Raw genomic sequence first — 114,567 nt, forward strand, 5'->3', positions numbered from 1 at the left:
CCGCCAAAAGACGGCGAAGGTCATGGTTATCGGCTCGCGATCATTACCAGCCGAGCACCGCATTGCCGTTCTCCGGCGATCCATCCGGATGAGTGAACCAGAACAGGCGATTCTGCTGCCCCGGGCAACCGGTGCCAGTGGCGTAGCTCGACACCGCACCACTGAAGCTGCCGACATCGGTGCGGTAGCAGCCACCCAGGGAATCATTGAACGCGAAAGTCTGCGTGCTCTGCTGATTGCTGTGCGAGGTGAGGTTGCCGCTGGCGTCAAAGGCCAGCGTGTCATCACTATCGACCGTATTGCTGACCTTGGCCGAATATAGCGTGATGCCGAACAGCTGGTGCGCAAGGTTTTTTTCATCGCCCTGATGCGCGACTGTGGCCAGCGTGAAACTGCCATCGGCCGCAATCACTTCGTTGACATCCAGGTGCAGCGGGTAGCGCACGTGCTCGCTGTACTTGCCGGTCACGAATCCGCCGACCGTGCTCTGACTGACGCCGTCGGACGAAGTCTGCTGATCGGTCACCTGGCGATAGGTTGTGGCGTTGATGGTGAAGGTCTGGATGTCGCCAAAGCCCACCGTCTGATCCACGGTACTGTCCACGCGACCGTGTGAAGTGTTGGCATAACCAGCAATGATGAAATGCCGGCTGAGTTGGGTGGTAATCGCACCGGTGATATTGCCGGAGGAGTCCGTGGTGAGCGTGTCGCCGATCGTCGGCGTGGGCGGCTGGCCGACCAGCGTGTTGCGCTCGATCTGGCCGGTGACCGTTTTCGCATGCGGATCGAGATAGAGCAGCAGGCTGGCGGTGGCCGAGAAATAATTGTTGGCGCCAGCCACGTTCACCGCGACTTGATGCGCCGCGCCGTTGCTCAGCACACCCGCGAACGGTGTGAGATCGACCCGGTACGGCATGAAGTTCAGTGTCTGCACACCAGTCGTGGGCCGCCACAGGTACGGATCAATGCCGCCGCTGTAGATCCACGGATACACCGGCGCCACGCCGGCAGGCTGACCGTCAATACTGATTTCCGCTTCACGGAAATTGCCGCCGCCGCATTCCTGTACTTCAGCCGCATACTGGTCTGGCACGCAGGTGTACCAGAACTCGTCAGCATTCTGGCTCTGCACAAACACGTCGAGATAAGCACGCTCGACATTGGTCGGCAGGCTCAGTGACTTGCTCAACTGGCTGGTCGGGGTCGCCAGCGAAACCGTGTTGCCGACGGGATCACTGCCAAGCGGGACCACGGTATCGGGCGCATGCGCCGCGGGTGCCAGTATTGAGGCGGGATAAAACAGCAGCCGTGCGCTGCCGTAAATGACACCGGTATATGTGCTGTTGACCACATTGCCGATGAGCGCCTGGCCGTTACCGGCCTGACGCAACAGCGCGCTGTAGTCGGTGAGGTCGCGCTCGACGTGCCAGCTTGGCGCCACCGTGGACGATGGTTCTTCGGTGGTACCGAAATAAAGATTCACCCCGCCCAACCACAGCGTGGCAGTGCGATCGAACTGGCGCCCGGCAGTCACCGAGAAATCCGCCTCCAGCACCACCTTTGACCAGCGCGTGCCGCAGCCGGCGGGCGGCGCATAGGCGTAGGGCCGCGGGTTGAAATCGTTGAACGCCACGCCGCTGAAAAGCTGCACCGCGCAAGGTGTGCCCGGTGGCCGCGGCACGGTGGGATCAGCCACGGTGACATTGGTCGAGCCGACCGGACTGGTGCTCGATGGCGCTTTGTTGGTCGCCGTATTGCCGGCGGCCGCAGCAAAGGCACTACCGGCCAGCCCAAGGGCCAATCCAGCGGTCAGTACAACGCGACGATGAAAGAACCCTTTCGGCAACATGCGTGAATCCCCGCGAGTGGTACCCCTGTTGGGGAAAAGTAGCACACCCATGCAGCGCAAGAACCAGCACGCCGCGCACTTTTCAACACATCAACCGTGCGCTCAGTCGCCAGCGGTGGCGGCTTCCAGGGCCGTCAGCCACGCCATCGCGTGCTGGCGGTCGCGGCCGCACATCACCGGCTCGGGTTGCAGGCTGGCGCAAACGGCCGGCCGACGAGGATCACCGAAAATCGCGCAGCGGTTGTCTGTGGTGAGCTGTACACAGCGAACACCGGCCGGCTTGCCATGGAGCATGCCGGGGATTGGTGAGCTGATCGAAGGCGCAATGCAGCAGGCCCCGCAGCCAGCGCGGCAGGACAATCCACTCACGCGGTTTGCCGACGCAGCGACTGATATACCGGCTCAGTCCGCGGCCGCTGGCCGTGCCACAGCGCGAAGGCATCGGCGGCGGTTTCCAGAAGCATGCCAAGGCCATCGAACGCGTCGCGTGCGCCGGCGTTTTTCGCCCAATCCAGAAAACCTGCCGCCGCCGCGCCGTAGGAAAGGTCATAGCCAATCGTGTGATCAGCGACCAGCGAGGATGGCAACTGCAGGGCAGCGCCGTGCACACCAGCCGACGTCGCGTGAACGATCAGGTCGACGCTGTCGAGGTCGGCCAGTTGCCGCCACTCTTGCGACTGTACGCGGGCCGGATCGCCGATCGCATCGGCCAGCGAATCGGCGGATTCGCGTGAACGGTTGACGATGAGGAGCGTGCGCACGCCGGCGTCGAGCAGATTCCACGCCACGCCATGTGCCGCACCACCGGCGCCCAGCATCAGCACTGTTTGGTCGCGTAATGTCATGCCATGACGTTCGATCATGTCACGGACCATGCCGGCGCCGTCGGTGTTGTGTGCGGCCAGACGACCATCCGGAAGACGTGTCAGCACGTTGGCCGTGCCGGCGCGGGTCGCGGCCTCGCTGCGCTCATCGGCCAGCGCAAAGGCCGTGGCCTTGTGCGGCAGGGTGACATTGGCGCCATAGCCGCCGTCCGCGAAAAACTGCCGCACGGCGGTGCTGAAATCGGCGGGCGCGGCGTCGATGGCGCGGTATTCCAGTGAAATACCGAACTGCTCGGCAAACGCGCGGTGGATCGTCGGCGACACACTGTGCTTGATGGGGTGGCCGAAGACGGCGAAGGAAAGGGCAGGCATGCAGGTGTCCGGAACACTCGTTTTGTCGCCGGGCTCGGCGTCAGGACGATCATTCTACTAGCGATCAATTTGGTGACGATTGCCCGGCGACAAAGAATGCCAGTGGCGCGTTGGCGTTTCCGAAAATCGCCGCTGACGAGTCGCAGCCCGTGAGATACGCACGTCGGAAGCTGCAGTCATCCGAAACCGAAGGAGCCGGCCCATGCGCGCACAACCCATTACCGACAGCCGTCATCAAGAAGCCCGCTACCACCAGCGCCTGTTCGGCGCGGCCGGGCTGTGGCTGCTGGGCGGCTGCTTTCTGCTGATCACCACGCTGGTACCGGTTTACACGGAGTTGTTGGGCTGGACGCCGGTATTCTGGTTGGTCGCCGCGCCATTCATCGTACTGCTGGCTGTGGAACCATCGCTGCCACGCCAGCTTCTCGCACTGCGCCGACCGCGCCAGCCATCGCTGCGCATGGTGATGTGGCACTGAGAGATGATGGATTGATACCTGACGCCATGCCTTCGGAACCTAGCTTGTGATGCCCTGCCGCTTGCGCTCCATCCGGCGCAGGAACTCGCCCATGATCTGCAGGTAAAGCGCGTCGCCGAGATGGGCATCTTCGACGCCGGCATCGATCGACGGGTTGTCGTTGACCTCGATCACCACCGGTTTGTTGCCGACCTGCTTCAGATCGACGCCGTAGAGGCCGTCGCCAATCGGCTGGGTGGCTTTCAGCGCCAGCTTCACCACGTCGGCCGGCGCGTCGTTCACCGCGATGGTCTCGAAACCGCCGCTCTTCGCGGTGCCCTTGGCACCATGGTTGTAGATCTGCCAGTGACCGCGCGACATGTAGTACTTGCAGGCAAACAACGGCTCATGATTCAGCACGCCGATGCGCCAGTCGAACTCGGTGTAGAGGTATTCCTGCGCCAGCAGCAGGGCGCTGTGCTGGAACAATTCGCCGGCGGCTTTTCCCAGCGCTTCTTCACTCTGCACTTTCACTACGCCGCGCGAGAACGAACCGTCCGGAATTTTCAGCACCAGCGGAAAACCTAGCTTGGCGACCACTTCCTTCATGCCCTTGGCATCATCGCGATAGAGGATTTCGGTGCGCGGCACCGCGAGCTTGCGCGAGACCATCAGGTCGTTGAGGAAGATCTTGTTGGTGCAGCGCAGGATCGAGGTGGGGTCGTCCATCACCACCATGCCTTCCTTCTCGGCGCGATGGGCAAAGCGGTAGGTGTGGTTGTCGCTGGCAGTGGTTTCACGGATGAACAAGCCGTCGTATTCGGCCAGGCGCTGGTAATCGTTCTTGCCGATCATGTCGACTTCGATGCCAAGCTGTTTGCCCGCAGCGACGAACGCCTTCAACGCCTTTCTGTTCGACGGCGGCATCATCTCCTTGGTGTCGACCAGCATTGCGATGTCGTAGCGATACAGCTTGCGCGCGCGCGGCTTGCGCCACAGTTTGCGCGAAAAGCGATCGAGTTCTTCGGCGAACGCGTCTTCCTGCGCGTCGTCCAGCGTATGCAGACCCACCGGCTTGATAGAACTAACCTGCCACACGCGGTCGCGCTCGAACTCGATGCGCATCAGCGGGCAGGGAAAGGTTTCAAACACCTGCCGCGCTAGGTCCTGCAATGCCGGATAAGCGGTTTCACCGAAGTAGACCAGAATGCCCAGATCCGTGGTGTCGCGACCGCCGGCGGGCAGAAAGTGCGTGAGCTTCTGGTTCAGATCGTCGATGTCCACGCCGTACAGCGAGCGGCGGCGCAGGTCGTTGACCGTGCGCACCGACGGCATCACCTTGTGTCCGCGCGCCTCGGCCAGCAGCGACACGTAATAGCCGGTGCCGAGGTATTTGTAACTGCGGCACAAGTTAATGACGTGGGTGCGTTCATCGTCGTTACCGATCGGCTCGCGCAGGTAGTCCATCGCGCTCATCACGTCGACAGACGGGTAGTACGAAGCCCAATCGGAGGCTTTTTCGACAACGATGACCAGACGGGTCATGACACCACTCAGGCAATGCGGTTGGAGCAGATTGCCCAGCGGTGGCGGGGCGCGATACGCACGGCGCGCAGTTTGGCACAGGGCCGGCACCGAACAAGTCAAAGCGCTGAAGCGGGATTAAACGCGATCGGCATCAGATCGCGAACCAATGAAAAATACACGCCACGAATGCCGCCGGCTGTTAGAGTCCGCGCGGTCCGAAGGGCTGTTGGATTTGCCTGCCCGTTTACTGCGTCACTCATTCACTGCGGGACTTCGACTCCATGGCATCCGGATTCACTTCCATTCACCGTCAGCCGCCGATCGCCTTGCAGAGCGTGCGGCACCGGGATCCAGCAAGCATGCGTCCATCCCCTGCCACTGCCAGCGTGCGCGTCCGCCGCGCCGAGACGTCTGACCTCGACGATCTGGTGACGCTGGAAGACCGCACCTTCGATAGCGACCGCATGACCCGCGATCAGTACCGCCGTCACCTCGACAGCGACTCCGCGCTGGTGCTGGTCGCCAGTGCCAACCATCGCCGATTTCTCGGCACCGCCGTGGTGTTTTTCCGCAAAGGCAGCAGCGTGGCACGCCTGTATTCACTGGCCAGCCAACCCGAGTCGCGCGGCAAGGGTGTGGGCACCGCACTGGTCGAAGCCACTGAGGCCGCGGCCCGTCAGCGGCGCTGTCGTACCCTGCGTCTCGAAGTACGCACCGACAACATCAGTGCCATGAAGCTCTACGAACGCCTCGGCTATCAGCGCATCGCTTCATTGCCGCGCTTCTATCAGGACGGCGCCGATGGCTGGCGGTATGAAAAGGCGCTGGACTGATCAAGTCGCCGGCGAGAACTTGAAGCTTCCGCACCTGCAACAACGATGCCTGCAACAACGATCAGCCCCCAAACGGTTGCCCGATCTTCTGCTGCGTCGCCTCATCCGGCCGCGCCACCAGCGCACCGGTGCGCATCAGGCTCACCGTGTAGTGGCCCTGGTCGACCAGCGGCAGGAACGCGCCGCTGCCGTAGAGGGTGTCGACCTCGGGAAGCCAGTCGGGATACTGCTTGTGCAGATCGAGCAGATCGAAGCCGTCGTCGGCATGGTCGAAGCTGATGACGGTGCGCGGTGCGCTGGCCTCCTGGGTGGCATCGTCATAGCGGCCGGACAGGCGATCGAGCCGGTACAGCGGCGGCACGCCCGACAGCAGAGCTGGCAGCTTCCACTTCAACACGATGGCTTCGATGTTCCAATCGTCGCCGGCAACCTGCACCTGCCGCGTGCTGCCATCAGGCCAGGTCAACGTAAGCGCCCAACGCTGCGGTGAAAGGATATGCGCGTCGATATCCACCACCGGCGTCTCTTCGCTGAGCAGGCGATACCCGCGCAGCGCGTAGCCGGTGCCGCCAAGCAGCAACGCCAACGCGAAAAAAATCAGACAAAGCAGGGCTCGCCACATCGCAGCGAGCCGCCGACCACCGTGCAAATGCTGCCGCAGCACGACCAGTTGCACCAGGGTAATCAGCAGGAAAACCGCCGCCAGCACCAACAGCACGGTCATTGGCATGCGCAGCCATGTGCTCCAATCCATCGTGAAATCCCTCGCCGCGCGGGCGTAACGTGATTCGCGCATCATAAACGGCATGACCGCGCGATGCTGCGATGAGTTAACCGCGCATCGCTATACTGCGGGTCTCTACAGGAAATCTCGTCATGCGCCGACCGCTCCCGCTGAATTTGCTTTTGCTGACCTTGTCTTGTCTCGCAGCCAGCACGCTCGCCGGCTGCGGTCAGAAAGGTCCGTTGTATCTGCCGCCGGCAACCAAGCCAGCACCGGCATCGAGTACCACGGTAAAGCCCAAGCCGGCCATCGATGCGGACAGCCTGGTGCCTGACAACCAACGGCCGGATAGCACGCAATACTGAGCGGGCGCCGATCATGAAGTTGCGCTTTTCGAAGATGCACGGCATCGGCAACGACTTTGTGGTGCTGGATTGCCGACACACACCGTTTGCGCTGAATCCCGCGCAGATCCGTGCCTTGGCCGATCGCCATACTGGCGTCGGCTTCGATCAGTTGATCAGCATCGAACCTAGTCGCGAGTCCGGCTGCGCGTTCTATTACGGCATCTGGAACACCGATGGTTCAGCCGCGCGGCAATGCGGCAACGGCGTCCGCTGCGTGGCTGCATGGCTGCATCGCGCCAATGCGTTGCCCATCGGCGACACCGTACGGCTGCAAAGCCCTTCGGGGCCCGTCACCGTTCGTCTGCTTGCGGCTGACCGGGTGTCGGTGGACATGGGTGAGCCGGTATTCGAACCGGCGCACATTCCGTTCGAGGCAGAGCACGTCGCCGACCGTTACACCATTGAGGTCGACGGGCAGACACTGGATATCGGCGCCGTGTCGATGGGCAATCCGCATGCGGTGGTTACCGTCGAGGCGCTCCCTGCGCGCGACATGATGAGTCAGGCACCAGCCATCACCACGCACCCGCGTTTTGCCGAAGGAGCCAATACCGATTACGTGCAGATCATCGATCGCGGCCATTTGCGCCTCAACGTGCATGAGCGCGGCGTCGGCTGGACCCAGGCTTGCGGCACCGGTGCCTGCGCCGCCATGGCCGTGCTGCATCAGCGCGGCGACGTGGATGACAGCGTGCAAGTGAGCTTGCCCGGCGGCACGCTGCAGATCGACTGGGCTGGCCCCGGCCAGCCGCTGTGGATGAGCGGCTCGGCAACCTTTGTGTTTGAAGGTGAGTGGTTCGTCGACGCGACTTCTTTGCCGTGATCTTTCCGGTACGGCGTGAACGCCATTTCGAGCTGCTATATCAAACCCGCAGTTGAAGCCGGAGCCGGTCCATCGCACACTGATCAGGCAAACGCGCTTTTCTGCGCACCCCGCTTCTGCTTCGAGGTACCCAGCGCATGACCGCAACCCTGCTCGATGACGCTACCCAGGCGCGCGTTGTCGCGTCCTATCTGAAGCTGCATCCGGAATTTCTCAGCGACTATCCCGAGCTGGCGGCGCAGTTGAAGATGCCGCACGAAAAAGGCCCGGTTGCATCGCTGGCCACCTATCAACTGCAGAGCCTGCGCGAAAAGAACGCCGAACTCGAACGCCGTCTGGCCGAACTGATCGCGATTGCCGCCGAGAACGAAAAGCTGATGGAGCGCGTGCACGCGCTCACCGTGGCGTTGCTGCGGGCCAACACCATCGAAGTGACCGCGCGCAGCGTGGTGGCCAAACTCACCGCCGATTTCCACACCGACCAGGTGCGCCTGGTGCTGTTCGCCAGCGAACCGCCGCTGCCGCGCGCCGACTGGCTGATACAGGTGGCCGGTCCCGATGCGCTGCCGGAATTCAGCGACTTTCTGCATCAGAACGAGCCCGTGTCCGGACGGCTGTCGATCGAACGGATCGAACGGCTGTTTGGCAGCGCCGCCGCGGAAACCCGCTCGGTAGCGATGATGCGTTTGGGTGATGCCGGCATGTTGGCGATCGGCAGCAACGACCCGGATCGTTTCCAGCCAGGCATGGGCAATCTGTTTCTGAAAATGATTGCCGCCACGATCACCGCCGCGCTGGCGCGCTCGCGGGACGTTTCCTGAGTCGGCAGTGACGCCCGAACGCCAGATCAATGACTGGCTCGGCCGCCTGGCCAGCGAGCGCCAGGCTTCGCCGCATACGGTCTCTGGCTACCGTCGCGATCTGGCCAAGCTGCTGCGTTTCATGCAGGACAACGCGATCGGGACGTTCGATGCGCTGGACGCCAACCGCATGCGCACCTTCGTCGCCACCGAACATCGCGGCAGCAAGGGCAGGGAGGGCCTCGCGCCGAAGAGCCTGCAGCGGCTGCTCTCGTCCTGTCGCAGCCTGTTTCGCCAACTCACGCGCGAAGGCCAGCTCAGCCACGATCCGATGCTCGGCGTACGCGGCCCCAAGGTGCGGCGCAAGCTGCCGCAGGTGCTGGATGTCGACGAGGCCAGCGCCCTGGTGGAAACCGACAGCGGCGGCAAGCTGGCCGTGCGCGATCGCGCCATGCTGGAGCTGTTCTATTCCAGCGGGCTGCGCCTGTCCGAGCTGGTCGGCCTGCGCTGGCTCGATCTCGATCTCGATGGCGGCGAAGTACGCGTGCTCGGCAAGGGCAGCAAGACGCGCATCGTGCCGGTTGGCCGTCATGCCGTCACCGCGCTGCGCGCGCTTGGTGCGGAAGAAGGCATGGTCGCCGAGAGCGCTATTTTCCGCGGCCGCGGCGGTGCACCGATCAATCCGCGCACGATCCAGTTGCGCATGAAAACGCTGGCGCTGCAGCAGGGCATCCCCAAACATATCCATCCGCATCTGCTGCGGCATACCTTTGCCAGCCACATGCTGGAATCCTCCGGCGACCTGCGTGCGGTGCAGGAACTGCTTGGTCACGCCGATATCGCGACCACCCAAATCTATACGCACCTCGATTTCCAGCACCTGTCCAAGGTTTACGACGCGGCGCATCCGCGGGCCAAAAGCAAGCCCTGACAGACCTTTGGGTGCATTTGGCCCAGCCATTCCCATGGCGTAGACATTGAAGCAAGGGCTGGCGGCCCCATCTCGGCGGTTCAGGCAAACAAGCGGAGCGCTCATGGAATCGTTTCACGCCACCACCATCGTCTGCGTACGTCGCGAAGGCCGCGTCGTCATCGGCAGCGACGGTCAGGTCACGCTGGGCAACACGGTAATGAAGGGCAATGCGCGCAAGGTGCGCCGGCTCGGCAAGGCGGCTGACGTGGTCGCCGGATTTGCTGGCGCCACCGCTGACGCGTTCACCCTGTTCGAGCTGTTCGAGCAGAAGCTCGAAAAACACAACAACAACCTCACCCGTGCCGCCGTGGAAATGGCCAAGGAATGGCGCACCGATCGCCGCTTCGGCCGGCTCGAAGCGATGCTGGCGGTCGCCGACAAGGACGCCTCGCTGCTGATTTCCGGCAACGGCGACGTGGTGGAACCGGAGCACGGGCTTATCGCCATCGGCTCCGGCGGCCCGTTCGCGCAATCGGCCGCGCTGGCTCTGCTGGAAAACACCGATCTGGACGCGCGTACGGTTGTCGAGAAAGCGCTGAAGATTGCCGGCGACATCTGCATCTATACCAATCACAACGTCAGCATCGAAGAGCTTTAGGAGGGACGAGTGCGAGGGTACCGATCTACCGCTCCGCTCACCTCTATCCACTAAAGCACGCAGACGGTTTAGCGCCGTTGCTATTTATCCCCTTTGGGGGATTCGCCCCTCATTCCTGGTCCAGCCATGTCCGAACTCACTCCCCGCGAAATCGTCAATGAACTCGACCGCTTCATCATTGGCCAGAACGACGCCAAGCGAGCGGTGGCCGTGGCGCTGCGCAGCCGTTGGCGACGCATGCAGCTGGCGCCGGAAATGCGCAATGAAGTCACGCCGAAAAACATCTTGATGATCGGCCCGACCGGCGTCGGCAAGACTGAGATCGCGCGTCGATTGGCCACGCTGGCCAATGCTCCGTTCGTCAAGGTGGAAGCGACCAAGTTCACCGAGGTCGGCTATGTGGGCAAGGATGTCGAATCAATCATCCGCGACCTCGCTGACGTCGCGTACAAGCTGACCCGCGAGCAGGCGGTGAAGCGTGTGCGCACGCTGGCCGAGGATCGCGCCGAGGACCGCATCCTCGACGCGCTGCTGCCGCGCCGGCAGTCCGCGCCAACCGACTGGAGTCACGATGCACCGGCACCAGCGATCGAAAACGACACGCGCCAGAAGCTACGCAAGCAACTGCGCGAAGGCGCGCTGGACGAACGCGAGATCGAACTGGATTTCGCTATGAATGTCGGCGTGGAAATCATGTCGCCGCCGGGCATGGAGGAAATGGGCGCGCAGCTGCGGCAGATGTTCCAGAACGTCGGCGGCGCCAAGACCCAGCAGCGCAAGCTGGCGATCAAGGTGGCGCGGCCGATGCTGGTCGACGAGGAAGCCGGCAAGCTGCTCAACGACGATGAAATCCGCTCGCTGGCGATGGAAGCAGCTGAGCAGAACGGCATCGTCTTCATCGACGAGATCGACAAGGTCGCCCAGCGCGGCGACCACGGCCACGCCGGTGTCAGCCGCGAGGGCGTGCAGCGCGATCTGCTGCCGCTGGTGGAGGGCTCCACCGTGTCGACCAAATACGGCCCGATCAAGACCGACCATATGCTGTTTATCGCCTCGGGTGCGTTTTCGCTGGCGAAACCGTCCGATCTGATTCCCGAACTGCAGGGCCGCTTGCCGATTCGTGTGGAGCTGTCGGCGCTCAGCGTCGATGACTTCAAGCGCATCCTGCGCGAGCCGCACAACGCGCTGACCAAGCAATACGTTGCCCTGTTGGGAACCGAGGGGGTGACGCTGGAATTTGTCGACAGCGGCATCGACCGCCTGGCCGAAGTGGCGTTCCAGGTCAACGAGCGCACCGAAAATATCGGCGCACGACGGCTGCATACGGTGATGGAGCGCCTGCTGGAAAAGATTTCCTACGAGGCCGCCGACAAATCCGGCGAGCATTACCTGATCGACGCCGAGCATGTGGACAAGAGCTTGGCCAGCCTGGTGCAGAACGAGGACCTCAGCCGCTACATACTGTGATTTCACGTCCCGTATCGCAAGTTCTTGTGCTTTCGGCCATCCCTAACAAGCTGTTCGGCCCGATCTGGTAAAATCATGCCCGTGAGCAACATCATTGAACTCAAAACCACCGGCCAGCGCGCCCAGTTGCGCGAAGCGCAGCAGAATCAGACGCTGATCCGGCTGTGGCGCGAAGACCTCGAACATGGCAGCTTTTGCGGCTACGTGGGCGGCGTCGGGCAGGAATTCTTCCTGCTCTGGGTGGTCGGCGACGGCATTACCTACGACGGCATGTACATCATGCGCCACCGCGACGTTTCCGAGCTGGAAGCGCCGGACAAGCACCACATCTTTTTCGAGAAGGCGTTGGCGCTGAAGCACATCCTGCCGCGACCGCCGCGCGGCTTTCCGCTGGACAACATCCGCGAAGTGATCCAGGCCGCGGGCGCACAGGCACCGGTGATCGGCGTGCATGTGGACAGCGAGGACGAATCCGAAGTCTGCTATATCGGCCGCCTGGCCAGTGTCGATGAGGACGGTTTCTACATGCAGGAGCTGAGCCCCGACGCGGAATGGATGCGCGAGGTGTCATTCTTCGGCTGGGATGAGGTGTCCACCGTCAGTATCGAAGACAGCTACGCACAGTCGCTGCTGGCCGTGGCCGGCGCGGCACCGCCGCTGGAACAGAGCGATACAGGCGTCGGCCGCGTCTGATCTGAAGTCTTCGTCCGCGCGGAATCGCAACACGACCCACTAAACGCCTGCCGCTCAACGCGGCGGGCGCTTTCGTTTCTGCAAACCGCGAATGGCGCTGTGCGTTCACTCGGAATTTTCATGGGAGCGCATCCAATCAAGGTTTGCGCGCACCGCCCGGTGTCCGCGTTTTCAAACTTCGCGGAGATCGCCCATGAGCAAGAAGAAAGTCGCCGACATCATCATCGAGACGCTGCAAGAAGCGGGTGTGCAGCGCTGTTACGGCATCGTTGGCGACACGCTCAACCACATCACCGATGCAATCCGCCGCAGCAATATCGAATGGGTACACATGCGGCATGAGGAAGCCGGCGCCATGGCCGCCGGTGGCGAGGCGCTGATCACGGGACGACTCACCGCCTGTGCCGGCACCTGCGGTCCCGGCAGCCTGCATTTCATCAACGGCCTGTTCGAGGCGCACCGCAACCGCGCGCCGGTGGTGCTGATCGCGACCCAGGTCGCCACCAGCGAGATGGGTATGGATTTCCCGCAGGAAGTGGATCTGAAACCGATCTACGACACTTGTAGCCACTTCTGTGCGTATATCCATTCGCCGGCACAGGCACGCCGCGTCACTGCGCTGGCGGCACAGGCCGCGCTCAACAAGCGTGGCGCAGCGGTGATCATCGTGCCGGGCGATATCAGCCAGATGGAAGTCGAAGACGGTCTCGCCTTCCGCCCACACCAGCCGCATCCGGTGCTGCGACCCTCCGATGCCGAGCTTAATGAGATCGCCGCGGTGATCAACGCCGGCAAACGCGTCACGCTTTACTGTGGCTCCGGCTGCGAGGGCGCCGAGCAGGAAATCGTCGCGTTGGCCGAAAAGATCAAGGCGCCGGTAGCGCATACCTCGCGCGCCAAGGACTTCATCGAGCCTTACAACCCGTACAACATGGGCATGACCGGCATTCTCGGCGTGGAGTCGGGTTTCCGTGCGCTGGATGCCTGCGACACACTGCTCCTGCTCGGTGCCGATTTCGCCTGGAGCCAGTTCTATCCCAACGAAGCCAAGCTGATCCAGATCGACAGCGACGCCACGCATCTGGGCCGACGCCATCCCGTTGATATTGGTGTGGTCGGCCACATCAAGGACACCATCGAAGCATTGCTGCCGCGCCTGCACCCGCGTGAGGAGCATGCGTTCCTGCGCAACAGCCTCAAGCATCGCGAAGCCACGCTCAAGCAGATCGCCGAGGAGGAGCACCCCGGCACGGATGGCCTGATCCACCCGCAATACCTCACGAAACTGATCGACCGGCACGCCGACGACGATGCCATATTCACCGCCGATGGCGGTAGCCCAATGGTCTGGCTGCTGCGCCATATCACCAACAGCGGCAAACGCCGCACGTTGACCAGCCTGGTCCACGGCACCATGGCCAACGCCATGCCGGAAGCACTCGGCATCAAAAAAGCGTTACCGGCTCGACAGGTGATCTCGCTCAGCGGCGATGGCGGCATCAGCATGCTGCTGGGTGACCTGCTCACCGCCGTGCAGGAAAACATTCCAATCAAGGTGATCGTTTACAACAACAGCTCGCTCGGCTTCGTCGAGATGGAGCAGAAAGTCGAAGGCCTGCTGGATGCGTTCACCGAACTGAAAAATCCGGACTTCGCCAAACTGGCCGAGGTGATCGGTTTCTATGGCCGCCGGGTGGATGATGCCTCGACACTGGAGGAGGCCGTGCGAGATGTACTGTCGCAACCTGGCCCTGCCCTGCTCGACGTCAAGGTCAACCGCTACGAGCTGGTTATGCCGCCGAAAATCGAAGTAGGTCAAGTGCTGCACACGGCGCTTTATTCGGCCAAGGCGATCATCGCCGGTCGTGGCAAGGAAGTTGAAGAACTGGTGCGCACCAACTTCCTCGATTGACCCAACAAAACCGACGGCGCTCTATCGAAGTGTCGTCGGCTTGCATCACGCGTTACTTCCTCAAAGCACCCTGACCAAACATGTGCTTGCGCGCTTCTTCATCGGTGGCAAGATCCGTCTTGCCCTTGATCGTATCGGCCAGGGCGTACGCCCGCTTGGTGGCATCACGATCACGGATATGCTCGAACCACGCCTTAAGGTTCGGAAAATCGTTCAGCGACATGCCCTGCGCCTCGTACGGCACGATCCATGGATAGGCGGCCATATCGGCGATCGTGTAATCCTTGCCGGCGATGAAGGCACGTCCCTCCAGTCGCTTGTCCAGCACGCCGTAGAGGCGTCGCGTTTCGTTGACGTAGCGGTCGATCGCGTAGGGGATCTTCTCCGGCGCATAACGATTGAAGTGATGGTTCTGACCCAGTATGGGGCCCAGCCCACCGACCTGCCAGAACAGCCACTCGGTAACGACATAACGTTCGCGCACCTGTGTTGGCGAAAATTTGCCGGTCTTCTCGGCGAGGTACTGCAGGATCGCGCCGGATTCGAAAATGCTCAGCGATTCGCCGCCACCGAGTGGATCAGTATCGACCATGGCGGGCATCTTGTTGTTCGGTGAAATCTTCAGATACGCCGGCGCGAACTGCTCGCCCTTGCCGATATTCACTGGCTTGATTTCATAAGGCACATCCGCCTCTTCCAGAAACATCGTGATCTTGTGGCCATTTGGCGTCGGCCAGTAATGCAGTTCGATCATGGAAAATCCTCGGGCAAGCAGCAGGGGGAGTGAAACCTCCGGATGAATATGAGCCATGCACCGATAAGACTTTGCGAAGAAAGGTCGCGGCGTCGTCAACCCGCAGCAAGTACCTCGCGTTGATCGACGTGTTGCCAACGCTTGATACCCAACTGGAGATATCACCATGAAGTTTGCCAGCCGTCTCGCCCTGCTCGGTCTTGCCGTCAGCATCGGCGCTGCCAGTACCGCCTATGCAGCGCCGTTTCAGGACATGCCGCCACCCGGAGACAACACCACCACCGCACCAGGGCAGCATGCCATGCCCGATCCACAAAAGCAGACCGAGCGACTGACCCGCAAGCTGCAGCTGACGCCGGATCAGGCCACCAAGATCGAGGCGATCCTGCAGAATCGTCAGCAGCAAATGCAGCAAATGCGGGCCGATGCATCGAGCTCACCGCATGATCAGCATCAAAAAATGCGCGCGCTCAAGCAGGATACCGACAGTCAGATCGAGGCGATCCTCAACGACAGCCAGCGCCAGCAGTATCAGCAGATGCAGCAGGAAGCCATGCAGCATCGACGTGACAACAAACAGGGTTCGCCCGGCGCAGGTGGCGGGGATGACGGCGGCAACCCCTCAGCAGCAGGAACCTGACGTTGAAGTGATAGCTGCCTGGATAGTCAACGCGGCCCGCAAGCAAGCGGTTATTTGCCGATGCAGAACGAGCTGAAGATAGCGCCCAGCAGATCATCGCTGCTGTAGTTGCCGGTGATTTCGCCAAGCGCCAGCTGCGCCTGGCGAAGTTCTTCGGCGGCGATTTCGCCAGTGCGCTGTTCGCCGAGATACAGGGCGGTGTGTTGCAAATGGACGTCTACTTGTTGCAGCGCCAGTACATGACGGCGACGTGCGCTGAATGCACCTTCGCCGCTGCCGGCCCCGGCAAGGTTCTTTAAGGTATCGCGTAGCGTTTCGAGGCCTTCGCCGGTCTTTGCCGAGGCCCATAGCCAACGGCGGCCATCGCGCTGTTCGCTATGTGGGTGATCGCTGTCCAGATCGATCTTGTTGACCAGCACCAACTGCTCGACGCTTTCGGCAACATCCGACAGCAGAGCGAGATCATCGTCAGCCTGCCTGGCATCGGTCACCAGCAACGCGACATCGGCGCGATGCAGTTCGCCGTGGGCGCGACGCACCCCCTCGCGCTCGATGTCATCATCGGTCTCGCGCAGGCCTGCGGTGTCCGCCAGTTCCAGCACGATGCCGTCAAAGCTCAACTGCTCGCGCAGCACATCGCGCGTCGTGCCCGCCGTCGCATTGACGATGGCGCGATCGCTACCGGCCAACGCGTTCAACAGACTGGACTTGCCCGCATTCGGACGTCCAACGATGGCCACGCGCAACCCATCGTTGAGACGCAATCCACGCAACGTCTCGCGCAGCAGATCGGCCAGTTCGGCTTGCACGGCCAGGAGCTGACGATTGATGGCCGGATCGGCGAGAAAGTCGATTTCCTCTTCCGGAAAATCGATCGCCGCTTCGATATGCACACGCAAGGCAATCAGCGATTGCAGCAGCGTATCAACCTTGCGTGAGAACACGCCTTCCATCGACTGCAGCGCGGCGCGTGCGCCGGCCTGCGAACGTGAAGCGATGAGATCGGCTACCGCTTCGGCCTGCGCCAGATCGAGCTTGCCGTTGAGAAAAGCACGCTCGGTAAATTCACCCGGCCGCGCCGGCCGCGCTCCCAACGCGCAGGCACGACGCAACAGCAGATCCAGCAATACGTTGTTGCCGTGGCCTTGCAGTTCCAGCACGTGCTCGCCGGTGTAGGAGGCCGGAGCAGGGAAATACATCAGCAACCCGCGATCGATCAGCACGCCATCAGCGTCACGAAACGCGGCGAAATGGGCGTGGCGTTGCCTGGGCGTGCGTCCAAGCAAGGTCTGCGCAATGAGCAGCGCGGCCGGGCCTGAAACCCGCACGACACCCACACCGCCCATGCCGGGCGCGCTGGCAATGGCAGCAATCGTGTCGCTGGATGAATCGGGTGACGGTGTGAGGGTCATCGGCATGCACTCTAAACGAAGACAGCCGCGATGGTTTCCCGATCGCGGCTGTCGATATCTCTAATTCTGTTGCACGCGGCCTTAGGCGGCTTTGCTTCCTTCTTCACGATCCACGTGATGGGTCACCCACCACTGCTGGCCCAGACCCACCAGGCCATTGATCGCGTAGTACAGACACAGGCCCGAAGGGTAAAAGGCAAACAGCAGCGTAAACAGCAGCGGCATCACCTTCATCATGCGCGCCTGCGCCGGATCCATGCCGGCGGCTGCAGGGTTGAGCCACTGCGTGCCCAGCATCACCAGCGCATAGATGATCGGCAGGATGTAGAACGGATCGGGCGAGCTGAGATCGGGGATCCACAGGAACGATGCGTGACGCAGCTCGATGCTGTATTCCAGCACGTAGAACAGGCCAAGAAACACCGGCATTGTGATCAGCACCGGCAGACAGCCGCCCATCGGATTGACCTTCTCCTTCTTGTACAGCTCCATGGTGGCCTGCTGCATCTTCAGCTTGTCGTCGCCGTAACGTTCCTTCAGCTGTGCAATACGCGGCTGCAGCTTGCGCATCTTGGCGCTGGACTTGTACTGGACGGCGGTCAGCTTCCAGGTCACGCCCTTGATCAGCAGCACCAGCAGGATGATCGCCACGCCCCAGTTATGCGCGATGGCATGCAGCTGCGACAGCACCCAGTGCATCGGCACCGCGATCGCCTTGAACATGCCGTAGTCGATGGTCAGGTCCAGGCCCGGCGCAATGGCGTCGAGGCTGCCCTGGATATTCGGGCCGAGATAAAGCTGCGACTGACTGGTACTTGTCTGGCCGGGCGCGACGCTCAGCGCCGGCCCCATCGTGCGGATCAGGTAATGCGGCTGGCCGCTGTCCGGATTGATCGTGCTGGTAACGTAGTGATCCATCTCGCCCGGCGGTGGAATCCAGGCGGCAAAGAAGTACAGCTTCAGCATCGCTGCCCAGCCACCCTTGATCTGGCTGTCGAGCTGATCCTTCGGCTCGGAAAAACTCTTGAAGGGCAACTTCTCGAATTTTTCGCCCGTGTACCAACCGGCACCCTGGGCAAAGCGTGTCTGCGGATCGGTATAACCCTTGATCCAGCTGCTGGGCTTGAGCGGCGCGGCGCGCAGCAGCTGCTGGTAGGCGTAGCCCTGCCATGACTGACTGCCACCGTTGTCGATGCGCTGAGTCAGACCGATCTCGTAACTACCGCGCTTGAACGTATAGGTCTTGGTGACTTTCAGACCGGCAGCATCCTGCCAGGTGAGATCAACTTTCAGCTCGTTCTGTCCGGGCGCCAGAGAGTAGTCGCTCTGCGCGGCGGTGAAGATCGCCTGATGGTTCGGCTGATCCGCTGGCGCCTTGTCGCTGCTGCTGACCAGGCCGTTCTGTGCCACGAAATAATCATCGTCGCTGTTGTCCAGCAACACCGTCGGTGGCGGGTTGGGCTGGTTGTGGGTCGGCGGTAGTGAAGGGTAGGCCAGCAGCTGGGTCTTCACCACACTGCCACCGCGCGTATCCACGGTCAGATGCAGGACATCGGTGTCGATGCTGATCAGCTTGGCGGTCGTTGCGCTGGGCGACGACGCGATTCCGGCCGTCTGAGCCGCACCAGGAATAGCGACGCTGGCTGTCGCGGCACCCTCGTTGGTAGCGATCGGAACGCTGCCATCGGATGGCGTGGCCGCGCTGCTTGAGCTGGCGACCGGTGTGGATGGCGGCAGCGGCGCGTAATCCTTCTCCCAGGCCAGAAACAGGAAATACCCCACGGCGAACAGGGCGAACATGAGAAAGGTGCGCGTTTGATTCATCGCGTAGCAAATCCGGGTAACGCCACGACAATGCAGAGCCGCGGAAGGTCAGGGAGGGAAGGTCGGATAAAGACTGGAGTCAACACGCAATTGTGGCGGTCGCAGCGGCCGGCTTCAATGGTGGGCAGATTCAGCGAACGGTTTCGCTGCGAGTCGCGAGCAACTTCTTCCACAGCAAATCGATTTCAGCAAGCAAATCCGGACCGGGAACACCGGCAGCCTGCTCTCGAGCCATCACCATCAGATCCACTGCCGGCAGCTGATGACGAACACGCCGAAACGATTCGCGCAGCAGTCGTTTGATCCGGTTGCGCTCGACGGCGCGCTTGGAAACCCGCTTGGATATCGCCAAGCCAAGCCGGGCATGACCGAGCTCGTTGCCGCGATAGCGCATATGAAAACAGCGGCCGCTTGCGCGTCCGCTGCTCGACCGCAATGCGGCGAATTCGGCCGGCCGGCGTAACCGCGCATCGCGCGGCAGACCGGCGGATTGCATGATCTACCGCTCGATTACGGGATCAGGCGCTTGCGGCCTTTCGCACGACGGGCATTGATGATCTTGCGACCATCGGCCGTGGCCATGCGGGCACGGAAACCGTGCGTGCGGGCGCGCTTGAGCTTGCTGGGCTGGAAGGTCCGCTTCATGGCGTACTCCGAAGGGAATGTTAATAAAAGGTCGCAAAGTATGTCCGGTATGCAGTACGACTGTCAAATCGGATTGACATCACGCCTGCATCGACCTGTGGACAGGGCTGTGCGCAACCGTGTGGATAATTCGCCCTGATGGTACCGACGCTGCTGCTAGACTTGGCTGCCCGCCATGCGCGAAAGCGCCCTAAAGTCCGTGGTTGAAACTATTCATGAGTGATTTGTGGCGGCGCTGCCTTGAGCGTCTGGAAGGCATTGTAAGCGCCGAAGACCTGCACACCTGGCTGATGCCCTTGCAGGCACGTGATGACGCGGATGGCTTGCAGCTGTTTGCGCCCAATTCCTACACGTTGGACACGGTGAAAGACCGTTATCTGTCGCTGATAGGCGAGGTGCTGAACCAACTGGCCGGACGTGCCATAACCGTTCGCGTGGATGTCGGTTCCAATTCGGCAAGGCCGCCGGCGCCGGCAAAAGCCGCTGTTTCTCCGCGCGCAAAGACGACGGAACCCACGGCGGCGACGTTCAATCACAACCTCGATCCGCACTACACCTTCGAAACCTTCGTCGAAGGCAAGTCGAACCAGCTGGGCAAGGCTGCCGCGATGCAAGTGGCGACCAACCCAGGCCGCGCGTATAACCCGCTGTTGCTTTACGGCGGCACCGGCTTGGGCAAGACCCATCTGATGCACGCTGCCGGCAACCTGATGCGCGAACACAACCCCAACTGCAAGGTGCTTTACCTGCGCTCGGAGCAGTTTGTTGGTTCGATGATCGAAGCGTTGCGCGCCAAGAGCATGGATGAGTTCAAGAAACGCTTTCGTTCGGTCGATGCGCTGCTGATCGACGATATTCAGTTCTTTGCCGGCAAGGACACGACGCAGGAAGAGTTTTTCCATACGTTCAACGCCCTATTCGAATCCAAGCAGCAAATCATCCTCACCTGCGACCGCTATCCGAAAGAAGTGGACAAGCTGGAGCCGCGGCTGAAGTCGCGGCTGGGCTGGGGATTGAGCGTGGCGATCGAACCGCCGGACTTCGAGACACGAGCAGCGATTCTGCTGGCCAAGGCGCACGAGAAAGGCGTCGCGGTGGACGAAAGTGTGGCGATGCTGCTGGCCAAACGCATCCGATCGAATGTTCGCGATCTCGAAGGTGCGCTGAACACGCTGGCGGCACGCGCCAATTTCTACGGCAAGCCCATCACCACCGATTTCGCCGAGGAAACTCTGCGTGATCTGCTGGCAACGCACGCCCAGGCCATCACCATCCCGAATATCCAGAAGATCACGGCTGAATACTTCAACGTACGCTTGCAGGATCTGCTGTCCAAGCGTCGCGTGCGTTCGCTGGCGAGGCCGCGACAGATGGCGATGACCTTGTCCAAGGAATTGACCGAACACAGCCTGCCCGAGATCGGTGAGGCTTTCGGTGGGCGCGACCACACGACCGTGATGCATGCCTGCAAGACCATCCGCAAATTTGTCGAAACCGATGCACGCATGCGCCAGGACTGGGAGCAATTGATTCGTACGCTGACCGGCTGACTCTGGCCTGTTGCAATATCGCGGCAAAGCTTAGGATAAGCATGCTTGCAGGCTGTGGATAAGAAGTGGATGAATTGGCTATCGGACTTATCCACAAACGGCACACAGGTAAATAGCCAGCACAAGCACAAGCACAAATCCGCGCAAGTTTTTGATTTTAATAGAGAATAGAAAGAATAAAAGTTATCCACCGCCTCTACTACTACTACTAAACTTCTTTTAAAAGACAGAACAGCAGTTACAGGAAAGCATAACCATGCAATTCAGCATCCAACGAGAAGTGCTGCTCAAACCCTTGCAGCAAGTAGTCGGCGTGGTGGAACGCCGTCAGACACTCCCTGTGCTGGCAAACCTGCTGGTCAAGGTTGCCGATGGCCGAGTGTCTTTTACTGGTACCGATCTTGAAGTCGAGATGGTGGCAACCACCGAAGCAGAGAAATTGGATGATGGTGAGATCACCATTCCAGCCCGAAAGCTTTTTGATATCGTCAAGGCATTGCCGGATGGCTCAAAGATCGAGCTGAAGCTCAACGGCGATCGCATAGCACTCAATGCAGGTCGTAGTCGTTTCACCTTGACTACGCTTCCCGCCAGCGAATTCCCAACGGTTGACGAAATCGAACTCGTCGAGAAAGTCAGCCTTCCCGAAGAAGTACTGCGTGATTTGATGGAGCGCACTTCATTCGCGATGGCGAATCAGGACGTCCGCTATTACTTGAACGGCATGCTGCTGGATTTGCAGGAGCATACACTTCGCTGCGTAGCCACCGACGGTCATCGTCTGGCGATGAAGGAAACCCAGTTGCAGAGTTCCGTGACAACACGCCGGCAGATCATCATTCCGCGCAAAGGCGTCAATGAGCTGGTTGGCTTGCTTGAATCCGGTGATGGCGAAGTCGAGCTTGAATTTGGCCGCAATCATCTTCGCGTGCATCGTGGCGATGTCGTTTTCACCTCCAAGTTGATTGATGGCCGGTTCCCGGATTATGAGGCAGTGATTCCTCTGGGTGCCGATAAAACAGCAACGCTGGATCGTGAAGTTCTGCGAGGCGCTTTGCAGCGCGCGGCGATTCTGTCGAACGAAAAATATCGTGGCGTTCGTCTTGAACTCTCGCCTGGCAAACTGCGCATCGTTGCGCATAATCCGGAACAGGAAGAAGCGGTCGAGGAAGTTGAGGCCGACACCCACGTCTCTGATCTCGCAGTCGGTTTCAACGTGGGCTATTTGCTGGATGCCTTGGCCGCGCTACGCGGTGACAAGGCCCGATTGAGCCTGCGTGATGCCCAGTCCAGCTGTCTGGTGCAGGAACACGACAACGAGCATTCCCGTCACGTGATCATGCCGTTGCGCCTCTGACCTCTGTTGCATGGTTATTGCTTCGAATTATCGTGGGTTTGAACGCCGGAACTCCCTCAGGGGATTCCGGCGTTTTTACGTGCGCGGATCTTTCGCATGAGGATCGAACGGCTTCGTATCCGTGGTTTGCGCTGCCTGACCGATATCGATCTCGCATTGAATCCGGCGATCAACCTTTTTATTGGTGACAACGGCGCAGGCAAAACCAGCGTTCTTGAAGCGGTGTTTTTGTTGTCCCATGCCAGTTCGTTTCGCAGCGGAGCAAAAGACGCCTTGCTCCAGCGTGGCGCCAACCAACTATCGGTCTTTGCCGAGTTGCGTCATTCGGATGATCGGATGTGTCGAATAGGTCTCGGTCGTGGCTCTGCACGTTGGGAAGCCAAGGTCGACGGTGAAAATGTTGCGCTTGGCCAATTGGTGCGTCAGTGCGCTGTCGTTTGTTTTGAACCTGGGTCACACGCACTTATCGCCGGACCTTCCGAGGAACGAAGGAGGTACCTCGACTGGGGCGTGTTCCACGTGGAACACGACTTCATCTCCTGCTGGCGACGCTATCAGCGCGCATTAAAGCAACGGAATAGTCTGCTCCGATCAAGCACTATCGTCTCCGATGCTCTTTTCGAACCTTGGGAGAGTGAGTTGGCTCAGACGGCCGAGCGAATTGACAGCTTCCGACGTGCCTATCTAGATCTATTGCGTCCCAAGCTAGCTTCGAGCGCGGCTGGACTTCTCCCTGAGCTTGGCGGATTGGAGCTGCGCTATCGCAGGGGATGGGCAGAAGACGCAGATCTTGGCCGTTTGCTCCAGGAACAACGGGGTAGGGATGTCGCCCGTGGCCACACAACGGTTGGGCCACACCGCGCGGATTGGTCGATTGCTTTTGAGCACGCACCTCTGCGCGAGCATCTCTCGCGCGGTCAAGAGAAATTGACCGCTTTAGGCTGCATGCTGGCGCAAGCGCAGCTTCACGCTGACTGTTGCGGGGAATGGCCGGTGGTCTGCCTGGACGATCTGGCCTCTGAACTGGATCAGGCCCATCAAACGGCGGTCGTCGAGCAGTTGATCGCAGCCGGTGCGCAGGTTCTGCTGACGGGCACAGAAGCACCGCGGGCCTTGAGTGCGATTTCAACCAGCATGTTCCACGTGGAACAGGGCTTGGTCGCGCGCCTGCTATAATCGAAAGGTTGCATCCATCGACAATGCATAACCCTTGCCCGACCCGTCACCGCGCCATCGCGATGGGTCGCTGGCGCCAGGAAACGGTCATCGAATGAACGAAGAATCCACCAACGAACCGACGTACGACTCGAGTAACATCAAGGTACTGAAAGGCTTGGAAGCGGTGCGCAAGCGCCCCGGCATGTACATCGGCGATACCGATGACGGCACCGGCCTGCATCACATGGTGTTCGAAGTGGTGGATAACGCCATCGACGAAGCGTTGGCGGGTTATTGCGACAGAGTCATCGTTACCATCCATGAGGATGAGTCGGTCAGCGTGATCGACAACGGCCGCGGTATCCCAGTGGATACACATCCGGAAGAGGGCCGTTCCACCGCTGAGGTGGTGATGACGGTGCTGCACGCTGGTGGCAAGTTTGATGCAAACTCCTACAAGGTTTCCGGCGGCCTGCACGGCGTTGGCGTCTCGGTGGTCAACGCGTTGAGCGAGCACTTGTGGCTCACCATTTACCGCGGCGACGAGGAATACCAGCAGGAATACGCCCACGGCGAGCCGCTGTATCCGCTCAAATCGGTCGGTGCATCGAACAAGCGTGGCACGCTTGTTCGCTTCAAACCCAGCCCGGCCACGTTCACCAACAATCTCGAGTTTCACTACGACATTCTGGCCAAGCGTCTGCGAGAACTGGCCTTCCTCAACTCCGGCGTCACGATCGAGCTGAAGGACGAGCGTGGCGATGGCCGAAACGACACGTTTGCCTACGAAGGCGGCATCCGCTCCTTCGTGCAGCATCTGGCGCAGCTGAAGACAGCGTTGCACTCGAACGTGATCAGCCTGACCGCGGAGCAGGACGGAATCACGGTGGAAGTGGCGATGCAGTGGACCGACTCCTACCAGGAATCGATGTACTGCTTTACCAACAATATTCCGCAGCGCGATGGTGGTACGCATCTCACCGGTTTTCGCGCCGCACTGACCCGTTCGCTGCAAAGCTACATCGAGAAATCCGGTCTGGCGAAAAACGCCAAGGTCACGCCGACCGGCGATGACATGCGCGAAGGCATGATTGCCGTGCTGTCGGTCAAGGTACCCGATCCGAAGTTCTCCTCGCAGACCAAGGACAAGCTGGTCTCGTCCGAGGTCAAGACGGTGGTGGAACAAGTCGTCAACGAGAAGCTGGGCGAATTCCTGCTCGAACATCCGAACGAGGCGAAGGCGATCGCTTCCAAGGTGGTCGATGCTGCCCGTGCCCGTGAAGCTGCCCGCAAGGCACGCGAGATGACACGCCGCAAGGGCGCGCTGGACATCGCCGGTCTGCCAGGCAAGCTGGCCGACTGCCAGGAGAAGGATCCGGCGCTGTGCGAACTGTTCCTGGTCGAGGGCGATTCGGCCGGCGGCTCGGCCAAGCAGGGCCGCAACCGCAAGACCCAGGCCGTGCTGCCGCTGAAGGGCAAGATCCTGAATGTCGAGAAGGCACGTTTTGACCGTATGCTGGCCTCGGCCGAGGTCGGCACGCTGATCACCGCGCTAGGCACCGGCATCGGCAAGGACGAGTACAACCCGGACAAGCTGCGTTACCACCGCATCATCCTGATGACCGATGCGGACGTCGACGGTTCGCATATCCGCACCCTGCTGCTGACGTTCTTCTATCGCCAGATGCCCGAACTGATCGAGCGCGGTCACATCTACATCGGCCTGCCGCCGCTGTACAAGGTGAAGCAGGGCAAGCAGGAGTTGTACATCAAGGACGACACGGCGCTAAACGATTACCTAATCTCCAGTGCGGTCGACAACGCCGCGCTGACCTACAGCCCGGATGCACCGCCGATCACCGGCGAGGCGCTCGAAAAGCTGCTGCGCAGCTACCAGCAGGCGCTCGACCAGATCGCCAAGTTGTCGCACCGCTTCGACGCTACCGTGCTCAACGCGATGCTCGAGCACACGCCGTTGGAGCCGGCGTTGTGGGCCGATCCGGCAGTTATGCAGACTTGGCTAACGCAGGCCGAACAGCGACTGGCCGCGAGTGGCTTGGGTAAACCGCGCTACAAACTGTCGTTGCGGGCGGCCGTCGGTGAACAGCCTGCCGCCATCGAAGTGGTACGCGAGCAGCATGGACTCAGCCACACCTGGTTTCTGCCGCAGCCGTTCTTCGCCAGCAACGAGTTTCGTCCCATCCTCGCTGTCAGTCAGCAGGTGGCGGCCATGATCCAGGCCGATGCCGTGGTTCGTCGTGGCAACGCGTCGCGCGGCGTGCTCAGCTTTGTCGAAGCCCGCAACTGGCTGCTCGACGAAGCGAAAAAGGGCCGCAGCATCCAGCGATTCAAGGGTCTGGGCGAAATGAATCCGGAGCAGCTGTGGGAAACCACGGTGAACCCGGAAACCCGCCGCATGTTGCAGGTTGGTGTGGAAGATGCCATCGCCGCCGATCAGATGTTCTCGATGCTGATGGGCGAGGCGGTAGAGCCTCGCCGGGATTTTATCGAGGCGAACGCTCTCAAGGTCGCCAATCTGGACGTCTGAGGATCGGTTGAACGGGTCAAATGCATTCGGCAAATTTGACCCGTTCGCAATCTTCGTAGCGAATATCCGCGGTGAGTGATCGCGAAACCTTCAAGCTTTTGATTTTAATGAATATTTAATGCGGCAGTGCGACTTGTTATACGGTGCCTGCTCGGGTTAATCTCCATAGTCAACTCGCGGTTTTCAAACGAGCATCGAATGATGAGGATCACCATGAAGCATGTCCACGGATTCACCACACTGGCGAGCGCCGCCCTGATGCTGATGTTGGCGAGCAGCCCGGTGCTGGCGAAAGACAGCCCGTCCAAGGACAAGCCGGAAGTGCAGTATCCCAACGCTACCCGCGTCGCGCCCAAGCTCGACCTGACCAGCGAAAAGGATCAGAAAAACCTCAATGCCGGTCTTGATGCGGTAAGCGCAAATGACAAGGCAAAGGCACTGCAGTATCTGCAGCCCATCGTCGATGGCAGCAAGAGCAAATATGCCCAGGCGCTCGCCTTGCAGGGTCTGGCCACGATCAAGTATCAGGTCGACAACGATCCCAAGGGCGCCATCGCGTTGCTGCAGCAGTCACTGGCCAATGGCGTCATGCCCAACGACACGTATTTCCAGCTGGAATACATGCTGGCGCAGTTCCAGGTCGCGGACGAGGAATACCAGCCGGCGCTCGACACCATTACCAAGTGGCGTGCCGAGGGCAAGAAAGAAACCGCTAACTCCTACGCACTCGAGGGCAATGTTGATTACCGGCTGGGCAAATTCCCCGAAGCCATTACCGCCATCAAGAAAGCGCAGTCGTTGACCGACAAACCCGAGGCGAGCTGGAACCAGATTCTCATGGCCAGCTACTCGCAGTCCGGCCAGGGCGATCAGGCCGCGCAGGTTGCGCAACAGCAGCTCGCCGCCAACCCGAACGATCCCAATGCGCTCGACAATGCTGTTGCCGTATTGATGCAGGCGAACAAGAATGACGAAGCCATCCAGGTCATGGAAAGGGCCCGCGCCAGCGGCACGCTGAAAACCGAAGCCAACTACACCAATCTGGCCAAGCTCTATCTGATCCGTGCCCAGTCCAGCAGCACCGACTCCAAGCCCGATGCAAGCAAATCCGCACAGGTGCTGGAGGAGGGCATGAGCAAAAGCATCGTCACGTCCAGCGCGGAGAATTATCTGCTGCTCGGCGAAGCCGACGAGCTCTCTGACAACACCAACGGCGCCGTTGATGCCTACACCAAGGCAATGCCAACGGCCAAAGACGGCGAGGCCGCCATCCGCGGCGGACAGATCCTGCTGTCGGAGCAGAAATACAGTCAGGCAAAGTCGATGATCCAGCAAGGCATCGATAAAGGAGTCAAGCAGAAGGGTTCGGCATACATGCTGCTGGCCAATAGCGAGATCGGCCTCAAAGACAAACCCGCTGCTATCGCTGCAATGAAACAGGCTGCTCAGGATCCGCAGACCGCCGACAAGGCAAAGGCGTGGCTGAAAAAGGCTGGCGCGGGTAAATAATATCGAAGGTAAATGCCTCGCAGGCCAGATGGACATCCATTTATCTGCCCTTCAGAGGCTATACAAAAGTCATATGCTGTTGTACCGTTGAAAACCTTTCCCTGCGTCTCCCCAGCGGCGAGTTCCGTCCATACACCAGACGGTTTCAGGCCACGCCCTGCGGCAACGTTTTCTCCCGATTGATCAGCTTCAGACAGTGAAAGATGGCCTCAAGTAACCACGAAAACGAGAACGATGCCTTCAGTTGGAAGCGCACGCTGGCGCTTGCATTCGCGATTGGACTCCACGCATTTGCGTTCTTGCTGATGGTGGCGCCGATGGCCCCCCCGCATCAGGAAAACAAGGAAGCGGAAAAGGTCGTCAAGGTGAATTTCATCGAGCCGCCGCCACCGCCACCGCCACCGCCGCCGCCGCCGCCGGAGCCGCCAAAGCAGCCGCCGCCGAAAATCATCCAGCAGGTCAAGCCACCACCGACCCCGCCGCCGCCGACTCCGCCGCCGGCAGTGGATGAGGTATCGCAGAATGCGGTACAGGCACCGCCGCCGTCGCCGCCGTCGCCGCCAGCACCGCCGGCCGACATCGCCGCTGGTTCGGATCTCAGCTACGGCAATCGGCCACAGCCGAGTTATCCGCCGCAGGCCGTACGCCAGCATCACACGGGTACGGTGACCTTGCTGATCTTGGTCGGCCTGGATGGTGTACCGAAGGACGTCAAGGTGGAAAAATCCAGCGGCTTCCGCGAACTGGATCGCGCGGCAATGGATGCGGTACAAAAGTGGCGCTTCAATCCGGAGGTCAAGAACGGAAAGAAGGTGGAAGGCTATGCACGCGTTCCAATCAACTTCAACTTGGCCGAGTAATTAATCATCTGTCATCCGACGTCATTGGATTACAGTTACAGTTCACGCTTGACTTCCTATGGGTAGCGTTATGTTCTTACAGACTCCTGCAGCATCCGACGCCGCACAAGCGGGCGGCACCAGCAACGCCGAAGCCATGAAGCAGATGGGCTTCGACCACCTGATACATCACTTCGACGCCCTCGGCTGGATCGTCTTCGTGACCTTGGTGGTGATGTCCTTCTCCTCTTGGTACTTCATCATTGCCAATGCGATCCGCAATGCGATGGTGAATTCGCGCCGAGACAAAGTGATTGACGGTTTTTGGAATAACGGCTCCACCCAGGACGCGATTCGCGAGCTCGAAGCGCAGCCCAAGGGCGAACCGTTCTCGAAGATTGCACTCGACGCTGCTTCGGCAGTGGCCCATCACCAGCAGTCTTCAACCGGTGCCGGCCGCCTCGCCGAGTCGCTGAGCCGTTCGGAATTCATTGACCGCGCGCTTCGTCAGGCCGTGTCGCGCGAAAGCCTGCGTCTGGAAGGTGGTCTGACCCTGCTGGCAACGGTGGGTTCTTCCGCACCGTTCGTCGGTCTGCTCGGTACCGTCTGGGGTATCTACAACGCTCTTATCGGCATTGCAGCTACCGGCAACGCTTCGATGAGCGCCGTGGCAGGTCCCGTCGGTGAGGCTCTGATCATGACCGCGTTCGGTCTGTTCACCGCCATCCCGGCCGTGCTCGCCTACAACTTCTTCAATCGCTCCAACCGTCTGACGTACGCTCGCTTCGACGAATTCGCGCATGACCTGCACGACTTCTTCGCTACCGGCTCGCGCGTCGAAGGCGCCGCACCGACCCTGAAGTGAGGTCTGACTCATGTCTATGAGCTCAGGTGGTAATTCCGGTGGTCCGATGTCGGAGATCAATGTCACGCCGCTAGTCGACGTGATGTTGGTACTACTGATCATCTTCATGATCACTGCGCCGCTGATGTCGCACACGGTGACGATCGATTTGCCGACGGCCAACCCGAAGTCCAAGGACGAGGAAGTCAAAACACCGCCTTTGGACCTCGCGGTCAAGCAGGATGGCAGCTTGTATTTCAACGATCACCCGATCACGGCAGCTGAGCTGAAGGCGCAGTTCCTGGTGAAGGCTCAGCAGACGCCGCAGCCGGAACTGCAGATCCGTGCCGACAAGTCGACCGAGTTCAAGATCGTGAAAAAGATCATCAGTGACGCAAAAGACTCGGGCATGGTGCACGTCGCATTCTTGACCACCGCTCCATTGAAGGGACAGTGACGTATGGCCTTTACCAGCAATAGCGGCGGCGGCCCGATGGCGGACATCAACGTCACGCCGTTGGTCGACGTGATGCTGGTGCTGTTGATCATTTTCATGATCACGGCACCGGTGCTTTCGCTCAAGATCAAGGTCGATCTGCCGCAGCCGAATCAAAACATCCCTCCACCGACCAATCCAAAGGATCCTATCCATCTCAAGATCGATCAGAGTGGTGCGTTCTACTGGAACGATACGCCGGTGGATGAGTTGGGCTTGAAGGCACAGCTGGCCGTCATCGCCCAGCAGCCGGATCCGGCTGAAATCCAGATCGCGGCAGACGACGCAGCGGCCTATCAGTATGTGGCACGCGTGCTGGCAGATGCGAAGAGCTACAACCTGACCAAAATTGGATTTGCCGATAGCCAGTGATCTGAGAGTTTCTCAAATTGCTTACAAAACAAACCCCCGCCTCGAGCGGGGGTTTGTTTTTGGTGGACTGAAACTTCAGTGACAGCTATCGACAATGCTCAGCGCAGGATTTGCACATAGTTGCGTACGGTCACGGCCAGTCCCTCATACAGTGCTTCACCGATCAAAGCGTGCCCGATCGATACTTCGGCCAATCCTGGAATCGCTGCCTTGAAGGTGCCTAGATTCGCCTGACTGAGATCGTGTCCTGCATTGACTGCCAATCCTGCCCGTTGTGCCCGGCGGGCGGTGTCCGCGCAGGCGGCCAGGGCTACGCCCGGCTTTCCTTCGACAAACGCTTGCGCATAGGGACCTGTATAAATTTCGATCCGCTCGACACCAATCGCCACGGCCGAATCGAAATTTTCGGTACCGGCATCGACAAACAGGCTGACGCGGCAACCCAGCTCAAGCAGCTCGGCCACCAGCGGACGCAGGCGATCGATATCGCGTTCGAGATCAAAACCGTGATCGGAGGTGATCTGACCATCACTATCCGGCACCAGGGTCACCTGTGTCGGCCGTACCTCGCGAGCGAGCGCAATGAGCCCGGGATACTCTCCGCGCGCACCGGCAAACGGATTGCCTTCGATGTTGTATTCCACCCGACCCCGTAGCAACGCGGCCAGCGCTCGCACGTCGTCCGGTCGCACGTGGCGAAGGTCGGGCCGTGGATGCACGGTAATGCCGCCGCAGCCGGACTCAATGCAGGTCTGCGCCGCCTTGCAGATGTCCGGTTCATCGCCGCCGCGCGAATTACGCAGAACTGCGATTTTATTGAGATTGACGCTGAGCAAAGTCATGGCGGCGAAACGATTCCATCAGTTGAAGATGATGCGCGGGATAGCGATGCCTAGATTAGCCGAGCGACGTGAACGGTGTTGTATCGCTCAAAGCTTATGTCGCAACTATCCAGCTTTGGATCTGTCTTGCCGGGCCACGCCAGGCCAGAGCAGCGAAATAGTTGTCGCCGACATCAAGTCGCTGCAACTGCCAGGCAAGAGCGTCATCACCGTCGAGCCAGTGCAGCATGAGTTGTCCATGCTCATTCGCCACATGGAGGCGATCAAGCCCGAACGCGATACCTCGACCGACGGCCTTCAAGACAGCTTCCTTTGCTGTCCATAATTCGAGAAACGCGACGTTGCGTGTTTCGGTCTGTAGCGCATTCAAAGCGGCCAGTTCGGCCTTGCAGAAATAGTGCTCGGCAATATCCAGCGCGCGCGCGCGATCACGTCGGCGTTCGATATCTATGCCGGGAGTGAGGTGTCTTCCAATCGCGATCAGCGCGTAATCACCGCTGTGTGACCAGTTGAATCCCAATGATGCGTCGTGCGCCGGATCAAGCGCTGGTCGTCCAAACTCGCCATCGACCAGTGCGACGTCATCGCTGGGTATCCCAAGATACGCGCCCAGCACCTGTTGCAAAGGGTTGCGTTTCTGCTGTCGTTTATATGACAGGCGAAACACGTGTACTTCGTCATCGCGCAGCCGCTGAGCGATCAGCCCGATGCTCTGCATATCCGTGGATTTCATGCCTGGATCTTACCGCCAGCACAACGAGTGCTGGCATTCTGCAGCAAAGCATCAGGATTCATCGGATGGCTATTTGATCAGTCGCTCATCGACTAGGCTCTTCACGACGCCGGGGTCAGCGAGTGTGGAAATATCGCCCAGCTGGTCGGGTAGGTTCTCACCGATCTTGCGCAGAATGCGGCGCATGATTTTACCCGAGCGCGTTTTCGGCAAACCCGGTGCCCACTGGATGTAATCCGGCGTAGCAATGGGTCCAATTTCCTTGCGTACCCATGCCACCAGCTCCTTCCGCAGCTCGTCGCTACTTTCCACGCCAGACACCAATGTCACGTAAGCGTAGATACCCTGGCCCTTGATATCGTGTGGACAGCCGACTACCGCTGCCTCTGCCACCTTGGGATGGGCCACTAGCGCGCTCTCAACTTCTGCCGTGCCGATGCGATGGCCGCTGACGTTGATCACGTCATCGACGCGTCCGGTGATCCAGTAGTAACCGTCCTCGTCGCGGCGTACGCCATCGCCAGTGAAGTAGCTGCCGGGGTAGGCGCTGAAATAGGTTTCAATAAAGCGCTGATGGTCGCCATAGACCGTGCGCATTTGCCCCGGCCACGAGTTGGTAATCAGCAAATTGCCTTCGGTCGCGCCCTGCTGTATTTCACCGTTTGCATCGACGATCGCTGGTTTGATGCCAAAGAACGGCAGCGTGGCCGACCCTGGCTTGACGTCGATGGCACCGGGTAGCGGCGTGATCAGAATCCCGCCGGTCTCGGTCTGCCACCACGTATCGACGATTGGGCAGCGCTCGTCGCCGACCACACGGTAATACCACTCCCATGCCTCGGGATTGATTGGCTCACCAACCGTGCCGAGCAGGCGCAGCGAAGCACGCGAGGCTTTCTTCACCGGCGCCTCGCCTTCGCGCATCAGTGCTCGGATGGCGGTCGGCGCGGTGTAGAACAGCGTGACCTTGTGTTTGTCCACTACGTCCCAGAAGCGGCTGTAGTCCGGATAGTTTGGTACGCCGTCGAACATCACCGTGGTAGCGCCGTTGGCCAGTGGTCCGTAAACCACATAGCTATGGCCGGTGATCCAGCCAACGTCGGCAGTGCACCAATACACGTCGTCTTCGCGCAGATCAAAAACACTTTCATGCGTGTAACTGGCGTAGACCAGATAACCACCGGTCGTGTGCAGCACGCCCTTCGGTTTGCCAGTTGAGCCGGAGGTGTAGAGGATGAACAGCGGATGCTCTGCTTCGACGGGCTCTGCCGGACATTCAGCCGTCTGGCCATCCATCAGATGGTGATAATAACGATCGCGCGGCGACTGCATCGGCACCGCGGCACCGGTGCGACGCACGACGATAACCGTCTCCACGCTATGGGTACCGGGGCGTTCCAACGCTGCATCGACATTGGATTTCAGCGCGATCTTCTTGCCTCCGCGCGTGCCTTCATCGGCGGTGATGACCAGCTTGGCGGTGAAGTCGGCAATCCGACCGGCCAGCGAATCCGGCGAAAATCCGCCAAACACCACCGAGTGGATCGCACCGATGCGCGCGCAAGCCAGCATCGCTACGGCTGCTTCTGGAAGCATCGGCAGATAAATCGCGACGCGGTCGCCCTTGGCCACGCCAAGATGCTTCAGTGTGTTGGCAAACTTGCATACCTCGGCGTGGAGCTCACGATAGCTGATGCGACGAGACTCATTCGGATCATCGCCTTCGAAGATGATCGCCGTCTTGTCGCCCCGCTCCGCCAGATGCCGATCGAGACAATTGGTTGTCACGTTGAGCATGCCGTCCTCGTACCAGCGAATGTGCAGGTCTTTCGGATCGAACGAGACGTCGCTGATTTTGGTTGGTGCCTTGCTCCACTCCAGCCGCTGCCCAACGCCTGCCCAGAAGCCGTCCGGATCCTCGATCGATTCGGCGTACCGCCGCGTGTAATCCGCTTTGCTGATGCGTGCCTTGGCAGCGAATTCGGGCTTGACAGGATAAAGCTTGGACATGGTGAGCCTCGCGCAGAGCCGGTGAAAAACCGCACCAGCAGGAAATCATCATGGCGCATCGCGCCACAGCCAGTGGCCGAGTGTAATACCGCAAGTGGCCATGCTGATGACGCGAGGCAAAAGATTCCGCGATCGAAATCACGATGGCCTTTTTTGAGTCTGAAAATGCAAAACGCAACAATTCACACTGTTGCGTTTTGCGACACATTATCAATTTTCGCGGATCAATTTCCGTAGATCCATACAGGTCGTTTGAATTAGATCGGCCGCACTAAATCACGCCATACAAATCAGTCGAATGTATTGAATCAAGCGCGCCTGAAAAGACCAATAATCACCAACAAAACAATCGCACCGATCATCGCGTGCAGGATGCTGGTGACAATCGGTCCGATGACAGCAAAGTGAATGCCGAGCTTCGGCAAAAGCCAGCCAGCGAGAAACGCGCCAACGATGCCGACCACAATATTGCCAAGCAGACCAAAGCCGAAACCACGCACGATCAGTCCGGCTAGCCAGCCGGCCATGGCGCCGATAAAGAGAAAAATAAGTAAGCTATATCCGTCCATCGTAAATTCCCAGGTAGACGAGGTGGCAGGCAAGCGGCGCACACCCCAAAGCCGCTGACGAGCAAGCTTCCGTTGCCCGATGTGCATTCACTGTGATGGGGTTTGGGGTGGCTAATGACTACCAAGCAACATTCCAAGGCTGATCGCGTCGATACAGCGGAAATGCGCAGGCGCTGCCTGTGCCGTGTCAGTCACGTCCCAACGGGTTCTTGCCTTCGCGTAGCCGCTTCAGATCGTATTCGGACAGGCTTTCGCTGCGCGCGTTGCCGGAAATTCTTGCCTGCGCAAAAGCCAGCGCTGTGGCGAACGCGCCGATGACGCTGATAAACAGCCACCATCCCATGGCGCCGCCCGTGTGACGGGTGAAACACAGCACGACGGCCAACAGCGTAACCATCAGCATCAACCAGCGCATGGCAGACCTCGATCAGGGTAAACACAACGCCAGCGAGAGCTGGACGCGTGCATCATAAACCGGCCGGCAAACGCCTCGCACCTGGCATCATCAGGGCGCTGCGCACGAACATTTTTCCGCCATGGGCGCCGGTGCTGACGGATGTCGCGGTCGTTGAGACATCGCGATGGCACCATCGGTTGATGGACAACGAGCAGCCAACAAACCTTCACGACTCGTCGAAGCCGGAAGGTCGCGCGATCAAGGGGCGCGGGGCGGCATCCAATCCGGAGGGCCGCTTCGAAACCATCCGCCATCATGCAGAAGACGACGGCTGGTCGCACGAGTTGCTCGATGAAACTGCACCGCGTCCACGCACCGAAGTCACCGAAGAGCGCGCGCGCAGCGTCATCAGCCGCAACGACTCGCCGGATATTCACTTTACCCAGGCGATCAATCCGTATCGCGGCTGCGAACACGGTTGCATCTATTGCTACGCGCGGCCATCGCACAGCTATCTCAATCTCTCGCCCGGACTGGATTTCGAAACCAAGCTGCGTGCGAAGAGCAATCTCGCCGAGGTGCTGCGCATCGATCTGGCCAAGCGCGGCTATGTCGTCAGCCCCATCAATATCGGCAGCAATACGGATCCCTATCAGCCGATCGAAAAGCGCTGGCAGCTGACGCGCGCCGCACTGCAGGTGCTGGCCGAATGCCATCACCCCTGCACCATCGTCACCAAGAACGCGCTGGTTGAACGCGATCTCGACATCCTGGTGCCGATGGCACGCGAAAACCTGGTGCAGGTCTTTGTCTCGGTCAATTCGCTGGATAATCAGCTGGCTGCCAAGCTTGAGCCGCGCGCCAGCGCACCGCATCGGCGGATCAAGACCATACGCACGCTCAGCGATGCGGGCGTCCCGGTCGGCGTGCTGGTGGCGCCGATCATCCCTGCGCTCAATGACAAGGACATGGAGGCCGTACTGGCGCAAGCCGCCGAAGCAGGCGCGTGCTGCGCCGGTTACACCACGCTGCGCCTGCCGTATGAGTTGAAAGCGCTGTTTCGCGAATGGCTGGCACTGCACGCCCCGCAGCGCGCCGATCACGTCATGAGCCTGGTGCAGCAGATGAACGCCGGGCGCGATTACGACAGCGACTTCGCTACCCGGATGCGTGGGCAAGGTGTTTTCGCCGATCTGCTGCGTCGTCGTTTCGACATCGCCAGTCGTCGGCACGGCTACGGTCGCGCGCGCGAACTCAAGCTCGATAGCTCACGCTTCGTGCCGCCGCGAAAACCTTCGCCGCAGGGCGACTTGTTTTGAGCGTAGCGACTTATTTCGACGCCGGCAGATATTTCCCGAACCAGGCCAGCGCGCGCTGCAGCACGTCACGTTGATGCGCCGGATCGACGAAGTGATGCCCCTCGTTTGGATAAACCACCAGCGAGGTTGTGACGCCTTGCGCGCGCAGCGCATGCCATAACTCGAACGACTGCGGAGCCGGACATTCGGCGTCGCGATCACCGACGACGATCAGCATCGGCGTTTTCAGCTGCTTGATGTAATTGATCGCCGAGCTTTTCGCGTAGACCGCCGGATCGTCGTACACCGACTTGCCGAAGAACGGGATCATCCACTGGTCGATCAGGTTTTCGCCGTAGTAACTCTGCCAGTTGGAAATGCCCGCGCCGGCCACCACCGCACGGAAGCGCTGTGTCTGCGTCGGCGCGAACATGCTCATGAACCCGCCGTAGCTCCAGCCGGTCAGACCAAGCCGCTTGTCATCCACTGGTAGCTTTTTTTCGATGGTGTCGACGCCGGCCAGGGTATCGTGCAAGTCGCCATAGCCGAAGTCCTTGCGGTTGGCCTGCACGAAAGCCTCGCCCTGGCCAAAGCTGCCCCGCGGATTCGGCATGAACACAAAATAGCCCAAGGTCGAGAACGGCACACCGCCAAAGCCGACCGATGGCCAGCGTGGAATCACGGCGGCGGACGGGCCGCCGTGCACCATCACAATCATCGGATACGATTTGCTCGCATCGTAGCCGGCGGGATAGAGCAACCAACCCTGTACGTGCCGACCTTCGTTATTCCACTCGACCGATTCCGCTTTGCCCCAGGTGGGCTTCAGCGCTGCATTGATGGTGGTGACCGCTTTGGGCGCCGTATTGCCAAGCACACCAGCGTGCACTTCCGGCGCATCGGTGTAGGAGCTCTGCACATAGGCCAGCTGCGCGTGATCGTGTGACAGTGACAATGCCATCTCGTCCGTGCCGTCACTGACGCTGGCCGGCACGCTGAACAGCACGTGGTCCTGCGTGGCCCTGTTGCCGTCGACGTGATACTCGGCGATCTCGCTCTCGCCGCCGCGCACCTGCGACACCAGCAGTTGTTGATCGTTGTTCCAGCTCAGCCACGCTGGTGTGACGCGTATGCCAGGCGTGAGGTTGGTCACGCCGCCGCCGCGAGATGGCACGGCGTAGATGTCGCCACCTGTCGACCCCTGGTCGCTCATCAGTCCACCGATGAAGGCAATCCGCGAGCCGTCCGGCGACCATCGAGGCAGGGCAATCTGCAGCCCGTGCAGATTGCCACTGACGCTACCTGGGTCGACCAAGACGGTGGCTTCGGCATTTGCCTGCGCGTTCTGCACATACAGCTTGGCCACCCACCAGTTGTTGTCGCCCGGCGCTGGCGCCGATACATAGGCGATGCGCTGGGCATCCGGCGACCAGCTGAATTCGTAGACGTAGCTGCTCGCGGGCGTAAGCACCTGCAGCGCACCGCCGGTGGCAGCGACGGTAGCGACGCGTTGTATTTCGAGCCCATCCACGCCTATTTCACCGGCCGCGGGTTTGGCCGCATATACCGCGCTTGCCCGGCGGGTCGCGCCCTCCACGTAAAGAAATGCCAGGCGGCTGCCGTCGCTGGACCAGCGCAACGCCTGGGCGTTGCCGTTCAATGTGGTCAGCGCAACGGGCTCGCCCTTGCCTTGCGTATCGGCCAATACGATTTGTGACGGGCGCGCCTCGTCCTTGTTGAGCGCGCCATTGCAGTCGGAGATGTAAGCCAGGTGACGCGAGTCCGGTGCCCAGGCGATCTCGTTCTGGCTGCAACTGCCTGCCTTGGCCGACGGATCGACAGAGCGCGCGTGACTGCCATCGGCATCAGCGATCTGGATGCCCGGTTTGTGATCGCTCTCGACGACCCAGGCAAGCTGCCGTCCGTCCGGTGACAGTTGTGCAGCCTGGATCGGCTTGACCTTGCCAAGCTGGGTCAGCAGGCTCTCGATGCGGGGATCGATGGCGGACGTGCCGGCAAGCACCGCCGGTGTGGCGGCGACAAGGGCGAGCAGGGCAGCGGCGCGCAAACGGTAAGTCATGGTGGATCCTTCAAGCACAAGCACTCACGCTAGCAGCCGACCGGGCGCGCACCAAGTGACGAAAGTCCCGATCAATGCGGTCATCCGGCTATCGTCGTTTGCACGAGCTTCCGCATCGCCGTGCCCTGCAGCGCCGGAGCTGCGACGAGGGCCTCTATGGAGTGGCAGGTGCTAACATCAGGCTTGCCCGTCGCGCCGCGATCGCGGCCTTGATCGCCGGCATGGCTGCCAGCGTCGCCCGTTCACCTTCGAGAATCGCCTGATTTTTCTGTTCGAAATCGGTGGCGCCGATACCGGTGATGTTGGGTCGGATGACGAAGTCAGCGCGGGCCAGCTCCTGCTTTCCCAGCTGATGTCCCATGATGGTGATCGACTGGCCGACGATATTCACCATGCCTAGTGGATTACTGCCGCTGGGTGTAGACGAGATGTCCACGGCGATCACGAAATCCGCGCCAAGCTGGCGCGCCGCGTCCACCGGCACCGGACTGACCACGCCGCCGTCGACGTAATGCTTGTCACCGATCAATACCGGTTCAAACACGCCCGGGATGCTGCTGGACGCGCGCACGGCCTGGCCCGTATTGCCGCGGATGAACACCGTGCGCTCACCGGTTTCCAGCTGCGTGGCTACCGCGGCAAATGGCAGTTTCAGATCCTGGATCGCCCGGTGGTTCACTGCCGTGTTGATGTAATCCTGCAGCTTCTGCCCCTGCACCAGGCCGCCAGAGAAAATGCGTACGTCACGGATTTTCGCCTCGTCCAGCGCAAATGCCTGCTCCTGCAGTTGGAACGGATCCATGCCGGCCGCGTACAGCGACCCCACCACGCTGCCGGCACTGGTGCCGGACACCACGTCAGGATGGATGCCGCTGGCCTCCAGCATCTTGATCACGCCGATATGTGCGAAGCCCTTTGCCGCGCCGCCACCGAGGGCGAGGCCGATCTTGAGTCTGATTTGTGCCACAGCGGCCGGTGGTGGTGGCTTGGCATCAGGGAAGCAACCGTTTAACGCAAACAGGGCAAGTAGGCCGAGCAGGTATCGAAGACGTCGCAACATAGAGTTCTGTAGCACTAATTGCTCGGTTGTCCGTTGTCGAAGGCGCTCTTGAACCGTGGCCAGAATTGTGTGGCCCATTGCTTCAGCTTGTCGACATAGGCCTGCTTTTCTGGAAAACGGGAGATATTTTGCACGAACCAATCGCTGTCACGGGGTGATAGAGCTTCGTTCGACGTGATTCCTGCAGTCTCTGGGCTGAAAAAATACTTTACTTCAAGAACCCCCCAGGTCTCTGCTCTGGTGAATCGGACATCTATAAGGTCCTGAGGATAACTGACGCCCTTGGCAGCGAGATCGCCGGCTGCTGCGCGGTTTAGGCTATCGATCTTTGCTGCGCGATCAGCCCATTGTTGAAGCGAATTGGTGTTTGTAATGCCGATGATCCAACAAGCTTGGTGCCCATTGGGTATCATTTCTTCCGACATCACGTAGTTGTTGTCTTCCTGATGATCGATACAACCTGGAGCCACCCGAAAACCAGTCCCCGGTTGTTCAAGACTGCGGACGGCGGTAATTCTGATTAGCCCAATCAAGCGCTTCTTCGCTATTTGTCCAATATAAATCAGCTCTCCTGCCGCGGTTGGTAGCTTGACGTTGTCATTTGCAAGCATTAGCCAGTTTCCGGTCGGCAGCGGCACGCTAAAGCCATTGACCCTCATTGAACCGCTATAGCTACGGCCGGCTAATCCGCTATCGAGCCCGCTTGATGCGTTTAGTTGGGAGTCCGGTGTTGCTAAGGACAGACTTGCGGTATGTGCCTTAGGAATAGATGCAGCCAGCCTTGAAGCTCGAAGCGGCGGAGAGCCCTTTGCAGATAATACGTGTGATGGCGTATCTGCTGAAACGGCATGAGAAGGAGCGCGGACTGTTGAAGCTGCCGCCATATTCGCGGCGTTTATGCCGGCAGGTGCGCTATTGGAAGCTTGTGAGATGTAGCGAGCGTTGCCGGTCGATCCGGTTGAGGCCGATCGGTCGGCGGGGTAGCGCGAAAATAAAACGAATAAAAGCATCAGCGCAGCAGCTGACATGCCAATCAAGCGCCAAAGCGGCGCTCGGGTCCACAATCGTCGGAATGTTCGGAACCAAGGTTCCGAGTTAGTTGAGCTCACGTTTCCGGCCTCGCGATGACACGGCCGTCTACAGTGACCAGCGACACCCTGGTGTGGCCCTTTTGCTTCGCTTCAATAAGCGTGTCGGCGATCGACTCTTCAGCAATGCGAACCAGATCGCGCGCTGAGGCAGCCGTGCCGAGGCGCCCTTGACGGCGCATCATGTCGTACAAGACTTCCGGGTCGATGCCGCCCAAACTTACATTCAGACCATAGCTTTTGATCATTGACTCGATCTCAAGCGCTACCACGCGAGCGACGTCGAGGCCCGATAACGGCTTGAAAAAGAATATCCGGTCCAGACGATTGATGATTTCTGGCGCAAAACCCGACTCCCGCAGTGCATTCGTCGATGTGCGGCGCAATTCGTCTGAATCATTGGCGTGCAACTCGCTCAGAGACTGCAATGCGTCCGTGGCCGCATTAGTCGTCAGGATGAAAATGGCTTGCGTGGTAGAGATCTGTTTACCGTCGGACGCTTCCGTGACAAAGCCATCGTTCCATGCAGTAAGAAAGTTTTTTTGCACATCGGCATGCGCTTTTTCTATTTCATCGAGCAGCACCACGGCGTCGGGCGCATCGCGTAGTCCCGAAGTGAGCTTTCCATAGACATCCGAACCGACGTAGCCTTTTGCGGAGCCGAACAATTGCGTGGCTCCATGGCCGCCGCTGGAAAATTGCGTCATATCGAAATGCAGCAGCTTGCGTTGCAACGCGGTGCCAAGACACTTGGCAAGATAAGTCTTGCCAGTTCCCGGTGGCCCAGCCAGCAGGAATACGCCAACCGGCTTACCTCGTTGCTTGAGTGCTAGACGACGCCTGATCTGCGCAGCCATGTCATCACAGGCTCCGTTCTGGCCAATGACTTTGGCTTTGAGTGCGATTGCCAGCTGTTCGGCATCGATAAAAATGGCTTCCGGCTGGCTGGCAAGCTTGGCTTCCAGTGCCGAGCGATTGGTTAAACGGTCAAGTATGTCCATGATCCTGCTCCCATCAACCAAATCGGGATATGCGACGCGGTGGCGCTCGCGAAAATAACCCATGAAAAAAATCATCCATAAAGCAAGTGAAACGCCCATTTCCCACCAGGCATATTTGCCCAGAAAAGCGCTTGCGCTATCTAGATAGCCATCGATGGCGAGACCGCTTGGCGCATGTTGTAGCCAGAACTGCGCGACAGCTGTGGCAGCTATCAGCAGAAAGGCCAACGGCATAAGACGTGCGGCCAGGGAAGTAAGCCAGCGCATCAATTCACCTTTACCCTAAGCCCAAGCATCTGGCCTTCACTCATAATGGGGAAAACGGCCTTGGCGCCACCCGAGGCCAGTCCGACGGTGATGCCTCCGCCGTCACCATCGCTGATGCCTGTTATGCGTATGACGCCGCTGGCAGGTATAGGCACCGCAAAGGTATCGCCTTTTTTGGTGAGCTTGACAGTGCGGGAATAGCCCTGGCTTTCGATCCTAACAATATCGCCGTCTTCAACATCGGTGTCCCATAACGTAATCCACACTAGACGTAACCTTGAGCTCTGCGCCTGAGCGGGTGAGGCTTGTGGCATTTGCTGACGAGTATCAGGAATATTTTTCGGTGACAGCGCTGGTGGTGATGGCGCGGCGGATGACGTCTTGAGCAGATCTTCTTTTAGCATCGCAGCAGCGGCCGAACTCAATTGCATTCCTTGCACAGCTCGATCAATATCGCTCGCGGATACCAGTGATAGATTCAGAGGTTCGAGCGCGCGGAACGCCGCAAGGCGTGCTTGCAGTTCCGATGATGAAACGTGGTCACCGTGTTGGCCGATGCCATTGGATAGTGTGTAACTGGCAATAGCCATCGCACCTGTCAACAGAATCGTCGCAAACAGGGACTTTGCGATCAGGGATAAGGCCGCTGATCGCGGTCTACTGCTTTGTACAATTGGCGCTGCGGCTGGTTCCCCATTCCTATGGTCGTTCACCAAACAGCCTCATGCAGTGAATGTTGAATTACGGCGCATAGTCTGCCGAAACCGGCTTATTCCGAGCACTGTGAACTCGGGTTATTGCCGATGAAAAAGCCGGCCAATGACTTGGCGCTTTCACTAGCTAGCTGCCATTCGAAGTCAGCGGTGTGGCTGCTGTGCTTTACCCCATCCGATCTTTGCTTTTATAGAGATTGCTTAATTCGAACGAAGCACGCCCACATCGAAGAATCGTATCCATGCTCTCAGTGCACTTTCGTCGTCGGGTCTCGCGAGTGTATTGGCACACATCAACCATATTTTTCGCTCGACACAAGTGGGAAGAACTAACTGCCTAAGGACGCCCGACGACGATCAGATTCACTTTCAACTTCTGATTTTATCCTGATCTTGCTTAGTAGTTCGCGCATTAGCAAGCCACGCGTGCTCACGTCGTGGGGCATTACGCAAAGCATGATTTTACTCGCAATTTCTTGCTTGAGCAGCGTCTGCCTCAGCACGTCTAAAGCCGTGTGGTGAAGGGGGTGACCAAGCTGCGACTACTCGACGAAGCGCGAACAAAGCATCAGCCCTGCGCGCCGTCGGCGACCAGGTGATAGTGCGTGGCTACCTCGACTTCTTTCTTCGAGCCCAGGAATACCGGCACGCGCTGATGCAGTCCGGTCGGTTGCAGTTCCATGATGCGCTCGCGCCCGGTGGTGGCCGCGCCGCCGGCTTGCTCGATGATGAAGGCCATTGGGTTGGCCTCGTACATCAGCCGCAGTTTGCCCCCCTGCTTGAGGATCTTCGCGTCCAGCGGGTAATAGAACACGCCGCCACGGGTCACGATGCGGTGCACGTCGGCCACCATCGAGGCGACCCAGCGCATGTTGAAATCTTTGCCGCGCGGACCGGTGGTGCCGGCCAGCAGCTCGCCGATATAGCGCTGCATTGGCGGCTGCCAGTGGCGCTGGTTCGACATGTTGATGGCGAACTCGGTGGCTTCTTCGGGAATGCGGATGCCGCGACGGCTGAGCATGAAGCTGCCGACCTCGCGTTCCAGCGTGAATTCGTGCGTGCCGTGACCAAACGTGAGCACCAGCGTGGTCGCCGGGCCGTACACCACGTAGCCAGCGGCCAGCTGCTCCGTGCCGGGCTGAAGGAAGTGCTCCGCCTTCGGTTCGACGACATCATCCGGGCAGCGCAGCACCGAGAAGATCGTGCCGACCGAAATGTTGACGTCGATGTTGGAGCTGCCGTCCAGCGGATCGAACAACAACAGGTGGTTGCCCTTCGGATAGCCGTCCGGGATCTGCTGCGGGTCTTCCATCTCTTCGGACGCACAGGCCGCGAGATGACCGCCCCAGGCGTTGGCTTCGAGCAGGATCTCGTTGGAGATCACGTCGAGCTTTTTCTGCGCTTCACCTTGCACGTTGATGCTCGCGGCGTCGCCATCGCCTGCAGCCATGCCCAGTACGCCACCCAGCGCGCCCTTGTTGGTGGCTACCGCGATGCGTTTGCAGGCGCGTGCGACCACTTCGATCAGCAGTGAAAGCTCGGCGTTGATGTGGCCGGCGCGGCGTTCCTCGATCAGGAACTGGATCAGCGAGACGGGTTTCATCGAGCTTGGTTTCATGTGTGAGCCATGGCGAAGGAAGCCTGCATTGTCCTGGCTCCGGCTGAACCGCGCTAGCCATGCCCGCAGCACGGCTCGAACGAACATGCCATTGCCCGACTACTGACAGCACGGTGGCAGCAGGGGAGGGCCAAGCTGCACGTCCACAAGGGAGGAAACGACATGCGCGATACCGTCTATTTTCTGACGTTCGAAGGCTTTGCCGACTGGCAGGCAGCACTGGCGCTAAGCGAGATCCGTCGTCCGGGTGATTGGCAGGTGCAGACGGCCGGATTCTCGGTGGCCGCCGTGGTGTCGATGGGCGGCCTCACGGTGCAGCCCAACGTCTCGCTGGCGCAGATCGACCTTGCTCGCGCGGCAATGCTGATCGTACCCGGCGGCCATCTCTGGTTGCGCGGCGAGGGTGACGAAGCGGTCAAGCTCATTCGTGATGTGCATGCCGCGGGCGCACCGATCGCCGGCATTGACAGCGGTGTGCTGGCGCTGGCCCGCGCCGGCCTGCTCGACCATTGTTGTCATACCGGTAACTGGCCGGGGCAGATTGCCTGCCAGGTAAAGGCTTATTCGGGTGAAGGGCAATACGACGCTTCGGTTCTCGCGGTGAGCGATGGCGGTGTGATTACTGCCAGTCACCTCGGTAGCGTGGAGTTTGCGCACGAGATCATCCATACGCTGGATCTCTACAACGCCAGCGATCGCGAACACTGGTACCGCCTGTTCAAACATGCCCAGCTGCCGCCGTGGTACGTCGGTGAAGCCGTGGCGGCATAAGAGAGGATGACGATGAATCCACTACTGAATCGTGTGCTGGCGGCGTACCGGCCGCTGTATCTACGTGGCCTGCTGATGGACGGACAGTACAAGTGGCCGTCCGTCGACGCGCAGGATGATCCCCTCAGACCGGCACGTCAGACATGTCCACGTCTGCTGCTTGCCGCACTGACAGGGCTGCGCCACATCGTTCCATCTCAGAGGAGCAAACCATGATCAAGAACTATCAGGGAAGCTGCCATTGCGGGGTGATCCGCTACGAGGCGGACATCGATCTCGTTACGGGCACGGGGCGCTGCAATTGTTCCATTTGCTACAAGACGCGGGCATGGAGTGTGATCGTGAAGCCCGAAGCCTTCCAACTGCTGAGCGGTGAGGACGCCTTGGCCGATTATCAGTTCGGTACCAATAGCATGCATCACCTGTTCTGTCGGCACTGTGGCGTGCAGCCGTTCGGTCGTGGTCACTTGGAGGTGCTCGGCGGTGATTTTGTCAGCGTGAATCTTGCCTGCCTTGATGGTGTTGAGCCGCAGGAGCTGATCGACGCTCCGCTACATTTTGCCGATGGCCGCAACAACAACTGGCGGTCGTCGCCCGCGGAAACGCGACATCTCTGATCACGGAATCGACCACCGCTATTCGACACCGTTTCCAACTTGGAGCCAGCTTATGAGTCATCCACCGATTGTCTTCTATGGCGCGCTGAATACGCGCTCGGCTAACGCTGCGCCATTGATCGCGGCGCAGCAAGCTTGAGCGGACTGAGTGGTGCCTTTGTATGCACGTCGTTTTTCATGGTGACAAAGCGATCTCACACGGCGTTTATTTTCGCTCCGTGCATGACGCATGGCGGTGGCCACGCCTGCCAACGTCGGCGATGATACGTCCATGCGCCGCGCCGATCGCCTGTTCCTCATCATTCACGCCTTGCGCGGTCGACGCACGGCTTTGCAGGCTCGCCAGCTTGCGCAGACGCTGGGTGTGTCGTTGCGCACGGTTTATCGCGACGTGGCCGACCTGCAACTGTCCGGCGTGCCGATCGAGGGCGAAGCCGGGGTCGGCTATGTGCTGCGCAAGGGTTCGGATATTCCGCCGCTGATGTTCAATGCCGACGAGCTCGAAGCCCTGGTGGTCGGCACGCGTTTTGTCCGGGCGTTCGCTGGCGTGCGGCTGGCCGAGAGCGCGAAGACCGCATTGCTGAAGATCGAGGCCGTGTTACCGCCGGATCTGCGCGAACGTGCGGCGCGTACGCGGATTTTCGCGCCGGTATGGCGTGATCAGCACCAGTCCGAGTTCGCGGCAATGATCGATCGCCTGCATGCAGCCATCGTTGCCAACCATGTGCTGCGGCTGGACTATCGTGACGAGAGCGGACGCAGCAGTGCGCGCGAGATCGAGCCGTTATGCCTGTCGTTCTGGGGTGGCGCATGGACGCTGGGTGCGTGGTGCCGCCTCCGGCAGGACTTCCGAAATTTTCGCCCGGACCGCATCGACGTTTGCGAGTCGACCGGCGAAGTCTGTGCGGAATCGGCCGAGCGCAACCTGACCAGTTATCTGCGGGCTGTCGGCGGCAGCATGATCGATCACAGCTAGGGCGTGTCGCCTTGGTCAGCGCCGTGCACCATCGCTCGATGACGAGTACGCTGGCGCGCACGCAACCACGAGGACGCCATGCCATGCAACCCCATCATCCACAGCTGCAGGTGGCTCCGGCTGACCTGCGACCAACCCAGCTCACTGTCGGCTATGCCGAGGTGGCCGCGAAGCGCGCCGGTTGGGAGCAAATCAGCAAGAAAAAGCGCAAGGAGCTTTTGAGCCGGCACTGGTTTCCCGGCGTGTTGGGTCCTGGCGGCAAGGTCTATATCGTCGATCATCATCATCTCGGGCTGGCGCTGATCGAGGAAAAAGTCGATAGCGTTCCCGTGTTGGTACAGCGGGACTTTTCCTGGCTGGAGCCGGAGGTGTTCTGGCGCACGATGGAGTTCAACCGCTGGGCGCATCCCTACGATGCACACGGTCATCGCGCCGATTACGACGCCTTTCCGGCCAAGCTCACCGATCTCACCGATGATCCTTACCGCACGCTGTCGGCACGAGTGCGCGAGGCGGGCGGTTATGCCAAGGACGCCACGCCATACGCCGAGTTTCTGTGGGCCGACTTTCTGCGCCCGCGGATCAAGCTCAAGAACAAGCAGCCGGGCGGACGGGCGCTGAAACAGGCACTGGCGCTCGCGCACACCCACGAGACGGCGTACCTGCCGGGCTGGAGCGGTTTGATCGCATGAACCCGGTCGCCGCGGCAGAGCCGTCGTCATCGCGATCGGCCGATCTGCTGGCCGGCCTGTCGATTGCGGGGCTGCTGTTGCCCGAAGCGGTGGCGTATTCCAGCATCGCCGGTTTGCCGCCACAGGCCGGCGTCATCGCGCTGTTCGCCGGCCTGGTCTGTTACGGCGTCATCGGGCGCAGTCGCTATGCGATCGTGTCGGCCACATCGTCATCAGCCGCGGTGCTGGCCGCGGCGAGCGTGGCGGTCAGCGGCGGCGATCCGTCGCTGCGCGCAGCGTTTGCCGCGCTGCTGGTGCTGATGACCGGCGCATGCTTTCTGCTGGCCGGCGCTGCGCGGCTGGGCGGTATTTCCAACCTGATCGCCAAGCCCGTGCTGCGCGGTTACGCCTTCGGTCTGGCGCTGGTGATCGCGGTGAAGCAGTGGCCCAACCTGGTCGGTCTGGCGGCAAAGCAGTCGAGTTTCGTGCCGCTGGTCGGTGAGCTGCTTCAGCGCGTGCACGAATGGCATGGTGCCAGCCTTGGCTGCGGCATCGCTGCGTTGCTGTTGCTGTTTCTGCTGGAACGCCTGCGCCGCTTGCCGGGTACCTTGCTGGTGATCGTCGCGGGCATTGCCGGTTCCGGCTGGCTGGCCGAGCACGGTGTGGTGCTGACCGGTGTGATCCATCTCGCACTGAGCTGGGCCGCGCCGGCTTTACCCGATCGCGCACAGTGGCTACCGGATCTGGAGCTGGCTGCGGCGCTGATGCTGATTCTGTATGCGGAGTCCTACAGTTCGATCCGCAGCTTCGCACTGAAGCACGGTGAGCCGGTGGCTGCCAATCGCGATCTGACTGCGCTGGGCGTCGCCAATGTCGTGTCCGGTTTGTTCCACGGCATGCCGGTCGGTGCCGGCTACTCCGGCAGCTCGGCCAATGAAGCAGCAGGTGCGCAGTCGCGGCTGGCCGGTTTGACCGCGGCGGCTACTGTGCTGGTTCTGGTACTGACCTGCCTGCAGTGGATCGAGCGCATCCCGGTACCGGTGCTGGCGGCGATCGTGATCCACGCGGTGAGCAAGTCGCTGCGCCTGGGTGTATTCGCGCCGTACCTGAAGTGGCGGCGCGACCGGCTGGTGGCGCTGGCCGCCGTGCTGGCCGTGATCGCGCTGGGTGTGCTGAATGGCCTGCTGGTAGCGATCGGTTTCAGTCTGGCGATGCTTCTGCGCACGCTGGCCACGCCGCGGCTGAGCGTGCTGGGCCGTCTGTCCGATAGCCATGACTTCGTCGATATCGCGCAGCATCCGCAGGCGCTGCCGCCGAGCGGCATGATGATTTTGCGGCCGGAAGAGCCCCTGTTTTTCGCCAACGCCGAACCGATGCTGGCTCTAGCGCGACAGCGTGTGCTCATGCAAGCCGATCCGCGGCAGCCGCTCGCCACACAAAGTTCGGTATCGTGCGTCGTCCTCAGTCTGGAGGAATCGCCCGACCTCGACAGTAGCGCGCTGGAAGCGCTGGCCGATTTTGCCGATTGGCTGCACGCACGAAATATTGAGTTGCGGGTAGCGCGACTGAAGGATGCCGTGCGTCAATTGCTGTTGATCGCGGCGCTGCCCCAGTTGCCGCCGCCGACACTGGATTACTGGAGCGTGGAAGATGCCGCCAGCGGTATCGAAACGCCGTCAATGGTTATGGCTGGCATTAAACGTTGAAGGAGCAGATTGAGTGAAGGTAGACGCAGTGAAGATAGAAGCCATAAAGAAAGGCCTGGTGAAAAAATTTCTCGCCGCGGCGATCACCGGACTGCTGGCCACACCACTCTGGGCCGCGCAGAGCACCGCTGACACCTCGTTTCAGAATATCTATCAGCAGGAATGGGCGTGGCGTACCGGCCAGTCCGGCGTCAGTACGTCGGGCGAGTCGCAGCCGAACGATGGCCGGCTCGATGATGTCGACGCAGCCAGCCAGCAGCAGCGGCTGGAATACTGGCAGCATATACTCAAACAGCTCGACGGCATCGACGTAGCTCAGCTTTCGCCGGCAAATCGCGTCAACGCCGCGGTTTACCGCGAGCAGATCGGTAATTTCGTTGCCGACCAGCACTTTGCCAACTGGCAGATGCCGTTCAACAGCGACTCGGCATTCTGGTCGGATGTGGGTTACGAGCTGGATGGCGGCAAGCTGCGTACAGTCGACGACTATCACAAGTATCTCGCCAAGCTCGACCAGGTTCCCGCCTACTTCGATCAGCAGATCGCCAACATGCAACTCGGCCTCAAGCGCGGTTTCAGCGTGCCACGCGCGGTGCTCAACGGCCGCGACGTGTCGATCGCCGCCGTTGCCGAGCTCAAGGACCCGACCGAGAGCACGTTCTACAAACCGTTCAAGCAGCTGCCCGCATCGATCAGTGCCGATGATGCGCAGGCGCTGCAGGGCGAGGCCGTGCAGCGTATTCGCGACGACGTGATTCCCGCCTACGCCAAGCTGCTCACTTTTTTCCGCAACGAGTACGTGCCGCAGGCACGCACCACGCTGGCCGCCGAGGCCATGCCGGACGGCAAGGCGTATTACCGCCAGCAGATCCACGAATACACCACGCTCGACCTGAGCCCCGATGCGATCCACCAGATCGGCCTGGACCAGGTGGCGAAGATCCATGCGCAGATGCTCGACACGATGGCGCAGACGGGCTTCAAGGGCAGCTTTGCCGACTTCCTGCACTTCCTGCGCACTGACCCGCAGTTCTACGCGAAGACGCCGCAGGAGCTGCTCGATCGCAGCGCGTGGGTGGCCAAGGAAGTAGACGGTCAGGTGGGCAAGCTGTTCGGTCATCTGCCGCGCGAGCGTTTCACCATCGAGCCCGTACCGGACGCCATTGCGCCTTACTACACCTCCGGCCGCGGCGGTCCGGACGTCTATCTGGTCAACACGTACGACCTGCCGTCGCGACCGCTGTACAACATGCCTGCGCTGACCCTGCATGAGTCCTATCCTGGTCACGCGCTGCAGCTGGAACTGGCCGATGAGCAGCATGACCAGCCGGATTTTCGCCGCAACGGTTATATCTCCGCTTACGGCGAAGGCTGGGGGCTGTATTCGGAATTCCTCGGCAACGAGATGGGCATCTACAAGACGCCATACGAGCAGTTCGGTTTTCTCAGCTACCAGATGTGGCGCGCCTGCCGGCTGGTGGTCGACACCGGCATCCACCACCTGGGCTGGGGCCGCCAGCAGGCGATCGATTACATGACGCAGAACACCGCATTGTCCGATCGCGAGATCGCCAATGAAGTCGACCGCTACATCAGCTGGCCCGGTCAGGCGCTCTCGTACGAACTCGGCTATCTGAAAATCCTCGAGCTGCGCGCGAAAGCCGAAAAGGCACTCGGCCCGAAATTCGACATCCGTCACTTCCATGACACCGTGCTCTCCATCGGCTCGGTGCCGCTGCCGGTACTCGAACAGCGTATCAACCAGTTCATTGCCGACGGTGGCCCGGAACCGGATTACGGTTGCGACTGCGCGAAGAAACAGACGCCACCGTAACGCTATGGCTTGAGCACGTCGCGAGCCGCAGTGATAAAGGCGCGCAGCTTGGGCGCGTCGGAAGCGCGGCGCGGAAAGTAGAGAAACAGTCCGGGTTCTTCGATCGCTGCGTCTGGAATGATCCAGCGCAGCCGTTTTTCGCGGATATCAGCGCGAACCAGTGGCTCGAACACATAGGCGATGCCAACGCCGGCCAACGCCAGTTCGCGCGCATAGAGCGGATCAGTTACCCGCGTGGTGCCATGCACACGCGCGGTGACGTCGGCGCCGTTTTCCCGAAGCTCCCACGCATACACGCCGCCCGACGCCACCAGCCGAAAACCGATGCAATTGTGCTGGCGAAGCTGCGCGATCGACTTTGGCTCGCCATTCGCCGCCAGGTACTCGGGTGCGGCGACCATGATGGCCTTGAACGGTGGTGTGAGGCGGATCGCCACCATGTCCTCGTCGATCATTTCGCCGAGCCGCACACCGGCGTCGTAACCATTCGCGACGATGTCCATCAAGCCATCCTCGGAGGTGATCTCGATCGTCAGCTCCGGATGCCGCCAGGTCATCTGCGCGATCACCGCGGTGATTGCCATCGGCAATGCCACGCGGGGAACGTTGAGCCGGAGCAGGCCGGTGACCTTTCCCTTGTCGGCACGAATGTGCTCCACCACTTCCTGGATATCCGCTAATGCAGGACCGATCACGGCCACGAACGTGTTGCCTGCCTCGGTCAGGGAGACGCTACGGGTCGTGCGCGCGAACAGCGGTATGCCCAGACGGTCTTCCACCGCCTTGACCGCATGGCTCACCGTCGATGGGCTCATGCCCAGTTCTGCGGCCGCGGCCGCGAAACCACCGCGCCGCGCGACGGCGATTACGACAGGGAAATGCGCCAGCAGCTCGCGGTCCATTCATGCACCTTGTCGAATAGTGAATGCGATTGAAGCCCGATTATCATCGTACCGCCGCCGTGCGACCTTTTCCTTGCGTTCGAATCGAACGAGATCCCGAGGAAAGATCATGACCGCATTCACCCGCCAAACCTGGTTCATCACCGGCACCTCGTCCGGCTTTGGCCGCGCCTTTGCCGAGTACGCCCTGGCACAGGGCCACAACGTAGTGGCAACCGCCCGCAACATCGCCAAACTGCAGGATCTGGTTGCGACCCAGCCGGCGGCCGATCGCCTGCTGGTCACCCGGCTCGATGTCAATCATCCCGGCGACGCCAAGGCCGCCGTGGCTGCCGCCGTGGCGCGCTTTGGCCGCATCGATGTGCTGATCAACAACGCCGGCTACGGTGTGGTGGGTGCATTGGAGGAAACACCCGAAAGCGAACTACGGGCCATCATGGAAACCAATTTCTTCGGCGCCATTGCGGTGATTACGGCGGCGCTGCCGACGCTGCGTACGCAGCGCTCGGGTGCCATCGTCAATATCTCCAGTCTCGGCGGCCAGTTATCGTTCGCAGGTTTCAGTGCCTATTCCGCGACGAAGTTCGCGCTCGAAGGAGCCTCCGAGGCATTGGCCCAGGAATTGGCACCGCTCGGGATCAAGGTTCTCATTGTCGAACCGGGCAGCTTCCGCACCGAGCTGGCAGGTGACGCCATGCGCCACATGCCGCTCATCGACGCCTACCAGGATACGGTTGGCGGCACGCGGGCGTTCGCCCGCGACATGCACCAGACCCAGCAGGGCGATCCGCGCAAGGCAGCCGCCGCGATTGCGCAGGCTCTGCAATCCGAAAATACCCCACTGCGCCTGCAACTGGGATCGGACGCTGTCGACGCAGTGCGGAGTCACGCCGAAGCGATGCTGGCTGACATGCAGGATTGGGAGATGGTGTCCACTGCGACGGCTTTTGACATTTGAAGACCTCGACCGGATCTGGCATCTAGCGATTGGGCCCTACAACGGTAGCGAAATGAAATCCGCGCAGCGCTGGTCAGAAATGCACATATAAAGTAATATTCAATAAAACTTCATGTGAGAAGTTATTCATGCTGACTCAACCGAAGTCCGAAAACGTTCCCTCGATTGAGCTTGGCGGTCCAGCTCTGCGCGCCTTCTTTGGCCTGGCCGAACAGTGGAAGCTGCGCGTCACCGACCAGCGCAAGCTTCTTGGCGATCCGCCGGAATCCACTTTCTACAAGTGGAAGCGTGAGCGTGATGCCGCGCCCGGCCGCGACGTGATCGAGCGGATCAGCTACCTGCTCGGTATCTGGAAGGCACTGCAGATCCTGTTTCCGGACACGACGCAGGCCGATGCGTGGCTGCACAAGCCGAACCAGGCGGCCTTGTTTGGCGGGCACTCCGCGTTACAGCGCATGTTGTCGGGCAATGTGGCCGATCTTTATGTGGTGCGGCAGTATCTCGACGCGCAGCGTGGCGTAAGCTGAGTCTGGGCGGCGTGTCGCAATCCGCGATACGCCGAGTCTCGACACTGTTCGCACATCAGCCGGCCAGCCTTTCCAGCCGGGGAATACCTGCCGATTCGAAACCGTCCGCTGCCCAACGGAATCTTTGATGTCGACCGCCCTGCCACCATTGAAACGCATTCGCTGGAGCCACGCTTATCGTGTCGTGCCCAGCCGGTTCCCGCCGATTGGCGTGTATGACCGTATCGCCGATCCGGCCGATCTGGACGCCGTGTTCGCGATCGAGGCGTTGACCAATCCACGCCTGCGTGAAGAGGCTGGCGCGTTGAAGCTGGTGCCGAAGGAGCGCCGCATCAGCGGTCCGGGCAGTACACCGGTGATGGCGGCGTTTACCCATCTGAATCCCGAAGGCAGCCGTTTTTCCGACGGCAGCTGGGGCGTTTTCTATGCGGCGCATAGCGTGGCGACGGCGGTCGAGGAAACCATCTATCACCGCCAGCGATTTCTCGCGGCCACGGCGGAACCGGCCTGCGATATCGAGATGCGCTGTTATCGCACCGGCATTGCCGGCAAGCTGCACGATCTGCGCGGCGGCTGGCCCGAAGCGCAGGAACCCGACAGTTACGTCGCCAGTCAGGCGCTGGCGCAACAGCTGCGCAGCGAAGGATCCAATGGTGTGGTCTACGACAGCGCGCGCCATGCCGGTGGCGAATGTGTAGCTGCGTTTTATCCGGATCTGGTAGCGCCATGTGTGCAGTCCGAGCATTTGATCTATCGCTGGGACGGCCGCCGCATCGCCATGGTGTTGAGGGTATCGGAGCTGGCGCGTCCGCGTTAACCTCGGGAGTGATCCTTTGCCACGGTTTCGTATAGAGGAAGCGATACATGAAACGATTGATCTTGTTGTTGTTCGCGCTATTGCCGGTGCTTGCCCATGCGGCCGAGGGCCATCCTGCACAATGGGAAAATGCCATCGCCGCGTTCGAGGCGACGGACCGGGTGCATCCGCCGGCAGTGGGCTCGATCCTTTTTATCGGTAGTTCGTCGATCGAGCACTGGAAAAGTCTTGCGGCGGATTTCCCCGAAGTCAGCGTGATCAACCGCGGCTTTGGTGGCTCGGAGCTGGCGGATTCCACCTACTTCGCCGACCGCATCGTGGCGCCTTATCATCCGCGCGCGGTGGTCTTGTATGCGGGCGACAACGACTTGCAGGATGGCCACAGCCCGGCGCAGGTGCGTGATGATTTTGCCGCCTTCGTGCGCAAGGTGAGGTCAGTCGATCCCGGTGTACCGATTGCCTTCGTCGCGATCAAGCCGAGCATCGCACGTAAGGTTCTCTTGCCAAAGGTGAGTCAGGCCAACGCCCTGATCAAGGCCTATGCCGCCAAGCAGAAGCACGTCACCTATCTGGACGTCTATACGCCCATGCTGGGCGCGGACGGCCAGCCGCAGCTTAAGTGGTTTGGCGATGACGGCCTGCACATGAATCGCACCGGCTACGCGCTGTGGATCAGCATCATCAAGCCATGGGTCGATAAGCAGCCGGTCGACGCGATGCCGCGCTGATCATTCGGCGCGGCCAGACCTCAGGCATCGGCATTGGTGGCAAAACCCTCGCGGGTGCCGTGGGTAAAAACCCGTTCATTGTCGAGTACATCCGCCGCGCTGTGCGTGGACAACTGCTTTAGCTTGGCGTAGATCGGCGTGAAGTCCGGATGCGTCGCTTCGAACAATTGCTCGAAGCTGTCGATCACGAAGTACGTCTGCTGATAGGTATCGATGCGGTAGCGCGTATTCATCACGCGCTCCAGCCCGAAACCGATCCGGTTCGGCGCAGCCGAGTCCAGCGAGTAGATCGACTCGCCCTTCGAGCTGACGATACCGGCACCGTAGATGCGCATGCCTTCACTGGTATTGATCAGGCCGAACTCGACCGAGTACCAGTAAAGACGCGTGAGGTTCATCAGCGCTTCGGGTCCGATCGCAAACGCCTTCATGCCGCCACGGCCATAGGCCTGCATGTAGTCGGCAAAGACTGGATTGAGCAGCAGCGGCACGTGGCCGAACAGGTCGTGGAACAGGTCCGGCTCGCTGAGGTAATCGAGCTGGTCGGGCTTGCGGATCCACCAGCTCACCGGAAAGCGGCGATTGGCCAAGTGGTCGAAAAACACCTCGTCCGGCAGCAGTCCTTCCACGGCGACCACCTCCCAGCCGGTAGCCGCGCCTAGCACTTTGTTGAGTTCGGCAAATTTCGGAATGCCGCCGTCGCCAAGGCCAAAGCGCTCCACGCCGGCAAGGAATTCCGCGCAGGCGCGGCCGGGCAGCATTTCGCGCTGACGCTTGTACAGCGTGTCCCACACCTCATGGTCCGTGCGCGAATAGCTCGCCCACGGTTGCTCCACCACGCCGGTGGCATACACCGGCACGTAACCGCGATCGGTTTGCTGGTGTTCGATTTTGCGAGGTGTGTCCATGGCGTACTCCGGGTTGGCTCAACGTGTCCAATCAATAGTCTATGGCGGATAACGCACATGAAGCTTGTTTACTTGCTCCATATTCGCCCAGTTATGCACTATTCTTGCGTTATATGGATAAACAGCGCGAGGTATCGTGCGCGTGAACGCACTCGACCGCACCGATCTGCGGATGCTGGCCGTGCTGCAAGGCGAAGGCCGCATCACCAATGCCGAGCTGGCCGAGCGCGTCAGCCTGTCGCCTTCGGCGTGTCTGCGCCGGCTGCAGCGGCTGGAGTCGGACAAGATCATCACCGGCTATGCAGCGCAGGTTGATCCGCAGGCGGTTGGTTTGGGCCTGCAGGCATTCGTGCGCGTGCAGCTGACCAAGCACGAGAGTGCGGCGATCGAAGGCTTCGTCGAGCGCGTCAACGGCTGGGACGAAGTGGTCGCCTGTCATGCGCTCACGGGCGACATGGATTATCTGCTGCACGTGCATGTCGCCGATCTACAGGACTTCTCGCGCTTTCTGCTGGATCATCTGCTCAACGCCGCGGGTGTCGCCGACGTCAACTCCAGTTTCGTATTGCGCACCGTCAAGCGCTCACCTTCACTGCCGCTGACTCAGTTGCAGCGTTGAGCATTCAAGCGCGTGCCGATTAACGCTAAACTAACTGACTAATGAGCCCCGAATTCGTTCCCGCCACCTCGCCTGACCGACTGCGCCCACTGCGCTATCTGTGGCGCGTGCCGCTGCTGCTCGGACACATCTTGCTGGGCATTCTGCTTGCACTGATTGTCACCTGGAATCGCCTGGCGGTGATGCAGGGTGGCCGCGAGCCGCTGTCGCACCGGCTGATCCGCTGGTGGTCGCGCATGCTGTTGCGGATCTTCGGCATGCGTTCGGTCCGCATCGGCCGGCCGATGCCCGATGCCGTTCTGTTTGTCGCCAACCATACGTCGTGGATTGACATCGTCATGCTGCACAGCCAGCGCGCGGCATGTTTCGTGGCCAAGTCGGAGATCGCGCGCTGGCCGCTGGTCGGCTGGATGGCCGCCTGCGCGGGCACCATCTTCCATCGCCGTGGCAATAACCATTCGCTCTCCTCAGTGATGCAGGTGATGGTCGAACGCCTGCGCGGCGGCCGTTCGGTGGCGGTTTTCCCGGAGGGCGGCAGTGGCTACAACGGGGTATTGAAGGTTTTCCACGCACGCATTTTCCAGGCCGCGCTGGATGCCGAAGTGCCGGTGCAGCCGGTGGCGCTGCGCTTTGCCCGTCATGGTGTGCGGATCATTGATGCTGGCTTCCGCGTCAACGAGAGCTTTGTGCACAACATCCTGCGCCTGCTGGGTGAGGCGCCGCTGGATGCCGAAGTGCATTTTCTCGCCGTTGTGCCTGCCTCCCCGGACGCGCGCCGACGCATGGCCGAGCAATCGCGCGAACGCATTGCCAGCGCGCTCGGTGATCACATCGCGAGCGACGTTGTCGAATGAGTCTGCTGCGTGGCGCCGACTTCCGTCCGCCTTGGCCGCTGCGCAGCGGCCATACCCAGACCTTGTTGTCCTCCAGTGGTGTGCGCCGTTACCTGTTGCCGCGCACCGCAAAAACCGTGATGCAGGGCGCCGAGCCGGTCATCGTCGATGGCGGCAACGGTGTGCGACTTACCGGCGCTTACACGGCACAGAAAACGCACCCGCAGTCGCGCGGCCTCGCTGTACTTTTCCATGGTTGGGAAGGCAGCGTCGATTCCACCTACGTGTTGCAGACAGGCAGTCGCCTGCTGCTCGATGGCTGGGACATTCTGCGGCTCAATTTCCGCGATCACGGCGAAAGCTTCGCCTACAACGAAGCCCTGTTCCACTCCAACCGGATTGATGAAGTGGTCCACGCGCTGGCTGATATCGCCCAGCGCTGGCCGGCGCGTCCGATGGCACTGGCCGGCTTTTCGCTGGGCGGCAATTTCGCCCTGCGCGCCGCCTTGAAGGCGCCAGCGCTGGGCATACCACTCTCTTATGTCTTGGCAATTTGTCCGATCATCGATCCTGCCGAGGGCCTGTTCTCGCTGGAGCGGAAAGCGCGCTGGTTCTACAACGCCTACTTCATGCAGAAGTGGCGGCAATCACTGCGCGCCAAGCAAGCAGCGTTTCCGCAGCAGCAGTATTTCGAGCTGTCCGAGCTGAAGCAAGACATGCGCGGCCTCACCGAAGCGCTGGTACTGCGGCATACCGACTTCGGCTCGCTGGAAGAGTATCTGGATGGCTATTCGGTCGCTGGCGACGCGCTGGCCGGTATGCAGATACCGGCCACCATCCTCACCGCGCAGGACGATCCGGTCATTCCGATCAACGCGTTCAAGCAGCTGCAGCTGCCACCGAATATCGAACTGGATATTTCCCGCTACGGCGGCCACTGCGGTTTTATCCGCAACTGGGGCATGACCAGCTTCACCGACGACTACATCGCCGATCGTTTCAATGCGATCGCCGACAGCAAGGTAGCCGGCATCGGTTGACCGGCGCGGGTTGTCGCTTGCCGCACTGCGGTTTGACAGTGTCGATGGGATCGCATCAACTCTGTGGTTTGCGCTTGATGCGTTACGGCCTCCATGGGTGAGATGACCTGTCGCATCGGGCGAGCGCCATTGACACAAACTCCCAGAGGATTCGGCATGAAGGCATCGGCATCGCGCCAGACACGGCGCGCCGCAGGAACACTCGCCACATTCGTCACCGCCGCGCTTTTGATTGGTGGCGCGGCGGCGGCGAGAGCAACGGTAGAGACCTTCCAGAGTTCGTTCGAAGCCGGTCAGCCCCAGCCTCTTGCCATGACGACCAGCCCAACCTTCAGCGCCCAGGTCGACGGCGGCCCGGGCAAGGATGTGGTGCTCACCGCCAAACCTGGCGTCGGTTTCACCGGCCTGCGTTCGCTGCACTATCGCGGTAGCGCCGACGGCAGCCAACAGCAGAAGCTGTTCGATATCGATCTGCCGGTGCGCGCGGACACGCAGCTTTCCTATGTGATTTTTCCGCAACGGGTCGAGGATGACCTGCGCAATCCGGCCAACTACGTTGTGGTGGACCTGGTTTTCGACGACGGCAGCCGTCTGTCGACCAGTGGTGCGCTCGACCAGCATCGTGTACCTGCGACAGCGCGCGGGCAGGGTGATGGCCGTGTGCTGTATCCGGACCAATGGAATTTCGTTTCGATCGATCTCGGCCGCGTTGCGGCGGGTCGGCGCGTGAAGCAGATCGTGCTGGACCACGATGGTCCGGCAGCCAGCATTGAAGGCTATGTCGACGACATCCGCATTGGCAGCGAAGTGCCGGAGACGCGCCAGCAGCCGGCCGATTTCGTCGAGACGCGGCGCGGCAGCAATGCCAATTTCCACTTCTCGCGCGGCAATGTCTTTCCGGCGATGGCTGTGCCGCACGGCTTCAACTTCTGGACGCCAGTCACCGATGCCAGTACCGACTGGCTCTACCAGTATCAGGATCACAACGGTGCGGATAATCACCCGCGCTTGCAGGCTTTCCAGCTCTCGCACGAGCCCAGCCCGTGGATGGGCGAGCGGCAAACGCTGCAGCTCATGCCCGAGGCACAGGCCAGCGGTGTGCCGCTGCTCGATCGGGCCGCGCGTTCGTTAGGCTTTACCCACGTCAACGAAACGGCGCATGCGCATGATTACCGTGTGGCATTCGACAACGGCATCGTTACCGAGATGACGCCGACCGACCACGCGGCGATGTTCCGCTTCACCTTCGCCGGCGCGACATCGCAGTTGCTGTTCGATAACCTCACCGACCAGGGCGGTATCACGCTCGACCCGTCGGGGCGCAGCTTCAGCGGCTATTCGGACGTCAAGAGCAAGTTGAGTACCGGCGCCGGTCGGCTTTTCTTCTATGGCACGGTCGATCAGCCGGTGCAGCGCAGCGGCCGACTCACCGGTGCGGGGCGAGACCATGTCGCCGCATGGCTCGGTTTCGATACGCGCATCAACAAGACCGTGAACCTGCGCATCGCCACCTCGCTGATCAGCCTCGATCAGGCTAAACACAATCTCGCGCTAGAAATCGCACCGGACGACACGCTGGAAAGCGTGCGCGATCGCGCTGCACAGCAGTGGAACGCACTGCTCGGTGCTGTGCAGGTCGACGGCGCCAGCCGCGACGAAAAAACCACGCTCTATTCCAATCTCTACCGGCTGTTCCTGTATCCGAACGAGGCTTACGAAAACACCGGCAGCGCCGCGCAGCCGGTGTATCGCTACGCTAGCCCGTTCTCCGCACCGGTCGGTGCCGACACGCCCACACAGACCGGCGCGCACGTGGTCGACGGCAAGGACTTCGTCAACAACGGCTTCTGGGATACCTATCGCACCGCGTGGCCGGCCTATGTGTTGCTCACGCCCACGCAGGCCGGCGAAATGATCGACGGCTTCGTGCAGCAGTATCGCGACGGCGGCTGGATCGCGCGCTGGTCCTCGCCTGGCTACGCCGACCTGATGGTCGGTACCAGCGCCGACGTGGCTTTTTCCGACGCATGGTTGAAGGGCGTGCGCAACTTCGACGTGGCTTCGTTCTACCAGTCGGCGTTGAAGGATGCTTCGGTAGTGAGCCCGCTGGCCGGTACGGGTCGCAAGGGGTTGCAGCGCTCGATCTTCAACGGCTACACCGATACCGGTGTGGACGAGGGTCTGTCGTGGTCGATGGACGGCTATATCAACGACTTCGCCATCGGCAACCTCGCCGATGCGCTGGCGACACAGCACGCCGCGGACGATCCGTACGCGGCGTATTACGCAGACGACGCGCGTTACTACCGTAATCGCGGACTCGACTACGTCAACCTGTTCAATGCCGACGTCGGGTTCTTCGTTGGCCGCGCCGCCAACGGTCAGTGGCGCTACGGCAAGGCAGACTTCGATCCGATCCGCTGGGGCGGTGACTACACCGAAACCGACGCGTGGAACATGGCCTTCCATGCACCGCAGGACGGTGCCGGACTTGCCGCGCTCTATGGCGGCCGTGCCGGACTTGCCGCCAAACTCGATGCCTTCTTCGCCACGCCTGGCAACTTCCACGTCGGTACTTACGGCGAGCCGATCCACGAAATGCTGGAGGCGCGCGACGTGCGCATGGGTCAGTACGGCCACAGCAACCAGCCATCGCACCACATCCTCTACATGTACGACGTTGCCGGTCAGCCGTGGAAGACGCAGGACAAGGTGCGCGATGCGCTGTCGCGCCTCTACGTCGGCAGCGAGATCGGCCAGGGCTATCCGGGCGACGAGGATAACGGCGAGATGTCCGCCTGGTATGTCTTCAGTGCGGCCGGTTTCTATCCACTGCGCATGGGTACGCCGGAATACGTGATCGGCGCGCCGTACTTCCCGCATATGGACGTCCGTCTGGAAAACGGCAAACACATCGTTATCGAGGCGCCGGCTGTCAGCGACACCAATCGCTATATCCAGAGCCTGCGCGTCAACGGCCAGCCGTGGAACCAGCTCACCTTGCCACACGCGCTGCTGGCGCAAGGCGCGACGCTCGACTTTGTGATGGGTCCGAAACCGTCGTCATGGGGTAGCGAGAAGTCGTCACTGCCTGCGTCGCTCACGGCCGAAGGCGAGAAGCCGCAGCCGATGCGTGATCTCACCGGTGCAGGGCAAGGACAGGCCAGTAGTCAGCCGACGATTACCAAACTGGATGCGCTGTTCGATAACGATTCCGATACCGAAGCCACGTTGCCAGTCGTCGCGTCGACGGTGAGCTGGCATTTCCCGCAAGCCCGCGAGGTTGCCATGCTTACGCTGACGTCTGGTGCGAGTGCCGCCGCACCTTCAAGCTGGCAACTGCAAGCATCCAGCGACGGCAAGCACTGGCATACCGTGGATACGCGTAAGAACGAGCGCTTTCTCACGCCACGCCAGACGCGTGTCTTTGGCCTGCGGGCGCCAGGCAGTTACGCGTATTACCGGTTGAGCTTTCCCGCTACGGATGGTGCGGCAAAAGCCCTAGCGGAAATTGAATTGATCGGGCGGATAGATTCCAGGAATCAGTGAATCGCAGGAATCACCCGCTGCCGCATCCAGCACGCAATACTCATTCGCTGCCGTGTGGCGGGTAGTACCTCATGCTCGAATTGCGCCGATAGAAAGAGCACCAGCGTGCCGGCGCGTGGATAGATATCGCGGTGGGACGCATCGGCCAGATAAAGCCGCAGCGCCCCGCCTTCGACATCCTGCCAGTCGGCGTTGAGGTAGAACACGGCCGAAACGACGCGGGCATCGCTACGGCGCAGCTGATCGAGATGCCTGGCGTAGCCCGCGCCCGCTGGATACACCGCGTACTGCGACTCGCTGTCGACCAGGCCAAGCATCAGATGACGGCTGAGTGCGATGCGCAGCTCGTCCACGCGATCGGCAAAGGCCTGCTGCGGTGCGCTCAGTGCGCCGGATAAAAACCAGCGCGTGCTGTCGCCGCGCAATATCGTTATCGCGCGATCGATTCCAGTGGCGGCGGGCGTCAGCAAATGTTCGGCATGCATGGCCATGCACTCGTTGGCGAGCGCCTGCGTCTGCGTCGACGTCATCAGGTCCGGGATAACGCACCAGCCGTTCGCGGCGAGCGCACTCGTCGCGGTATCGAACTCATGGGGCAACATCGGTGCTGAGTACTCTGATCGTGCGCGTAGTGCGCTAGCGCCCTTGCGGGCAGTCTCGACCAGACACGGAGGAGGGAGTTTGCAGCGGCGTTCGAGTAAAGCGGATTCGCAATATGCGAATCCGCTCTTCCTGCAGCATACGCCGAAAGCCAACGCTGGCTCGAGCTCACCTTATCGCTTGCGCAGTGGCTCCAGCAGCGATGACAGCCCGTTGTGGTCCAGCTCCAGCATCAGCGCCAGCAACCGTCCCAAATCCCCCTTGGGAAACCCCTTTCGCGCAAACCACGCGAGATAGGCACCGGGCAGGTCGGCGATCAGCCGGCCCTGGTATTTGCCATAGGGCATGGTGACAGTCACCAGCCGCTGCAAATCCTCTGCTTCCATCGTGTGGTTTCCTTCGGGTTATTTGGCAAACAGCTTCGAGCGATCGGCGAACGCCTTGAATTCAAGCGCATTGCTGCAGGGATCGAGCAGAAACATCGTGGCCTGTTCACCGGCCTGACCCTGAAAGCGTACGTGCAGTTCGATTACGAAGCGCGTGCCGGCTGCTTGCAGGCGGTTGGCCAGTGCATCCCACTCGTCCATTGACTTCACAAGCAGCAGCGAGCGTGGGTGTCCAAGCTTGTACTAGGCGACTGGCTGCAAGAGCGCGGAGAGTTGGCACCATTCACTGATCATGTTGCGTGTGGACCTTGAAATTGCCCTTTTCAAAAATATCCGCTTAAACGGCAATGATACCGACGTTCAATCCGCGGCCACACAACGGCCCTGTGCCCACGCTCTCAACGTCTCCACTTTCTCGTGCATCAACACCGACAGCGGCCGCGTCTGCTTGAGTGCGTTGAGCAGCGTTGATTGATCGAGCGGCACGTTGTTGCTGGCGGCGTCGTATAAAGCACTGACGATGGTCTGCTCGATTTCGGCACCGGAGAAGCCGCTGCTGGCTTCGGCCAGGACAGGCAAGTCAAAACCAGTCGGATCGAGTTTGCGGCGGGTGAGGTGGAGGGTGAAGATCGTTTCGCGCACGCTGGCGTGTGGCAAGTCGACAAAAAAGATTTCGTCGAAGCGCCCTTTGCGCAGCAGTTCGGCGGGTAGCTCGTCGACGGTGTTGGCGGTGGCGACGACGAAGACCTTGGCCTTGCGTTCGGCCATCCAGGTGAGCAGGTAGCCGAGCACGCGACGCGACACGCCGCCATCATCGCCGCCGCCGGCGAGGCCTTTCTCGATTTCATCGATCCACAGCACGCATGGCGCCAGTAGCTCGGTGCTGGCCAGCGCTTCGCGCAGATTCTTTTCGGTTTCGCCCTGATACTTGTTGTAGAGCGTGCCGAAATCCAGTCGTACCAGCGGCACGCCGAAGCCACCGGCGATGGCTTTCGATGCGAGGCTCTTGCCGCAGCCCTGCACGCCGAGCAGCAGCACGCCCTTGGGTGGATCGAGCATTGGCGTGGCGGACGGATCGAGAAACACCGCTCGCCGCCGCTGTACCCATTCGCGCACGCGGCTGACGCCGGCGATATCGGCGAAGCTGGCGGTGGCGTATTCGTAATGCAGCAGGCCGGAGCGGTTGAGCAGGTCGAACTTGGCCTGCATCAGTTCGGGCAAGTCGGCGTGATTGAGCGCGCCGTCGTTGTAGATCAGCTTGCGCACAATGCGCCGCGCGTCTGGCGCGGACAGGCCCAGCAGGTTGCGAACGATGATGCGCGCGGCCTCACCGTCCACCTCGACGCGGCGACCCTGTTCGTTCTGCCAGGCGGCCGCTTCGCCGCGCAGAATGCCGGCCAGTTCCTTGATGTCGGGCAGCGACAGCGGGACACGTAGCGCCAGTGCTTCGAGCTCTTCGGGCAATTCGATTTTTGCGCCGATCAGCACAATGGTATGCGCCACCGAGTGCTGCCGCTGCACAATCTCGCGCAGCATGCGCAGTGTCATCGCGTAGCCCAGAAACGGATGGAAATCGAACAGCAGGAAGATGCCCGGCTCGCTGGCCGCGCGAATCGCCTCCAGTGTGGCGGTGGCATCGGGTGCGGACTGGGATTCTCGTTGAGCGAAGTCCAGTCGGGTCAGTCCGTCGGTGAGGGTCCAGCGCCACAGTGGGCGCAGCGACTGCGCGATCACGTGCCGAAAGCATTCGATCACCCGCTGTTCGTCGACGGTTTCGATCACCAGCAGTGGCGTGCTCGCGCGTACCAGCGTGGTGAGATCCTGCAATTCGCTCATGCACCCTCCAATCGAAGTACGCCACGTTAGCAGAGCACCGCGTGGTTCCACCGGCGAGGCATGACTTCCCGCATGGCATGACTTCCCTCATGGGGCACCACTCGATAAACGACGTAGGCTGCGACATCCGCCCGTCGGGCCCGATCGAGCGACAAGCGATGAACAGCCGCAAGCGTTGGTGCAGGATTTCCTCGATCGCCATGCTGACGACGTTGGCTCTGGCGAGTACGGCCGCGGCGCATGCGTCTGCACTACCTCGACTGGATGGTTCCCGTGAAGGCATCGCTGGCCGCCCTGGCTGCGAGCAGATCGATGCGCATGCCTGCCTCGGCCTGGCGCTGACGGCGATGGGTGGCCGGGACACGTTGGCGGCCATCCACAACGTACAGTTCGACGTGATCGGGCATACCGCACTCACCGAACAGTCGTATCGGCAGGCGCCGTTCATCAGCAGCTACGAGCGCGATCAGTTGACCGTGGATTTCGACAAGAGTCGACTACTGAGCCATAGCCATGGCGTGTGGCCGGAAGCGGATCCGCATCAGGCGGAAAGCGATCTCACCTTGATCGCTACCCCCGAAGGCGGCGTGTACCGCACCAAGGACGGCGATTCAGCGTGTTCGGCGGCTGATCTGGAGGACACCCGCGCCACACTGGCGCTAGGACCGGAGCGATTGCTGCTTACTGCAGCGGCGGCAGCTGACCTGCATTACGCCAGCGGCGAATGGCTGCGTTCCACCCCGCACAGCGTGCTCGAATTCAAATGGCACGGGCAGCCGGTGCGTGTGCTGCTGAATGCTTTCAACCACCTGCCGGATGCATTCGAGCGCACGGCCACGTTCCAGGATTTCTGGTTCGCTTGGGGTGACGTCGAGCAGCGTGTTTACTACGACAACTGGAAGCTGTTGAATGGCACGGTGCTGCCAACCAATCGCATCGAGCAGCGCAACGGCGTGGTGTGGCAGTCAATGCAGGTACTCGATGCCAGCTTCAACACGACGCTGGATGACAAGACCTTCGCAATGGACTCGGCACTAGCGGCGAAGAGCGCGCAATCCAAAGGCTGGAACCGCGAGTTCAGCGACCAGCACCGCGTCGAGCTGGCGCCGGGCGTTGAACTCTACCGCGGCGCGTGGAATGCCACCCTGATCAAGCAGGACGACGGCGTGCTGGTGCTGGAAGCGCCGATCTCGCCGCATTATGTTGAAGGCGTGCTGGCCAAGGCGCGCAGCACGTTTGCCGGTGTGCCAATAAAGGCGGTGCTGTCCAGTTCCGATTCGTGGCCGCATATGGCCGGCGTGCGAGAGGCGGTAGCCGAGGGCTTGCCGGTGTACATCCTCGATCTGAACCAGCCGCTACTGGATCGGCTGGTGGCGGCCCCGCACCGCCTGGAGCCTGACCATTTGCAGTCCGCGCCGAAAGCCGCGCAATGGCATGTGGTCTCGGGCAAGCAGGAGATTGGCAGTGGGGCGAACCGCGTGGTGATCTACCCACTGCGTGGCGCTTCCACCGAGCGCCAGTACATGGTGTATTTCCCGCAGCACAAGCTGTTGTATGCCAGCGACACGTTGGCGCTCAATGCCGACCACACGCTATACGATCCGGAATTGATGCACGAAGTGGTGCAGGCGGTGGCGCGCGAGCATCTGGATGTAAACACGATCTACGCGATGCACGAAGGCCCGACGCTCTGGTCCGACGTGGTCCGTCTGGTCGACGTGGCGGCGAAATAGCCGCTTCGACCGACAGGCGTTAGCATCGCAGTCTGCCCGCTGATACGGAGACCGACCGATGCGTATGAAACTTTGGTGGTTGCTCTACCTGCTGGCGGCGCCGGCTTTCGCTGCACCGCAACTGGACCAGCTGACCCTGCCGAAGGGTTTCCATGTCGCGGTGTATTCGGACCAGGTACCGAAAGCGCGCGAGATCACGCTGGGCGCCAAAGGCACCGTGTTCGTCGGGTCCGGTGACGCAGGCAAGGTGTATGCGCTGACCGACAGCAAGCATGATGGTGTTGCCGACAAGGTGCGTGTGGTGGCGAGCGGCTTGGAGTCGCCGATCGGCGTGGCTTTCAAGAATGGCGATCTCTACGTGTCCGCCGTCAGCCGGATCGTGGTGCTGCGCGATATCGAGAATCATCTGGACGATCCACCGAAGCCAGAGTTGATCACCGACAAGCTGCCGACCGAGATGCATCACGGCACCAAGTTCATCGCCTTCGGTCCGGACGGCAAGCTGTATGTGCCGATCGGCGCACCGTGCAACATCTGCGACCCAGGTCCGGACCATGGCAAGCTCACCCGCATGAACGCCGATGGTAGCGGCATGGAAGACGTGGCGCACGGCATCCGCAACACGGTGGGTTTCGACTGGCAGCCCGGCACCAGGAAACTGTGGTTCACCGACAACGGGCGCGACATGATGGGTGACGATATGCCCAGTGACGAACTCAATCGCATCACCAGGATTGGCGAGCACTTTGGCTTTCCCTATTGCCAACAGGGCGACACGCTCGATCCTGAATTCGGCAAGGGCAAGAGCTGCAAGGATTACACGCCGCCTGTATTGAAGCTGGGTGCGCACGTTGCCTCGCTGGGTATGCGTTTCTACGAGGGCAAGCAGTTTCCGGCCAGCTACAAGGGCGCGATCATCGTGGCCGAGCACGGTTCGTGGAACCGTACGAAAAAATCCGGCTATCGGGTGATGACGGTGCGTCTGCAGGGCAGCAAGGTGCTGTCGTATGAACCGCTGATCACCGGCTTCGAGCAGGACGAACGCGCCTGGGGCCGACCGGTCGACGTGCAGCCGCTGCCCGACGGCAGCCTGCTGGTAAGCGACGATCTTGCAGGCGCGGTGTATCGCGTCACATACAAGCCTTGAGCATTTCGAGGGGTTACAACCTGCGGATTGATGCTCCGAATCTCCCGCCATCGCTCGTCGTCACCGTTTGTCAGGTGAGAGTCGGATACGACGTGAATGGACGCCCGAACGCCAAACCGACCCCTGCCCCCGCCTGAACAAACGTCGCCAGCGCGTGCAGATTGACGCCAACTCTCTTCACATGCGCATGGCATGGGCTATGGGTGAATAGCTGACCACATACCGGAGTCTCGTGTCTGCGGTTCACGGTTTATCCAACTTTGGCTCCCATTCAAGAGGACAACGCCATGCTTCACTACGCACTGGTTTTTCTGGTTATCGCGATCATCGCAGCGGTACTGGGTTTTGGCGGCATTGCCGGCGCCGCTGCAGGCATTGCGAAGATTCTTTTCGTCATCTTCCTGATTCTCGCCGTACTCGCCTTTTTCCGCCGCGCCAGATAATCAGGTCATGCGCTTGCGGAAGTGATGTGTCATCAAGTCACTTCCGCAAGCGAACCAATGCGTCGAAGTCATGCGTCATCGTCAGTCCTCAATGGAGCTTCCCATGAACAAGCACGTACAAACCCCCGAAGAACTGGTTGGCAACCGCATCGACGAGAGCGCCGAGCGCATCAAGCAGGCGACCTCCAATGCCGTGGCCAGCACCAAGGATGCCGTGGATCGCGCCGCCGACACGGTCGAAGAAGGTCTGCACCGCGCCACTGACAAGGTGGCCGATGCCGCCAACCGCACTACCGATAAAGCGGTCGAGATTGGTGAGCGCGGTCGTGAGGTCTATGACCAAACGCTGGATCGCGCCGACGCATGGTTGGAGCAGGCGCGCGACTATGTTCGCGAGAAACCGGTGCAGTCCGTCGCCATCGCGCTTGGCGCTGGCTGGTTGCTCGGTCGCATCCTGCGTCGTTGATCACGCAGGCTTGATAGGGGTTCAGGGAATGCAGCAATCAGAACCTACCCCCGGAACAGCGGCGCCGGAAACGGCGCCGTTGCCATCCGGGCTGGTGGCCGAACTTGGCCAGTTGGGGCGTGCGATAAAACATCTTTTCGGTGCCCAGTTGCATTTGCTGGCTGCCGAGCTTGGGCTTGCACGCAGCGCTGTGTCGTGGATGTTGCTGGCTGGTCTGGCAGCTACCGTTGCGGGCGTGGGACTGGGTCTGAGCCTGCTTGCGTTTGTCGGTCTGCTGCTGGCGAAGTGGTTTGGGTCGTGGGTGCTGGCATTGTTGGGTCTGTGCGTTTTGCAGGCACTGTTTCTGGCCGGTTCGCTCCTGCTGTTTCGCCGCTGCATGCATTGGATGAGTCTGCCGGTCACACGCGGCGAGTGGAATGAGATGATGCGCGATACCATGAGCAAGGCTCGACGCGAAATCGATGCCGAGCGCGCCGCACACGTCGAGACAGATCGCACCAAGGGAGACCGTGCATGAGCTTGTTCAGCCAGCTCGCCAGAGTGCGCGCCGCCAAGCTGGAGATGAATCTGGCACGGCAGGAAATGAGCCCGCCGGCAGCCGCGTTGCTCGCGCGCGGTCAACGCTATCCGCTGACGACCGTCGGCGCGGCGGCCGGTGCCGGATTCGTGCTGGGTACCCTCAACGTGCATCCGCTGCGTATTCCCGGGCTGGGTTCACTGCTCGGCGGCGGTCTGGCAGAAGCGGTGGCTTACGGTACGCGCCTGGTTTCCGAGCTGGGTGCGTTCGGGTTGGGTGGCGGCGCAGATTCAGGCAGAACTGATTCAGACAAGACCGATTCAGACGATACGGCGGCAACGGATACCAATAGCGGTCAATCATCATGACCCTGGCGATGACGCAGACGTCGGTTAGGCAACCGTCAACCATGCCGTCATCGCTTATCTTGTTTTCGCTCCATCGAATTTCGCTCATCGGCGCGCCGCCATGAAGGAGCCGGGCCACCTGCCAACGCGCGCCGCGATCATCAGCGATCGTAACGATGCTGTTCCGCTACCGCCCGGTAACGACGCGGCAGATGCCGATTGCGAAGCGCCAGGCGCGCACGGTCGCGGATTGCAGACGACGCGCGGCACGCTGCGGCACTTGCGTGCTATCCGCGTGATCTTGAACAGCATGCTGTTGCTGGCGTTGCTGTACACCGTCACGTTGACCAAGTCGTTGCTGATACCGCTGGTGCTGGCAGCTTTCCTGGGGCTGGCATTGAACCCGATCGTGGCCGCTGGCTCCCGCCGCGGCCTGCCGCGCTGGCTCTGCGCCAGCGTGTTGATGATGGCGCTGGTGGGCACGATTGGTTTTGGCGTAAGCAAGGTGGCACAGCCGGCGATGGGCTGGATCCAGGGCGCGCCGGCCACGATGAAAGAGCTGCTGCCCAAGTTCAGAAACATCACCGCACCATTCGAGATGGCCAATCGTGCCACGCAGAATCTGGTGAACGGTCCGCCGTCGCGCGCTCATCCAGCCGCGGCAACGGCCACGGTCTCCATCAGTACGTGGGATGTTCTGGCCGAGACCCCGGCCGTGATCGCCGCGATGCTCACCGTCACCCTGCTGGTGTTCTTTTTCCTGGTGTTCGGCGACACCTTGCTGCGACGGCTGGTGGAAATCGTTCCTGATTTTCAGGCCAAGCGACATGCCGTGGTCATCGTGCGCAGCATCCAGACCGAGGTGTCGCGTTACATTCTCACCACCTCGCTGATCAATCTGAGCCTGGGACTATTTACGGCGACCATGCTGTGGTGGCTGAAGATGCCCGATCCGCTGCTGTGGGGCACGGTGGCGATGATGGCCAATTACATTCCGTACGTTGGCGCGATCACCACCACCACGATTTTGATGATGGTTGGACTGGTGCACTTCGATCAGCTCGGTCAGGCGCTGCTGCCGGCGTTGTGTTTCATCGGCTTCACCATCGTCGAAGGCAACCTGATTACGCCGATGGTGCTGGGCCGGCGCATGCGCGTCAGCCCGATCGCGATTCTGCTCTGGCTGCTGGTATGGGGCTGGCTCTGGGGTATTCCCGGCGCATTGCTGGCGGTGCCGATGTTGACCAGCGTCAAGTTGATCACCGAGCGCATTCGTGGCTGGGGCTGGTTTGCGGTGATGGTGCAGCGTTGAGGGCCGTTACCGCTTCACCGTGTCCGATGGGGATTGCTTCAGCCACCCGGCAAGCGAAAGTCGCCAGATGCCCGACTGCCCGGTGACATAAACTGTGTCGCCGTCGGTCGAGACATGCGCGCCCCACGGCAGATCCTTGTTGACGACATCGCCCAGGTCGATCGGTCGGCTCCAGTGATCGCCTTGCCTGAAGGCGATGCACAGGCGGCCGAGGCCACCCTTGGTCTTGCCGTAGTCGAACACGATGAATGACTGGTCGGGCGCGATCGCGGGATCATGCGTGGAGACGTCGGGATCGCCGAGGCCGGCGCGCACGGCAGGCAGGTAGCTTCCGTTGCGATACAGCGAGCGCCAGATATGCATTGCCCGCGCTTTCTTGTCCCAACGGATGAAATACAAGGTCCCGTCGGTCGCGATGCTCGCAAAATCGACGAAGGGATCGTCATTGATGATCGGCCCCAACCACACCGGGGTCCCCCACGCATTGCCCTTGCGCTCCACTTTCCAGATGTTGCTGCCCGGCGCGTTGCCGCCGACAAAGTAGTCCTGCGTCAGCGGCTGGCCGCCAGGCGTCGTTGGTCGGTCGGAATTGAACAACAGGTACGAACCGTCCGGCGAGACGACCGGATCCTGGTCGAACCAGTGGCCTGAAAAGCCCGCGATTTGCGGCTTCGACCAGTGACCGTTGACCTTCTGCGCGACCATGATGGTCTTGTGCGGCCCATTGCTGCGGTCGAAGAACACCGTATTGCCGTCAGGAGTGAAGGCGACGGTGTCGTCGCTGTCCGGATGGATGATGCCGTCGAGCGTGATCGGTGCGAGCGCCGCGATAGACGCCGCGCTGGCGGACGCGTGCGACGAGGCGAAACAGAGAACAACGGCCGCAAGGCAGAACGAACAGGCGATGGCGGGGATGCGGCTCATGGGGCATGACTTCTCAAGTGACGTATCTAATCGGGCTTTTGCTCAATGCCGAAGCGCAAGGCGTGATCCCGTTTTCCGTGTATCGGTGGCCGGCAACGATTAGATCGTGTCTTGTGACAGGTTGAGCAAGGTATAGGAGCGCTGCTCGCCCTCGAATTTGTCGCCGCCCTTGGACACCAGCGTCACGTGTCGCTGCACCATGATTTCATCGCTCACAATGACACCCTTGCATATCGTGGTGTAGCCACGCCATGTGGTCTTGCCGGGGATCACCGACACGTCGATTGTCTTTCCGGCCGTGGTGGTGATCTGCATCGGTGTCCCATTCTGCTGACGGTACTGATCGTCGGATGACGGGCCGCTACCACTGCCACTGCGGGTCAGCGTGATGGCATCATTGAGCGGGTCGACGCGAACCACCCGCACCTGCTCGGTGCCGGCCGGTCCGATTTCCCAGGGCTTGGGGATGGTGACTGTCCAGGTCGTTCCTACGCGGATGTCGTCCGGTGCGTTGCCCCACAACAAAGGATTGAAGGTCGTCCCGCTGGTTTCGTTGTCGACAGCACACTTGCTCTTGTAGCAATGGGTGATGCCGTCCTGAAGTGTCTTAACATCGTGGACTACGCCACTGGTTGGGTGCCCGTCATAACGATCCTCCTCATCGAAGATGAAGGCCTCCGGCGTTACACCGGTCACCCTATCGTTGGCGCTGCCGCTTATGCGATCGACCTTCTCATTGAATCCCGTTCCCTTTATCGAGACGGTTTTGGAAAACACATCGGACAGACGTTCTCCCACCTTGAGGTTGGGGCTTAGATACGCAGCGGTCGAATCGGCATAGGCCGATGAGCTCCCCAGGTAAAAGATCGAAGCGAAAAAAGCGGCAGTAGCGACAACACGGGAACGGGGGGTCATCACGATCTCCAAGGAATATTGCTTGCCAACAGGCTCCAAGAAGCCTGCAGCCGATCGAGATTCGCCGCGCCAGCTTTGTGATGTTCGGTATATCGGGCGTGACGAGTGGTCGGCAGTGATGCTCGAACGGTCAATGAAGTCAGCCGATGGATCAAGCCATGCCAAGTGCACGTCGCGCATGGGTGCGGAAGCGCCGACTGAGATGGAGCCGCGTGCCATCGCAAAGCACCACTTCGGCATTGCCCTGGAACAGCGGATGGACTTCGGCCACGCGATCGAGGTTGACCATGATGCCGCGGTGGATGCGCAGGAAACGCGCCGGGTCCAGCGTCGCCAGCAGGTGGCGCAGCGTATCGCGGTGCAGGAAGCGGGCATTGCCGACATGGAGGTGCACATAGTTGCCGTCGGCACGGATCCAGTCGATGTCGGCCGTGCTGATCACCCGGATATGTTCACCGTGGCGCACGCTGATTCGTTGCGCGTAATCGTCCGCGCCCGTCACGGCGGCGGGTTCGGGATTGGCGTGTGGCGCGTGCAGTCCCTGCCAGTGCTGGTTGACGCGCGTCATCGCCTGGTCGAAACGCGTCTGCTCGATCGGCTTGAGTACATAGTCCACGGCCCTGGCGTCGAATGCCCGCAGCGCGTGTTCGGCAAAGGCAGTGGCGAACACCACCAGAGGCAGGCAATCCGGTGCCAGTGTGTGCAGCAACTCGAAGCCATCCATGCCCGGCATCTGGATGTCCAGGAACAGCAGGTCCGGGCGTAATGCAAGCACCGCCTGCATCGCCTCGCCGGCATTGCCGCATTCGCCGACGATCTCCACTTCGGCATGCGACGCCAATGCCTGGCGTAATGCGAGGCGTGCCAGCACCTCATCGTCGACCAGCACGGCGCGCAGGCGTGGCGTCATGATGCGATGTGCACGACAAAGGGCAGGTGCACCTCGACGCGCACGCCGCCGCCGGCCAGCGGTGTGAGTTCGAGTCGCGCGGCGTCACCGAACAGCATGTGCAGGCGCGAACGCGTATTGCCCAGGCCAATGCCTTCCGGCGCGCCTTCCGGCGGTAGGCCGAGACCGTCGTCGTCAATACGTAGCTGCAGCTGGTCACCGGCACGTCGCGTGGAAATGCGCAGGATGCCGGCACCGGGCTTGTTCTGCAGGCCGTGGCGCAGCGCGTTCTCCACCAGTGGCTGCAGGATCAGGTTAGGTACCGCCGCGTCCAGAGTGTCGTCGTCCACGTCCAGCTGTGTGCTCAGCCGGTCCTGGAAGCGCACCTGCTGGATGCCGAGGTAGCACGCGAGGAATTCCAGCTCGCGCGACAGCGGCACTTGCGGTGCGTGGCATTCCTCCAGCGTGAGGCGCAGAAAATCGCTGAGCCGCGCAATCATCAGCCGTGCCTGCAGCGGATCGGCCAACGCCAGCGCCGAGATGGCGTTGAGCGTGTTGAACAGAAAGTGCGGTTGCAGCTGCATGCGCAATGCCTGCAGTTGCGACTGCGCCAATTGCGTCTCCAACTGCGTACGACGCAGGCGTTCGTCGCGCAGGTGCTGGCGCGATTCCATCCCGCGTAGCACCACCAGGATCACCCAGTAGGTCACCAGTCCTTGCTGGAACTTGTAGGCGAACTCCGTATGGATGAAGCCACCGAACGTATCCACCGGCATCTTGCCCGGGCCGCATAGGGTCCAGAAGATCAGCAACTGCAGCAGGGTCTGCGCCAGCGCGCCGCCGAGGCTGAGGGGTACATGCACAGCCAGCAGGCGCGGCCCGCCGAAGCCCGCCGTACGTCGCCCGAGCCAACCGATCCCGGCCGCCAGCAGCATCCACAGCCAGAAGTCGGCGAGGTTCCAGATCAGCCCGCGCAACCAGGCGGCATCGCGCCCTTCGCTGAGCGAGGACAGCCCCGAACTCAGTGCGTAGGACAGCGCCAGCAGCGTCCAGAAACCGAAGGCCAGCGCCCAGTTCCGGAGTCGCTGCGATCGGTTGTCGCCGGGTACCTGATCTTCGCCGACGATGGTCGTTGCTTGCGCCACGTTCATCCGCGCAGTGTGCCAGCGCCGGCCGTCAGACGGATGTGCCGGAAGGTACGCCGGCACGGGACGGTGTTCGCGTATCCGCAGATTCAAGCTGGCGGCTCCGTATCTCGGCGGCAGGTGAGTTCGTCGCCCGTCTGCCAGGCACCGCTGCCATCGAGGTGCGAATAGCTGACCCGGTATTGGGCATCACCGCTGCGCCGGAGTACGAAGCGATCGATGTAACCGCTGGTCGCGGCGTTCTGCATGCTCAGCGCGGTGCCGGTCCAGCCGGAAGAAACGTAGTGGCGCACGCCGCCGGTGTTGTCGAACACGATCATTACGAACTGCCTGGTGGCGTGGTCGTAGCCCCACCATTCGTCCGCGGCGTAGCGATCCGGCGATGTGTCCGCGTGCTGCATGCGCAGCCAGTGGCCGTCCATTTCGGTGCTGAAGGTCTCGCGGGAATGGATCGGCCTGCCGTTGGAGAACTGGCCGGCGCACTGCCATGTACCGACGAACCAGGCCAGTGGCGCCAGTTCATTCGTCATGCCGGTCGTGCCAGCGAGCGTGCTCGTAACTGTGAGGATCGCGAGAGTGAGCGGCAATCGCATGTCGGTCTCCTGCTTGCCGCACGCCCGGCATGTATCCGTTCGGACGATGGCGTCGATGTGGATGATTCGCGCAGGCTGGCACGGGCGCTCATCGCCGTCACCGATCTTGTGACGATCGGCATCGTGGCTGTGACAAGCGGCACGAGTACGCACGCAGATGGCTGGAAATCCGTGGAGATGGATGCCGGGTGATGCATTGATCCGACGTGGCCACACCATCGCCTCGGTCACACCGCTGGCAGGAGCATATCGACCGCTTGTCACGTCATCGCAGGCGGTCGTCACAGGAACGATGCGGCCCACGGTCACACCATGCAGGCTGCACGGGCGGCTATGTCGCCGCGGACGAGGACAGCAAGATGCGCAAGCAATACCTCTTCAGGATCGGCATGGCATGTCTTGCCGCGACGACGATGGGAATCATGAGTGCGTTCGTGGCGACTTCCGACGCGTATGCGAGCACAGCGGACGAAACCGCCAGGAACGAGGCAGCGGTGATCGCGGTCGACCAACACTGGCTGGAGGCGGAAGAGAGCGGTGACACCGCGTATCTGGATGATCTGCTGCTGCCTGATTACCGTTCGGTCGGCGCAGATGGCATTGCACATTCGAAGTCCGCCATCGTGGCGCACGCGGAGAAGAACCGTGGCTCGGACACCGAGCGCCGCACGGTCGAGGCGTGGATCAAGGCGCATCCGTCGGGCAAGAGCGTGGTGCTCCACGGCGACACCGCGATCCTGTCGTTCTACGACCCGGCGTCGGGGCCGCAGCAGGGCGTGCGTTCCTCCGACATCTTCGTTTACGTCGACGGCCGCTGGCATGCGCTGTATTCGCAGCACAGCGGGTTCGGCAAGGGTTAGCTGTTCACCACGGAATGATTTCGCCGTCGCGGAAAAAGCCACCGGTCGTCGACGATCTCCCGGGCAGGCACGCCGCCCAGACGACGCCTTGCGCGCTTGCGCTGACCGGTCTTCCGCCGGCGCCGCCCATCTCCGTATTGGTCCATCCGGGGCACACCGCATTGACCAGAATCCCGCTGCCAGTCAGCTCCGCTGCCAGCGCACGGGTGTAGCTATTCAACGCGGCCTTCGAGACGCGATAGGCCGGGCAGCATTCGCCGTCGATCGTGCTCGAGGCACAGCCGCTGGACAGGTTGACGATGCGGCCAAAGCCGAACGGTCGCATCAGTGGCAGCATCGCCTCACTCAGCCGCCATGCGCCAAACAGGTTGGTGTCGAGCGCAGCGTGAACGGTGTCAATGTCGATCGATGAAGGTAGCTCACCCATGTCGTAGTAGGAACCGGCATTGTTGACGAGGACGTCCAGACGTCCATAGGTGTTTTCGACATATCGCGCGGCGGCATCGATGTCTTTCTGCTGGGTGACGTCAAGCTTGATCGCCGTTACGTCCGCACCATCAGTACGCAGCCGGCGCGCGGCGCTTTCGCCGAGCGCCAGTTCACGACTGCCCAGCAGCACGGTCATGCCGGTGGCCGCCAGCTGCCGCACGATCTCCACACCCAGTCCGCGGTTGGCGCCGCTGACCAGCGCAATCTGCTGCACCAGCGGTGGGGCGGTGAAGAGCGAAGAGGCGCGCTGCGACTTCCTGCGCGCCGGCGAAGGCGCGGTGTTCATGGCGCGCTGACCAGCGTATCGCAATGCTCGTCAGCACAGGCCTGCCAACCGCCGCCGAGTGCCTTGTACAACGCGATGGCTTGCAGGTTGATACCGGCTTCGGCTTCGGCCAGCTGGTCCTCGGCGCTCAGCTGCGTGCGCTGGGCGTCGAGCAGCTCCAGATAGTCGGTCGCGCCGGCTTCGTAACGAATGCGTGCCAGCTCGGCGGCGCGGGTGCTCTGAGTGGCCTGTTCGTCCAGCTTCTGCACGCGCACGCGTTGCTGGTTGTAGCCGACCAGTGCGTTGTCGACGTCTTCCAGCGCGCCGAGCACGGTGCGCTGATAGTTCGCCTTCGCCTCATCGGCACGCGCCTCGCTGGCCTTTACGCCGGAGCGCACGCGCTGCACATTGAGGCCGGCCCAGCTGATGCTGGGTGCCATCGACCATGCACGCGATTCGGCGCCACCGAAGTCATTGCTGCGCCCGGCAAGAAAGCCGACAAAGCCGCCCAGCGAAATATGCGGAAACCAGTCTGCCTTGGCCACACCGATACGGGCATTTGCTGCCGCGAGTTCGCGCTCCGCGACGCGGATATCAGGCCGGCGTGCCAGCACATCGCCCGCATTGCCGATCGGCAGCGAGGTATCGATCGGATGAAAGGTCTTTGGTGACAGGTCGATATCCAGTTCACCCGGGCGTTCACCCAGCAACACGGCGAGACGGAAGGTGTCAGCTTGCGCCTGAGTCTCCAGCACGGGCAATTGTGCTTCCACGGCGGCTAGCCGCGCGCGGGCGCTGGCGACGTCCTGATCAGAGCCGGTGCCGACATCGGCGCGGCTCTTGATCAGTTTCAGCGAGTCACGCTGGTTGTCGATGTCGCGCCTTGCCACGTCGAGCCGCAGCTGGGTGCCGCGTAAGTCGAAGTAGTGCCGGGCTACCTCGGCGAACAGCGTCACCTGCGCGTCTTGCAGCGAGGCTTCGCCCGCCTGGCTATCAGCGCGTGCGGCCTCGACGGAACGACGCACGCCGCCGAAAAGATCCAGCTCCCAGCTGGCATCAAAGCCGGCCTGATAGTTGGTGATGGTCTCGCGACCGGTGGTGAAGCCGGGCTGCTGTTCGCGGCTGCGCGAGTAGCTGGTCTGCGCCTCGATATCCGGCAGCTGCTGGGAGCGTGCGGTACCGAGCAGTGCGCGTGACTGGTTGAGCCGCGCCAGCGCGATTTTCAGATCCGGACTGTTCTTGGCGGCACGCGTAATCAGCGCACCGAGCGTGGTGTCATTGAACTGTGTCCACCAGTTCGCCTGGAAATTGATCGGCGACTGCTGTGTAGCATCGACACCCTGCAGCGTGACCGGCTTCTCGACCGGGTGTTTATAGTCCGGTCCGACCGTGATGCAACCGGCGAGGAGCAGTGCGCTCGCGAGCGCACTCAAACGGTAAAGGGAAGTCATCTTAGTGTTCCTCGAAAGCGGGTGCCGGCAGCGCGACGTGGCTTGCCTTGCGCGCGGCCCGGCGTGCGGCGCTGTTCTCGCTCCAGCGGCGGATCAGCACGTAGAACAGTGGCGTGAACAACAGGCCGAAGAAGGTGACGCCGAGCATGCCGGAGAACACCGCCACGCCCATTGCGTGACGCATCTCCGCGCCAGCGCCGTGCGACAACACCAGCGGCACCACGCCCATGATGAACGCGAACGAGGTCATCAGGATCGGGCGAAGCCGCAGCCGGGCGGCTTCCAGTACGGCCTGTACGCGGTCCAATCCTTCGAGGATCTGCGCCTCGCGGGCAAACTCCACGATCAGGATCGCGTTCTTGCACGCCAGGCCTACCAGCACGATCAGGCCGATCTGGGTGAAGATATTGTTGTCGCCGCCGCTCAGCCACACCCCGGTAATCGCGGATAGCAAAACCATCGGTACGATCATGATCACCGCCAGCGGCAGGGTCAGGCTTTCGTACAACGAGGCGAGCACTAGAAATACCAGCAGCACCGACAGCGGGAAGACCAGCACCGCGGTATTGCCGGCGAGAATCTGCTGATAGGTCAGCTCGGTCCACTCGAACGACATGCCATTCGGCAGGTTGGCCTTGGCCAGCCGCTCCATCGCATCCTGCGCCTGGCCCGAGCTGTAGCCCGGTGCTGCGCCGCCGTTGATTTCAGCGGTCGGGAAACCGTTGTAATGCTGCACGCGATCCGGACCCACGCTCTGGCGCACGCTGACGAACGAACCCAGCGGCACCATGTCGCCCTTGGCATTGCGCGTCTTCAGCTGAGTGATGTCCTGCGGCTCATGCCGGAAGCCGGGCTCGGCCGAGACATTCACCTGGTACGTGCGACCGAAACGATTGAAGTCGTTGACATAGAGCGAGCCGAGATAGGCCTGCATGGTCTGGTAGACATCACTCAGATCGATACCTTCGGCCTTGGCCTTCTCGCGATCCACGTCGGCATCGATCTGCGGCACACTGACCTGATAGCTGGAGAACAGCCCGGCCAGTGCAGGCTCCTTCTGGCTTGCCGTGATGAGGTTCTGGGTCTGCTTGTACAGTTCCTCGAAACCCTGGTCGCCGCGATCCTCCACCTGCAGGCGGAAGCCGCCGATGGTGCCCAGACCGTTGACCGGTGGCGGCGGGAAGATCGCGATGTATGCCTCCTGGATCGCTGCATATTTCTGTTGCAGCGCTGCCGTGATCGCGCCGGCCGAGAGCGAGGCATCGCGCCTCTCCTCGAACGGTTTCAATGTGACGAAGACAATGCCGGAGTTGTTGCTGTTGGTGAAACCGTTGATCGACAGGCCGGGAAATTCAACGGCACTCTCCACGCCCGGTTGCTGCAGCGCGATGTCACTCATCCGACGAATCACGGCTTCGGAACGATCCAGCGAGGCGGCGTCCGGCAGCTGGGCGAATGACACCAAGTACTGCTTGTCCTGTGCCGGCACGAAACCGGTTGGTACCTTGGCAAAGCCGAACAGGCCAAGTAGCACCAGGCCGCCGTAAAGAATCAGCGCCACCGAACCGGCACGCAGCACCCGCTGCACGCCAGCGACGTAGCCGTTGGCACTGCGCACGAAGAAGCGATTGAACGGACGGAATAGCCATCCAAACGAACGATCGATACCGCGGCTCAGCGCGTCCTTGGGTGCGCCACGCTCTTTCAGCAACAAGGCGGATAGTGCCGGGCTCAGGGTCAGCGAGTTGAATGCCGAGATCACGGTGGAGATTGCGATGGTCAAGGCAAACTGACGATAGAACTCACCGGTCAGGCCGCTGATAAACGCCGCCGGCACAAACACAGCGCACAGCACCAAGGCGGTCGCCACGATCGGGCCGGTGACTTCCTTCATCGCCTGACGCGTGGCGTCCTTTGGCGATAGGCCATGCTCGATATGCCGTTCGACGTTTTCCACCACCACGATGGCGTCATCCACCACAATGCCGATCGCCAGCACCAGTCCGAACAGCGACAGCGCGTTGAGTGAAAAGCCGGCCAGATGCATGACCGCGAACGTACCCACCAGCGACACCGGTACGGCTACCAGCGGGATGATCGAGGCACGCCAGGTCTGCAGGAACAGGATCACGACCAGCACGACCAGCACAATCGCCTCAAACAGCGTGTGCACCACCGCCTCGATCGAGCCGCGCACGAACACGGTCGGATCGTAGACGATCTTGTAGTCGACGCCTTGCGGGAAATCCTTCTTCAATTGCGCCATCGTGCTGCGCACTTCGTCGGAAATGTGGATCGCGTTGGAGCCCGGCCGCGCGAAGATCGGTACCGCCACCGCCGGCTTGTTGTTGAGCAGGCTGCGCAGCGCATAATTGTTTGAGCCCAGTTCCACCCGCGCGACATCGCGCAGGTAAGTCACGCCGCCGTTTGGATCGGTGCGCACGACGATCTTGAGGAATTCGTCCTCGGTGACCAGTCGGCCCTGGGTGTTGATGTTGAGCTGGAAGGCGTTGTTGTTCGGGCCGGGCGATGCATTCAGTGCGCCGGCCGCCACTTCGACGTTCTGCTCGTTGATCGCGTGCACGATGTCACCGGTGGTCAGGCCACGGTTGGCCAGGCGCTGCGGGTCCAGCCATACGCGCATGCTGTATTCGCCGGCGCCGAAAATCTGCACGTCGCCGACACCGTCGAGGCGGGCCAGCTGATCCTTGATGTGCAGGCGCGCATAGTTCGACAGGTACAGCATGTCGTAGCGCTGATTCGGCGAAATCAGGTGCACGACCATGGTGAGGTCGGGTGAGCTTTTCTGTGTCGTCACACCAAGCCGCTGCACTTCTTCCGGCAGCCGCGGCAGTGCCTGCGCCACGCGGTTTTGCACCTGCACCTGGGCATCGTCGAGATTGGTGCCCAGTGCGAATGTCACGGTGAGCGTCATGGCGCCGTCGCTGGTCGATTGCGAGGCCGTGTAGAGCATGCCTTCGACGCCGTTCATCTGTTCTTCGAGCGGCGTGGCGACGGTCTCGCCGATCACTTTCGGATTGGCGCCCGGGTAGCTGGCGTGTACCACCACGGTCGGCGGTACCACTTCGGGGTATTCGCCGATCGGCAGCTGGAATAGCGAGATGGTGCCGGCGATCAGCAATAGCACCGACAGCACGCCGGCGAGGATCGGTCGATCCACAAAATATTGAGCGAGTTTCATCGGATCAGTCCTGCGCGCTGGTCAGCGCATTGCCTTTGGGTGCGCTGCCACCGCCGCCACTCGCCAGTTGATTGGCGTTGGGGTCGAGACTGCGGGTCGCCATGGCGACCTTGGTTGGGTTCACTTCCATGCCGGGGCGCACGTGCTGCAGACCGTTCACGACCACGACATCGCTGGCGCTCAGGCCATCGGTCACCACGCGCAAACCGTCGAGCAACGGACCGGTGGTGATCTTGCGATAGTCGACCTTGCGATCCTTGTCGAGTACGTAGACAAACTTGTTGCCGAGATCAGTGCCGACAGCGCGGTCGTCGATCAACGCACGCGGCTGTTTGCTCTCGCTGCGCAGTTGCATGTGCACGTAGAGGCCGGGGGTGAAGCTGGCATCGGTGTTGTCGAATACGGCGCGCAGACGGATGGTGCCACTGGCCGCGCTCAGCTGGTTGTCGACGAAATCGATGTGGCCGTCGTGCGGGAAGCCGGTTTCATCAGCCAGCGCCATCGCGATCTGGGGAGCTGCACCATGCTCGCGACGCAGGCGATCGAGTTTGAGGTAGCTGTGCTCGTCGACATCGAAATACGCATAAACCGGATTGACGCTGACCACGCTGGTCAATACGTCGTTCGGCGTGACCAGGTTGCCTGCGGTAATCAGCGCATTGCTGACGCGACCGTCGATCGGCGCACGTATCTCGGTGAACTCGCGATTGAGGCGCGCGGTCTCCAGCGCGGCGCTATCCGCGGCAACCTGTCCCTTCGCGCTTTGCGACGCCGTGCTCATGCGGTCGGCTTCTTCGCGCGACACCGCATGCTGATCGAGCAGTTTCTGCGCACGCTGGGCGTTGGCATCGGCCAGCACCAGTTCGGCACGCGCCTGGCCCAGATTGGCCTGTAGCCGATCGACTTCAGCCTGATACGGGCGCGGGTCGATCTGGAACAGCAGTTGGCCTTTCTTGACCAGCGCCCCTTCGGTGAACTGCACACTATCGACGTAACCGCTGACGCGGGGCCGCAGTTGAATCGTGTCGACGGCCTGCAGGCGGCCGGTGAACTCATCGGCATCGCTGATGGTGCGTACCAGGGTCTGTGCGACGGTGACGGATGGCGGTGGTGGCGCGCTGTTGCTCTGGGCGTGGGTCTGGCCGTGTTCGCCGAGTACTGCCCAGCTGCCGATGACCAGCGCAATGGCCAGCGCGAGGGGAATCCAGCGCTTTTTGGTGTGGTTTGTTGACATCATCAATCTCCAGAACAGGGCGCAGGCGGCAGGGCCGTCAGCGAAGGCTGGGAAGAATAGGTGTACCAGTCGGTATAGATAATCCGTTCATCAAGCACTACACTCGTGAGCCAGAATCACGAATCAACGGAAAAACCGCGCTATGGAAGACTTTTCAGCCATATCGACCTTCGTTCGCGTGGTCGAAGCCAAGAGCTTTGCCGCTGCCGCCAGCCAGTTGGGCATGACGCCTTCCGGGGTCAGTCGTGCCGTGGCCCGGCTGGAAACCCAGCTCGGCACCCGACTGTTGTCCCGTTCGACGCGATCGCTGCGGCTGACCGACGACGGTGCGTCATTCCACGCCCGCTGCAAGGAAATCCTGGCCGATCTTGCCGAAGCGACCGAAGCCCTAGGTCACGCGCGCATTCATCCGGTGGGCAAGCTGCGCGTCGCCGCTCATTCGGCGATTGGCCGCTCCGCGCTGATTCCGAATCTGGTCGAGTTCGAGGCGCGCTATCCGGATATCCGGCTCGAACTGGCGATGTGCGATTACCCGTTCGATCTCAACGAAGAAGGCTACGATTGCGCCATCCGCATGGGCGTGCTGGAAGATTCCAGCCTGATCGCGCGCAAGCTTGGCCACTTCAACAACGTGCTGCTCGCTGCGCCCTCCTATCTGGCTCGACATGGAGTGCCGAATACGATTGACGATCTGCGCCAGCACCATTGCATCAACTACGTTTTTCCGAGTACCGGCAAGGCGTATCAGTGGCAGTTCGACACGCCGAGCGGTCGGGTCGAACTGGATATCGATGCGCATATGCTGATCAACGACGGCGAGTCGGTGATTCAGGCGGCGGTCGCCGGCCTGGGCATCATCCAGGTACCGCACTGTCTGGCCGCGGCTGCGTTGGCCAAGGGCGAGCTGGAAATCGTGATGACCGATACGATTTCCACCGGCTCACCGCTGTGGATCGTCTACCCGCAGAAGCGTCATCTATCCGCGCGGGTGCAGGCGTTCATCGAATGGGTCAGCGAGCTGTTCCAGCGCACTTGCGAACCGCAGTGTCTGCTCAATGCGCGGCTAGCCGCAGATGCTGCGACGAAAGAGATCGAGCGAATCGCCGCCTTGGCGTGAGCGACCGGCAGTGGGCGCTATCAGCCGCCCGCCGGCACCAGCAAGAGCAGCGCCAGCCCCAGCACGATGCGGTAGATCGCAAACGCAGTGAAGCGATGGCTGCGGATATAGCCAAGCAGCCACTTCACTGCGACAAAGCCGACGATCAGTGATACCGCAAAGCCGACGACCAATGCGGTCCAGTTTTCGTTCGCGGCGCTACCATCCTTCAACACTTTCAGCAGCTCGTAGCCGGTTGCCGCGTACATGGTCGGGATACCCACCAGAAACGCGAACTCGGTGGCGGCGGCGCGGTTGCTGGTACCGGCCAACATCGCCGTAAAGATGGTTGCGCCCGAACGTGAGGTGCCGGGAAAGACACCAGCGATCATCTGCGCAATGCCGACCAGAATCGCTACACGCCAGGTCACCTGTGTGCGATCGACCTGCCGCGCCGCGATTTGTTCGGCCACGATCATCCACACGCCACCGATCACCAGCGCCCAAGCGACGGGCGTTATTGTCTCGGGCAGCTTGAAGTGAAAGTGCACCACGATGATGGCGCCAAGCACCGAGGTAATGAGAAAACTCACGATCAGCTTCAGCAGATAATCGCGATTGGTCGGTTCGCGCCACTGCGAAAACAGCTGCCAGATGCGCTTCCAGTAAATGAAAGTGATCGCGAGAATCGCGCCCGCCTGGATGCCGACGTTGAACAGATCCGATCGCGCACCCAGCCCGAATTTCTCCGCGATCAGTAGATGGCCGGTGCTGGAAATGGGCAGAAATTCGGTGATGCCTTCGATGATGCCAAGCAAGATAACGTGGATCAAATCAGTCAAGAGAAGCAAGCCTTCGATGAAGCGGCGCGGCCGCAGACAAGGCAGCCTAGCTTAGGTGCAAGCGCTTCGCGAAATCTGCTTAGACACGGCCGCTACAGGGCGATATCGCTGGCCGAACGCGTGCTGCGATGCGCCAAGGTTCGTGGTATTCGTCCCGCCAAGCCGTCGCTGCGACGTCTTCGCCACCGTTGCAGCGGCGGCAACTTCAATACCGGTCCAGGCATGCAGGCGCAGAGGCCCAAAGCAAAATAAGTCGAAAATAATTGCGTCACAGTATTGCAATGCACAAAAAACTGAGGCAGGATCAAGTCGTCAGCAAGGTTTGCAACGTTATGTGCGGCAGCGTCGATTGACGCGCCAGCAGCGTTCGGAAATCTCTCGTCGCAGGGATCTCAGTCAACTATTGGTGCATGGTCGCGCTGCGATGGAACCGCGTCTCTCCGGTTTTGTCGCGCCGACTGTTTGAAACATCGTCCCGTTGAACATTGCCGTCGCTCGCATCGTGGCCGGCGCCCGGGATTGCAGTGGTGCTTTTACGACAAGTCGCCAGCGCCTTGGCAGTTCCGTCGAACAAAACCCCTTGTCGAATCATCAAAACTTCGCTTTTCCGTGTGGTCGCGAAAGCACCGCCGAAGCTGTTTCGTTGCCGATGCGTAAGCCACCTCAGGCGGATCGCCTTGTCGACTTTGTCAAAGTCGCGGTAAGTTATGGACGTCCAGACGTCCATGCGATCTGCGCTTCACACATAAGCCTAGGAGCAACACGATGAGGCGAACGACGCAGTGGCTGCTTGCAAGTGCGGTGATGTTGAGCGATCCGATGGCTGCAATGGCGGATGATGCACCTGAAGCGCCTGCCGACAAGGTCGTCGGTAGCGTGACGGCAACGAACGATTATCTGTTCCGCGGCCTGTCGCAAACCAATCGCAAACCGGCGTTCCAGCCGGGTATCGAGTACGACGATGCCAGCGGCTGGTATGTCGGCACCTGGGGCAGCAACATCAGCTGGTTGTCCGATGCGTCAACGCCAGAAGCGCGCATTTCCAGCAGCCTGGAAATCGATATCTACAGCGGCTATCGCGGCAATCTGAGTCCTGACTGGGCTTATGACGTCGGTCTGTACACGTATTACTACCCCGGTACCTATCCATCAGACTTCACCCGTCCGTACACGACGGAAGCCTATGCATCGCTGACCTGGAAGGGTATTGCGCTGAAGTACTCGTACGCGCTCACCAACCTCTTCGGCTTCCCGGATAGCAAGAACAGCGGCTATGTGGATCTGTCCTACAACGATGAGTTCAGTCCCGGTTGGACCTTGAACTCGCATGTCGGGCATCAGGATGTTTCGAATACGCCGGGTTTTTCCTACACCGACTGGAGGGTGGGCGTGACACGCGCCTGGGCCAATGGTTATTCGATTGGCCTCGGCTACTACGACACGAATGCCAAGCGCAGCGCTTACACCAACGCTGATGGACATTTCGTTGGCCGTGCCACCGAGATTCTCACGCTCAGCAAATCATTTTGATTCGAAAATTTTTGAATAAGGTACTTTTGGACCACCGGCTTTTTGAAAAAGTATTTACCAGCCGCAATGGGTGACCACTGCGGCATCAACGTCTGGAGATAGGCATGAAATTGATCAGCTGCATCATCCGGCCTTACAAGCTGGACGAAGTGCGTGAGGCGTTGACCAATGCCGGTGTCAGTGGCATTACGGTGAGCGAAGTACGCGGCTTCGGACGGCAGAAAGGCCACACCGAACTCTATCGCGGCGCGGAATACGTCGTGGACTTTCTGCCCAAGCTCAAGCTCGAGGTGGTGATTGCCGACGAGTTGCTCGATACGGTGCTGGAGGCCGTTCAGCAGTCGGCGAAAACCGGTAGCGTGGGTGACGGCAAGATATTCATCAGCACCATCGAACAAGTCATCCGCATCCGAACCGGCGAACTCGACGCCGACGCCCTCTAAATCCTGCCCTGCGAGGTTTCCATGAAACAGCTTCTGTTGATCCGCCACTCGCGCAGCCTGCCGGGGTGTATGACGTCATTCGTGTTCTTGTGTCTGCTTCTGCTGGCACCTTCTGCCTTCGCTGCAGCACCCGTGGTCCAGGTGGTCGACAAGGGCGACGTGGCTTGGATGCTTACCTCGACCCTGCTGGTGCTGCTGATGACGGTGCCGGGCCTGGCACTTTTCTACGGCGGCCTGGTGCGTGCAAAGAACGTGCTGTCAGTGCTGATGCAGGTGATGACGGTGTTCTCGATGATCCTGGTGCTGTGGGTCATCTATGGCTACAGCCTGGCGTTCACCGAGGGCAACGCGTTCATTGGCGGCTTCAGCAAGGTGTTCCTGCATGGGGTGACCAAGGACACGCTGTCGGCCACGTTCACCGCCAACGTGTCGCTGCCTGAGTACGTGTTCATCGTGTTCCAGTCCACCTTCGCGGGAATCACGGGTGCACTGATCGTCGGCTCGTTCGCCGAACGCATGCGCTTCCGCGCCGTGCTGGCGTTTACCGCACTGTGGTTCACCTTTGCCTATCTGCCGATCGCGCACATGGTCTGGTTCGGGCCTGACGGCTTCATGTTCGCCAAGGGCGCGCTGGACTTTGCCGGCGGCACCGTGGTGCACATCAATGCCGGTATCGCCGGTCTGGTCGGTGCTTACATGGTGGGTCCGCGACTGGGCTTGGGCAAAGAGTCGATGAAGCCGCACAACGTGACTTTCACCATGGTCGGCGCGGCCCTGCTCTGGGTGGGCTGGTTCGGCTTCAATGCTGGCTCCAACCTGGAAGCCAACAGCGGTGCCGCCCTGGCCTTCATCAACACCTTGCTTGCAACAGCGGCTGCGGTGCTGTCGTGGCTGCTTGTCGAAGTCGTCAAAAGAGGCAAGCCGTCGATGGTCGGTGGTGCTTCCGGCGCTGTTGCCGGCCTGGTCGCCATCACTCCGGCTTGCGGCACGGTGGGTCCGATGGGCTCGCTGGTGATTGGTGCGCTGGCGAGCGTCTTCTGCGTGTGGGGTGTGACCGGGCTGAAGAAGATTCTCAAGGCCGACGACGCGCTCGATGTGTTCGGTGTGCATGGTATCGGCGGCATCGTCGGCGCTTTGCTCACCGGCGTTTTCAGCGCACCGGTGCTCGGCGGTACCGGCTTCGGTACCGGCAACACCACGATTGCCCAGCAGTTGGGTGTGCAGGCGCTCGGCGTGTCGATCACGCTAGTGTGGAGCGGCGTAGTGTCAGTGATCGTCTACCTGATCGTGAAGCTGATCTTCGGACTACGCGTCAGCCCAGAAGCCGAGCGCGAAGGTCTGGATATCAGCTCGCATGGCGAGAGCGCATACGAGGCTTAACCTATCCGACATATCGGTATGGCAGGTTCACGCCTGCTCGGCCTGGGTCTGCCATACCGCATTGCTTCATAATGGTGCAAATAACGTGCAGAATTGCCCGTGTATGATGCGATACGTCACGCTGCAGCCGTCGCCAATGGCGCAACTGCGGATGAAATCGCGGTTTCACGCCATGGCATGACGCTTGCTAAAGCTGCCTGTCACTCACCATCCGAGGTTGTTCGTATGTCCGCCAAGAAAGTGCTCGATCTAATTCAGGAACACGAGGTCGAGTTCGTCGACTTCCGCTTCGCCGACATCCTCGGTGTCCACCATCACGTCAGCTTTCCCGCCCACGCGATCGACGATTCGACGTTCGAAGACGGCAAGATGTTCGACGGTTCGTCGATTTCCGGCTGGAAAGGCATCAACGAGTCGGACATGGTCCTGCTGCCCGATCCGGATACGGCCTATCTCGATCCGTTCAGCGCACACACCCAGCTGGTTCTGCATTGCGACGTGCTCGAGCCGTCGACCATGCAGGCCTATGGCCGCGACCCGCGTTCCATAGCCAAGCGCGGTGAGGCGTTTCTCAAATCCACCGGCATCGCCGACACGGCCTTCTTTGGGCCGGAACCCGAATTCTTCGTCTTCGATTCGGTGCGTTGGCAGAACGACATGGGGCATGCCTTCTACGAGATCACCTCGCAGGAAGCCGCGTGGAGCTCCAAGTACAAGTACGACGGCGACAACACCGGCCATCGCCCCGGCATCAAGGGCGGCTACTTTCCGGTCAGCCCGGTCGATTCGCTGGGCGATCTGCGCGCCGACATGTGCAAGGTGCTGGAGTCGCTCGGTCAAACCGTCGAAGTGCATCACCACGAAGTGGCCAACGCCGGTCAGTGCGAGATCGGCGTCAAGTTCAACACGCTGGTCAAGAAGGCCGATGAGCTGATCACCATGAAGTACGTGGTGAAGAACGTCGCGCATCAGAACGGCAAGACCGTTACCTTCATGCCCAAGCCGATCGTCGGCGACAACGGCAGCGGCATGCACGTGCATCAGTCGCTCAGCAAAGGCGGCGAGAACCTGTTTGCCGGTGACCTTTACGGCGGCCTGTCGCAGACCGCGCTGTGGTACATCGGTGGCATCTTCAAGCATGCCAAGGCGATCAACGCATTCTCCAACTCCACCACCAACAGCTACAAGCGTCTGGTGCCAGGCTTCGAAGCGCCGGTGATGCTGGCCTATTCGGCACGTAACCGTTCGGCCAGCTGCCGCATCCCGTACGTGGCCAGCCCGAAGGGTCGCCGCATCGAGGTGCGCTTCCCCGATCCGATGCAGTCGGGCTACCTAGTGTTCACCGCGCTGATGATGGCCGGCCTCGACGGCATCATCAACAAGATCGACCCGGGTGCCCCGGCCGACAAGGATCTGTACGACCTGCCGCCGGAAGAAGAGAAGAACATCCCGCAAGTTTGCTCCAGCCTCGATCAGGCACTGGAAGCGCTCGACAAGGATCGCGATTTCCTCAAGGCCGGCGGCGTGTTTACCGACGACTTCCTCGATGCCTATATCGAGTTGAAGATGAAGGAAGTCACCCGCTACCGTGCCAGCACGCACCCGGTCGAGTTCCAGATGTATTACTCGCTCTGACTTCGACGGAAGTCGCAACAAAAAACGGACGCCTCGGCGTCCGTTTTTTATCGTCGATGCCTATGCTCATCGAACACAGGCAGGGTATTCAGGCGATCTCGTCCGAGCCTTCGTTGACGCCTTCGAACAGGAACGTCGACAGATAGCGTTCACCGGTATCCGGCAGCATCGTCAGCAGTACCGAACCGTCCGGCGCATCGCGGGCGACTTCAAGCGCAGCGGCCAGCGTGGCTCCTGCGGAGATGCCGACAAAGATGCCCTCCTTCTGCGCCAGCGCGCGTGCGGTGTCGCGCGCCAGCACGTCATCGACCGGCACGATACGCTCGGCAATCTCGCGGTTCAGCACGCCCGGCAGAAAGTCCGGCGTCCAGCCCTGGATCTTGTGCGGCTGCCATTCCTTGCCGGACAGCAGCGCGGCGCCGGCCGGTTCGGTGGCAATAATTTTTACGTCCGGTCGGGCTAGCTTGAGTACCTCACCCACGCCGGTGATCGTGCCGCCGGTGCCCCAGCCGCTGACGAAATAATCCAGCCGGCGACCGGCGAAATCGCGTAGGATTTCCGGCGCGGTGGTATTGCGGTGGTAGGCGGGGTTGGCCGGATTGTCGAATTGATTGGCAAGAAACCAGCCGTGCTTCTGCGCCAGCTCGGCTGCCTTGCGTACCATGCCGGTGCCACGTTCGGCGGCTGGCGTCAGCAGCACCTTGCCGCCATAGGCGCGGATCAGCTTGCGCCGCTCTATCGAGAATGTTTCGGTCATCACCGCCACAAACGGATAGCCGCGAGCCGCACAGACGGCGGCCAGGGCGACGCCGGTATTGCCAGAGGTGGCTTCCACCACGGTCTGGCCCGGTGTCAGCACACCGCGTTTTTCGGCATCGAGAATGATCGCCAGGGCGAGCCGATCCTTCACCGAACCAGCCGGGTTGAACGCCTCCACCTTGACATAGATCTCGACATGCTTGGGTGCCAGGCGGTGCAGCTTCACCACCGGTGTGTTGCCGATCGTGTCGAGAATGCTTTCGTAGATCATGGTGACTCCGGTGGATGGATAGGGGGTAGGAATCATCGCTCGCCTTGGCGAACGTTTTCGTTATCGACGATGAATCGCACTCAGCAGGTTTCCGCCCATGCGCCGCTCCGGGGCCGGTAGCGTTTTGATCAGCACCTTGCCATGCATCGGCGCAACTGCCGCGCCCACTGGCGCCTGACCAAACCATGCCAGCGACTCTGCCAGCGCAGCCACCTCGCCGAGGATCAGCAGCGCGGGCGAGTGCACGGCATGCGTGGTTGCCCGCTCGGCCAGTTGCGCCAGCGCACCGATGATCACGCGCTGGTCGGCACGCGAGCCGTTCTCGATCAGTGCGAATGGCGTCGACGCGGCTCGGCCGTGCGCGATCAAGTTGGCCTGCAGCGTCGGCAATTCGCCGACCCCCATATAGACCGCCAGCGTCTGTCGCTCCTGCGCCAGTGCTGGCCAATCGAGCGTGTCCATCGATGAGCGGCAGTGCGCGGTGACGAAACGTACCGACTGCGCGTGATCGCGATGCGTCAGCGGTATGCCGGCATACGCAGCGCAGGCCACTGCGGCAGTGATGCCGGGCACCACTTCATAGGGAATGCCATGATCGCGCAGAAATTCCAGCTCCTCGCCACCACGGCCGAATACAAAAGGATCGCCGCCCTTGAGGCGAACCACACGCTTGCCGGCGCGCGCATGTTCGAGCAGCAGCGCATGGATGCCGTCCTGCGTGGTGTGGTGGTTGCCGGCCTGCTTGGCGACCTCGATGCGATCAGCATCGCGTCGCGCCAGATCCAGTACCTCGGTACTCACCAGTCGGTCATGCAGAATCACATCCGCTTCGTTCAGCGCACGCAGCGCACGCAGGGTCAGCAAGCCGGGATCACCGGGCCCGGCACCGACCAGCACCACCGATCCAGAGGCATGCGTCGGAGTCGATGCCAGCAGATGCTCTGCGGCTTCGAGCGCGCGATCCGGTTGCCCTTGTCGCAGCAATCTCGCCACCGGGCCGGTGAAAAGATCCTCGTAGAAGCTCCGTCGGCCGGCCAGGTCGGGATACCGCAGGCGAATGCGCTTGCGTAGCTTTGCCGCCAGTGACGCCAATGCACCGAGTGAATGATCGAGCAGGGTTTCCAGCCGTTCGCGCAGCAGCCGCGCCAACATCGGCGCATCGCCGCCGCTGGAAATGGCGATGGTCAGTGGCGCGCGGTCGATCACCGCCGGCACATGGAAGCTGCATAGCGCCGAGTCATCCACCACATTGACAAAAATCCGTCGCGACTCGGCTAGCGCGGCGACGCGCTTGTTCAATGCGTTGTCCGACGTGGCAGCGATGACCAGCCAGACCGTATCGAGCCACGTATCGTCGAACGGCCCGCTGCGCAGAATGATTCGTCCTTCATCGGCCCAGGCCTGCAGCTGCGGCGTTAACTCGATCGCGTGCACGGTGATCTGCGCTTGTGCATCGAGCAGGGCGGCAATCTTGCGTTCGGCCACGGCACCACCGCCCACCACCAGCACGGCGCGGTGGGCAAGATCGGCGAACAGCGGATACAGCTTCATCGTCACCTGGTGACTAACCTCAGTGGATCGACCACGCTACGAGGCGCGCCAAGGCAAGACAAATGATTTGTTTCGCCTGGCTTATGCCGTGCGGTTATGTCCGGTATGCCGCTTGTGTCATATCCGTTCGGACAGACGTGCAGACGTCTAATCATTTTTGACAGAGCCTTCAGCAAAGGTTTGCGTCACAACCAACCGCCACCCATGGGTAATGGTTGCCAATCAATTTGCGCGGCGACTGGCGCAATAACCATCATTGCGCCAGTCGCCGCGGCTTGCATGTCATCTGGCAGGCAGCTGCCACGATCAGCCGTTGATCAATCCCGTATTGCGCAGCAGCGCGAGAATCTGCCGGGCCAACACCGCCGGCTCCGCCGCGTTGCCATCTACCCGCAGTTCGGGTCGATCCGGCACCTCGTAGGGATCGCTGACGCCGGTGAAGTGGGCGATCTTGCCCGCGCGTGCCTGCGCATACAGGCCCTTGCGATCGCGCGCTTCGCAGACCTCGATGGCGGTGGCAACGTGGATCTCGACGAAGTTGCCGTGCGCCTCGACCAGAGCCCGCACCGTGGCGCGATCATCCGCGAACGGTGCAATCGGTGCGCAGATGGCAATGCCGCCGTGCCGCACGATTTCGCTGGCCACGTAGCCGATGCGGGTGACGTTTGCCGAGCGGTCCTCGCGTGAAAAGCCCAGTCCGCGTGACAGATGCTTGCGCACCTCGTCGCCGTCGAGCACGGTGACCGGACGGCTGGTACGCTCCAGCAGCTGCGCGATCACCGCCTGCGCGATGGTCGATTTGCCCGAGCCCGACAGGCCGGTGAAGAACAGCGCGAAACCGCGCGCCGCTTTCGCCGGATGGCGTTCGCGCAGGATATCCACCACCTCCGGAAAACTGAACCATGCCGGGATCTCGCTGCCTTCGTGCAAATGGCGGCGTAGTTCGGTGCCGGAGATATCGCGCACGTCATCGCCGGCCGTCACGTCGGTGGACGGCAGATATTCATCGCGATTGGCCGCGTATACCATCGCCGGAAACGGCACGATCTGGATACCGAGCTCGTCCTGATGCTGAGTCAGCAACTGCTGCGCATCGAACGGCCCATAGAACGGCCGCCCGCTGGCGTCGTTGCCGGGGCCGGCGTGATCGCGGCCGACGATGAAATGGCTGGCACCGTAATTTTTGCGGATGATCGCGTGCCACAGCGCCTCGCGCGGACCGCCCATGCGCATCGCCAGCGGCAGCAGCGATAGTTTCGCGCTGTCCTGTGGATACTGCGGCAGCAAGGCGCGATAGCAGCGCACGCGGGTGTAGTGATCGACGTCACCGGGCTTGGTCAGTCCGACCACCGGCTGGATCAGCAGCTTGGCACCAACCTGTAGTGCGGCGCGCAGGGTCAGTTCGCGATGCGCGCGATGCATCGGGTTACGCGTCTGGAACGCGACGATGCGACTCCAGCCGTTTTCCGCGAACCACGTGCGCAGGGCGCGCGGCGTATCACGCAGTTCGCTGAAGTCGTGGTGTTCCGGTGGTTGTACACCGCGCAGGCGACCGCCCAGGGCCACCGGCTGCGTCCGCTCGAGCAGTTCGGCGACGCCGGGATGCAGGCGATCGGTGCTGCCGAAAACCTGCTGCGCTTCGTGCAGGCGGTCCGGTCGATAGATATCCTGTACCTCGAGCACGGCCAGCGGTACGCCCTGGCTATCGCGCAGCGCCACTTCGGCACCTGCGGTTATCGTTGCAGCTACGGCCTCGCTGACGTCCAGCGTGATCGGCATCGGCCACAAGGTGCCGTCGGCGAGACGCAGATGCTGGACCACCGACTCGTAGTCACGCTGACCGAGAAAACCATCCAGCGGCGAGAATGCGCCACTCAGCAGCAGTTCGAGATCGCACAGTTGGCGTGGATTGAGATCGATGCCGGGCAGGCTGGCGCTGTGCTGCTTGAGCGCCTCTGCGTCAGCGTGCGGCAGATAGAGTTCTTTCAGCACGCCGCCGTGTGGCGCGATGAGTGAATCGAGCGGAACGGCGTCCGATGTCGGGGCAAGTGCAGTGTGACTCATGGCAAAGGTATCCAGTCGGATGGAGCAGAAAAGTCGGGGTAGAAAGCCGTCGCGTCGCAATGGCCGGTTCGGTTACGCGAGCTTGTGGATGCCACACTCGCGCTTGAGTCCGAAGAAACGGGTGTCCTCGGCTTCCATGCCGGGCTCCCAGCGACGGCTGGTATGCCGGTCGCCGATCGACACGTAACCCTGGTCCCACAGCGGGTGATAGGGAAGGTCGTGTTTTTTCAGATACTCGCCGACGTCGCGATCGGTCCAGTCGGCGATCGGATGGAATTTCCAGCGTTCACCGGGGCGTTCGACAAAGTCGATCTCGGCGCGGCTGCGTGACTGGCTGCGACGCAAACCGGCAAACCAGCCGTGCGCGTCAAGCTCATCCAGTGCGCGCTGCATGGGCTCGACTTTGCGAATGTGGTTGTAGCGATCCAGTCCGTCGACGCCCTGTTCCCACAGGCGTCCGTAGCGCGCCTCCATCCAGCTGATGCCGATGCGCGGACGGTAGACCTTGAGGTTCAGTCCAAGCCGCTCGGTCAGCTCGTCGACAAAGAGGTAGGTTTCGGTGAATAGGTAGCCGGTATCGATCAGCACCACCGGAATATCCGGCCGTTGCCGAGTCACCATGTGCAGCGACACCGCCGCCTGCGCGCCAAAACTGGACGACAGCACGTGTGGGCCCGGCGTATGTTTCAGCGCCCAGGCCACGCGCTCTTCCGCACCCAGCGTGGCCAGTTCCGCGTTGATCCGCGGCAGCGCCTCGGGGTCATGCAGATCGAACGAAGGTTCCAGCCCGCTCATGCCACCACCTGCGAGGCAATGCGCCGCAACGGCAGCGCTGCGAGAACAGCGGCGCGCAGCAGAAAATCGCCAAAGCCTTCCGCGTCGGTACGCTCGGCAGCGTAACGTGCGAACAGCGGGTCAAGCGCGTCGAGGATTGCCGCCTCGTCGATGTTCTCGCGATACACCTGGTTCAATCGCTCACCGTGGAAATCGGCACCCAGGCGCAGGTCATAGCGCCCCGGTCCGCGACCGACCAGGGCGATCTCGCCCAGGTATGGCCGCGAGCAGCCGTTCGGGCAGCCGGATAAACGCAGGAGAATCGGTGCTTCAGTCAGGCCGTGGCGGTCGAGCAGAGACTCGAGTTTCGGTAGCAGCTCCGGTACATAGCGTTCGCTTTCCGCCATTGCCAGTCCGCAGGTCGGCAGGGCAACGCAGGCGACCGCGTGGCGACGGATGCCGCTCTGTTGCAAATAGCCGTCCAGATGATGCTCGCGCACAATCGCGTCGATGCGCGTACGATCGCCGGCCGCGACGTTCGCCACAATCACGTTTTGATTGCAGGTCATGCGGAAGTCGCCGGTGTGCACTTTGGCCAGCTCGCGCAGTCCGGTCAGCCAGCGACGCTCGCCGACGTCGGCCAGACGACCGGATTCGATATGCAGCGTGAGATGCCACTGGCCATCGTGACCTTGTACCCAGCCGTAGCGATCGCCGTTGTGTTCGAAGCTATAAGGGCGCACTGGCGCCAGCGCAAAGGCCAGGCGCGATTCCATCTCGGCCTTGAACGCATCCAGCCCGCGATGATCCAGCGTGTATTTCAGTCGTGCATGTTTGCGCTCGCTGCGGTTACCCCAGTCGCGCTGTACCGTTACCACCGCCTCGGCCACTGCCAACAGCTGATCGGGCGTAATGAAACCAATCAGGCTACCCAGTCGTGGGTAGGTGGAGTCATCGCCATGGGTCACGCCCATGCCGCCACCGATGGCGACGTTGAAACCGCGTAGCGCACCGCCCTCGATGATGGCGATCAGACCCAGGTCCTGCGCAAACACGTCGACATCGTTGAGCGGCGGAATCGCCAGGCCGATCTTGAACTTGCGCGGCAGATACGTTGGTCCGTACAGCGGCTCGTGATCCTTGACCGGCGGTTTGGCAGGCTTCGGTTCGCTGACCAGAGCTTCGCCGTCGAGCCAGATCTCGTGATACGCGTGGGTCTTCGGCGCCAGCTCGTTCGACAGCAGCGTCGCCAGTGCATAGGCCTCGGCATGCGCGGCCGATTCGATCGGGTTGGCCGTACTCACCACGTTGCGCACGACGTCGCCGCAGGCCGCGATGGTGCCGGCCAGTGACGCGTGGATCGCCGCGATGGTCGGCTTGAGGTTGCGCTTGATGATGCCGTGCCATTGAAACGTCTGCCGCGTGGTGATGCGCAGCGTGCCGTTGGCATGTTCACGTGCGATCTGGTCGAACACTAGCCACTGCGCCGGCGTCACCACGCCGCTGGGCAGGCGCGCACGCAGCATGAAGGTGAACGCCGGCTCCAGCTTCTGCTTGCGTCGCTCGTCGCGCAGGTCGCGATCGTCCTGCAGGTAGCTACCATGGAATTTCAGCAGTTTGTTGTCGTCATCGCTGATCGCGCCGGTGATTGGATCGGCCAGACCTTCGACGATGGTGCCGCGCAGAAAGTTGCTGTTCGCCTTGACCCGCTCGAAATCGGACGGTGGTGTGGTAACCGGGATGGAGGTGGTCGTCATATCAGTACACGTCGCGGGCGTAGCGGCCCTGTTGCATGAGATCGGCGAGCCATGCCTTGGCATCGTCGGGAGAGTGGCCGCCATGCGTGGCGATCACATCGAGTAGTGCGGCATGCACGTCCTTTGCCATTTGCGTGGCATCGCCACACACGTAAAGGTGCGCACCGTTCTCCAGCCATGCATACAGCTCGCGCCCGTGTTCACGCAGGCGCTGTTGCACATAGATTTTTTCGGCCGTGTCACGCGAAAAGGCGAGGTCGAGCTTGTGCAGTACGCCGCTCTTCAGCGCGGCCTGCCACTCGGTCTGGTACAGGAAATCCTGTGAAAAATGCCGGTTGCCGAAGAACAGCCAGTTGCGCCCGGTTGCCGCGCTTTCCTGGCGCTCCTGCACAAACGCGCGGAACGGTGCCACACCGGTGCCGGGGCCGATCATGATGATGTCGCGCGACGCATCGGCCGGCAGCCGGAAGCGATCGTTCGATTCGATGAATACCTGCACGACACCGTCTTCGTCGAGCGCGGCCAGAAACGACGATGCTGCGCCCCAGTGTCGGCTGCCGTGTGCTTCGTAATCCACCACGGCCAGGGTCAGATGCACTTCCTCGCCCACCTGTGTCTGGCTGGAGGCGATCGAATACAGCCGTGGCGTCAATGGCCGCAGTGCCGCAACGAGTGCCTGCGCTGACCAAGTCGTCGGATAGCGGCGCAGCAGATCGATCGGCTGTTCGTTGTTCAGCAGTTCGGCCAGCGCGGCCGAATGTTCTGGCTCCAGCGCGTGGGTCAATTCGTCGTGACCGCTGACTGCCGCCAGCGCCACGATAAAGGCGCGGCTGAGCCGGGTGATTTCGCGTTCGCGCTTCAGCCACAGCGCCAACGGCAAGGTACGGCCGTCGTGCATCACGTCGAGTCCGCCGTCCAGCCCCAGCGCATCCAGCCACTGCGCCACCAGTGCCGGCGGATTGTGCGACCACACGCCCAGTGAATCGCCGGGTTGATACTGCAGGCCGGAGCCTTCCAGTGACAGCTCGATATGGAGCAGGTCGCGCCCGCTGTCACGTGCCACAATGCGCTGATTCGCCAGTACGGTGGCTTGGAAAGGCCGTTCGCGCGAGTGCAGGGCTTGTGCGACAGCTTCGTCCTGAACGCGCTGTACGCTATGCAGCGGTGTGACGCTGCTCGCCGTCTTCAGCAGCTCGCGTGCCTGCTCCAGCGTCTTTTCCAGCCAGGGCGTTGCCACCGTCTCGATATCGACATCGGCGGCGCCCAGCGGTGCAAAGCGCGTCGCACCCAGCTCAGTCAGCCGCGCATCGAGTTGGCTTCCGATCGCGCAGAATTCGGCATAGCTCGAATCACCCAGCCCGAGCACCGAAAATTGCAGGGATGGCAGCTTCGGTGCGCGCTTGCCGAGGATGAATTCGACCAGGCCACGCGAATCATCCGGCGGCTCGCCGTCGCCCTGGGTGCTGATCACGATGGCCAGATAGCGCTCTTTCGCCAGCTCGCGCTGTGGATAGGCATCGGCGCGCAGCAGCTTCACCGGCAGGCCGGCGGCCTCGCTACGGCGGGCCAGCTGTTCGGCCAGCCGCTTGGCGTTGCCGGTCTGGCTGCCATAGACGATGGTCAGCGTCGTGGCCGCATTCTTGGCCGGAGCGGCGGCGATTGCGGGGCCGCCACGCTGGGTTTGTGCCGCCAGTGAGGCGCTCCACGCGGCAACCCAGTAAAGCTCGGCCGGCGTCAGGCCCTCGGCCAGCTGATGGAGCTGGTCGAGCTTTCCGGCATCGAGCGTGCCTGCTGGAAGACCCGGGACAACGGCGGCTTTCACAATCTTCTCCTTTAGCCATCCATACGACTAGACGTCCAAACATAAAGATTTCGTTGGCCACGGTAAAAGGATCATTCGGCATGACCATATGCTCTTGGCTTATTTCACAAGGCAACGCTTCATGCGGATACTTCGGGATCCTCACCCTGCGTGCCAGGTGCTGCGATACCGATGTCACCGCTCTCCGAATTTCTTGTCTTCGCGGCCGTCGGTGCGCTCGCCCAACTCGTGGACGGCGCCATCGGCATGGCTTATGGCGTGGTCTGTGCGGCGATGCTGCTGGCGCTGGGCCTGCCGCCATCGGTGGCCAGTGCCAGCGTGCACTACGCGGAAACCTTCACCTGCGGCGCATCCGGTGTCAGCCACCTGATCGCCGGCAATGTACGGCGACGCCTGTTCCTCGGCCTGGTGATTCCCGGTGTCATCGGCGCGGTGATCGGCGCCTACCTGGTCAGCCACTTGCCGGCAGCCTGGATACGCCTCGCGCTGACGCCATACCTGCTCGGCGTAAGCATTTTTCTGTTGTTGCGTGTCCGACAGCGCATACACCACGACGGCAATGACGCGCCAACCACGCATCCCGCCCTGGGTCTGTTTTCCGGTTTTGCCGATGCAGCGGCCGGTGGTGGCTGGAGCGCCCTGACCGTCACCACCCTGATCGCCCGCGGCGCGAGGCCGCGCGTCGTCGTTGGCACCACGCACCTGGCCAAATGCGTGATCAGCGCTGCCGCCAGCGTCACATTTCTGCTGCATGTCGGCGCCACTCAGCCCACGGCCGTGCTCGGACTCATCATCGGTGGCGTGGCCGCCGCCCCGTTCGGGGCACTTTTTGCCCGCCGCCTGCCGGCGCGTGCCGTGACCATGCTCGCCGCGATCGCTGTGCTGGGCCTCGGCCTGAACAATGTGGTGAAGGCGTTTCATTGAGGCGCTCCAACCTCAATATGCGATGATTTGATCGCAGACAACGCGTACTCCGGTAGGCCGGGCTACTTTAGCGTCAGTTAGTTTCAACGAAGACTAGAATGCGCTCAGGAAAGAGGGGACGGATGATGCGCATGCTCAAAGGATTGGCGTGGCTTGTTGGCATCGTGTTGATCGTGCTGGTTCTGGCCTTTGCATGGGGACGCCTGCGTGGGCCAAGCGAACTGCAGAGCAAGGCGTTGGTATTGCTCGATCAGGATATGAAGCCAACGCGTGGCCGTAATGCGTTTCCCGCGATATGGCTTAGTGATTACGATGTGCCGGTGGATCAGATCAATCTGTTGTACGCGCAGGATCGTCAGCGAGTGCATACGTGGGTGACGAAGTTGGAGTCCGAAGGCAGCGTTCCTTCAGATTTCATTGCCCCTTCTGCCGACAAGTATCAGAAGTTGCCGCCGCTCACAGCTGAAGAAAAGAAGTTGACCTGCGGCAACAGAGAAGTGAACTGCTTGAGCAACGTGCGCGCACATCGCGACGAAGTGCGCGCTCTTCTGACGCGGCAATCAGTTCGATTGCGTCACGACGAGGAGTTAGGCAACTACGACTTCGACTGGAACGATCTTCCACCAAATAGTTTTACGCCGTACCCGCCCTATGGCAGCACGCACAACATGTGGCTGACCTCCGCCGCGCTGGATTTCGTCGAGGGGAAATCCACCTCGGCGCTTCAGCAGGCATGTACAAATATCGCTAACCTGCGACGTCTGCATGGACACGAAAATACCTTGGTTGGGACGATGGTCAACGCGGTTCGGATGGAAGCTGTCGCCAACGTATTTGTCCACATGGTTAGCGAATTGCCGGTCGATCAGCAACTTCCTGATACGTGCGCCGAAGCTTTTGCCACCGTCGGTCTTGATGATGTGAATCTATGCGCCAGCATGCAGTGGGAATTTCGCGTTGTAGTTGGAGAAATTGATCTGGCTGACAGAACAAAGAAGCCAACCCGATGGCTGAACAATCTGATTTTTTCCAAGATCGGCACGCAGCGCCAGAAGGCAGCGCAATTTGGATGGATATGCAGCGACAGAGCGCATCGGCAATTGCTGGATGATCACCGATTTGCAGTAACAGATTTTCCGTCAGAAGCCGATGTGTTCGATTGGCTTTCCAACGCTTCCGGTAGCGTTCTTGTCTTTATTCCCCAGCCGGTTTACGCCGATTATCTGAACTGCCAGGAGGACGCTGCCGCCACGCTTCGGCTCGTTGCGACCATTCTCTGGCTGCGACAAACCTACGGTAGTGGAAAGACCTTGGCCGAGCGATTGCCGCAGCGGCCCGTGTGGATGCGTATCACCGATGACCGCGGGTTGCAGTTGTCCAGCGACGGTCGCAGCCTGCATATGGGTTATCACGGGCCCGGCAAAACCGGCATCATTGATTGGCCGCTGCCAGCAGGCTTGTAGCCAAACGCAATTCGACACAGCAGCCTGGTCGGTGCCATTTACGAGCCCATCGTTGGTGACAAGCAGGCATCTTTTGCACCAAGGCTAACTCTATGCTCGTTTCAACTTGCGCGCCTTAGCTTACGCACCTGACGTGCTTGAGCCGGAACGCCCAGGTCGTTCGCGACATATTGCACCAGCTGGCGAGTGGCCAGATCGACGGTGACGAAGTCATCGGGTGTTTTGGTGTCAACACCGTCGCTTGCTGGATGATATTCCACACGCAATTGGCTGGCGGTCACGATGAGTCGCAGGTAGCCGTAATTCTTGTCGTCGTAATTTTCCATCACCACCTGGTCGGTGGTGGCGGATGCCTTTTGAATGATCTGAGGTGCGCGCAATACAGGCGCGCCTGGCGTACTCAGCTTCTGCACATTGTGCCCGCCATTGCCGCAGACCACGTACGGAATCTGTGTGTCATCGGATCGGCGGGTGCGCGTGAAGCGTTGGTAGTTGTGGGCATGACCAGACAGGAAAGCATGCGGCCATACGCCCACTTCGTCGCACAGCGTATCGACTTGCTTCAGCAACTCGATGCTCCAGCCATGTATGGACACGGTATACGGTGGATGATGATCGGCGAACAGCAGCGCGCCGGTGAATTTCTCCTGCTTGACTCGTTGCAGCGCCGCCTTGATGAAGGCCAACTGTGCATTGCCAATCGTGCTGTCGGCAATCACGCCGGGATCTTCCAATGTATTGCTGTACAACACGATGATGCGCACGAAAGGCGCTTCGAAAGTGAAGAATACGCCAGGCTGGATTTGCGCCGTACGCGAAAGACCGCCCGCTTCCGGCGTCACGATGAATCCTTCCGCACAGAAGTTGCGTAGATAAGCATCGAGCGTCGTAGCGTGCGCCAGCGGCGACACCATGCCGTCGTGATTACCGGCTGCGGCCAGGATCGGGGCCGGATAGTCGCGATACGGATCGTAGAACTGGTCGTAGTAGTAACTCGCCTCGCCGAAGCTGTAGACGACATCGCCGAGCAGCAGATTGAACTGCGGTACTTCACGCGGGTCGCTCTCCTGGAAATCGCTGGTCATCTTGTCTGCCACCTGGCTCTGTGTAGCCGGTCCGCGCGTACTGCCGCAATCGCCAGTGGAATGAAATACCAACTGGCCATTCTGCGAGATACGCTTGATGGCAGCCGCATTGCCTCCCATGACTTGTCCCAGTGTCAGCTGCGGCTCGACTCCTCCGCGCGGCAGCGGAAACGGCAACGGTAGCAACTTGTGTTGCTTGTTGAGCTGGTCGATTGCTGCATAGGCCGGCCCGTCCGAAGGATGATTGACCCGGAAGGTAGTTGGATCGGGCGTGGGTTGTGGTTGTGCGAATACTGGCTGACCAACATCACGAACAGGATGTGCGTAGGCAGCGGCGCTGCCTGTGATGGCCGGTATGGCTGTAACTGGCTTGGCCGACTTGCTCTTGCGCGGTGTTCCTTTTTTAGTTCGTTTCATGGCGATTCTCCGCAGAATGGGGAATTCTTTGAAAAGTCGTTGTCGTGACGTCCGCGCACTAACTCATCCGCTTGGCGTACACGCCGTGTTGAGTGTGAGCGCCGATACTGGTTAGGCATCGGCGCTCCGTCAAACGGTCAACTCAAGATCACTCAGTGCCAGCCGAACTTGGGAATCTCCGCATCGGGTGTGAACGACACACCACGAAGCGTTTCGCCGAAGTCCGCAGCACGCAACGTGACGAACTTCTCCTGCGCTGCCACCGATGCGCTGGTGTTTTTCACGTCATCAGTGATCGCAACGAGGCGGTTCGGATCGGCGCCCACATCGCCGTTACCGCTGATGGTGGAGGTGATGGCCCAGATGGTTACGTGGCCAAAGCCATCAACGTGACCGGTGATGTTGCGCAGGCCGTCGGTTGCTGGTGCCCAGGGCAGGCTGGTGCCGGGATTATTGCCGGTTGGATAATTCCGCACGACGTAGGGCTGACCCAGGCCAAGATTGGTCTGCAGCGTATAAGCCAGCGACCAACTCTTGCTGGTCGTGTTGAACACCCACTTTTGCAGGCCAGCCGTCGTCTGCGCGGCAGCGTGCGTGTACAGATCGGTGCCTCCGGTATAGCCGTCACCTTCGTCAGCGACGTACAGCGTGTTCGCATCCGCAAACCAGACACCGAAGGGATAGCTTAGCGTCGTCGCCGTCTTTACTGGCGTGCTCGGGAAGCCGGCGAGCACGCACATATTGGTCGGCAGGCCCGTGGTCTGAAGCGTGGCTGCGTTGTAGCTCAGCGGCGCGCTGGGAAGCGGCGCGCCGGCGACCGGTACGCCAACGCCTTTCGGGCATGCCGTGCCTGTGGTGTCGACGAAGTAAACCGTGTTGACACCGTTGCTGCCGCTGCCTTTGGTGTAATAGACCACATCGTTGAATACGGTCATGCCGCGGAAGTTGTCGTCCTTGCCGATCTTGTCGGCTTTGTCGCCGAGCGCCGCGATCGAGAAGCTTGCCAGCGGTGTGGTCGTACCCGGCGTCTGTGCCACTTCGCGCAGATTCGCTGGTGTAATGAACTGCGCTCCGGCGCCAAGAATCACCCCGTTGGGCTGCGGATTGCTGCCGTCGCCGGCGTTGCCGCTGGTATAGAAATAGTTGGCACCATGGCGATCGTTCAAGATCGCCTGGCGACCGTTGTTGCCGCTGTATGCATTGGTTTCGGTGAAATCGAAATTACCGTTGCCATCCACCGTTGCCACAGCGCGATAGAAATTCTCGCCCACCGGATTGGTTGGATCGACTGCACCCGGTGTGTTGGAGTTGGAGACATCCACCGCATTCACCGGTGCGACGTAGCCCATGAACGTGAGGTACTTGTGATTGAGCGAGAGATGCAGACCAATTTCAGACTTTGAGCTGAAGCTGGTGACCAGCTGACCGGCCGGAGAATACGGATGCACGCTGTTAGGCACCTCCAGCGAGTTGATCAACCAGCCGTTGGGTGTGACCTGATCCAGATAGATACGCGAGGTGATACCGAACGCAGGGTCATACAAGACGTCGTTCCACACATAGGGATAGGTGCCGTCGTACGGCGCACCCGTCGAAGCACTGCAACCACCCGTGGTCGCAGCGCAGTTGATCGGCAGAATCTGTCCCACTTGCACGTTGCTCGCGTTGTTGTCGTAGACACTGCGACTGACCACCAAGTTACCCGGCCAGAAATGGAAGCTCTGCTCAGGCGAAAAATCATTGGCACAAGCGATGCTGCTTGCCGCAAGCGTGGTAAACGTCAAAGCCGTCAGCAGAAGCCGACGGTTGAAACGGCTGGACAGAATCTTCGTCATCGTTATCTCCGAATTGGGTTTGAGCAAAGGTCAAACGCACGCACATAGCTCATTCAAAGTAGCGACGGTCAATGAAGTATTTTTGACAATGGATTGATGATTGAACGTGCAACGAGACGCATACGCATTCGAAATATATTTCGCCAGGCAAACGGAATGCTAAGCGGGCTGGTGCGAGCAAGTGGATCAATCCCACGGCACGTGCAGATGGCCGTTCGAGCGCCTGATCACGAGTGCCTTTCTATGGCTTGCATCGCAAACAACAGGCAAAAAGAAACCCCGCTTGGGACGGGGTTTTAATTGGAGAGTGCGCGGCACTATAGCGTTCCAATGTGACAGCTTCGCTTGGTTCTGCGCCGGTCATACCCGGCGCTACTCAGAAAGAACGTTCACCGCGAACCCAGACATGCCGCACGATGGGTAAGCCATCCACGGCCCGCATGCGCACTACGTCCGCACGATAGCCGGGTTTGAGCTGACCACGATCGCTGAGACCGAGCACCTTTGCCGGATTGCCTGCGACCGTGGCGACGGCGCGCGGCATGGACCAGCCTGCCTGGGTGTGCAGCATGAAGGCACCATGCAACAGACTGGCCGGCACGTAATCGGATGACAGCAGATCGAGACGATCAGCCTTGGCCAGCTCCAGTGCAGCGACATTGCCGGAATGCGAACCACCACGCACCACGTTGGGAGCCCCCATGACCGTGGACAAGCCGAGCTCGCGGGCGGCATCGGCGGCAACCTGCGTCGTGGGAAATTCGGAAATCGTCACGCCAATGCGTTGGGCATGCGCCACTTGCTGCGCATCGGTGTCGTCGTGGCTGGCCAGCACGACGTCTCTGCCGCGGACGAGGTCGAGCACCGCTTTTTCGTGACGCGCGCTATAGCTGGCCTGTTGATCGACACGACGCTTCACGACCTCGGCGAATTCGTCCTCGGTCCATGTCGTGTGATTCTTGCTGTAGTACTTGCGGTACTGCTGGATGTCGCGGTACTGGCGCTGTCCCGGTGTGTGATCCATCAACGACAGCAGGCGCACGCTGTTGTGGTTCATCAGTGGTTCCAGCGCCTCGAGCAGTCGCGGGTAGGCGAGCTCGCAGCGCAGGTGGATCCAGTGATCAGCACGCAGTGCGCCGCTGGCCTGGCCGGCGAGGATGGCATCGTAGGTGCTGCGCAGCGTCTCGATGCGCACGCTTTCCTCTTCCAGGTCGCCCACCGACAAGGCATCGAACACGGTGGTGATGCCGGAGGCGACGATTTGCGCGTCATGGGTAAGTACGGCCGGAAGCGCTGGCCAGATCACACCGGCGCGTGGCATCAGGTGTTTTTCGAGGTTATCGGTATGCAGTTCGATCAGGCCGGGAATCACGTAATCGCCATCACAATCGATGGCGCCGGGAGCCTGCGTCGATCCTTCATCCACGAGCCGAATAAAGCCATTTCGGGCAATCAAAGTGCCGTGCACGACGCTATCGTCGAGCACGATACGGGCATTGGTCAGAACGAAATCATTCATAAAAGAGCCGATGAGTTGAGATCAGGCGATCTGGAGAGGATGCATGGGAAACAGGCGCGTTGCGACGCGGTCGCGCATGTCCTCGTCGTGGAAAATGCCGAGTACCGCGGAGCCGGCCACGCGCGCCTCTTCCAGCAGTTCGGCGACGACGCTGCGGTTGTCCGCGTCAAGCGAGGCCGTCGGCTCATCCAGCAGCAGTAGTGGGCGCGACACGATCAGGCCGCGGGCGATGTTCACGCGCTGCTGTTCGCCGCCAGAGAACGTGCCAGGCGGCAATCGCCATAGGCGCTCGGGAACATTCAGCCGATGCAACAGTGCGCCGGCACGTTGCCGCGCTTCGGGCATGGACAAACCCGCTTCGATCAGCGGTTCGGCAACGATGTCCAGCGCCGGCACACGCGGAATGACCCGTAAAAACTGGCTGACGTAGCCCAGCGTGCGCCGACGTACCTCTAGCACTTGATGCGGTGTGGCCTCGGCGAGATCGAGCCAGTCGCCGTCGTGACGCACGCGAACCGCGCCACGGCTTGGCCGATAGTTCGCATAGATCACGCGCAGCAAGCTGCTTTTGCCCGCGCCGGAGGGGCCTGACAGCACCACGCATTCGCCGGCGTGCAGGGTCAGCTCGACATCATCGAGCACATCGAGACGGGCGCCATGCTGATGATGCAGTTCGAACGATTTGCCCAGGCCGCGTAGTTCGAGCATGGGCGAGGCGAAAGCAGTGACAAGAGGCGCGGCGATGGCGGAGGCGGTCATGGCAGAAGCGGTCATGTGGTCAGCACCGAGGAAACGAGCAATTGGGTATAGGGGTGCTGCGGGTCGTCGAGAATCTGATCGGTGAGCCCGGTTTCGACGACGCGGCCGCCTTGCATCACCATCGTACGTGCGGCCAGCAGACGCGCCACGGCGAGATCATGGGTGACCATCACTGCAGCCAACCCGAGTTCATTCACCAGCCGACGCAGCAGGTCGAGAATGCGTGCCTGCACCGACACATCGAGGCCCGCTGTCGGCTCATCCATGAACACCAATCGTGGCTGGGTGACCAGGGTGCGGGCGATCTGCAGGCGTTGTTGCATGCCGCCGGAGAAGGCCGTCGGCGCATCGTCGATCCGCGCCGGATCGATCTCGACCCGTTCCAGCCAGCCTTTGGCGATATCGCGCAGCTGACCGTAATTGCGCATGCCCATGGCCATTAGTCGTTCGGCCACGTTGGCACCGGCGCTGACGTTGAGGCGCAGGCCATCGCGAGGATTCTGGGTAACGAACCCCCATTCCTCGCGAGCCAGGCGCCGGCGGTTGGCCTCGCTCAGTTCCTCCAGATCCAGCCAGTCGCCATCGCGCTGGTGGTAGCGCACTGAACCCGAACTTGGAGCGAGTTGTGCCGCGGCAGTCTTGAGCAGGGTCGATTTACCTGAGCCCGACTCGCCGACGATGCAAAGCAACTCGCCTGGATGAAGATCGAAGCTCACGTCCTGACAGCCGATACGCTGACCGTAGTGATGGCTCAAGCCACGTACTTGCAGCAGGGCGCTCATGCGGCATGCTCCGTGCGACGCTGGCCGCAGTAATCGGTGTCGGAGCAGACGAACATGCGCGCGCCACGATCGTCCACGACCACCTCATCCAGATAGCTTTCATCCGAGCCGCACAGTTCGCACTGGTGCTCCCAGCGCTGGATCTCGAATGGATGATCGTCAAAGGCAAGGCTTTCGACCTTCGTGTATGGCGGAATTGCATACAGCCGCTTCTCACGACCTGCGCCAAACAGCATCAGCGCTGGCGAGTGGTCGAGCTTGGGATTGTCGAACTTCGGGATCGGCGACGGCGAAGTGAGAAAGCGGCCATCGACCAGCACGGGATAGTCGTAGCTGGTGGCAATGTGCCCGTACTGGGCGATGTCTTCGTACAACTTCACGTGCATCAATCCGTAGTCGGCCAGCGCATGCAGGGTGCGGGTTTCGGCCTCGCGTGGTTCCAGTGTGCGCAGCGGTTCCGGCTCGGGTACCTGGAACACCAGGATCTGATCTTCCCGCAGCGGTGTTTCAGGAATGCGGTGGCGGGTCTGGATCACGCTCGCCTCCGTCGTGCGCTCGGTGGTTGCCACTCCGGCCACGCGGGCAAAAAAGCGGCGGATATTCACCGCATTGGTGGTGTCGTCGGCGCCCTGGTCGATCACCTTCAGTACGTCGTCCGGTCCCAACAGCGCTGCCGTGAGCTGGATGCCGCCGGTGCCCCAGCCATACGGCAGTGGCATTTCGCGGCTGCCGAACGGCACCTGATAGCCGGGAATGGCCACCGCCTTGAGCAGGGCGCGGCGCAACATGCGCTTGGTGTTCTCATCGAGGAAGGCAAAGTTGTAGTTCGACGTCATGACGAGGTCTCCTGCGTCGCTGTTTCCTCGGCTTTGAGGTGCTGGGCGTGTTGTTTGCTCAGCGTGCGCAGCAGCGACAACTCGGCCTGAAAGTCCACGTAGTGCGGCAGTTTCAGGTGCTGCACGAAGCCGGAGGCCTCCACGCTATCCGAATGCGACAACACGAACTCCTGGTTTTGCGCGGGCGCATACGCAGGTTCGCCGAGCTCGTCGCAACGCAGTGTACGGTCGACCAGTGCCATCGACATCGCCTTGCGTTCGCCTTCGCCCATGCACAGGCCATAGCCGCGAGTGAACTGCGGCGGCAAGCCGTTGCCGCCATGAAACTGATTGATCATCTGGCACTCGGTCAAAGTGATCGAGCCGATCTCGATGGCGAAGCCAAGTTCTTCCGGGCAGATCACAACGTCGACTTCGCCCATGCGGATTTCGCCGGCGAAAGGATGGCTCTCGGCATACCCACGCTGGGTGGAATAGGCCATGCCCAGCAGAAACCCCTCGTCACCGCGCGCGAGGTTTTGCAGGCGGGTGGCGCGATCGGCCGGAAACATCAACGGTTCACGGGTGAGGTCGATGGGTTCGGGATCGACGCCGGCATCGATGCGTTCGATCAATGCTTCGGCATCGAGAAGATCAAGCACGCGTGGCATGGTGTCTGGCAGCGGTGCCTCGGCCTGCAGCGGGCTGGTCGGCGCAGTCGATTCGAACTCAAGCAGGCGCTGGGTGTAGTCGTAGGTCGGGCCGAGCACCTGGCCGCCAGGGACATCTTTGAAGGTGCCGGAGACGCGACGACGTACGCGCATCGCATTGGTATCCAGCGGCTGGGTGTAACCAAATCGAGGCAGCGTGGTGCGATAGGCGCGCAACAGAAAAATCGCCTCAAGCATGTCGCCGGCAGCCTGGCGCATTGCCAGCGCAGCGAGCTCTTCGTCGTACAGGGAGCCTTCCTGCATGACGCGGGCAACGCCCAGTCGCAGTTGTTCGCGGATCTGATCCAGCGACAATTCGGGTACGGTCAGATCGCCACGACGTGCTTCGGCGAGCAATTGCAGTGAGCGGGTAATGGCCTGCTCGCCACCTTTCACGGCAACGTACATTCAATCCTCCAAAACACGGGTCGTGCGTGGCAGCGCGGCCATGCGCTGGCCTGAGATAAAGATCAGATCGACGCCTAATGGCAGCTGTGCGCTCATCGCAGCGCGCTGCTGCCAGAACTCGCCTGGCAAGCCTTCGATCAACAGCTGTTCGACATCGCGGATACCGGGGCCAGCGAAGCGCTTGCCGGCGTTACCGCGAAAGCCATCGACTTGGATGATCAGCGTGGCCGAACGGTCCGGATAGCGCAGATCGCCATGGGCAAACATCGTCAACGGTGGCATCGACGCCGGTTCGGTGATCAGTGCGAAATCCGCATCGGCAGGGTCCTGCACCAGCCGGACGCCGGCGTGGAAGCGCAAATGCGTTGCCACCGCATCATTGGACTGTTGCAGCCAAAGGGTCGTGTCGGCATCGCACAGGGTGAGCAAGGCAGCCATGCTCGCCGGCAGGATCGGCGCCGGCGCCGGTGCCAATACAGGCATGGCGCGTGGAGCGATGGGGCGGGCCATGGCCTGCAGCAATTCGCGAAAGTTGCGCTGGCTGTCGAATACGGGATGGGTGAAGGCGGCAAGCATCATTCGCCCCGCACCACCGTAAAGAATTCCACCTTGCTGGCAGCGGCCTTGCGACTGGCAGCCTCGCGACGCCGGTTCAGGGATTGACGCAGGGGCTCCACGACCTGTGCCTGCAAGCGCGGGGCTTGCTCGGCATCCTGCATCAAGGCATCGGCACAGGCGGCCAGTTCGGCGTGACGACTGTTACTGCCGCGCACCCATGCATGACCGATCCGTTCACCGATTTGCACGCTACAGCGGGTCACGCTGACCTCGCCGAGATTGAACTGCGGACCGGTGCCACCGACACGGCCGCGCAGCATGTACAGGCCGGTCTGCGGTGGGCGCAGCCAGGTGGTGGCATCGACGGGAGGCGCGAACGCTTCCATGGCTGTCGCCAGTTCGGCCGGTTCGGCTTGTGCCAGCAATGACATCCATTGCGCGCGCGCCAGGTGGGTGGGGGTGTCCATGGTTCGTTCCTAGGCTTGTCACAATTGTCTAGTTATCTATACAGACCGGGACGCGGAGTCCCGTTGCAGTGCATTCCAGCAGATCAGCGTGCCGCTGCCATGACGGTGAATAGACAGGTGAGCGAGGTCGTATGAGCGAAATAGAGCGCGGACGCGGGGTGGCGCTATGGAGCCAGATTGGCGACATCCTGGCTGAAGACATTCTCAAGGGCCGGTTGCGGCAGGGCGAGATGCTGCCATCAGCGCAGGAGCTGGCGACCCGTTTCGAGGTCAACCGGCACACCGTGCGCCGAGCCATGGCTGCATTGGAACAGCGCAATCTCGTGCGCACCGAGCAGGGGCGCGGCACCTTCGTACAGGAACAGACGCTGGACTACGCGATCAGCCGGCGCACCCGCTTCACCCAGAACATGCGCAACCTCAATGTCGACACGGAAATTGAGTTTCTGGAGGACGCACGCGAGATTCCGCCGACGCAGGTGGCCGAGGCGCTGGGCCTGGGGCGCAACGAATATGTCTACCGCATCGATACCCTGAGTCATGCCGACGGACACATCGTCGACCACAGCACGGCGTACTTCCCGGCGGCACGCTTTCCCGGCCTGCCGGCGGTGTATCGGCGCACACGGTCGGTCACCAAGACCCTGAATGAGTTCGGCATCAACGACTACATGCGCAAGCACACACGTGTCTCCGCGCGCTTGCCCGAAGCCACGACGGCACGACTGATGAAGCAACCGCCGGGGCGACCCGTGCTGCATGTGCAGTCGATCAACGCCGATCCGCGTGGCGTGCCAGTGCAGTACGGCATCACCCGCTTCTCCGGCGACTGGGTGCAGCTCGTCTTGATGGCGGACGATTGATGCGCTACGCGATTTACTACTGCCCCGCCGCCGACACTGCACTGGGGCGCCTGGGTCATGACTGGCTAACGGCATCGAGCCGTCTGCCGGGTGTCAGTACGGAGCGTCGGGATGCCTTGCTGGCCGATGTACGCCGTTACGGTTGGCACGCGACGATCCGCGCACCGTTCACGCCGGTAGTGGGCGTTACCCATGACGATGTGCGTTGCGCCGTGACGGCGCTGGCGCACGTCTTCGGGTCGTTCGAATTGTCATTGCGACTCGATCGGCTGGCTGACTTTCTTGTGCTGCGCCCGACTATGGACGGCGGTCAGGAACGCGCGCTGGCCGCGGTTTGCCTCGACGTATTGAAACCCTTGTGCGCACCGCTGGCGGGCGAGGCGTTGCAGCGCCGCAGTGCCGGTCTCGATGCGGATGAACTCGCCTTGCTGCAAAAACATGGCTACCCCTACGTGCTCGATCGCTATCGTTTTCACCTGACCTTGTCCGCGCCTGCAAGCGAGCCTGAAGAGCAGGCGATGTGCCAGTGGTTTGAATCGCGTGTGGCCGCGCTGCCGCCGACGCGAATCGATGCGTTGTCGATCTGTCGTGAAGCCACGCCAGGTGCAGCGTTCGAGTTGCTCGAACGGATTCCGTTGATCGCGTCGGGCATGGAGCACACGAGGTGAATGAAGGACGCTTGTATTACGTGATGGGTCCATCGGGCGCAGGCAAGGACAGCGTGCTTGCCTGGGTCCGTGCGCATGGTGTTTCGCACGACATGCTTTGTGCACACCGCTACATCACCCGACCGGCGCATGCCGGCGGCGAAAATCATGTGGCGCTGAGCGAGGCGGAGTTTCTGCTGCGTGCAGCGCGCGGTCTGTTCGCGCTGACCTGGCAAGCGCATGGGCTGCACTACGGCATTGGCCGCGAAATCCAGCACTGGCTGGAACGCGGCGCCAAGGTATTGGTGAACGGTTCGCGCGATGCCTATCCGCAGGCACGTGAACGCTTTCCTTCGTTGCAGTCGGTGGTGATCACTGCCAGTCGCGAAACCATCGCTGCGCGTCTTGCGGCGCGCGGTCGTGAGAGCGATGCGGATATTGCCCAACGGCTGGCGCGCCGCGATGCCTATCAGGCGCCACCTGGTGCGCTGGTTATCCACAACGACGGCAGCCTCGCCGACGCCGGCGCCACCTTATTGAAAGCCATAACGCAACCGCACTGAGTCGAGAAGGCGACGTTGTTGACGAGGTCCCTGGATGCGATGACTCAGGCGAGTGTCGGCATCACGGCTGGCATATCGGCACGCCGGGTCTTGGCCTTGAAATAGAAGGCCGAACTGAGGGTAATCAGCATGCCGATGCTCGACAGCGCAACCACGGTACTGGCATAGAACGCGGCCCACGACAGATGCACGCCGCTGAATTCCTTGAACAGAATGATGGCGACGCTGCCCATATACCCACTGGCATCGGAGATATACATGATGAAACCGACGTTGCCGGCCACCTGGAAACTCGCCAGCATGCGTTCGAAAAACGTGCAGTTGTACGGCACGTAAGCGAGGTACAGGCCAAAACCGCTGCCACCGACCCACCACACCGGATCGATCAGCCCCATGCCGTGCAGCCAGGTGGTGATCAACGCAATGGCGAAGCCGCCGAAAATCATCACGTGGTTGAGCATCAATGCCTTGAAATTATCGCGTACGGCCATCGTGCAGGCGGTGATCAACAACACGGCGATCGCGATCGGTACTTCGGTCTGTGTGAATACCGCCGCGCTGTTACCACGGCCAAGGTCGGCCCAGATCTCGGCCGCGAAATTGTCGCGAAAATCGCGCATCACGGTGAGTGCGACGTACGCCATCACGATCATGACCACAGCAGGTAGAAAACGCGCCAGAAACGCGCTGCGGCTCTTCGCATCCATCGGCATGCGCGCGCTGCGAGCGGCCATATCCTCGGCACTGGGTGCAGGCAAACGTTCGAGCATCCAGGTAGCGAGGCAGAGTGGTGGCACGAACACCAGGCCCGTGACAAAAGGCATCCAGAACTCGCTGACTCCGTACCTCACCATGAGGTATTTGCCCACGGTTTTCACCACTCCGGACGCGACGATAAAGCTGGCGCACATGAAGGCACCCATCAGCTCAGTGCCGCGCCGGCCCTCGATGTAACCGAATATCACGCCCCACACCATGCCCAGCGGCAATCCGTTGAGAAACAGGCAGGCGATATTCCACGGTGCCGGAATCAGCGCAAAGCCAAGCAGCGCCAGCCAGGAAAAGCCGATCAATCCGGCCAGCGCGCGGGCACGATTCTGCCGCTGCATCTCGGCGATCCAGGTAATGCCCCGAACCTTGCTGAGCATGTAACCGAAGACCTGGGCGATGACCAGCCACACCTTGTAATCGACGCCGGCGAAATGCAGGCCGGTAAATTCGGCTGCCGTGAACGGCTTGCGGAACGCATACATCGAGGCATAGGCCAGGAACGCAGCGCCGCCGGCGAGCAGATTGATCGCCATCCGATGACGATATTGGCCAGAAAGCCAGGAGGCGACGCGCATGCAGACAACCCTCGACAGAATGCCGAGCATGTTGTGGCTGCCACATGACAGCGTCGTGGCGATGTCTAGGCCGGAGCCAGGATCTGGCGCTCTACGGAGCAAACATCACGACCCTGCATGCCAAAAGGCGAGCTCGCGCATTGCAGAAACGCTACTCAAGCGTGTCTGGAAAACACCTTATCTCCCCCGTTGGACACAGAGGCAGGGGAGCATGCCTATGCCGAGTCACCCATCAGTGTGACACGCTGAAATTGACTGGGCCGGCCAGGCTGCTGTAACCGTTGTTGTACAAGAAATAGGCGGTGTAATTGCCCGGCGACAGACTTGACGTGTTGAAAGCGACGTTGCCATTGGCCGTGGGAACGGCTTGCCAGACGACCGAGGCTTCAGATCCCGGTGTATCACCAGCGCTATAGATTCCCACCCAATTGGTCGCGCTTGACGTGGCGCTAGTCGCCGAATAGTTGAATACGATGTTTGCACCCTGCGGCACCGTCGATATCGTGGCAGTCAAGGTTGGTGTGGTCGACGTGGGTGTTGCTGGTGCGAACGCATCATTGATCGGCGTAGCGTAGGCGTCGTTGGCGGTAAACGCAGGGAGTCCCAACGCCTGCTCGATGGTGCGGCCCGTGCTGAAGTGGTTGTAACTCACGGAGCTTCCATAACCTGGCCGTACCAGGCCCTGCGAGTCCACCAGAATCGTTGCAATGTGATTGCCCAGCTCAGGAAACGCCAAAGGGTCCGAGGACTCATCCCAGGTAAGGACAAGCAGCGAACGCTGGCTGGTCCATGCGGGAGAGTTGAAGATCGGTTGCAGTGTCTGCTTCAACCATCCGTCTTGTACCTGCAAGCTCAACGACGATCCGTCGCCGGGTGCTTCGCCATCGTAGTAGTCGTCTGCCGCCAACCACGCAAAGTTCGGCGTAGTGGCTGCGGATTGCAGGTCACTGGTCAGTTGCGTCGTATCAAAAAGATGGACTTGGCAGCGCGGTAAATTGTTGCTGATGTCGGTGAAATTGATGAACGGAAGCTCATCGGCTTCGAATTCCGAGTCGTACGTATTGGTCGTGTTGCACGGAGTACCCATGCCCTGCCCATAGCCTTTCCAGGTCTTGCCGACGGCTTCGAGGCTGTCGCCAAGATTTGCCGTAGTGACATGGATGTTCGGGTAATAAATGGCTCCTTCGTCGAAATTGCTGCCGCCCGCGATGGCCAGGTAGTTTTGATCACTGGGATGGTAGGTTCCGCTGTAACCCATCAACAACGTGCCGCGATTGGCCAAGCTGTTCATAAAGGGCGCATCGGTCGTATCGCCGATGACTTGATCGAAGCTGGTGTTCTCCATCATGACCAAAAACACATGGTCATACTTAGGCACCGTAGACACCG

The 114,567-nt window shown here is 61.0% G+C and carries 109 protein-coding genes (1 of these 109 running past the window's edge); 54 read left to right on the plus strand and 55 right to left on the minus strand.

Features of this window, described 5'->3' with window-relative positions; translation table 11 throughout:
- Positions 1-43: 43 nt before the first annotated feature.
- The 3 genes from HDE79_RS00440 to aroE form a co-directional block, all read right to left on the minus strand.
- The gene (locus HDE79_RS00440; protein ID WP_184599964.1) at positions 44-1,849 is read right to left on the minus strand and encodes a peptide-N4-asparagine amidase; all 1,806 of its coding nucleotides are present in this window, start codon (positions 1,847-1,849) and stop codon (positions 44-46) included.
- Between the two features lie 102 nt (positions 1,850-1,951).
- Positions 1,952-2,218, minus strand: coding sequence for a YkgJ family cysteine cluster protein (locus tag HDE79_RS00445; RefSeq protein WP_184599965.1), 267 nt, complete (start codon positions 2,216-2,218; stop codon positions 1,952-1,954).
- Positions 2,215-3,045, minus strand: coding sequence for a shikimate dehydrogenase (aroE, locus tag HDE79_RS00450; protein ID WP_184599966.1), 831 nt, complete (start codon positions 3,043-3,045; stop codon positions 2,215-2,217). Before aroE ends, HDE79_RS00445 begins: the two co-directional genes overlap by 4 nt.
- 202 nt (positions 3,046-3,247) lie before the next feature.
- Between aroE and HDE79_RS00455 the strand changes: the two genes are divergently transcribed.
- Entirely contained in the window at positions 3,248-3,523 is a 276-nt protein-coding gene (locus HDE79_RS00455) for a hypothetical protein (RefSeq protein ID WP_184599967.1), read from the plus strand.
- A 39-nt stretch (positions 3,524-3,562) separates the two neighbouring features.
- Here the strand turns inward: HDE79_RS00455 and HDE79_RS00460 are convergent, their stop codons facing one another.
- Positions 3,563-5,047 carry a RimK family protein gene (locus tag HDE79_RS00460; RefSeq protein ID WP_184599968.1) on the minus strand — a complete coding sequence of 495 codons (1,485 nt, stop codon included), beginning with the start codon at positions 5,045-5,047 and terminating at the stop codon, positions 3,563-3,565.
- Between the two features lie 341 nt (positions 5,048-5,388).
- On the opposite strand from HDE79_RS00460, the gene HDE79_RS00465 reads away from it, so the two are divergent.
- Positions 5,389-5,862, plus strand: a complete 474-nt coding sequence (locus tag HDE79_RS00465; RefSeq protein ID WP_184599969.1) for a GNAT family N-acetyltransferase — start codon at positions 5,389-5,391, stop codon at positions 5,860-5,862.
- A 61-nt stretch (positions 5,863-5,923) separates the two neighbouring features.
- Here the strand turns inward: HDE79_RS00465 and HDE79_RS00470 are convergent, their stop codons facing one another.
- Positions 5,924-6,616, minus strand: coding sequence for a hypothetical protein (locus HDE79_RS00470; protein WP_184599970.1), 693 nt, complete (start codon positions 6,614-6,616; stop codon positions 5,924-5,926).
- Between the two features lie 122 nt (positions 6,617-6,738).
- Here HDE79_RS00470 and HDE79_RS00475 point away from each other — a divergent pair, with 122 nt between their 5' ends.
- From HDE79_RS00475 to HDE79_RS00510, 8 genes are all read left to right on the plus strand, one after another.
- The gene (locus HDE79_RS00475; RefSeq protein ID WP_184599971.1) at positions 6,739-6,951 is read left to right on the plus strand and encodes a lipoprotein; all 213 of its coding nucleotides are present in this window, start codon (positions 6,739-6,741) and stop codon (positions 6,949-6,951) included.
- Positions 6,952-6,964: 13 nt separating this feature from the next.
- Positions 6,965-7,816 (plus strand): diaminopimelate epimerase, encoded by an 852-nt coding sequence (gene dapF, locus HDE79_RS00480; RefSeq protein WP_184599972.1) that lies wholly within the window; start codon positions 6,965-6,967, stop codon positions 7,814-7,816.
- Positions 7,817-7,953: 137 nt separating this feature from the next.
- Positions 7,954-8,637, plus strand: a complete 684-nt coding sequence (locus HDE79_RS00485) for a DUF484 family protein (RefSeq protein WP_184599973.1) — start codon at positions 7,954-7,956, stop codon at positions 8,635-8,637.
- 7 nt (positions 8,638-8,644) lie between these two features.
- Positions 8,645-9,547 (plus strand): tyrosine recombinase XerC, encoded by a 903-nt coding sequence (locus HDE79_RS00490; protein ID WP_184599974.1) that lies wholly within the window; start codon positions 8,645-8,647, stop codon positions 9,545-9,547.
- A 103-nt stretch (positions 9,548-9,650) separates the two neighbouring features.
- The gene (gene hslV / locus HDE79_RS00495; RefSeq protein WP_184599975.1) at positions 9,651-10,187 is read left to right on the plus strand and encodes an ATP-dependent protease subunit HslV; all 537 of its coding nucleotides are present in this window, start codon (positions 9,651-9,653) and stop codon (positions 10,185-10,187) included.
- Between the two features lie 126 nt (positions 10,188-10,313).
- Entirely contained in the window at positions 10,314-11,654 is a 1,341-nt protein-coding gene (hslU, locus tag HDE79_RS00500; protein ID WP_184599976.1) for an ATP-dependent protease ATPase subunit HslU, read from the plus strand.
- Positions 11,655-11,735: 81 nt separating this feature from the next.
- Positions 11,736-12,347 carry a hypothetical protein gene (locus tag HDE79_RS00505; protein WP_184599977.1) on the plus strand — a complete coding sequence of 204 codons (612 nt, stop codon included), beginning with the start codon at positions 11,736-11,738 and terminating at the stop codon, positions 12,345-12,347.
- Positions 12,348-12,540: 193 nt separating this feature from the next.
- Positions 12,541-14,259, plus strand: coding sequence for a thiamine pyrophosphate-dependent enzyme (locus HDE79_RS00510; protein ID WP_184599978.1), 1,719 nt, complete (start codon positions 12,541-12,543; stop codon positions 14,257-14,259).
- A gap of 52 nt (positions 14,260-14,311) precedes the next feature.
- Here HDE79_RS00510 and HDE79_RS00515 read toward each other — a convergent pair whose 3' ends face one another.
- Positions 14,312-15,013 carry a glutathione S-transferase N-terminal domain-containing protein gene (locus tag HDE79_RS00515; protein WP_184599979.1) on the minus strand — a complete coding sequence of 234 codons (702 nt, stop codon included), beginning with the start codon at positions 15,011-15,013 and terminating at the stop codon, positions 14,312-14,314.
- Positions 15,014-15,179: 166 nt separating this feature from the next.
- Between HDE79_RS00515 and HDE79_RS00520 the strand changes: the two genes are divergently transcribed.
- Positions 15,180-15,653, plus strand: a complete 474-nt coding sequence (locus HDE79_RS00520) for a hypothetical protein (RefSeq protein ID WP_184599980.1) — start codon at positions 15,180-15,182, stop codon at positions 15,651-15,653.
- Positions 15,654-15,703: 50 nt separating this feature from the next.
- Here HDE79_RS00520 and mnmE read toward each other — a convergent pair whose 3' ends face one another.
- The 4 genes from mnmE to rpmH all read right to left on the minus strand — a co-directional run bounded on the left by mnmE (position 15,704) and on the right by rpmH (position 19,534).
- Entirely contained in the window at positions 15,704-17,065 is a 1,362-nt protein-coding gene (gene mnmE / locus HDE79_RS00525; protein ID WP_184599981.1) for a tRNA uridine-5-carboxymethylaminomethyl(34) synthesis GTPase MnmE, read from the minus strand.
- Positions 17,066-17,146: 81 nt separating this feature from the next.
- Positions 17,147-18,889, minus strand: coding sequence for a membrane protein insertase YidC (gene yidC, locus HDE79_RS00530; RefSeq protein ID WP_184599982.1), 1,743 nt, complete (start codon positions 18,887-18,889; stop codon positions 17,147-17,149).
- A 130-nt stretch (positions 18,890-19,019) separates the two neighbouring features.
- Positions 19,020-19,385, minus strand: coding sequence for a ribonuclease P protein component (gene rnpA, locus HDE79_RS00535; RefSeq protein WP_184599983.1), 366 nt, complete (start codon positions 19,383-19,385; stop codon positions 19,020-19,022).
- Positions 19,386-19,399: 14 nt separating this feature from the next.
- Positions 19,400-19,534 carry a 50S ribosomal protein L34 gene (gene rpmH / locus HDE79_RS00540; RefSeq protein ID WP_007082494.1) on the minus strand — a complete coding sequence of 45 codons (135 nt, stop codon included), beginning with the start codon at positions 19,532-19,534 and terminating at the stop codon, positions 19,400-19,402.
- A 215-nt stretch (positions 19,535-19,749) separates the two neighbouring features.
- Between rpmH and dnaA the strand changes: the two genes are divergently transcribed.
- The 9 genes from dnaA (at position 19,750) to HDE79_RS00585 (ending at position 30,207) form a co-directional block, all read left to right on the plus strand.
- Positions 19,750-21,084: a chromosomal replication initiator protein DnaA gene (gene dnaA / locus HDE79_RS00545; RefSeq protein ID WP_184599984.1), complete on the plus strand. Its 1,335-nt coding sequence runs from the start codon at positions 19,750-19,752 to the stop codon at positions 21,082-21,084.
- Between the two features lie 256 nt (positions 21,085-21,340).
- Positions 21,341-22,441, plus strand: coding sequence for a DNA polymerase III subunit beta (gene dnaN, locus HDE79_RS00550; RefSeq protein ID WP_184599985.1), 1,101 nt, complete (start codon positions 21,341-21,343; stop codon positions 22,439-22,441).
- 96 nt (positions 22,442-22,537) lie between these two features.
- Entirely contained in the window at positions 22,538-23,617 is a 1,080-nt protein-coding gene (gene recF / locus HDE79_RS00555) for a DNA replication/repair protein RecF (protein ID WP_184599986.1), read from the plus strand.
- A 94-nt stretch (positions 23,618-23,711) separates the two neighbouring features.
- The gene (gene gyrB / locus HDE79_RS00560) at positions 23,712-26,147 is read left to right on the plus strand and encodes a DNA topoisomerase (ATP-hydrolyzing) subunit B (RefSeq protein ID WP_184599987.1); all 2,436 of its coding nucleotides are present in this window, start codon (positions 23,712-23,714) and stop codon (positions 26,145-26,147) included.
- Between the two features lie 213 nt (positions 26,148-26,360).
- On the plus strand, positions 26,361-27,656 hold the full coding sequence (locus HDE79_RS00565) for a tetratricopeptide repeat protein (protein WP_184599988.1): 1,296 nt from the start codon (positions 26,361-26,363) through the stop codon (positions 27,654-27,656).
- Positions 27,657-27,859: 203 nt separating this feature from the next.
- Positions 27,860-28,516, plus strand: coding sequence for an energy transducer TonB (locus HDE79_RS00570; RefSeq protein ID WP_184599989.1), 657 nt, complete (start codon positions 27,860-27,862; stop codon positions 28,514-28,516).
- A 70-nt stretch (positions 28,517-28,586) separates the two neighbouring features.
- Entirely contained in the window at positions 28,587-29,360 is a 774-nt protein-coding gene (locus HDE79_RS00575) for a MotA/TolQ/ExbB proton channel family protein (protein ID WP_184599990.1), read from the plus strand.
- Between the two features lie 10 nt (positions 29,361-29,370).
- The gene (locus HDE79_RS00580; RefSeq protein ID WP_184599991.1) at positions 29,371-29,796 is read left to right on the plus strand and encodes a biopolymer transporter ExbD; all 426 of its coding nucleotides are present in this window, start codon (positions 29,371-29,373) and stop codon (positions 29,794-29,796) included.
- Positions 29,797-29,799: 3 nt separating this feature from the next.
- Entirely contained in the window at positions 29,800-30,207 is a 408-nt protein-coding gene (locus HDE79_RS00585; protein ID WP_184599992.1) for a biopolymer transporter ExbD, read from the plus strand.
- Between the two features lie 98 nt (positions 30,208-30,305).
- Here HDE79_RS00585 and HDE79_RS00590 read toward each other — a convergent pair whose 3' ends face one another.
- From HDE79_RS00590 to HDE79_RS00610, 5 genes are all read right to left on the minus strand, one after another.
- Positions 30,306-31,049, minus strand: a complete 744-nt coding sequence (locus HDE79_RS00590) for a pyridoxine 5'-phosphate synthase (RefSeq protein WP_184599993.1) — start codon at positions 31,047-31,049, stop codon at positions 30,306-30,308.
- 94 nt (positions 31,050-31,143) lie between these two features.
- Complete coding sequence (locus HDE79_RS00595; protein WP_184599994.1) at positions 31,144-31,782, minus strand: 4'-phosphopantetheinyl transferase superfamily protein; 639 nt, start codon at positions 31,780-31,782, stop codon at positions 31,144-31,146.
- A 69-nt stretch (positions 31,783-31,851) separates the two neighbouring features.
- Complete coding sequence (gene acs, locus HDE79_RS00600; protein ID WP_184599995.1) at positions 31,852-33,792, minus strand: acetate--CoA ligase; 1,941 nt, start codon at positions 33,790-33,792, stop codon at positions 31,852-31,854.
- Between the two features lie 308 nt (positions 33,793-34,100).
- Complete coding sequence (locus HDE79_RS00605) at positions 34,101-34,403, minus strand: GlsB/YeaQ/YmgE family stress response membrane protein (protein WP_343205887.1); 303 nt, start codon at positions 34,401-34,403, stop codon at positions 34,101-34,103.
- A 145-nt stretch (positions 34,404-34,548) separates the two neighbouring features.
- Complete coding sequence (locus tag HDE79_RS00610) at positions 34,549-34,776, minus strand: hypothetical protein (protein ID WP_184599996.1); 228 nt, start codon at positions 34,774-34,776, stop codon at positions 34,549-34,551.
- Positions 34,777-34,958: 182 nt separating this feature from the next.
- Between HDE79_RS00610 and HDE79_RS00615 the strand changes: the two genes are divergently transcribed.
- Positions 34,959-36,077 (plus strand): PA0069 family radical SAM protein, encoded by a 1,119-nt coding sequence (locus tag HDE79_RS00615; protein WP_184601045.1) that lies wholly within the window; start codon positions 34,959-34,961, stop codon positions 36,075-36,077.
- 10 nt (positions 36,078-36,087) lie between these two features.
- On the opposite strand, the gene HDE79_RS00620 is transcribed toward HDE79_RS00615, so the two are convergent.
- From HDE79_RS00620 to HDE79_RS00645, 6 genes are all read right to left on the minus strand, one after another.
- Positions 36,088-38,136 (minus strand): S9 family peptidase, encoded by a 2,049-nt coding sequence (locus HDE79_RS00620; RefSeq protein ID WP_184599997.1) that lies wholly within the window; start codon positions 38,134-38,136, stop codon positions 36,088-36,090.
- Between the two features lie 154 nt (positions 38,137-38,290).
- Positions 38,291-39,196, minus strand: coding sequence for a patatin-like phospholipase family protein (locus HDE79_RS00625; RefSeq protein WP_184599998.1), 906 nt, complete (start codon positions 39,194-39,196; stop codon positions 38,291-38,293).
- 14 nt (positions 39,197-39,210) lie between these two features.
- On the minus strand, positions 39,211-40,224 hold the full coding sequence (locus tag HDE79_RS00630) for a hypothetical protein (protein ID WP_184599999.1): 1,014 nt from the start codon (positions 40,222-40,224) through the stop codon (positions 39,211-39,213).
- Between the two features lie 77 nt (positions 40,225-40,301).
- Positions 40,302-41,552, minus strand: coding sequence for an AAA family ATPase (locus tag HDE79_RS00635; protein WP_184600000.1), 1,251 nt, complete (start codon positions 41,550-41,552; stop codon positions 40,302-40,304).
- Positions 41,552-42,142: a hypothetical protein gene (locus HDE79_RS00640; RefSeq protein ID WP_184600001.1), complete on the minus strand. Its 591-nt coding sequence runs from the start codon at positions 42,140-42,142 to the stop codon at positions 41,552-41,554. Before HDE79_RS00640 ends, HDE79_RS00635 begins: the two co-directional genes overlap by 1 nt.
- A gap of 691 nt (positions 42,143-42,833) precedes the next feature.
- Positions 42,834-43,868 (minus strand): class 1 fructose-bisphosphatase, encoded by a 1,035-nt coding sequence (locus HDE79_RS00645; protein ID WP_184601046.1) that lies wholly within the window; start codon positions 43,866-43,868, stop codon positions 42,834-42,836.
- Positions 43,869-44,045: 177 nt separating this feature from the next.
- Between HDE79_RS00645 and HDE79_RS00650 the strand changes: the two genes are divergently transcribed.
- The 7 genes from HDE79_RS00650 to HDE79_RS00680 all read left to right on the plus strand — a co-directional run bounded on the left by HDE79_RS00650 (position 44,046) and on the right by HDE79_RS00680 (position 50,458).
- Entirely contained in the window at positions 44,046-44,654 is a 609-nt protein-coding gene (locus HDE79_RS00650; RefSeq protein WP_184600002.1) for a DJ-1/PfpI family protein, read from the plus strand.
- Between the two features lie 12 nt (positions 44,655-44,666).
- Positions 44,667-44,870 carry a hypothetical protein gene (locus tag HDE79_RS00655; protein ID WP_184600003.1) on the plus strand — a complete coding sequence of 68 codons (204 nt, stop codon included), beginning with the start codon at positions 44,667-44,669 and terminating at the stop codon, positions 44,868-44,870.
- Positions 44,867-45,271, plus strand: coding sequence for a GFA family protein (locus tag HDE79_RS00660; RefSeq protein WP_184600004.1), 405 nt, complete (start codon positions 44,867-44,869; stop codon positions 45,269-45,271). Before HDE79_RS00655 ends, HDE79_RS00660 begins: the two co-directional genes overlap by 4 nt.
- Positions 45,272-45,542: 271 nt before the next feature.
- Entirely contained in the window at positions 45,543-46,247 is a 705-nt protein-coding gene (locus HDE79_RS00665) for a YafY family protein (protein ID WP_184600005.1), read from the plus strand.
- A gap of 83 nt (positions 46,248-46,330) precedes the next feature.
- The gene (locus HDE79_RS00670) at positions 46,331-46,939 is read left to right on the plus strand and encodes a ParB/Srx family N-terminal domain-containing protein (protein ID WP_184600006.1); all 609 of its coding nucleotides are present in this window, start codon (positions 46,331-46,333) and stop codon (positions 46,937-46,939) included.
- Positions 46,936-48,624, plus strand: a complete 1,689-nt coding sequence (locus HDE79_RS00675; protein WP_184600007.1) for a SulP family inorganic anion transporter — start codon at positions 46,936-46,938, stop codon at positions 48,622-48,624. Before HDE79_RS00670 ends, HDE79_RS00675 begins: the two co-directional genes overlap by 4 nt.
- Before the next feature lie 91 nt (positions 48,625-48,715).
- Entirely contained in the window at positions 48,716-50,458 is a 1,743-nt protein-coding gene (locus HDE79_RS00680) for a DUF885 family protein (RefSeq protein WP_255488268.1), read from the plus strand.
- 2 nt (positions 50,459-50,460) lie between these two features.
- Here HDE79_RS00680 and HDE79_RS00685 read toward each other — a convergent pair whose 3' ends face one another.
- Positions 50,461-51,360: a LysR family transcriptional regulator gene (locus tag HDE79_RS00685; protein ID WP_184600009.1), complete on the minus strand. Its 900-nt coding sequence runs from the start codon at positions 51,358-51,360 to the stop codon at positions 50,461-50,463.
- A 109-nt stretch (positions 51,361-51,469) separates the two neighbouring features.
- On the opposite strand from HDE79_RS00685, the gene HDE79_RS00690 reads away from it, so the two are divergent.
- The 4 genes from HDE79_RS00690 to HDE79_RS00705 all read left to right on the plus strand — a co-directional run bounded on the left by HDE79_RS00690 (position 51,470) and on the right by HDE79_RS00705 (position 54,390).
- Entirely contained in the window at positions 51,470-52,318 is an 849-nt protein-coding gene (locus HDE79_RS00690; protein ID WP_184600010.1) for an oxidoreductase, read from the plus strand.
- A 128-nt stretch (positions 52,319-52,446) separates the two neighbouring features.
- Positions 52,447-52,845, plus strand: coding sequence for an MbcA/ParS/Xre antitoxin family protein (locus tag HDE79_RS00695; protein WP_184600011.1), 399 nt, complete (start codon positions 52,447-52,449; stop codon positions 52,843-52,845).
- A gap of 127 nt (positions 52,846-52,972) precedes the next feature.
- Positions 52,973-53,662, plus strand: coding sequence for an RES family NAD+ phosphorylase (locus HDE79_RS00700; RefSeq protein ID WP_184600012.1), 690 nt, complete (start codon positions 52,973-52,975; stop codon positions 53,660-53,662).
- Positions 53,663-53,709: 47 nt separating this feature from the next.
- Positions 53,710-54,390, plus strand: a complete 681-nt coding sequence (locus HDE79_RS00705) for an SGNH/GDSL hydrolase family protein (protein ID WP_184600013.1) — start codon at positions 53,710-53,712, stop codon at positions 54,388-54,390.
- Positions 54,391-54,410: 20 nt separating this feature from the next.
- Here HDE79_RS00705 and phhA read toward each other — a convergent pair whose 3' ends face one another.
- Entirely contained in the window at positions 54,411-55,298 is an 888-nt protein-coding gene (gene phhA, locus HDE79_RS00710) for a phenylalanine 4-monooxygenase (RefSeq protein ID WP_184600014.1), read from the minus strand.
- 142 nt (positions 55,299-55,440) lie between these two features.
- On the opposite strand from phhA, the gene HDE79_RS00715 reads away from it, so the two are divergent.
- From HDE79_RS00715 to HDE79_RS00730, 4 genes are all read left to right on the plus strand, one after another.
- Positions 55,441-55,917, plus strand: a complete 477-nt coding sequence (locus HDE79_RS00715; protein ID WP_184600015.1) for an Lrp/AsnC family transcriptional regulator — start codon at positions 55,441-55,443, stop codon at positions 55,915-55,917.
- Between the two features lie 41 nt (positions 55,918-55,958).
- Complete coding sequence (locus tag HDE79_RS00720) at positions 55,959-56,771, plus strand: lysophospholipid acyltransferase family protein (protein ID WP_184600016.1); 813 nt, start codon at positions 55,959-55,961, stop codon at positions 56,769-56,771.
- A complete protein-coding gene (locus tag HDE79_RS00725) occupies positions 56,768-57,790 on the plus strand; it encodes an alpha/beta fold hydrolase (RefSeq protein WP_184600017.1) in 1,023 nt (340 codons plus the stop codon). Before HDE79_RS00720 ends, HDE79_RS00725 begins: the two co-directional genes overlap by 4 nt.
- A gap of 156 nt (positions 57,791-57,946) precedes the next feature.
- Positions 57,947-61,339: a GH92 family glycosyl hydrolase gene (locus tag HDE79_RS00730; RefSeq protein WP_343205888.1), complete on the plus strand. Its 3,393-nt coding sequence runs from the start codon at positions 57,947-57,949 to the stop codon at positions 61,337-61,339.
- Here the strand turns inward: HDE79_RS00730 and HDE79_RS00735 are convergent.
- The 4 genes from HDE79_RS00735 to HDE79_RS00750 form a co-directional block, all read right to left on the minus strand.
- Entirely contained in the window at positions 61,333-61,941 is a 609-nt protein-coding gene (locus HDE79_RS00735; protein WP_184600018.1) for a 2OG-Fe(II) oxygenase, read from the minus strand. The genes HDE79_RS00730 and HDE79_RS00735 overlap by 7 nt on opposite strands.
- 171 nt (positions 61,942-62,112) lie before the next feature.
- Positions 62,113-62,325 carry a DUF3820 family protein gene (locus HDE79_RS00740; RefSeq protein ID WP_184600019.1) on the minus strand — a complete coding sequence of 71 codons (213 nt, stop codon included), beginning with the start codon at positions 62,323-62,325 and terminating at the stop codon, positions 62,113-62,115.
- 18 nt (positions 62,326-62,343) lie between these two features.
- Positions 62,344-62,526: a glyoxalase gene (locus HDE79_RS00745; protein ID WP_255488198.1), complete on the minus strand. Its 183-nt coding sequence runs from the start codon at positions 62,524-62,526 to the stop codon at positions 62,344-62,346.
- Between the two features lie 159 nt (positions 62,527-62,685).
- Positions 62,686-64,161 carry an AAA family ATPase gene (locus tag HDE79_RS00750; protein WP_184600020.1) on the minus strand — a complete coding sequence of 492 codons (1,476 nt, stop codon included), beginning with the start codon at positions 64,159-64,161 and terminating at the stop codon, positions 62,686-62,688.
- A gap of 158 nt (positions 64,162-64,319) precedes the next feature.
- On the opposite strand from HDE79_RS00750, the gene HDE79_RS00755 reads away from it, so the two are divergent.
- The 7 genes from HDE79_RS00755 (at position 64,320) to HDE79_RS00785 (ending at position 70,126) form a co-directional block, all read left to right on the plus strand.
- Positions 64,320-65,894: a hypothetical protein gene (locus HDE79_RS00755; protein ID WP_184600021.1), complete on the plus strand. Its 1,575-nt coding sequence runs from the start codon at positions 64,320-64,322 to the stop codon at positions 65,892-65,894.
- Between the two features lie 58 nt (positions 65,895-65,952).
- A complete protein-coding gene (locus tag HDE79_RS00760; RefSeq protein WP_184600022.1) occupies positions 65,953-67,041 on the plus strand; it encodes a PQQ-dependent sugar dehydrogenase in 1,089 nt (362 codons plus the stop codon).
- Positions 67,042-67,328: 287 nt separating this feature from the next.
- The gene (locus HDE79_RS00765) at positions 67,329-67,484 is read left to right on the plus strand and encodes a DUF1328 domain-containing protein (protein ID WP_184600023.1); all 156 of its coding nucleotides are present in this window, start codon (positions 67,329-67,331) and stop codon (positions 67,482-67,484) included.
- 103 nt (positions 67,485-67,587) lie between these two features.
- Positions 67,588-67,950, plus strand: coding sequence for a DUF883 family protein (locus HDE79_RS00770; protein WP_184600024.1), 363 nt, complete (start codon positions 67,588-67,590; stop codon positions 67,948-67,950).
- A gap of 28 nt (positions 67,951-67,978) precedes the next feature.
- The gene (locus tag HDE79_RS00775; RefSeq protein WP_184600025.1) at positions 67,979-68,467 is read left to right on the plus strand and encodes an ABC transporter ATP-binding protein; all 489 of its coding nucleotides are present in this window, start codon (positions 67,979-67,981) and stop codon (positions 68,465-68,467) included.
- The gene (locus tag HDE79_RS00780) at positions 68,464-68,835 is read left to right on the plus strand and encodes a hypothetical protein (protein ID WP_184600026.1); all 372 of its coding nucleotides are present in this window, start codon (positions 68,464-68,466) and stop codon (positions 68,833-68,835) included. Before HDE79_RS00775 ends, HDE79_RS00780 begins: the two co-directional genes overlap by 4 nt.
- A 100-nt stretch (positions 68,836-68,935) precedes the next feature.
- The gene (locus tag HDE79_RS00785) at positions 68,936-70,126 is read left to right on the plus strand and encodes an AI-2E family transporter (protein ID WP_184600027.1); all 1,191 of its coding nucleotides are present in this window, start codon (positions 68,936-68,938) and stop codon (positions 70,124-70,126) included.
- A gap of 6 nt (positions 70,127-70,132) precedes the next feature.
- Here the strand turns inward: HDE79_RS00785 and HDE79_RS00790 are convergent, their stop codons facing one another.
- The 5 genes from HDE79_RS00790 to HDE79_RS00810 form a co-directional block, all read right to left on the minus strand.
- The gene (locus HDE79_RS00790) at positions 70,133-71,050 is read right to left on the minus strand and encodes a PD40 domain-containing protein (protein ID WP_184600028.1); all 918 of its coding nucleotides are present in this window, start codon (positions 71,048-71,050) and stop codon (positions 70,133-70,135) included.
- 99 nt (positions 71,051-71,149) lie between these two features.
- Positions 71,150-72,145: a hypothetical protein gene (locus HDE79_RS00795; RefSeq protein ID WP_184600029.1), complete on the minus strand. Its 996-nt coding sequence runs from the start codon at positions 72,143-72,145 to the stop codon at positions 71,150-71,152.
- Entirely contained in the window at positions 72,117-72,875 is a 759-nt protein-coding gene (locus HDE79_RS00800; protein WP_221439975.1) for a LytTR family transcriptional regulator DNA-binding domain-containing protein, read from the minus strand. The genes HDE79_RS00795 and HDE79_RS00800 overlap by 29 nt, the downstream gene beginning before the upstream one ends.
- The gene (locus tag HDE79_RS00805) at positions 72,872-74,092 is read right to left on the minus strand and encodes a histidine kinase (RefSeq protein ID WP_255488199.1); all 1,221 of its coding nucleotides are present in this window, start codon (positions 74,090-74,092) and stop codon (positions 72,872-72,874) included. The genes HDE79_RS00800 and HDE79_RS00805 overlap by 4 nt, the downstream gene beginning before the upstream one ends.
- Positions 74,089-74,592 (minus strand): DUF1579 family protein, encoded by a 504-nt coding sequence (locus HDE79_RS00810; RefSeq protein WP_184600030.1) that lies wholly within the window; start codon positions 74,590-74,592, stop codon positions 74,089-74,091. Before HDE79_RS00810 ends, HDE79_RS00805 begins: the two co-directional genes overlap by 4 nt.
- Positions 74,593-74,951: 359 nt before the next feature.
- Between HDE79_RS00810 and HDE79_RS00815 the strand changes: the two genes are divergently transcribed.
- Positions 74,952-75,452: a nuclear transport factor 2 family protein gene (locus tag HDE79_RS00815; protein ID WP_184600031.1), complete on the plus strand. Its 501-nt coding sequence runs from the start codon at positions 74,952-74,954 to the stop codon at positions 75,450-75,452.
- Between the two features lie 4 nt (positions 75,453-75,456).
- On the opposite strand, the gene HDE79_RS00820 is transcribed toward HDE79_RS00815, so the two are convergent.
- Genes HDE79_RS00820 through HDE79_RS00835 form a run of 4 tightly spaced genes read right to left on the minus strand, consistent with a single transcriptional unit; the run spans position 75,457 to position 82,093 of the window.
- Positions 75,457-76,227 carry an SDR family NAD(P)-dependent oxidoreductase gene (locus HDE79_RS00820; protein ID WP_184600032.1) on the minus strand — a complete coding sequence of 257 codons (771 nt, stop codon included), beginning with the start codon at positions 76,225-76,227 and terminating at the stop codon, positions 75,457-75,459.
- Complete coding sequence (locus HDE79_RS00825; protein ID WP_184600033.1) at positions 76,224-77,657, minus strand: efflux transporter outer membrane subunit; 1,434 nt, start codon at positions 77,655-77,657, stop codon at positions 76,224-76,226. Before HDE79_RS00825 ends, HDE79_RS00820 begins: the two co-directional genes overlap by 4 nt.
- A 1-nt stretch (position 77,658) precedes the next feature.
- Positions 77,659-80,859 carry a multidrug efflux RND transporter permease subunit gene (locus tag HDE79_RS00830; RefSeq protein WP_184600034.1) on the minus strand — a complete coding sequence of 1,067 codons (3,201 nt, stop codon included), beginning with the start codon at positions 80,857-80,859 and terminating at the stop codon, positions 77,659-77,661.
- A gap of 4 nt (positions 80,860-80,863) precedes the next feature.
- Entirely contained in the window at positions 80,864-82,093 is a 1,230-nt protein-coding gene (locus HDE79_RS00835) for an efflux RND transporter periplasmic adaptor subunit (RefSeq protein WP_184600035.1), read from the minus strand.
- A 142-nt stretch (positions 82,094-82,235) separates the two neighbouring features.
- Here HDE79_RS00835 and HDE79_RS00840 point away from each other — a divergent pair, with 142 nt between their 5' ends.
- On the plus strand, positions 82,236-83,210 hold the full coding sequence (locus HDE79_RS00840; protein WP_184600036.1) for a LysR family transcriptional regulator: 975 nt from the start codon (positions 82,236-82,238) through the stop codon (positions 83,208-83,210).
- 20 nt (positions 83,211-83,230) lie between these two features.
- On the opposite strand, the gene HDE79_RS00845 is transcribed toward HDE79_RS00840, so the two are convergent.
- Both HDE79_RS00845 and HDE79_RS00850 read right to left on the minus strand, forming a co-directional pair.
- Positions 83,231-84,031: an undecaprenyl-diphosphate phosphatase gene (locus tag HDE79_RS00845; protein ID WP_184600037.1), complete on the minus strand. Its 801-nt coding sequence runs from the start codon at positions 84,029-84,031 to the stop codon at positions 83,231-83,233.
- A gap of 400 nt (positions 84,032-84,431) precedes the next feature.
- Positions 84,432-84,758 (minus strand): hypothetical protein, encoded by a 327-nt coding sequence (locus tag HDE79_RS00850; protein ID WP_184600038.1) that lies wholly within the window; start codon positions 84,756-84,758, stop codon positions 84,432-84,434.
- Between the two features lie 38 nt (positions 84,759-84,796).
- On the opposite strand from HDE79_RS00850, the gene HDE79_RS00855 reads away from it, so the two are divergent.
- The 4 genes from HDE79_RS00855 (at position 84,797) to glnA (ending at position 89,019) form a co-directional block, all read left to right on the plus strand.
- On the plus strand, positions 84,797-85,561 hold the full coding sequence (locus tag HDE79_RS00855; protein WP_184600039.1) for a TorF family putative porin: 765 nt from the start codon (positions 84,797-84,799) through the stop codon (positions 85,559-85,561).
- Positions 85,562-85,665: 104 nt separating this feature from the next.
- Entirely contained in the window at positions 85,666-86,004 is a 339-nt protein-coding gene (locus tag HDE79_RS00860) for a P-II family nitrogen regulator (protein ID WP_184600040.1), read from the plus strand.
- Between the two features lie 21 nt (positions 86,005-86,025).
- Positions 86,026-87,384 (plus strand): ammonium transporter, encoded by a 1,359-nt coding sequence (locus tag HDE79_RS00865; protein ID WP_184600041.1) that lies wholly within the window; start codon positions 86,026-86,028, stop codon positions 87,382-87,384.
- Between the two features lie 225 nt (positions 87,385-87,609).
- A complete protein-coding gene (gene glnA / locus HDE79_RS00870) occupies positions 87,610-89,019 on the plus strand; it encodes a type I glutamate--ammonia ligase (protein WP_184600042.1) in 1,410 nt (469 codons plus the stop codon).
- A gap of 88 nt (positions 89,020-89,107) precedes the next feature.
- Here glnA and cysK read toward each other — a convergent pair whose 3' ends face one another.
- The 6 genes from cysK to HDE79_RS00900 all read right to left on the minus strand — a co-directional run bounded on the left by cysK (position 89,108) and on the right by HDE79_RS00900 (position 98,017).
- Entirely contained in the window at positions 89,108-90,049 is a 942-nt protein-coding gene (cysK, locus tag HDE79_RS00875) for a cysteine synthase A (RefSeq protein ID WP_184600043.1), read from the minus strand.
- 60 nt (positions 90,050-90,109) lie between these two features.
- Positions 90,110-91,600, minus strand: coding sequence for a siroheme synthase CysG (gene cysG / locus HDE79_RS00880; RefSeq protein ID WP_184601051.1), 1,491 nt, complete (start codon positions 91,598-91,600; stop codon positions 90,110-90,112).
- Between the two features lie 306 nt (positions 91,601-91,906).
- The gene (locus tag HDE79_RS00885) at positions 91,907-93,664 is read right to left on the minus strand and encodes a bifunctional sulfate adenylyltransferase/adenylylsulfate kinase (RefSeq protein ID WP_184600044.1); all 1,758 of its coding nucleotides are present in this window, start codon (positions 93,662-93,664) and stop codon (positions 91,907-91,909) included.
- Between the two features lie 72 nt (positions 93,665-93,736).
- On the minus strand, positions 93,737-94,459 hold the full coding sequence (locus HDE79_RS00890) for a phosphoadenylyl-sulfate reductase (protein ID WP_184600045.1): 723 nt from the start codon (positions 94,457-94,459) through the stop codon (positions 93,737-93,739).
- The gene (gene cysI / locus HDE79_RS00895) at positions 94,456-96,195 is read right to left on the minus strand and encodes an assimilatory sulfite reductase (NADPH) hemoprotein subunit (protein WP_184600046.1); all 1,740 of its coding nucleotides are present in this window, start codon (positions 96,193-96,195) and stop codon (positions 94,456-94,458) included. Before cysI ends, HDE79_RS00890 begins: the two co-directional genes overlap by 4 nt.
- Before the next feature lies 1 nt (position 96,196).
- Complete coding sequence (locus HDE79_RS00900) at positions 96,197-98,017, minus strand: assimilatory sulfite reductase (NADPH) flavoprotein subunit (protein WP_184600047.1); 1,821 nt, start codon at positions 98,015-98,017, stop codon at positions 96,197-96,199.
- Positions 98,018-98,188: 171 nt separating this feature from the next.
- On the opposite strand from HDE79_RS00900, the gene HDE79_RS00905 reads away from it, so the two are divergent.
- Positions 98,189-98,941, plus strand: coding sequence for a sulfite exporter TauE/SafE family protein (locus HDE79_RS00905; RefSeq protein ID WP_184600048.1), 753 nt, complete (start codon positions 98,189-98,191; stop codon positions 98,939-98,941).
- A gap of 320 nt (positions 98,942-99,261) precedes the next feature.
- On the plus strand, positions 99,262-100,404 hold the full coding sequence (locus HDE79_RS00910) for a hypothetical protein (RefSeq protein ID WP_184600049.1): 1,143 nt from the start codon (positions 99,262-99,264) through the stop codon (positions 100,402-100,404).
- 101 nt (positions 100,405-100,505) lie between these two features.
- On the opposite strand, the gene HDE79_RS00915 is transcribed toward HDE79_RS00910, so the two are convergent.
- From HDE79_RS00915 to phnG, 9 genes are all read right to left on the minus strand, one after another.
- Entirely contained in the window at positions 100,506-101,906 is a 1,401-nt protein-coding gene (locus tag HDE79_RS00915) for a metallophosphoesterase (protein ID WP_184600050.1), read from the minus strand.
- Positions 101,907-102,058: 152 nt separating this feature from the next.
- Positions 102,059-103,741: a hypothetical protein gene (locus tag HDE79_RS00920; RefSeq protein ID WP_184600051.1), complete on the minus strand. Its 1,683-nt coding sequence runs from the start codon at positions 103,739-103,741 to the stop codon at positions 102,059-102,061.
- A 376-nt stretch (positions 103,742-104,117) separates the two neighbouring features.
- Entirely contained in the window at positions 104,118-105,260 is a 1,143-nt protein-coding gene (locus HDE79_RS00925; RefSeq protein WP_184600052.1) for an alpha-D-ribose 1-methylphosphonate 5-triphosphate diphosphatase, read from the minus strand.
- 21 nt (positions 105,261-105,281) lie between these two features.
- Positions 105,282-106,034, minus strand: a complete 753-nt coding sequence (gene phnL, locus HDE79_RS00930) for a phosphonate C-P lyase system protein PhnL (RefSeq protein WP_221439976.1) — start codon at positions 106,032-106,034, stop codon at positions 105,282-105,284.
- On the minus strand, positions 106,031-106,801 hold the full coding sequence (gene phnK / locus HDE79_RS00935) for a phosphonate C-P lyase system protein PhnK (RefSeq protein WP_184600053.1): 771 nt from the start codon (positions 106,799-106,801) through the stop codon (positions 106,031-106,033). The genes phnL and phnK overlap by 4 nt, the downstream gene beginning before the upstream one ends.
- Positions 106,798-107,637 (minus strand): alpha-D-ribose 1-methylphosphonate 5-phosphate C-P-lyase PhnJ, encoded by an 840-nt coding sequence (locus tag HDE79_RS00940; RefSeq protein ID WP_184600054.1) that lies wholly within the window; start codon positions 107,635-107,637, stop codon positions 106,798-106,800. The genes phnK and HDE79_RS00940 overlap by 4 nt, the downstream gene beginning before the upstream one ends.
- Complete coding sequence (locus HDE79_RS00945; RefSeq protein WP_184600055.1) at positions 107,634-108,734, minus strand: carbon-phosphorus lyase complex subunit PhnI; 1,101 nt, start codon at positions 108,732-108,734, stop codon at positions 107,634-107,636. Before HDE79_RS00945 ends, HDE79_RS00940 begins: the two co-directional genes overlap by 4 nt.
- On the minus strand, positions 108,735-109,310 hold the full coding sequence (phnH, locus tag HDE79_RS00950) for a phosphonate C-P lyase system protein PhnH (protein ID WP_184600056.1): 576 nt from the start codon (positions 109,308-109,310) through the stop codon (positions 108,735-108,737). It lies immediately after the preceding gene.
- Positions 109,310-109,759 (minus strand): phosphonate C-P lyase system protein PhnG, encoded by a 450-nt coding sequence (gene phnG, locus HDE79_RS00955; protein ID WP_184600057.1) that lies wholly within the window; start codon positions 109,757-109,759, stop codon positions 109,310-109,312. Before phnG ends, phnH begins: the two co-directional genes overlap by 1 nt.
- Positions 109,760-109,890: 131 nt before the next feature.
- Between phnG and phnF the strand changes: the two genes are divergently transcribed.
- Genes phnF through phnN form a run of 3 tightly spaced genes read left to right on the plus strand, consistent with a single transcriptional unit; the run spans position 109,891 to position 111,832 of the window.
- On the plus strand, positions 109,891-110,622 hold the full coding sequence (gene phnF / locus HDE79_RS00960; protein ID WP_184600058.1) for a phosphonate metabolism transcriptional regulator PhnF: 732 nt from the start codon (positions 109,891-109,893) through the stop codon (positions 110,620-110,622).
- Positions 110,622-111,290 carry a DUF1045 domain-containing protein gene (locus tag HDE79_RS00965; protein WP_184600059.1) on the plus strand — a complete coding sequence of 223 codons (669 nt, stop codon included), beginning with the start codon at positions 110,622-110,624 and terminating at the stop codon, positions 111,288-111,290. The genes phnF and HDE79_RS00965 overlap by 1 nt, the downstream gene beginning before the upstream one ends.
- Complete coding sequence (gene phnN, locus HDE79_RS00970) at positions 111,287-111,832, plus strand: phosphonate metabolism protein/1,5-bisphosphokinase (PRPP-forming) PhnN (RefSeq protein ID WP_184600060.1); 546 nt, start codon at positions 111,287-111,289, stop codon at positions 111,830-111,832. The genes HDE79_RS00965 and phnN overlap by 4 nt, the downstream gene beginning before the upstream one ends.
- A gap of 44 nt (positions 111,833-111,876) precedes the next feature.
- Here the strand turns inward: phnN and HDE79_RS00975 are convergent, their stop codons facing one another.
- Together HDE79_RS00975 and HDE79_RS00980 are read right to left on the minus strand one after the other, a co-directional pair.
- The gene (locus tag HDE79_RS00975; RefSeq protein ID WP_184600061.1) at positions 111,877-113,178 is read right to left on the minus strand and encodes a DUF5690 family protein; all 1,302 of its coding nucleotides are present in this window, start codon (positions 113,176-113,178) and stop codon (positions 111,877-111,879) included.
- A gap of 232 nt (positions 113,179-113,410) precedes the next feature.
- Positions 113,411-114,567, minus strand: the 3' portion of a protein-coding gene (locus HDE79_RS00980; RefSeq protein ID WP_184600062.1) for an alkaline phosphatase family protein. 673 nt of this gene lie beyond the right edge of the window; only the last 1,157 of its 1,830 coding nucleotides appear in the window; the start codon falls outside the window, past its right edge; its stop codon occupies positions 113,411-113,413.

This window comes from Rhodanobacter sp. MP1X3, assembly GCF_014207165.1.
Lineage (GTDB): Bacteria > Pseudomonadota > Gammaproteobacteria > Xanthomonadales > Rhodanobacteraceae > Rhodanobacter.

Bases quoted from the DNA above. Each gene is read 5' to 3' on its own strand.
- mnmE (WP_184599981.1), bottom strand. From the start codon at position 17,065: ATGACCCTCACACCGTCACCCGATTCATCCAGCGACACGATTGCTGCC.
- HDE79_RS00455 (WP_184599967.1), top strand. From the start codon at position 3,248: ATGCGCGCACAACCCATTACCGACAGCCGTCATCAAGAAGCCCGCTAC.
- aroE (WP_184599966.1), bottom strand. From the start codon at position 3,045: ATGCCTGCCCTTTCCTTCGCCGTCTTCGGCCACCCCATCAAGCACAGT.
- phnH (WP_184600056.1), bottom strand. From the start codon at position 109,310: ATGCTTGCCGCCTTCACCCATCCCGTATTCGACAGCCAGCGCAACTTT.
- HDE79_RS00825 (WP_184600033.1), bottom strand. From the start codon at position 77,657: ATGACTTCCCTTTACCGTTTGAGTGCGCTCGCGAGCGCACTGCTCCTC.
- HDE79_RS00905 (WP_184600048.1), top strand. From the start codon at position 98,189: ATGTCACCGCTCTCCGAATTTCTTGTCTTCGCGGCCGTCGGTGCGCTC.
- HDE79_RS00565 (WP_184599988.1), top strand. From the start codon at position 26,361: ATGAAGCATGTCCACGGATTCACCACACTGGCGAGCGCCGCCCTGATG.
- HDE79_RS00595 (WP_184599994.1), bottom strand. From the start codon at position 31,782: ATGAAATCCACGGATATGCAGAGCATCGGGCTGATCGCTCAGCGGCTG.
- HDE79_RS00730 (WP_343205888.1), top strand. From the start codon at position 57,947: ATGAAGGCATCGGCATCGCGCCAGACACGGCGCGCCGCAGGAACACTC.
- hslU (WP_184599976.1), top strand. From the start codon at position 10,314: ATGTCCGAACTCACTCCCCGCGAAATCGTCAATGAACTCGACCGCTTC.
- HDE79_RS00725 (WP_184600017.1), top strand. From the start codon at position 56,768: ATGAGTCTGCTGCGTGGCGCCGACTTCCGTCCGCCTTGGCCGCTGCGC.
- dapF (WP_184599972.1), top strand. From the start codon at position 6,965: ATGAAGTTGCGCTTTTCGAAGATGCACGGCATCGGCAACGACTTTGTG.
- HDE79_RS00625 (WP_184599998.1), bottom strand. From the start codon at position 39,196: ATGTTGCGACGTCTTCGATACCTGCTCGGCCTACTTGCCCTGTTTGCG.
- HDE79_RS00460 (WP_184599968.1), bottom strand. From the start codon at position 5,047: ATGACCCGTCTGGTCATCGTTGTCGAAAAAGCCTCCGATTGGGCTTCG.
- acs (WP_184599995.1), bottom strand. From the start codon at position 33,792: ATGTCCAAGCTTTATCCTGTCAAGCCCGAATTCGCTGCCAAGGCACGC.
- HDE79_RS00940 (WP_184600054.1), bottom strand. From the start codon at position 107,637: ATGACGTCGAACTACAACTTTGCCTTCCTCGATGAGAACACCAAGCGC.
- hslV (WP_184599975.1), top strand. From the start codon at position 9,651: ATGGAATCGTTTCACGCCACCACCATCGTCTGCGTACGTCGCGAAGGC.
- phnL (WP_221439976.1), bottom strand. From the start codon at position 106,034: ATGACCGCTTCTGCCATGACCGCCTCCGCCATCGCCGCGCCTCTTGTC.
- HDE79_RS00475 (WP_184599971.1), top strand. From the start codon at position 6,739: ATGCGCCGACCGCTCCCGCTGAATTTGCTTTTGCTGACCTTGTCTTGT.
- HDE79_RS00735 (WP_184600018.1), bottom strand. From the start codon at position 61,941: ATGTTGCCCCATGAGTTCGATACCGCGACGAGTGCGCTCGCCGCGAAC.
- HDE79_RS00770 (WP_184600024.1), top strand. From the start codon at position 67,588: ATGAACAAGCACGTACAAACCCCCGAAGAACTGGTTGGCAACCGCATC.
- HDE79_RS00760 (WP_184600022.1), top strand. From the start codon at position 65,953: ATGCGTATGAAACTTTGGTGGTTGCTCTACCTGCTGGCGGCGCCGGCT.
- cysI (WP_184600046.1), bottom strand. From the start codon at position 96,195: ATGACGACCACCTCCATCCCGGTTACCACACCACCGTCCGATTTCGAG.
- HDE79_RS00915 (WP_184600050.1), bottom strand. From the start codon at position 101,906: ATGAAACGAACTAAAAAAGGAACACCGCGCAAGAGCAAGTCGGCCAAG.
- HDE79_RS00810 (WP_184600030.1), bottom strand. From the start codon at position 74,592: ATGCGATTGCCGCTCACTCTCGCGATCCTCACAGTTACGAGCACGCTC.
- HDE79_RS00820 (WP_184600032.1), bottom strand. From the start codon at position 76,227: ATGAACACCGCGCCTTCGCCGGCGCGCAGGAAGTCGCAGCGCGCCTCT.
- recF (WP_184599986.1), top strand. From the start codon at position 22,538: ATGAGGATCGAACGGCTTCGTATCCGTGGTTTGCGCTGCCTGACCGAT.
- HDE79_RS00765 (WP_184600023.1), top strand. From the start codon at position 67,329: ATGCTTCACTACGCACTGGTTTTTCTGGTTATCGCGATCATCGCAGCG.
- HDE79_RS00705 (WP_184600013.1), top strand. From the start codon at position 53,710: ATGAAACGATTGATCTTGTTGTTGTTCGCGCTATTGCCGGTGCTTGCC.
- HDE79_RS00590 (WP_184599993.1), bottom strand. From the start codon at position 31,049: ATGACTTTGCTCAGCGTCAATCTCAATAAAATCGCAGTTCTGCGTAAT.
- HDE79_RS00580 (WP_184599991.1), top strand. From the start codon at position 29,371: ATGTCTATGAGCTCAGGTGGTAATTCCGGTGGTCCGATGTCGGAGATC.
- HDE79_RS00785 (WP_184600027.1), top strand. From the start codon at position 68,936: ATGAAGGAGCCGGGCCACCTGCCAACGCGCGCCGCGATCATCAGCGAT.
- HDE79_RS00925 (WP_184600052.1), bottom strand. From the start codon at position 105,260: ATGAATGATTTCGTTCTGACCAATGCCCGTATCGTGCTCGACGATAGC.
- HDE79_RS00920 (WP_184600051.1), bottom strand. From the start codon at position 103,741: ATGACGAAGATTCTGTCCAGCCGTTTCAACCGTCGGCTTCTGCTGACG.
- dnaN (WP_184599985.1), top strand. From the start codon at position 21,341: ATGCAATTCAGCATCCAACGAGAAGTGCTGCTCAAACCCTTGCAGCAA.
- HDE79_RS00575 (WP_184599990.1), top strand. From the start codon at position 28,587: ATGTTCTTACAGACTCCTGCAGCATCCGACGCCGCACAAGCGGGCGGC.
- HDE79_RS00650 (WP_184600002.1), top strand. From the start codon at position 44,046: ATGCGCGATACCGTCTATTTTCTGACGTTCGAAGGCTTTGCCGACTGG.
- HDE79_RS00835 (WP_184600035.1), bottom strand. From the start codon at position 82,093: ATGTCAACAAACCACACCAAAAAGCGCTGGATTCCCCTCGCGCTGGCC.
- HDE79_RS00800 (WP_221439975.1), bottom strand. From the start codon at position 72,875: ATGACGCCACGCCTGCGCGCCGTGCTGGTCGACGATGAGGTGCTGGCA.
- HDE79_RS00515 (WP_184599979.1), bottom strand. From the start codon at position 15,013: ATGATCGAACTGCATTACTGGCCGACGCCAAATGGCCACAAGATCACG.
- HDE79_RS00520 (WP_184599980.1), top strand. From the start codon at position 15,180: ATGAAGTTTGCCAGCCGTCTCGCCCTGCTCGGTCTTGCCGTCAGCATC.
- HDE79_RS00610 (WP_184599996.1), bottom strand. From the start codon at position 34,776: ATGCGCTGGTTGATGCTGATGGTTACGCTGTTGGCCGTCGTGCTGTGT.
- HDE79_RS00885 (WP_184600044.1), bottom strand. From the start codon at position 93,664: ATGAGTCACACTGCACTTGCCCCGACATCGGACGCCGTTCCGCTCGAT.
- phnK (WP_184600053.1), bottom strand. From the start codon at position 106,801: ATGAGCGCCCTGCTGCAAGTACGTGGCTTGAGCCATCACTACGGTCAG.
- HDE79_RS00840 (WP_184600036.1), top strand. From the start codon at position 82,236: ATGGAAGACTTTTCAGCCATATCGACCTTCGTTCGCGTGGTCGAAGCC.
- HDE79_RS00890 (WP_184600045.1), bottom strand. From the start codon at position 94,459: ATGAGCGGGCTGGAACCTTCGTTCGATCTGCATGACCCCGAGGCGCTG.
- rpmH (WP_007082494.1), bottom strand. From the start codon at position 19,534: ATGAAGCGGACCTTCCAGCCCAGCAAGCTCAAGCGCGCCCGCACGCAC.
- HDE79_RS00865 (WP_184600041.1), top strand. From the start codon at position 86,026: ATGAAACAGCTTCTGTTGATCCGCCACTCGCGCAGCCTGCCGGGGTGT.
- HDE79_RS00615 (WP_184601045.1), top strand. From the start codon at position 34,959: ATGGACAACGAGCAGCCAACAAACCTTCACGACTCGTCGAAGCCGGAA.
- phnG (WP_184600057.1), bottom strand. From the start codon at position 109,759: ATGGACACCCCCACCCACCTGGCGCGCGCGCAATGGATGTCATTGCTG.
- cysG (WP_184601051.1), bottom strand. From the start codon at position 91,600: ATGAAGCTGTATCCGCTGTTCGCCGATCTTGCCCACCGCGCCGTGCTG.
- HDE79_RS00860 (WP_184600040.1), top strand. From the start codon at position 85,666: ATGAAATTGATCAGCTGCATCATCCGGCCTTACAAGCTGGACGAAGTG.
- HDE79_RS00740 (WP_184600019.1), bottom strand. From the start codon at position 62,325: ATGGAAGCAGAGGATTTGCAGCGGCTGGTGACTGTCACCATGCCCTAT.
- gyrB (WP_184599987.1), top strand. From the start codon at position 23,712: ATGAACGAAGAATCCACCAACGAACCGACGTACGACTCGAGTAACATC.
- HDE79_RS00485 (WP_184599973.1), top strand. From the start codon at position 7,954: ATGACCGCAACCCTGCTCGATGACGCTACCCAGGCGCGCGTTGTCGCG.
- HDE79_RS00690 (WP_184600010.1), top strand. From the start codon at position 51,470: ATGACCGCATTCACCCGCCAAACCTGGTTCATCACCGGCACCTCGTCC.
- HDE79_RS00775 (WP_184600025.1), top strand. From the start codon at position 67,979: ATGCAGCAATCAGAACCTACCCCCGGAACAGCGGCGCCGGAAACGGCG.
- HDE79_RS00665 (WP_184600005.1), top strand. From the start codon at position 45,543: ATGCGCCGCGCCGATCGCCTGTTCCTCATCATTCACGCCTTGCGCGGT.
- dnaA (WP_184599984.1), top strand. From the start codon at position 19,750: ATGAGTGATTTGTGGCGGCGCTGCCTTGAGCGTCTGGAAGGCATTGTA.
- HDE79_RS00510 (WP_184599978.1), top strand. From the start codon at position 12,541: ATGAGCAAGAAGAAAGTCGCCGACATCATCATCGAGACGCTGCAAGAA.
- HDE79_RS00745 (WP_255488198.1), bottom strand. From the start codon at position 62,526: ATGGACGAGTGGGATGCACTGGCCAACCGCCTGCAAGCAGCCGGCACG.
- HDE79_RS00630 (WP_184599999.1), bottom strand. From the start codon at position 40,224: ATGTCAGCTGCTGCGCTGATGCTTTTATTCGTTTTATTTTCGCGCTAC.
- HDE79_RS00975 (WP_184600061.1), bottom strand. From the start codon at position 113,178: ATGCGCGTCGCCTCCTGGCTTTCTGGCCAATATCGTCATCGGATGGCG.
- HDE79_RS00720 (WP_184600016.1), top strand. From the start codon at position 55,959: ATGAGCCCCGAATTCGTTCCCGCCACCTCGCCTGACCGACTGCGCCCA.
- HDE79_RS00645 (WP_184601046.1), bottom strand. From the start codon at position 43,868: ATGAAACCCGTCTCGCTGATCCAGTTCCTGATCGAGGAACGCCGCGCC.
- HDE79_RS00620 (WP_184599997.1), bottom strand. From the start codon at position 38,136: ATGACTTACCGTTTGCGCGCCGCTGCCCTGCTCGCCCTTGTCGCCGCC.
- HDE79_RS00640 (WP_184600001.1), bottom strand. From the start codon at position 42,142: ATGGCTATTGCCAGTTACACACTATCCAATGGCATCGGCCAACACGGT.
- HDE79_RS00700 (WP_184600012.1), top strand. From the start codon at position 52,973: ATGTCGACCGCCCTGCCACCATTGAAACGCATTCGCTGGAGCCACGCT.
- cysK (WP_184600043.1), bottom strand. From the start codon at position 90,049: ATGATCTACGAAAGCATTCTCGACACGATCGGCAACACACCGGTGGTG.
- HDE79_RS00685 (WP_184600009.1), bottom strand. From the start codon at position 51,360: ATGGACCGCGAGCTGCTGGCGCATTTCCCTGTCGTAATCGCCGTCGCG.
- HDE79_RS00780 (WP_184600026.1), top strand. From the start codon at position 68,464: ATGAGCTTGTTCAGCCAGCTCGCCAGAGTGCGCGCCGCCAAGCTGGAG.
- HDE79_RS00795 (WP_184600029.1), bottom strand. From the start codon at position 72,145: ATGCGCGACGTGCACTTGGCATGGCTTGATCCATCGGCTGACTTCATT.
- glnA (WP_184600042.1), top strand. From the start codon at position 87,610: ATGTCCGCCAAGAAAGTGCTCGATCTAATTCAGGAACACGAGGTCGAG.
- HDE79_RS00675 (WP_184600007.1), top strand. From the start codon at position 46,936: ATGAACCCGGTCGCCGCGGCAGAGCCGTCGTCATCGCGATCGGCCGAT.
- phhA (WP_184600014.1), bottom strand. From the start codon at position 55,298: ATGGACACACCTCGCAAAATCGAACACCAGCAAACCGATCGCGGTTAC.
- HDE79_RS00830 (WP_184600034.1), bottom strand. From the start codon at position 80,859: ATGAAACTCGCTCAATATTTTGTGGATCGACCGATCCTCGCCGGCGTG.
- phnF (WP_184600058.1), top strand. From the start codon at position 109,891: ATGAGCGAAATAGAGCGCGGACGCGGGGTGGCGCTATGGAGCCAGATT.
- HDE79_RS00570 (WP_184599989.1), top strand. From the start codon at position 27,860: ATGGCCTCAAGTAACCACGAAAACGAGAACGATGCCTTCAGTTGGAAG.
- HDE79_RS00585 (WP_184599992.1), top strand. From the start codon at position 29,800: ATGGCCTTTACCAGCAATAGCGGCGGCGGCCCGATGGCGGACATCAAC.
- HDE79_RS00965 (WP_184600059.1), top strand. From the start codon at position 110,622: ATGCGCTACGCGATTTACTACTGCCCCGCCGCCGACACTGCACTGGGG.
- HDE79_RS00945 (WP_184600055.1), bottom strand. From the start codon at position 108,734: ATGTACGTTGCCGTGAAAGGTGGCGAGCAGGCCATTACCCGCTCACTG.
- HDE79_RS00855 (WP_184600039.1), top strand. From the start codon at position 84,797: ATGAGGCGAACGACGCAGTGGCTGCTTGCAAGTGCGGTGATGTTGAGC.
- rnpA (WP_184599983.1), bottom strand. From the start codon at position 19,385: ATGCAATCCGCCGGTCTGCCGCGCGATGCGCGGTTACGCCGGCCGGCC.
- HDE79_RS00660 (WP_184600004.1), top strand. From the start codon at position 44,867: ATGATCAAGAACTATCAGGGAAGCTGCCATTGCGGGGTGATCCGCTAC.
- HDE79_RS00465 (WP_184599969.1), top strand. From the start codon at position 5,389: ATGCGTCCATCCCCTGCCACTGCCAGCGTGCGCGTCCGCCGCGCCGAG.
- HDE79_RS00655 (WP_184600003.1), top strand. From the start codon at position 44,667: ATGAATCCACTACTGAATCGTGTGCTGGCGGCGTACCGGCCGCTGTAT.
- HDE79_RS00635 (WP_184600000.1), bottom strand. From the start codon at position 41,552: ATGCGCTGGCTTACTTCCCTGGCCGCACGTCTTATGCCGTTGGCCTTT.
- HDE79_RS00755 (WP_184600021.1), top strand. From the start codon at position 64,320: ATGAACAGCCGCAAGCGTTGGTGCAGGATTTCCTCGATCGCCATGCTG.
- HDE79_RS00815 (WP_184600031.1), top strand. From the start codon at position 74,952: ATGCGCAAGCAATACCTCTTCAGGATCGGCATGGCATGTCTTGCCGCG.
- HDE79_RS00440 (WP_184599964.1), bottom strand. From the start codon at position 1,849: ATGTTGCCGAAAGGGTTCTTTCATCGTCGCGTTGTACTGACCGCTGGA.
- HDE79_RS00790 (WP_184600028.1), bottom strand. From the start codon at position 71,050: ATGAGCCGCATCCCCGCCATCGCCTGTTCGTTCTGCCTTGCGGCCGTT.
- HDE79_RS00470 (WP_184599970.1), bottom strand. From the start codon at position 6,616: ATGGATTGGAGCACATGGCTGCGCATGCCAATGACCGTGCTGTTGGTG.
- HDE79_RS00850 (WP_184600038.1), bottom strand. From the start codon at position 84,758: ATGGACGTCTGGACGTCCATAACTTACCGCGACTTTGACAAAGTCGAC.
- yidC (WP_184599982.1), bottom strand. From the start codon at position 18,889: ATGAATCAAACGCGCACCTTTCTCATGTTCGCCCTGTTCGCCGTGGGG.
- HDE79_RS00670 (WP_184600006.1), top strand. From the start codon at position 46,331: ATGCAACCCCATCATCCACAGCTGCAGGTGGCTCCGGCTGACCTGCGA.
- HDE79_RS00695 (WP_184600011.1), top strand. From the start codon at position 52,447: ATGCTGACTCAACCGAAGTCCGAAAACGTTCCCTCGATTGAGCTTGGC.
- HDE79_RS00750 (WP_184600020.1), bottom strand. From the start codon at position 64,161: ATGAGCGAATTGCAGGATCTCACCACGCTGGTACGCGCGAGCACGCCA.